100 protein-coding genes and 1 tRNA gene (1 of these 101 running past the window's edge) are annotated in these 115,343 nt (G+C 40.5%); 37 read left to right on the top strand and 64 right to left on the bottom strand.

Annotated features, from left to right (window positions below; genetic code table 11):
- The 3 genes from HKX40_RS02850 to HKX40_RS02840 form a co-directional block, all read right to left on the bottom strand.
- On the bottom strand, positions 1-115 hold the beginning of the coding sequence (locus HKX40_RS02850) for an SDR family NAD(P)-dependent oxidoreductase (protein ID WP_171588039.1). It extends 662 nt beyond the left edge of the window; 115 of the gene's 777 nt are visible here — the first part of the coding sequence; it begins with the start codon at positions 113-115; its stop codon lies beyond the left edge, outside the window.
- Between the two features lie 46 nt (positions 116-161).
- Positions 162-1,266, bottom strand: a protein-coding gene (prfB, locus tag HKX40_RS02845) for a peptide chain release factor 2 (RefSeq protein WP_171588038.1) whose coding sequence is annotated in 2 segments (ribosomal slippage) — positions 162-1,184 and positions 1,186-1,266 — 1,104 coding nt in all. Because the reading frame shifts where the segments join, the coding sequence is not laid out codon by codon here.
- Between the two features lie 234 nt (positions 1,267-1,500).
- Positions 1,501-2,481 (bottom strand): helix-turn-helix transcriptional regulator, encoded by a 981-nt coding sequence (locus HKX40_RS02840; RefSeq protein WP_171588037.1) that lies wholly within the window; start codon positions 2,479-2,481, stop codon positions 1,501-1,503.
- A 221-nt stretch (positions 2,482-2,702) separates the two neighbouring features.
- Here HKX40_RS02840 and HKX40_RS02835 point away from each other — a divergent pair, with 221 nt between their 5' ends.
- Positions 2,703-4,808: a TonB-dependent siderophore receptor gene (locus tag HKX40_RS02835; RefSeq protein WP_171588036.1), complete on the top strand. Its 2,106-nt coding sequence runs from the start codon at positions 2,703-2,705 to the stop codon at positions 4,806-4,808.
- Positions 4,809-4,881: 73 nt separating this feature from the next.
- Here HKX40_RS02835 and rng read toward each other — a convergent pair whose 3' ends face one another.
- Entirely contained in the window at positions 4,882-6,345 is a 1,464-nt protein-coding gene (rng, locus tag HKX40_RS02830) for a ribonuclease G (protein WP_171588035.1), read from the bottom strand.
- Between the two features lie 211 nt (positions 6,346-6,556).
- Between rng and folE the strand changes: the two genes are divergently transcribed.
- Positions 6,557-7,246, top strand: coding sequence for a GTP cyclohydrolase I (gene folE, locus HKX40_RS02825; protein ID WP_171588079.1), 690 nt, complete (start codon positions 6,557-6,559; stop codon positions 7,244-7,246).
- 25 nt (positions 7,247-7,271) lie between these two features.
- On the opposite strand, the gene bioD is transcribed toward folE, so the two are convergent.
- The 11 genes from bioD to HKX40_RS02770 all read right to left on the bottom strand — a co-directional run bounded on the left by bioD (position 7,272) and on the right by HKX40_RS02770 (position 19,351).
- The gene (gene bioD, locus HKX40_RS02820; RefSeq protein WP_171588034.1) at positions 7,272-8,009 is read right to left on the bottom strand and encodes a dethiobiotin synthase; all 738 of its coding nucleotides are present in this window, start codon (positions 8,007-8,009) and stop codon (positions 7,272-7,274) included.
- A 147-nt stretch (positions 8,010-8,156) separates the two neighbouring features.
- Positions 8,157-9,020, bottom strand: a complete 864-nt coding sequence (gene bioC / locus HKX40_RS02815) for a malonyl-ACP O-methyltransferase BioC (RefSeq protein ID WP_171588033.1) — start codon at positions 9,018-9,020, stop codon at positions 8,157-8,159.
- Positions 9,008-9,739 (bottom strand): DUF452 family protein, encoded by a 732-nt coding sequence (locus tag HKX40_RS02810; protein ID WP_171588032.1) that lies wholly within the window; start codon positions 9,737-9,739, stop codon positions 9,008-9,010. The genes bioC and HKX40_RS02810 overlap by 13 nt, the downstream gene beginning before the upstream one ends.
- 31 nt (positions 9,740-9,770) lie before the next feature.
- Entirely contained in the window at positions 9,771-10,955 is a 1,185-nt protein-coding gene (locus HKX40_RS02805; protein WP_171588031.1) for an 8-amino-7-oxononanoate synthase, read from the bottom strand.
- Entirely contained in the window at positions 10,948-12,240 is a 1,293-nt protein-coding gene (bioA, locus tag HKX40_RS02800; RefSeq protein WP_171588030.1) for an adenosylmethionine--8-amino-7-oxononanoate transaminase, read from the bottom strand. The genes HKX40_RS02805 and bioA overlap by 8 nt, the downstream gene beginning before the upstream one ends.
- A gap of 380 nt (positions 12,241-12,620) precedes the next feature.
- The gene (gene rpsT / locus HKX40_RS02795) at positions 12,621-12,884 is read right to left on the bottom strand and encodes a 30S ribosomal protein S20 (protein ID WP_171588029.1); all 264 of its coding nucleotides are present in this window, start codon (positions 12,882-12,884) and stop codon (positions 12,621-12,623) included.
- A 212-nt stretch (positions 12,885-13,096) separates the two neighbouring features.
- The gene (locus tag HKX40_RS02790; protein WP_246233532.1) at positions 13,097-13,735 is read right to left on the bottom strand and encodes an SCO family protein; all 639 of its coding nucleotides are present in this window, start codon (positions 13,733-13,735) and stop codon (positions 13,097-13,099) included.
- Positions 13,736-13,871: 136 nt separating this feature from the next.
- On the bottom strand, positions 13,872-15,926 hold the full coding sequence (locus tag HKX40_RS02785) for a M3 family metallopeptidase (protein ID WP_216605143.1): 2,055 nt from the start codon (positions 15,924-15,926) through the stop codon (positions 13,872-13,874).
- Positions 15,927-16,138: 212 nt separating this feature from the next.
- Positions 16,139-16,987 (bottom strand): bifunctional methylenetetrahydrofolate dehydrogenase/methenyltetrahydrofolate cyclohydrolase FolD, encoded by an 849-nt coding sequence (gene folD, locus HKX40_RS02780; protein WP_171588028.1) that lies wholly within the window; start codon positions 16,985-16,987, stop codon positions 16,139-16,141.
- Position 16,988: 1 nt separating this feature from the next.
- Complete coding sequence (locus HKX40_RS02775) at positions 16,989-17,606, bottom strand: response regulator transcription factor (protein WP_171588027.1); 618 nt, start codon at positions 17,604-17,606, stop codon at positions 16,989-16,991.
- Positions 17,606-19,351: a PAS domain-containing sensor histidine kinase gene (locus HKX40_RS02770; protein WP_171588026.1), complete on the bottom strand. Its 1,746-nt coding sequence runs from the start codon at positions 19,349-19,351 to the stop codon at positions 17,606-17,608. The genes HKX40_RS02775 and HKX40_RS02770 overlap by 1 nt, the downstream gene beginning before the upstream one ends.
- Before the next feature lie 736 nt (positions 19,352-20,087).
- On the opposite strand from HKX40_RS02770, the gene aceE reads away from it, so the two are divergent.
- From aceE to lpdA, 3 genes are all read left to right on the top strand, one after another.
- Positions 20,088-22,775 (top strand): pyruvate dehydrogenase (acetyl-transferring), homodimeric type, encoded by a 2,688-nt coding sequence (gene aceE / locus HKX40_RS02765; RefSeq protein ID WP_171588025.1) that lies wholly within the window; start codon positions 20,088-20,090, stop codon positions 22,773-22,775.
- 84 nt (positions 22,776-22,859) lie between these two features.
- On the top strand, positions 22,860-24,551 hold the full coding sequence (aceF, locus tag HKX40_RS02760) for a dihydrolipoyllysine-residue acetyltransferase (RefSeq protein ID WP_171588024.1): 1,692 nt from the start codon (positions 22,860-22,862) through the stop codon (positions 24,549-24,551).
- A 12-nt stretch (positions 24,552-24,563) separates the two neighbouring features.
- A complete protein-coding gene (gene lpdA, locus HKX40_RS02755; protein WP_171588023.1) occupies positions 24,564-26,318 on the top strand; it encodes a dihydrolipoyl dehydrogenase in 1,755 nt (584 codons plus the stop codon).
- Positions 26,319-26,570: 252 nt separating this feature from the next.
- Here the strand turns inward: lpdA and HKX40_RS02750 are convergent, their stop codons facing one another.
- The 5 genes from HKX40_RS02750 to dapC all read right to left on the bottom strand — a co-directional run bounded on the left by HKX40_RS02750 (position 26,571) and on the right by dapC (position 32,922).
- A complete protein-coding gene (locus HKX40_RS02750) occupies positions 26,571-28,490 on the bottom strand; it encodes an ATP-binding cassette domain-containing protein (RefSeq protein WP_171588022.1) in 1,920 nt (639 codons plus the stop codon).
- A 62-nt stretch (positions 28,491-28,552) separates the two neighbouring features.
- Complete coding sequence (gene prmB / locus HKX40_RS02745; protein ID WP_171588021.1) at positions 28,553-29,452, bottom strand: 50S ribosomal protein L3 N(5)-glutamine methyltransferase; 900 nt, start codon at positions 29,450-29,452, stop codon at positions 28,553-28,555.
- 201 nt (positions 29,453-29,653) lie between these two features.
- Positions 29,654-30,781, bottom strand: coding sequence for a succinyl-diaminopimelate desuccinylase (gene dapE / locus HKX40_RS02740; protein WP_171588020.1), 1,128 nt, complete (start codon positions 30,779-30,781; stop codon positions 29,654-29,656).
- Between the two features lie 70 nt (positions 30,782-30,851).
- Entirely contained in the window at positions 30,852-31,673 is an 822-nt protein-coding gene (gene dapD, locus HKX40_RS02735) for a 2,3,4,5-tetrahydropyridine-2,6-dicarboxylate N-succinyltransferase (protein ID WP_171588019.1), read from the bottom strand.
- 52 nt (positions 31,674-31,725) lie between these two features.
- Positions 31,726-32,922 (bottom strand): succinyldiaminopimelate transaminase, encoded by a 1,197-nt coding sequence (gene dapC / locus HKX40_RS02730; protein WP_171588018.1) that lies wholly within the window; start codon positions 32,920-32,922, stop codon positions 31,726-31,728.
- Positions 32,923-33,308: 386 nt separating this feature from the next.
- Between dapC and HKX40_RS02725 the strand changes: the two genes are divergently transcribed.
- Together HKX40_RS02725 and HKX40_RS02720 are read left to right on the top strand one after the other, a co-directional pair.
- Positions 33,309-33,393: transfer RNA gene (locus HKX40_RS02725), tRNA-Leu, on the top strand.
- A 294-nt stretch (positions 33,394-33,687) separates the two neighbouring features.
- The gene (locus tag HKX40_RS02720) at positions 33,688-35,697 is read left to right on the top strand and encodes an LTA synthase family protein (RefSeq protein WP_171588017.1); all 2,010 of its coding nucleotides are present in this window, start codon (positions 33,688-33,690) and stop codon (positions 35,695-35,697) included.
- 193 nt (positions 35,698-35,890) lie between these two features.
- On the opposite strand, the gene HKX40_RS02715 is transcribed toward HKX40_RS02720, so the two are convergent.
- Positions 35,891-37,045 carry an AI-2E family transporter gene (locus tag HKX40_RS02715; protein WP_171588016.1) on the bottom strand — a complete coding sequence of 385 codons (1,155 nt, stop codon included), beginning with the start codon at positions 37,043-37,045 and terminating at the stop codon, positions 35,891-35,893.
- 109 nt (positions 37,046-37,154) lie between these two features.
- Here HKX40_RS02715 and HKX40_RS02710 point away from each other — a divergent pair, with 109 nt between their 5' ends.
- The 3 genes from HKX40_RS02710 to HKX40_RS02700 all read left to right on the top strand — a co-directional run bounded on the left by HKX40_RS02710 (position 37,155) and on the right by HKX40_RS02700 (position 41,663).
- Positions 37,155-37,730 carry a transglycosylase SLT domain-containing protein gene (locus HKX40_RS02710; protein ID WP_171588015.1) on the top strand — a complete coding sequence of 192 codons (576 nt, stop codon included), beginning with the start codon at positions 37,155-37,157 and terminating at the stop codon, positions 37,728-37,730.
- Positions 37,731-37,969: 239 nt separating this feature from the next.
- Positions 37,970-38,950, top strand: a complete 981-nt coding sequence (locus tag HKX40_RS02705; protein WP_171588014.1) for a TAXI family TRAP transporter solute-binding subunit — start codon at positions 37,970-37,972, stop codon at positions 38,948-38,950.
- Between the two features lie 106 nt (positions 38,951-39,056).
- A complete protein-coding gene (locus HKX40_RS02700; RefSeq protein ID WP_171588013.1) occupies positions 39,057-41,663 on the top strand; it encodes a TRAP transporter permease in 2,607 nt (868 codons plus the stop codon).
- Positions 41,664-41,765: 102 nt separating this feature from the next.
- On the opposite strand, the gene HKX40_RS02695 is transcribed toward HKX40_RS02700, so the two are convergent.
- The 3 genes from HKX40_RS02695 to HKX40_RS02685 all read right to left on the bottom strand — a co-directional run bounded on the left by HKX40_RS02695 (position 41,766) and on the right by HKX40_RS02685 (position 45,225).
- Positions 41,766-42,938, bottom strand: coding sequence for a porin (locus HKX40_RS02695; RefSeq protein WP_171588012.1), 1,173 nt, complete (start codon positions 42,936-42,938; stop codon positions 41,766-41,768).
- 160 nt (positions 42,939-43,098) lie between these two features.
- Positions 43,099-43,938, bottom strand: coding sequence for a transcriptional repressor LexA (gene lexA, locus HKX40_RS02690; RefSeq protein ID WP_171588011.1), 840 nt, complete (start codon positions 43,936-43,938; stop codon positions 43,099-43,101).
- 90 nt (positions 43,939-44,028) lie between these two features.
- Positions 44,029-45,225: an amino acid aminotransferase gene (locus HKX40_RS02685; RefSeq protein WP_171588010.1), complete on the bottom strand. Its 1,197-nt coding sequence runs from the start codon at positions 45,223-45,225 to the stop codon at positions 44,029-44,031.
- Between the two features lie 223 nt (positions 45,226-45,448).
- On the opposite strand from HKX40_RS02685, the gene uvrB reads away from it, so the two are divergent.
- Positions 45,449-47,470, top strand: coding sequence for an excinuclease ABC subunit UvrB (gene uvrB, locus HKX40_RS02680; RefSeq protein WP_171588009.1), 2,022 nt, complete (start codon positions 45,449-45,451; stop codon positions 47,468-47,470).
- Positions 47,471-47,514: 44 nt separating this feature from the next.
- Here uvrB and HKX40_RS02675 read toward each other — a convergent pair whose 3' ends face one another.
- A complete protein-coding gene (locus HKX40_RS02675) occupies positions 47,515-47,859 on the bottom strand; it encodes a winged helix-turn-helix transcriptional regulator (RefSeq protein WP_171588008.1) in 345 nt (114 codons plus the stop codon).
- A gap of 99 nt (positions 47,860-47,958) precedes the next feature.
- Here HKX40_RS02675 and HKX40_RS02670 point away from each other — a divergent pair, with 99 nt between their 5' ends.
- Together HKX40_RS02670 and HKX40_RS02665 are read left to right on the top strand one after the other, a co-directional pair.
- The gene (locus HKX40_RS02670; RefSeq protein ID WP_171588007.1) at positions 47,959-48,504 is read left to right on the top strand and encodes an SRPBCC family protein; all 546 of its coding nucleotides are present in this window, start codon (positions 47,959-47,961) and stop codon (positions 48,502-48,504) included.
- 115 nt (positions 48,505-48,619) lie between these two features.
- A complete protein-coding gene (locus HKX40_RS02665; protein ID WP_171588006.1) occupies positions 48,620-50,032 on the top strand; it encodes a DHA2 family efflux MFS transporter permease subunit in 1,413 nt (470 codons plus the stop codon).
- Between the two features lie 319 nt (positions 50,033-50,351).
- On the opposite strand, the gene HKX40_RS02660 is transcribed toward HKX40_RS02665, so the two are convergent.
- Complete coding sequence (locus HKX40_RS02660) at positions 50,352-50,789, bottom strand: DoxX family protein (protein ID WP_171588005.1); 438 nt, start codon at positions 50,787-50,789, stop codon at positions 50,352-50,354.
- Between the two features lie 466 nt (positions 50,790-51,255).
- Here HKX40_RS02660 and exaC point away from each other — a divergent pair, with 466 nt between their 5' ends.
- Complete coding sequence (exaC, locus tag HKX40_RS02655; protein ID WP_171588004.1) at positions 51,256-52,770, top strand: acetaldehyde dehydrogenase ExaC; 1,515 nt, start codon at positions 51,256-51,258, stop codon at positions 52,768-52,770.
- Positions 52,771-52,895: 125 nt separating this feature from the next.
- Here the strand turns inward: exaC and HKX40_RS02650 are convergent, their stop codons facing one another.
- The 4 genes from HKX40_RS02650 to HKX40_RS02635 all read right to left on the bottom strand — a co-directional run bounded on the left by HKX40_RS02650 (position 52,896) and on the right by HKX40_RS02635 (position 55,940).
- Positions 52,896-53,153: a hypothetical protein gene (locus HKX40_RS02650; protein WP_171588003.1), complete on the bottom strand. Its 258-nt coding sequence runs from the start codon at positions 53,151-53,153 to the stop codon at positions 52,896-52,898.
- Between the two features lie 49 nt (positions 53,154-53,202).
- Positions 53,203-53,787, bottom strand: coding sequence for a LysE family transporter (locus HKX40_RS02645; RefSeq protein WP_171588002.1), 585 nt, complete (start codon positions 53,785-53,787; stop codon positions 53,203-53,205).
- A gap of 462 nt (positions 53,788-54,249) precedes the next feature.
- On the bottom strand, positions 54,250-55,155 hold the full coding sequence (locus tag HKX40_RS02640; RefSeq protein ID WP_171588001.1) for a LysR family transcriptional regulator: 906 nt from the start codon (positions 55,153-55,155) through the stop codon (positions 54,250-54,252).
- A gap of 350 nt (positions 55,156-55,505) precedes the next feature.
- Positions 55,506-55,940 (bottom strand): winged helix-turn-helix transcriptional regulator, encoded by a 435-nt coding sequence (locus HKX40_RS02635; RefSeq protein WP_343042930.1) that lies wholly within the window; start codon positions 55,938-55,940, stop codon positions 55,506-55,508.
- 424 nt (positions 55,941-56,364) lie between these two features.
- Between HKX40_RS02635 and HKX40_RS02630 the strand changes: the two genes are divergently transcribed.
- On the top strand, positions 56,365-57,216 hold the full coding sequence (locus tag HKX40_RS02630; RefSeq protein ID WP_171588000.1) for an SDR family oxidoreductase: 852 nt from the start codon (positions 56,365-56,367) through the stop codon (positions 57,214-57,216).
- Between the two features lie 172 nt (positions 57,217-57,388).
- Here the strand turns inward: HKX40_RS02630 and cls are convergent, their stop codons facing one another.
- Both cls and pptA read right to left on the bottom strand, forming a co-directional pair.
- Positions 57,389-58,849 (bottom strand): cardiolipin synthase, encoded by a 1,461-nt coding sequence (cls, locus tag HKX40_RS02625; protein ID WP_171587999.1) that lies wholly within the window; start codon positions 58,847-58,849, stop codon positions 57,389-57,391.
- Between the two features lie 6 nt (positions 58,850-58,855).
- Positions 58,856-59,086, bottom strand: a complete 231-nt coding sequence (gene pptA, locus HKX40_RS02620; protein ID WP_171587998.1) for a tautomerase PptA — start codon at positions 59,084-59,086, stop codon at positions 58,856-58,858.
- 165 nt (positions 59,087-59,251) lie between these two features.
- Here pptA and HKX40_RS02615 point away from each other — a divergent pair, with 165 nt between their 5' ends.
- Both HKX40_RS02615 and dcm read left to right on the top strand, forming a co-directional pair.
- Entirely contained in the window at positions 59,252-60,745 is a 1,494-nt protein-coding gene (locus tag HKX40_RS02615; protein ID WP_171587997.1) for a Sau3AI family type II restriction endonuclease, read from the top strand.
- 9 nt (positions 60,746-60,754) lie between these two features.
- Positions 60,755-61,999: a DNA (cytosine-5-)-methyltransferase gene (gene dcm / locus HKX40_RS02610; RefSeq protein ID WP_171587996.1), complete on the top strand. Its 1,245-nt coding sequence runs from the start codon at positions 60,755-60,757 to the stop codon at positions 61,997-61,999.
- A 12-nt stretch (positions 62,000-62,011) separates the two neighbouring features.
- Here dcm and HKX40_RS02605 read toward each other — a convergent pair whose 3' ends face one another.
- The 6 genes from HKX40_RS02605 to HKX40_RS02580 form a co-directional block, all read right to left on the bottom strand.
- A complete protein-coding gene (locus tag HKX40_RS02605; protein ID WP_171587995.1) occupies positions 62,012-63,049 on the bottom strand; it encodes a threonine aldolase family protein in 1,038 nt (345 codons plus the stop codon).
- 163 nt (positions 63,050-63,212) lie between these two features.
- Positions 63,213-63,527 (bottom strand): RhuM family protein, encoded by a 315-nt coding sequence (gene rhuM, locus HKX40_RS02600; protein WP_171588075.1) that lies wholly within the window; start codon positions 63,525-63,527, stop codon positions 63,213-63,215.
- A 163-nt stretch (positions 63,528-63,690) separates the two neighbouring features.
- Positions 63,691-64,908 carry a tyrosine-type recombinase/integrase gene (locus HKX40_RS02595; RefSeq protein ID WP_001291561.1) on the bottom strand — a complete coding sequence of 406 codons (1,218 nt, stop codon included), beginning with the start codon at positions 64,906-64,908 and terminating at the stop codon, positions 63,691-63,693.
- Positions 64,909-64,989: 81 nt separating this feature from the next.
- Entirely contained in the window at positions 64,990-65,193 is a 204-nt protein-coding gene (locus HKX40_RS02590; RefSeq protein WP_000814511.1) for an excisionase, read from the bottom strand.
- A 460-nt stretch (positions 65,194-65,653) separates the two neighbouring features.
- Positions 65,654-65,884, bottom strand: coding sequence for a helix-turn-helix domain-containing protein (locus HKX40_RS02585; RefSeq protein ID WP_000857133.1), 231 nt, complete (start codon positions 65,882-65,884; stop codon positions 65,654-65,656).
- Entirely contained in the window at positions 65,881-66,303 is a 423-nt protein-coding gene (locus tag HKX40_RS02580) for a sigma-70 family RNA polymerase sigma factor (RefSeq protein WP_000804885.1), read from the bottom strand. Before HKX40_RS02580 ends, HKX40_RS02585 begins: the two co-directional genes overlap by 4 nt.
- Positions 66,304-66,807: 504 nt before the next feature.
- Between HKX40_RS02580 and HKX40_RS02575 the strand changes: the two genes are divergently transcribed.
- Entirely contained in the window at positions 66,808-67,161 is a 354-nt protein-coding gene (locus HKX40_RS02575; protein WP_001227347.1) for a helix-turn-helix transcriptional regulator, read from the top strand.
- A gap of 59 nt (positions 67,162-67,220) precedes the next feature.
- Here HKX40_RS02575 and HKX40_RS02570 read toward each other — a convergent pair whose 3' ends face one another.
- The 16 genes from HKX40_RS02570 to HKX40_RS02490 all read right to left on the bottom strand — a co-directional run bounded on the left by HKX40_RS02570 (position 67,221) and on the right by HKX40_RS02490 (position 83,171).
- The gene (locus HKX40_RS02570; protein WP_000336323.1) at positions 67,221-67,388 is read right to left on the bottom strand and encodes a cysteine-rich KTR domain-containing protein; all 168 of its coding nucleotides are present in this window, start codon (positions 67,386-67,388) and stop codon (positions 67,221-67,223) included.
- A 118-nt stretch (positions 67,389-67,506) separates the two neighbouring features.
- Positions 67,507-69,426 (bottom strand): tetracycline resistance ribosomal protection protein Tet(M), encoded by a 1,920-nt coding sequence (tet(M), locus tag HKX40_RS02565; protein WP_171587994.1) that lies wholly within the window; start codon positions 69,424-69,426, stop codon positions 67,507-67,509.
- Between the two features lie 15 nt (positions 69,427-69,441).
- Positions 69,442-69,519 (bottom strand): tetracycline resistance determinant leader peptide, encoded by a 78-nt coding sequence (locus HKX40_RS02560; RefSeq protein WP_078372222.1) that lies wholly within the window; start codon positions 69,517-69,519, stop codon positions 69,442-69,444.
- Between the two features lie 283 nt (positions 69,520-69,802).
- On the bottom strand, positions 69,803-70,720 hold the full coding sequence (locus HKX40_RS02555; protein WP_000975335.1) for a conjugal transfer protein: 918 nt from the start codon (positions 70,718-70,720) through the stop codon (positions 69,803-69,805).
- Positions 70,721-70,734: 14 nt separating this feature from the next.
- The gene (locus HKX40_RS02550; protein ID WP_001102924.1) at positions 70,735-71,607 is read right to left on the bottom strand and encodes a bifunctional lytic transglycosylase/C40 family peptidase; all 873 of its coding nucleotides are present in this window, start codon (positions 71,605-71,607) and stop codon (positions 70,735-70,737) included.
- A 125-nt stretch (positions 71,608-71,732) separates the two neighbouring features.
- The gene (locus HKX40_RS02545; RefSeq protein ID WP_000804748.1) at positions 71,733-73,910 is read right to left on the bottom strand and encodes a CD3337/EF1877 family mobilome membrane protein; all 2,178 of its coding nucleotides are present in this window, start codon (positions 73,908-73,910) and stop codon (positions 71,733-71,735) included.
- A gap of 2 nt (positions 73,911-73,912) precedes the next feature.
- On the bottom strand, positions 73,913-76,360 hold the full coding sequence (tcpF, locus tag HKX40_RS02540; RefSeq protein ID WP_000331160.1) for a conjugal transfer ATPase TcpF: 2,448 nt from the start codon (positions 76,358-76,360) through the stop codon (positions 73,913-73,915).
- The gene (locus HKX40_RS02535; RefSeq protein WP_000723888.1) at positions 76,344-76,736 is read right to left on the bottom strand and encodes a conjugal transfer protein; all 393 of its coding nucleotides are present in this window, start codon (positions 76,734-76,736) and stop codon (positions 76,344-76,346) included. Before HKX40_RS02535 ends, tcpF begins: the two co-directional genes overlap by 17 nt.
- Positions 76,737-76,824: 88 nt before the next feature.
- Positions 76,825-77,322, bottom strand: coding sequence for an antirestriction protein ArdA (locus HKX40_RS02530; protein ID WP_000342539.1), 498 nt, complete (start codon positions 77,320-77,322; stop codon positions 76,825-76,827).
- Positions 77,323-77,438: 116 nt separating this feature from the next.
- Positions 77,439-77,660: a hypothetical protein gene (locus HKX40_RS02525; protein WP_001009056.1), complete on the bottom strand. Its 222-nt coding sequence runs from the start codon at positions 77,658-77,660 to the stop codon at positions 77,439-77,441.
- 42 nt (positions 77,661-77,702) lie between these two features.
- Positions 77,703-78,908, bottom strand: a complete 1,206-nt coding sequence (gene mobT / locus HKX40_RS02520) for a MobT family relaxase (protein ID WP_000398284.1) — start codon at positions 78,906-78,908, stop codon at positions 77,703-77,705.
- Between the two features lie 177 nt (positions 78,909-79,085).
- Entirely contained in the window at positions 79,086-80,471 is a 1,386-nt protein-coding gene (locus tag HKX40_RS02510) for an FtsK/SpoIIIE domain-containing protein (RefSeq protein ID WP_000813488.1), read from the bottom strand.
- Positions 80,472-80,499: 28 nt separating this feature from the next.
- On the bottom strand, positions 80,500-80,886 hold the full coding sequence (locus HKX40_RS02505; RefSeq protein WP_000985015.1) for a YdcP family protein: 387 nt from the start codon (positions 80,884-80,886) through the stop codon (positions 80,500-80,502).
- Positions 80,887-80,901: 15 nt separating this feature from the next.
- The gene (locus tag HKX40_RS02500; RefSeq protein WP_000420682.1) at positions 80,902-81,216 is read right to left on the bottom strand and encodes a YdcP family protein; all 315 of its coding nucleotides are present in this window, start codon (positions 81,214-81,216) and stop codon (positions 80,902-80,904) included.
- A gap of 335 nt (positions 81,217-81,551) precedes the next feature.
- The gene (gene rhuM / locus HKX40_RS02495; protein WP_216605141.1) at positions 81,552-82,256 is read right to left on the bottom strand and encodes a RhuM family protein; all 705 of its coding nucleotides are present in this window, start codon (positions 82,254-82,256) and stop codon (positions 81,552-81,554) included.
- Between the two features lie 492 nt (positions 82,257-82,748).
- Complete coding sequence (locus tag HKX40_RS02490; protein ID WP_171587993.1) at positions 82,749-83,171, bottom strand: MerR family DNA-binding protein; 423 nt, start codon at positions 83,169-83,171, stop codon at positions 82,749-82,751.
- A gap of 82 nt (positions 83,172-83,253) precedes the next feature.
- On the opposite strand from HKX40_RS02490, the gene HKX40_RS02485 reads away from it, so the two are divergent.
- The 4 genes from HKX40_RS02485 to rhuM (HKX40_RS10705) all read left to right on the top strand — a co-directional run bounded on the left by HKX40_RS02485 (position 83,254) and on the right by rhuM (HKX40_RS10705) (position 85,063).
- Positions 83,254-83,865 carry a cation efflux transmembrane domain-containing protein gene (locus HKX40_RS02485; RefSeq protein WP_171587992.1) on the top strand — a complete coding sequence of 204 codons (612 nt, stop codon included), beginning with the start codon at positions 83,254-83,256 and terminating at the stop codon, positions 83,863-83,865.
- A 214-nt stretch (positions 83,866-84,079) separates the two neighbouring features.
- A complete protein-coding gene (locus HKX40_RS10770; protein WP_281360144.1) occupies positions 84,080-84,205 on the top strand; it encodes a hypothetical protein in 126 nt (41 codons plus the stop codon).
- Between the two features lie 152 nt (positions 84,206-84,357).
- Positions 84,358-84,684 carry a virulence RhuM family protein gene (locus tag HKX40_RS10710; RefSeq protein WP_246233530.1) on the top strand — a complete coding sequence of 109 codons (327 nt, stop codon included), beginning with the start codon at positions 84,358-84,360 and terminating at the stop codon, positions 84,682-84,684.
- A complete protein-coding gene (gene rhuM / locus HKX40_RS10705; RefSeq protein WP_246233528.1) occupies positions 84,629-85,063 on the top strand; it encodes a RhuM family protein in 435 nt (144 codons plus the stop codon). The genes HKX40_RS10710 and rhuM (HKX40_RS10705) overlap by 56 nt, the downstream gene beginning before the upstream one ends.
- Before the next feature lie 6 nt (positions 85,064-85,069).
- Here rhuM (HKX40_RS10705) and HKX40_RS02475 read toward each other — a convergent pair whose 3' ends face one another.
- From HKX40_RS02475 to HKX40_RS02465, 3 genes are all read right to left on the bottom strand, one after another.
- Positions 85,070-86,221 carry an MBL fold metallo-hydrolase gene (locus HKX40_RS02475; RefSeq protein WP_216605140.1) on the bottom strand — a complete coding sequence of 384 codons (1,152 nt, stop codon included), beginning with the start codon at positions 86,219-86,221 and terminating at the stop codon, positions 85,070-85,072.
- A 476-nt stretch (positions 86,222-86,697) separates the two neighbouring features.
- A complete protein-coding gene (locus tag HKX40_RS02470; RefSeq protein ID WP_171587991.1) occupies positions 86,698-87,759 on the bottom strand; it encodes an NADH:flavin oxidoreductase/NADH oxidase in 1,062 nt (353 codons plus the stop codon).
- An 86-nt stretch (positions 87,760-87,845) separates the two neighbouring features.
- Positions 87,846-89,018 (bottom strand): multidrug effflux MFS transporter, encoded by a 1,173-nt coding sequence (locus HKX40_RS02465; protein WP_171587990.1) that lies wholly within the window; start codon positions 89,016-89,018, stop codon positions 87,846-87,848.
- 358 nt (positions 89,019-89,376) lie between these two features.
- Here HKX40_RS02465 and HKX40_RS02460 point away from each other — a divergent pair, with 358 nt between their 5' ends.
- Positions 89,377-90,264 (top strand): LysR family transcriptional regulator, encoded by an 888-nt coding sequence (locus HKX40_RS02460; RefSeq protein WP_171587989.1) that lies wholly within the window; start codon positions 89,377-89,379, stop codon positions 90,262-90,264.
- 65 nt (positions 90,265-90,329) lie between these two features.
- On the opposite strand, the gene norR is transcribed toward HKX40_RS02460, so the two are convergent.
- Complete coding sequence (norR, locus tag HKX40_RS02455; protein WP_171587988.1) at positions 90,330-91,895, bottom strand: nitric oxide reductase transcriptional regulator NorR; 1,566 nt, start codon at positions 91,893-91,895, stop codon at positions 90,330-90,332.
- 404 nt (positions 91,896-92,299) lie between these two features.
- Here norR and HKX40_RS02450 point away from each other — a divergent pair, with 404 nt between their 5' ends.
- From HKX40_RS02450 to HKX40_RS02440, 3 genes are all read left to right on the top strand, one after another.
- A complete protein-coding gene (locus HKX40_RS02450; protein ID WP_171587987.1) occupies positions 92,300-94,546 on the top strand; it encodes a nitric-oxide reductase large subunit in 2,247 nt (748 codons plus the stop codon).
- 127 nt (positions 94,547-94,673) lie between these two features.
- Positions 94,674-94,928 carry a type II toxin-antitoxin system prevent-host-death family antitoxin gene (locus tag HKX40_RS02445; protein WP_171587986.1) on the top strand — a complete coding sequence of 85 codons (255 nt, stop codon included), beginning with the start codon at positions 94,674-94,676 and terminating at the stop codon, positions 94,926-94,928.
- Positions 94,925-95,182 carry a Txe/YoeB family addiction module toxin gene (locus HKX40_RS02440; RefSeq protein WP_171587985.1) on the top strand — a complete coding sequence of 86 codons (258 nt, stop codon included), beginning with the start codon at positions 94,925-94,927 and terminating at the stop codon, positions 95,180-95,182. Before HKX40_RS02445 ends, HKX40_RS02440 begins: the two co-directional genes overlap by 4 nt.
- 36 nt (positions 95,183-95,218) lie before the next feature.
- Here HKX40_RS02440 and HKX40_RS02435 read toward each other — a convergent pair whose 3' ends face one another.
- Positions 95,219-96,127, bottom strand: coding sequence for a DMT family transporter (locus tag HKX40_RS02435; protein WP_216605139.1), 909 nt, complete (start codon positions 96,125-96,127; stop codon positions 95,219-95,221).
- A 410-nt stretch (positions 96,128-96,537) separates the two neighbouring features.
- Between HKX40_RS02435 and HKX40_RS02430 the strand changes: the two genes are divergently transcribed.
- A complete protein-coding gene (locus tag HKX40_RS02430; RefSeq protein WP_171587984.1) occupies positions 96,538-97,869 on the top strand; it encodes a DUF4143 domain-containing protein in 1,332 nt (443 codons plus the stop codon).
- A 197-nt stretch (positions 97,870-98,066) separates the two neighbouring features.
- Positions 98,067-99,026, top strand: a complete 960-nt coding sequence (locus HKX40_RS02425; protein WP_171587983.1) for an RsiV family protein — start codon at positions 98,067-98,069, stop codon at positions 99,024-99,026.
- A 159-nt stretch (positions 99,027-99,185) separates the two neighbouring features.
- Here HKX40_RS02425 and HKX40_RS02420 read toward each other — a convergent pair whose 3' ends face one another.
- Complete coding sequence (locus HKX40_RS02420) at positions 99,186-99,770, bottom strand: hypothetical protein (RefSeq protein WP_171587982.1); 585 nt, start codon at positions 99,768-99,770, stop codon at positions 99,186-99,188.
- Positions 99,771-100,079: 309 nt separating this feature from the next.
- Here HKX40_RS02420 and HKX40_RS02415 point away from each other — a divergent pair, with 309 nt between their 5' ends.
- A complete protein-coding gene (locus tag HKX40_RS02415) occupies positions 100,080-101,333 on the top strand; it encodes a D-amino acid dehydrogenase (RefSeq protein WP_171587981.1) in 1,254 nt (417 codons plus the stop codon).
- 239 nt (positions 101,334-101,572) lie between these two features.
- Here the strand turns inward: HKX40_RS02415 and HKX40_RS02410 are convergent, their stop codons facing one another.
- Together HKX40_RS02410 and HKX40_RS02405 are read right to left on the bottom strand one after the other, a co-directional pair.
- Positions 101,573-102,484, bottom strand: a complete 912-nt coding sequence (locus HKX40_RS02410) for a recombination-associated protein RdgC (RefSeq protein WP_171587980.1) — start codon at positions 102,482-102,484, stop codon at positions 101,573-101,575.
- Positions 102,485-102,882: 398 nt separating this feature from the next.
- Positions 102,883-103,731: a MurR/RpiR family transcriptional regulator gene (locus tag HKX40_RS02405; protein ID WP_171587979.1), complete on the bottom strand. Its 849-nt coding sequence runs from the start codon at positions 103,729-103,731 to the stop codon at positions 102,883-102,885.
- A 449-nt stretch (positions 103,732-104,180) separates the two neighbouring features.
- On the opposite strand from HKX40_RS02405, the gene HKX40_RS02400 reads away from it, so the two are divergent.
- The 7 genes from HKX40_RS02400 (at position 104,181) to recX (ending at position 112,528) form a co-directional block, all read left to right on the top strand.
- Positions 104,181-105,554, top strand: a complete 1,374-nt coding sequence (locus HKX40_RS02400) for a glutamine synthetase family protein (RefSeq protein ID WP_171587978.1) — start codon at positions 104,181-104,183, stop codon at positions 105,552-105,554.
- A 130-nt stretch (positions 105,555-105,684) separates the two neighbouring features.
- Positions 105,685-107,070, top strand: coding sequence for an aldehyde dehydrogenase family protein (locus tag HKX40_RS02395; RefSeq protein ID WP_171587977.1), 1,386 nt, complete (start codon positions 105,685-105,687; stop codon positions 107,068-107,070).
- A 31-nt stretch (positions 107,071-107,101) separates the two neighbouring features.
- Positions 107,102-108,262 carry an iron-containing alcohol dehydrogenase gene (locus HKX40_RS02390; RefSeq protein WP_171587976.1) on the top strand — a complete coding sequence of 387 codons (1,161 nt, stop codon included), beginning with the start codon at positions 107,102-107,104 and terminating at the stop codon, positions 108,260-108,262.
- Positions 108,259-108,969: a gamma-glutamyl-gamma-aminobutyrate hydrolase family protein gene (locus HKX40_RS02385; protein WP_171587975.1), complete on the top strand. Its 711-nt coding sequence runs from the start codon at positions 108,259-108,261 to the stop codon at positions 108,967-108,969. The genes HKX40_RS02390 and HKX40_RS02385 overlap by 4 nt, the downstream gene beginning before the upstream one ends.
- Before the next feature lie 59 nt (positions 108,970-109,028).
- Positions 109,029-110,426, top strand: a complete 1,398-nt coding sequence (eat, locus tag HKX40_RS02380) for an ethanolamine permease (protein ID WP_171587974.1) — start codon at positions 109,029-109,031, stop codon at positions 110,424-110,426.
- Positions 110,427-110,815: 389 nt separating this feature from the next.
- Positions 110,816-111,892, top strand: a complete 1,077-nt coding sequence (gene recA, locus HKX40_RS02375) for a recombinase RecA (protein WP_171587973.1) — start codon at positions 110,816-110,818, stop codon at positions 111,890-111,892.
- Positions 111,893-111,967: 75 nt separating this feature from the next.
- A complete protein-coding gene (recX, locus tag HKX40_RS02370) occupies positions 111,968-112,528 on the top strand; it encodes a recombination regulator RecX (RefSeq protein WP_246233526.1) in 561 nt (186 codons plus the stop codon).
- A gap of 65 nt (positions 112,529-112,593) precedes the next feature.
- Here the strand turns inward: recX and HKX40_RS02365 are convergent, their stop codons facing one another.
- On the bottom strand, positions 112,594-113,361 hold the full coding sequence (locus tag HKX40_RS02365) for a glycosyltransferase family 2 protein (RefSeq protein WP_171587972.1): 768 nt from the start codon (positions 113,359-113,361) through the stop codon (positions 112,594-112,596).
- Positions 113,362-113,677: 316 nt separating this feature from the next.
- Here HKX40_RS02365 and HKX40_RS02360 point away from each other — a divergent pair, with 316 nt between their 5' ends.
- Positions 113,678-114,721, top strand: coding sequence for a glycosyltransferase family 9 protein (locus HKX40_RS02360; RefSeq protein ID WP_171587971.1), 1,044 nt, complete (start codon positions 113,678-113,680; stop codon positions 114,719-114,721).
- A gap of 104 nt (positions 114,722-114,825) precedes the next feature.
- Here HKX40_RS02360 and HKX40_RS02355 read toward each other — a convergent pair whose 3' ends face one another.
- Entirely contained in the window at positions 114,826-115,326 is a 501-nt protein-coding gene (locus HKX40_RS02355; RefSeq protein ID WP_171587970.1) for a disulfide bond formation protein B, read from the bottom strand.
- Between the last annotated feature and the right edge of the window lie 17 nt (positions 115,327-115,343).

Below are 115,343 nucleotides of genomic sequence, written 5' to 3'. Positions count from 1 at the left end.
TGAGAGATTCAGTACGTGCAACCGTAACAAGAATAGTGCATTCACGAGCTAATTGTTCGGCTAATGCCAAACCGATTCCCCGAGAAGCTCCTGTGACAATAGCAATAGTGTTCATAATCTTACCTATGTAAAGCGATGATTTTCCATATGGTCAATCATCTTTAAATTCCTTGTTTTAGACTCGCTTCAATAAAACTATCTAAATCACCATCAAGCACTTTTTGTGTATTGGAAATTTCGACACCAGTGCGCAAGTCTTTAATACGACTTTGGTCAAGTACATATGAACGAATCTGATGCCCCCAGCCGACATCGGTTTTGGCGTCTTCTAGCTTTTGTTGATCTGCCATACGTTTACGCATTTCTAATTCGTACAATTTTGAGCGTAGCATAGACATGGCTTCTGCTTTATTGCGGTGCTGAGAACGGTCATTTTGACATTGCACTACAATCCCTGTTGGCATATGGGTAATGCGTACTGCCGAGTCGGTTTTGTTAATGTGTTGGCCACCAGCACCACTTGCACGATAGGTATCAATGCGTAAATCGGCCGGATTAATTTCTATGTCAATAGAGTCATCTACCTCTGGGTAGACATAGAGACTAGCAAAGGATGTATGACGACCGTTTGCAGAGTCAAAGGGACTTTTACGAACAAGGCGGTGGACACCACTTTCTGTCCTTAAAAATCCAAACGCATACTCGCCCTCAACTTTGATGGTTGCAGATTTAATACCTGCTACATCACCAGCAGACTCTTCTAAGACCTCAGCTTTAAAACCTTTACGTTCGCAATAACGCAAATATTGACGCAGCAACATGGATGCCCAGTCTTGTGCCTCTGTGCCTCCAGCACCTGCTTGAATATCAATAAAGCAGTTTAGAGGGTCGGCAGGGTTATTAAACATACGGCGGAATTCAAAGCCCTCGATAATCTCGCCATAGCGACGAGCATCTTCTTCAATAGCTTCCAGTGTTGCATCATCATTGTCACTACTGGCAAGCTCAAAAAGCTCTTGACTGTCTTTGATGGATTGTTGGAGTTCTGTTAGTGTAAGGACAACATTTTCAAGATTTTTCTTCTCTCGTCCTAATTCTTGTGCTTTTTCAGGGTTTTCCCAAATAGTGGGATCTTCCATTTCTAGATTGACAACCTGCAGGCGTTCGGACTTTGCATCAAAGTCAAAGATACCCCCTTAGCGCTTGTTCGCGCTCAGCGTAGTCCGCTAATGCCGCAGCTAACTGGTTCTGGCGTTCTGCTTCCATGAGTATTCCAACAATAATTTTATTAATAAACCGTTTATTTTAACGGATTATTAGAAGATATATCAGGGATTTCCCTATTCAAAATGTTTTTTAGAAAATGTTGTATAGATGAATGTGCAATATCCACAGTAAGGGGTTCTGTTTTGCCGTTATTTTTCAAGAGATACAACCTAAAAACAGGCTCTGTGAATACGCTATAGTATTCACAGTTTTGTCATAAAGGCCTTAAATCTATTATTCTTTTACTTGTGCTGGAGTGCAGTCAAAGTATTGTTTAAAGGCTTGGGTAAAATTGGATACATGCTTATATCCACATTCATAGGAAATCTCACCAATGCTAAGGGTAGAATGCTTCAGTGCATGTAGGGCATATTTCATTTTTTTATGCCGTAACCAGGCATGAATTGTCAATCCGAAATGTTCTTGGACTCGACGTTGTAAGGTTCGTTCGCTAATATTCAGTGCTTTTGCTAAATCACTAATGTGCCATGAGGGTTGAAAAATGGCATTAAGTTGTTGAGTGAAAGCATGAGTAGGATTGGGTAGCACATTGTGAGTCTGTGCATCACTGTGTTGTTCAAAAGTACGCCATAATTCAGCCAATAAATGCAATGCATTAGCTTCTTGGTGTAGTTGTTGATAAAGAGAGTTTTCGTGTTGCTTTAAAAAGAATAAACATAGCTCTCGTATCTCTGGTGTCAATGTCCAAATACGTACAGTATCATCGAATACGGCAGGGCAAACAGTTTTTTTGTAATATTGACGCAGCCATTTTTCAATCCCTTTGACTGCAACTTTAACACAACGCTCTCCTTGTATTAAATGCCGTGTAAATAAACTTTCTTGTGCGATGGACACCATGATAATGCGTCCACCTTTAGCAGGGATTTCATAAAGATGATTATTAATACTGAAGCGTAATTGTCCTTCTAGCAGAACTATAAAATTCACATAACTGTCGACCATTCGGCTGCAATCCATATTTTTCTTGGGTGTCAGTACCCCTCCATGCACATGAATGCCACTATTAAATTCATTGAAGTCATAGGTGCCTTCTAGCCAATCATGGACTTCATCACTATGAGTGAGGTGAATGAATTGTTCACTATTAAGGTGTTCTGTCAGCTCATTGGAAAAGGATGTTGCTTTATCAAAAGAAGAGGGCTGTTTATTAAAACTCTCTGTTTGTCTATTAATGGATGCTGTTTGTTGCATGATAGCCGCAATGTCCGAAATTCAACAAATAATGTCTATTTTAAATAAAAATCATTCTCATTACTGTGAAATTTTAATTTTAAAATAATAAAACTGATTTAAAGCAGAGCTTATTCCTCAAAGGGACTTTACTGCGAACCCTCATTGATAGTGAGTGTGATTGTGTTGAAGAAGTAGGGAATAGGTCAATTTATTATAGTTATATATGAGGTTATTTTTATATGAAAGGGTTTAATTTGAAGCTGACCACAGCTATTGTGGCCTCTCTTTTTGCTTCGCCACTTTATGCACAAGATAATAAGGATGTGACTCAACTTGAGACGGTTGAAGCCGTCAATGAACGCATCTATGATGCTATTGCCACAGAGAAAACTCGTGACTATAGTTCATTTGCTTCTACCGTAGGGACTAAACGTCCAGCTGCTTTGCGTGAGATTCCTCAGTCTATTACGGTGATTACTAATCAGCAAATTGAAGATCGTAATGTGAATACGTTAGATCAGTTAGCTTCTAAAACACCGGGATTACGCGTATTGCCTAATGACGATGGTCGTTCGTCTGTGTATGCTCGAGGGTATGAATACAGCGAGTATAACATTGATGGATTACCTGCTCAGATGACCAGTATTTCGGGAGGTTTACCTAATCTTATCGTATTTGACCGAGTAGAAATCATGCGTGGTCCTAGCGGATTATTTGATAGTAGCGGCGAAATGGGCGGAATTATTAATTTTGTACGCAAACGTTCAACCAAGGATTTCTCGGGAAGTATTGGGGCAGGTTATGGCTCTTCTAAACGTTACAATATAGATGGCGATGTTTCAGGTTCTTTGAATAGCTCTGGTTCTTTGAGAGGGCGACTCATCGCTCAGGCGAACGGGGTTTCTTATAAGCCAGCAGAAAAAAATAACCATAATGAGACGTTCTATACGGCTTTTGACTGGGATATTACACCACAGACAACATTGGGACTTGGCTATTTGTATCAACAACGTCACTTATCGCCTGATAATGGTCTTCCTACCTATGCAGATTTAACATTGTTACCGCTTCCTCAAAAAGTATTTGTAGGGGCAGATTGGAATAAATTTAAAATGCGTAGTCACGATGTTTTTGCAGACTTGAAGCATTATTTTGATAATGGTGCGCATGGTAAGATTGGACTACGCTATTCTGATCGAGAAGCGGATTCTAATTATGCATTTTCAGGGTCTGCCTTAAATGCCAAGAATCAGACGACGGTTTCTTATTTAGGGCAGCACATTGAACAGCGTTCATTTGCTATTGATGCCAGTTATAGTCAATCATTTAACTGGGGAAAAACGCGCAATGACTTTGTTGTAGGGGCTAATTATAGTCACACCAATTACGATTATGATATGGGACGCTCTAAAGCAAGTGCCTTGGATTATAGAGATTTTGGTAGCTTAAGTTATGTTGATATCTTAGGTGGGGCTCGTCAAGGGTTGAAAGGCTTCTCATTAAGTTCCACAACGACTAAACAAAGTGAACAGGGGGTTTATGGAAAACTCGTATTACGTCCTGTTGACGCATTGTCCGTTATTCTAGGAGGTAGGTTAGGTCACTATAGAACAGAGGCCGTGGCTAATAATGTAAAAAATACACGAAGCGAGACGAATTTTACAGGATATGGTGGTCTGGTCTTTGATTTCTTGCCTAATCATAGTCTATATGCAAGTTATTCAATGCTGTACGCTCCGCAAACTTCTGTCGGTGAAGATGGTCGTCTATTGAAGGCGCGTGAAGGTACTCAAATCGAAGGAGGGTATAAAGGGTCATTTAATAATGATGCCTTGAATGTTCGACTTTCGGTGTATCGCTTGAAAGATAAGAATCAAGCAGTTTCAGCCGGAGCCAACGTGAGTTATAGTGTCCCACTAGGTAAACGAGAAATTAATGGTTTTGAAGCTGAGGTCAGTGGAAATATCACAGATAAGTGGCGTATTCATGCAGGTTATAGCTATATTGATACACAGGTGGTGGTAGGTTCTCCTGAGGCGACTTTCTTCTTGATGCCACGCCATAGCGGTAATTTATGGACAACCTATGATGTGACAGAGAAATTGACGGTGGGTGCAGGAGTGAATGCGATGAGTGGCATTCGTTCCGCACAAAAAGTATCGACAGGAGGATATGCCACATATGATTTGATGCTGGCTTATGCTTTTACCCCCAAATTTAAAGCACAAATCAATGTAGAGAATGTCTTTAATCGTCACTATTACGCACGGGTAGGGGCAGGTACGACTTTCAACATCCCCGGCAAAGAGCGTAATATCTTTGTTAGCGCACGTTATTCTTTCTAAGAAAACGGTTCTGCATTTTCTAAAGGGGCGTGGTTTCAATGGCCATGCCCCTTTGTTATTTTTGCGAATTCTTTTAAAGTAAGACAATATCGTACATCTCTTGTGTATATGAATTATCCACTTCTAGGCTAATCGGTTTACCAATAAAATCATCTAGCATGGCGAGGTAATTGCTTTCCTCGTCAAGAAATAAATCAATGACCTGAGGCGATAAAATTAAGCGGAACTCTTTGGGGTTAAATTGTTTAGCCTCACGCAAAATTTCTCGCATAATGGTATAGGCCACAGTACGTGCTGTTTTCACATAACCTCGACTATCGCAAGTAGGGCAAGGCTCTGTAAGCAAGGTGGTTAACGAATCACGGGAGCGTTTGCGTGTCATCTCTACAAGACCTAATGGAGAAAAACCATTCAGTGTAGTGCGTGTCCTATCTTTGGCAAGAGCTTTTTGTAGCTCTGATAATACTGCTTCTTGATGATCAGGGTTGTCCATATCAATGAAATCAATGATAATAATGCCCCCTAAGTTGCGTAGGCGTAGCTGACGGGCAATTTCAATACTGGCTTCTAAATTGGTTTTGAAAATGGTGTCATTAAAATTACGCCATCCTACAAACCCACCCGTATTGACATCAATGCTGGTCAGGGCTTCGGTCTGGTCAATCACAAGATACCCCCCCGATTTTAAATCTACACGACGTGAAAGGGCAGCATTAATTTCGTCATCAATATTTGCTGTATCAAAAAGAGGCCTAATCCCCGTGTAATGATTCACTTTATGGGTAATATCGGGGGTATAGACTTTTGACCATTCGATTAAGTGCTGAGAGGCACTGCGAGAATCAATCTCCACTGAAATGGTTTCAGGTACAACCATATCGCGCATAACTCGCTCTAATAGATCCAAATCTTGATAAATAAGGCTAGGAGCCCCATGCGTTTGAATGGCTTCTTTGATTTTTTGCCAACGCAAACACAAGTATTCCACATCTCGCTGAATCTCTGCTTCACTTGCCATCTCGGCTTGTGTGCGAATGATATATCCTCCTTTTTCATTAGGTGGTAATAACGGTGTGAGGATATTTTTTAGGCGTTCTCGCTCTGTATCATCTTCAATCTTTTGGGAGACCCCAATATGGTTATCAAAAGGCATATAAACTAGAAAACGCCCTGCAATGCTAATCTGGTTGGAGAGTCGAGCTCCTTTGTTATTAATTGCATCTTTGATAACTTGCACCATAATAGATTGTCCTTCAAAAAGGATTTTCTCAATCTGTTGTTGTGGTAGACCATTATTGCGTGCTACACGACTTTCTTGCAAGTCTGCAATATGGATAAAGGCAGCGCGTTCTAGACCAATATCTACAAAAGCACTTTGCATGCCAGGGAGTACGCGGACGACTTTGCCGATGTAGACGTTGCCGACTTTACCGCGTTGGCTAGTCCTTTCGATATGCACCTCTTGTAGTGTGCCTTGCTCCATAATTGCCACACGAGTTTCAAAAGGGGTGACATTGACGAGAATTTGTTCGCTCATTATATGAATAAAAAATAACTTAAGATATTGCTATTATAAAGAATAAGCATTCACTACGTTAGACTTTATTTTAAGAACAAGATGCAATTTTCATGAAATGCAGTTGTGTAAAAAGGAAATCCATAATGGTCTCAATGTCATGCAGGTAAGATAATATTTTTTCCGTTACAATAGTGGCTTGTTAAAAAATCATTAGGAATTCGTGGTGAGCATATCTACCGACAATACTTATATTTCTACCGTTATTCGCAATCGTATCAAGCAGTCAGGTCGCCGTTTTAATGCCAATGACAATATTGCTGAGTTTATCCAACCAGGTGAGTTGGAGCTGTTGCAAGCAGAGGTAGAAGCCAAGTTTCAGGAGGTTCTTAATAGCTTGGTGATTGATACCGATACCGATCATAATACACGTGAGACGGCAAAGCGTGTAGCCAAGATGTATATCCAAGAAGTTTTTGCTGGGCGTTATACTGAGATGCCCGAGATGACAGAGTTCCCCAACATTGAAAAACTCAATGAGTTAATCATTGTGGGGCCTATTACTATTCGTAGTGCTTGTTCACACCATTTTTGTCCTATTATGGGTAAGTGTTGGATTGGTATCATGCCCAATGAGAAGTCTAACCTGATTGGCTTGTCTAAATACGCTCGTCTAGCCAGTTGGATTATGCAGCGTCCACAGATTCAAGAAGAAGCAGTAGTACAGCTATCCGACATGTTATTTAATAAAATGAAACCTGACGGAGTCGCTGTTGTGATGAAAGCCGATCATTTTTGCATGCAATGGCGTGGTGTTAAGGATGTTAACTCTAAAATGATAAATAGTGTTATGCGAGGTTCATTCCTTAAAAACTCTGATTTGCGTAAAGAATTTCTAGCATTGATTAATCAAGCAGGTTAACTCTAATAGCAAGGGTGAGCTTTGCTTACCAAATTCCTACTTTCTGAGGTGTTTCCTTAAGTAATAAGTTAGCGCTATAGCCAGCGAGTTTTTCCATCACTTCAAAAGTCGTACTTGGGAAGTGCTTTTGTAGATAGTTTTGCAAGAAAAATTGTGTATCTTGGCTAATAGCTAAATCTTCTTCAGGATGCAAGTTGTAGATGACTGTAAGTACAGGGATATTACGCTGTTGACAAGCATATAGACTGAGTAGTGTATGATTAATACTGCCTAGCCTGCTGGAGGTGACAAGGATAGTAGGGTAGTGTCTTGTTGCAATATAGTCTATGGTTGTTCTATCTTCTTGATATGGTACATATAAACCTCCTGTACCTTCGATTAGTACAACATCATAACGTAGAGAGAGTGTTTGGGTGCTTTGATCAAAGACCTGCTCTTCAATTTTTTTATTTGCTAATTTGGCAGCAAGTAGAGGAGAGCAAGGATAGTCAAAAATATAGGGACAAGTGAGACCCTGATTATCTTCGGGGGTAAGTTCTATCCCTTGAATTTCTCTATGTTTGATAATATCTTCTGGTATACCTTTGCATCCAGTCTGAACAAGTTTTTGGGTAATAACTTTGTAGCCTTGCTGCATGAGTTTGCTTGCATACCAGCCAGTAGCACAAGTTTTACCGACATTGGTATCAATACCACTTATAAAAATAATGGAAGGAACTTGCCGGTTAGTGTTTGCAGAGACGGGGGAAACAGAATAATTCATAATGCATTGTAAGAGTTAAAAGTAATAAGAAAGTCCCTATTGTGACAAATAAGAGTATATTCAGCGTATATTTGATAAATATGTGGGTTTATGACAGGTATGTATCTTCATATTTCGTGTCCTCAAGGATAATATTTGATAATAAAACTATTTGTTGACCTTTTTTCTAACTCCTATCCATAGTGGGGTATAGGTAAGTCCAACATGCTGATTTTTTTGAGTAAACTCATCAGAATAACGTTTACAAAAGAAAAGAAGTTGTTGACGATTCCATATGGTTTTTTGCAATGCTGTTACACCTGTGTATTTAAGATGACAAAGTACTTCCATAGGGGTACGAAAGAATAACTGGATAGTTTTTGTTTCACAGCAAATTAGATCGAAGTCATGCGACAACCATGTGTGCCATTGAGCTAGGCTAGGATAATCCAATCCTTTGCCTGTTAATTGGCGAATTTCCTTAAGATTATCCGCAGTAAATGTACTCAAAAATAACCAACCTTTAGGCTTAAGGCTTTTTGCACAACGTTTCAGGAAGGCTGGTTTATCTTGTACCCACTGTATGGCAGAGGCACTGATAATAAGATCACAGAAAGGAGGCAGGGTTATCTGTTCCATATCTCCTTGTAAAAATGTCCAATGTGGTAATGTAAGTTTTTGGGCAACTAAGTCTTGCATATCACACAAATCGTTGATATACCAATTATTGACAAGGATATGTTGTTGTAACTGTTGGGTGAGTAGCCCTGTGCCACAACCTAGCTCTAATAACTGGTGGAATTGGGTGCCTGCATGCTTTAGCAATAAATCTAACAGATGTTGATTAATCTGCTGTTGTGCAATGGCATGTTGATCATAGGATTCTTTTGCCTTGTGAAACCTTTGCTGGATAAGTTTTTTATCGAGTTTACTAGGGCTAGTACAGCTTCTCTCATTCATCTTGATAGAAGGGTAATCAATCGATGCTCTCGATGTAGCCATACGCTGTGATGTGGCAATCAAATGTTCCATAGTTCCTCCCAGTGAGTAAAGGTTGGGAAAAGCCAATGTTCCCCTTTGACTTCATGGATAGGGCAATGCGGTTGCCAATAACGGCGCATGTTTTTAATAGGGAAAATTGCATCTTGTGTTGCCAGTAATGCATGAGACCAAGGGATTATTGGCATAGCAACATGGGATAAGTGTGATTCTGTAGTTGATGTAATACCTAAAGAAATGCTAGGTGTTATAGAGTCAGGGCTTAACCAGTGTTGTAAACATTGTAGTTCCTGTTGTATATCTTCAAAATCACGATAATCTGCAACTTGCTGGTATTGCGATAAAAATTCACCACACATGCGACGCTCAAAACGCAGACGACTTTGAGGGTTTAATGTCTTTACCGTAGCATCAAAAACAGCGGTAGGAATACCCTTTGTATTATGGCGAGGAAGTCCAGTACCATTAACAGCAGTGGCACTTTTAATCCGCGATAGCAGGGAGTTGTCTGCCTTAAATAAAGGTTGAAATACTTGTTCAGCCACCCATACTCCCATAGACCATGCCACGATATGAATGTTTTCATAGGCATCAAGGTCTATAAGGTAGGCAAGATTATGGTACCTATATGCAATGGCTAAATCGGTATTGGGGGGGAGCCTTAGATGATTTACGGCACCGGGTGGTGTACCCCAACCTGCGAAGTAGCAAATCAGTTGTGAGCCTTGGTGTTGCTGTAAGTGTATGTCCATTGATTGTCAGCCAGGTAGTATGCAGTGAGAGTTATATTGTTTTTAAAACATCTAGCAACTGTTCTAACTCCGTTAATTGCACATCGGCATTGAGAGAAAAACGAATTCTTGCTGTGCCTACAGGGACGGTAGGCGGACGAATAGGCAAACAGTAATAACCGGATTGTTGCAGCCGTTGGGCTAGTTTAATGACTTTTTCATTATCTCCTAGGATATAAGGCACGATACAGCTTTCGCTTGGCATAGGGACTTGAAAAAGCTCACTCAACTGTTGCCGGAAAAAAGCACTGGTTTGGGCAAGACGGGTTCGTTGTTGTTTGAGTTGTGCTAAGCGTTGGAAAACAAAATACGTCCATGCTATATTAAACGGTGGTAATGTCGTTGAGAAAATTAAAGGGCGCATTTTATTGACAAGCAACTGACGCAGTGGCTGTGAACAAAGGACATAAGCTCCTATAGAAGCCATGGCTTTACCAAAAGTACCGACAAGTAAATCAATGTCTGCAATGCACTGTTGTGCCTCTGCCAGTCCTAACCCATTATCACCATAGACACCGATGGCATGTGCCTCATCCACATAGAGTAAGACTTGAGGATAGTGTTTTTTGAGTGTGACTAACTGGGATAAATCCGCATGGTCTCCATCCATGCTAAAAACACTTTCTGTGACAATAATTATGCGTTCATAATGCGAGTTTTCCGCTAATAGAGCTTCTAAGTGTGCATAGTCATTATGCCGATAACGTATAAAATCCACAGCTGCTAACCGTATGCCATCAATAAGGCTAGCATGGACAAATTTATCTGCCAGAATTAGAGTATTTTTGTCTACTAGAGCAGGTAAAATACCTATGTTGGCATGATAACCGCTATTTAATAGTAGGCAGCTTTCGCGTTGAAAAGCAGTAGATATAGCACTCTCCAGTTGCTCATAGATGGGGAAATTACCTGTCAATAAACGCGAAGAAGTAGAAGAAAAAGGTAATAGGGTGGAGCATTGCTGCAAAAATGCTTGTTGCCAGTCTTGGCGGTAGGATATGCCAAGATAATCATTGCCCGATAAGTTCAGTAGCCGTTGTCCATGAAGAGTAACATAACGTCCTTCATGGTCTAAGAAAGGAATTTGGCGATATTGATGTTGCTCACGCAGCTGTTGTAATTGCTGGTTGACATAACTATTGTCAACTGTGGTTTTTCTCAGAAGAGTATTATTCATTAGCATACTCCTCTGCCAATGCAGCTAACATTCCGTTAACAAGTAGTGTAAGTTCCTGTTCTTGGATAATAAACGGAGGCATAAGATAGACTAATCGACCAAAAGGTCTTACCCAAACACCATGTTGCACAAAACGAGGCTGTAGGCTGTCCATATTAACGGGAGTATGTAGCTCCAATACTGCAATAGCACCGAGTATACGCACTTCTTTTACATAGGGAAGTTGTTGTGCCTTGGTAAGTAACTGTGTGAGTTGTTTTTCTATAGCTTGTACCTTACTTTGCCAAGAAGATGACAATAGTAGCTGAATGCTTTCATTAGCAATAGCACAGGCTAGAGGATTGGCCATAAAGGTGGGACCATGCATGAAGCATTTCGCTTCGCCAGCACAGATTCTGCGAGCTATATCAGTACTGGTAATGGTGGCGGATAAAGTGAGATAGCCGCCAGTAAGTGCTTTACCAATACACATGATGTCAGGGACAACTTGTGCATGTTCATAAGCAAAAAGTTTACCAGTCCTTCCAAAACCTGTGGCAATTTCATCAAAAATCAGCAATACGCCATATTGTTCGCACAAGGCTTTAGCCTGACGTAGGTATTCTGGAGAGTAGAAATACATCCCTCCAGCCCCTTGTACAATAGGCTCAAGAATAAGAGCTGCAATTTGTTCAGCATGCTTGTCCAGTAAATCACGCAAGGGGAGGATAGCACTGTCCTCCCACTGTTGATGAAAGCCAATCGGAGGTTGAGGAAGAAAAAACTGGGTGGGTAGACCGCGGTTAAATAGGCTATGCATACCTGTAACCGGATCACAGACGGACATAGCGTGCCAAGTGTCGCCGTGATAGCCTGATCGGATGGTGGCAAATTGATAGCGTTGGGGGTAGCCACATGCATGTTGGTATTGTACTGCCATCTTCATAGCCACTTCTACTGCAATTGAGCCACTATCCGCAAAGAAAATCTTATCTAATGTAGGAGGCAAGAGTGATAATAGTGTCTGTGCTAGTTGAATGGCAGGTTCGTGGGTCAATCCACCAAACATAATATGACTCATGTGCTGAAGCTGCTGGGTGGCGGCGGCATTTAAGCGTGGGTGATTATACCCATGCACTGCCGACCACCACGATGACATCCCATCAATGAGTTGACGACCATCTTTTAGATGAATATACACGCCATTGGCACGCTCTACTGCAAAAAGAGGAGTAGATGTCTCTACAGCAGCATAAGGATGCCAAATATGTGCTCTATCAAAATCGAGCATGGCTTGTTCATTCATTAAGTTCTCCCTGTTTGTTGATGGATTATTTCATTTCAAAGATGTTGTTTTTACACAGCAAGCGAAATGTATTCTACAGAAGAGTAAATAGGGGGAGTACTTTATTTTTGAAAGAATAATAATGTGAAGTTAAGCGAAATTAAATAATTTTAAGGATAGTAAATGATATGTAATTTCTATTTGAAATTATTTTAATTAAAAAATAAAAAATATTTAAACAAGAAAAAAACGCTGTTTGTTGTTTTCAGGGAACTGATATTGCTTAATACATAAAAAAGACGCTACTTCCGAAGAAATAGCGTCTTTTTTTGCTGAACCCTAAGCGTTAGATAATTATTTAGAGAGGACTACCAACGCGGTACTTAATACTTACCTATCAATTAAGCTAGGGCTTTAATTGCAGCTGCTAAACGACTCTTATGACGAGCAGCTTTATTTTTGTGAATGATTTTCTTATCGGCAACGCGATCAATTACGCTAGTTGCACGAGAGAAAACTTCGTTAGCTTGAGCTTTATCACCTGCTTCGATAGCTTTACGCACGCTCTTGATAGAAGTGCGAAGTAAAGAACGAAGACTAGAATTGTGTTTGTTGCGTGCTACCGCTTGGCGAGCACGTTTACGAGCTTGGGCAGTATTGGCCATAATGTATATCTTCTATTAAGTTAGTTTCAGCAAAACTGCTATTCTAGCATTAAGTATTTAATTATGCAAGATTTTTTGTGGCAAATCTGATGTTTTACTATTAGCACCCTATTATGAATAGGTTAATAAGCAGATTAGGCTATCAGAGATGAAAGAGGGTGCTTACACTGCTGGTATTTTAAAGATACCAGCTTGTATTGTTAGGTCAACTCCTATTTGTATTCTTCAACCAACAAGGGAATCAAATTTTCTTTAAGCAACTCGGTGTCATCGGCATTTGATGCTAGTAAACGCGCATGACCTTGTTTATCAAAGATGTAAATTCCTTGTGCATGCATGACCTCGTAGTTATTATCGGCAGTCCCTGGTGCTGGTTTTGATATTTGATAGGCAACGCGATAGCGTTTGGCAATATCAGCAATCTCTTCAGCCGTGCCTGTCACACCGATAGCACCGTTATCAAAAGCATCAACATATGCTTGGATAATTTTGGGGGTGTCGCGGTGAGGATCAACACTGATAAAGAGAATTTGTAAATTAGCCGCTAGTTTGGGGTCAAGCGAACGGCGCAATGATGATAAATCTGCCATTGTAGTAGGGCAAATATCAGGGCAAGAGGCATAGCCAAAGAATACAAGTGCAACTTTACCTTTGAGGGCCTGCTCGTTTACCTTGCCGTGAGTGCCTTCTAGGCTAAAATGTAAGTCAGGGAGGTTGCGTTTGATATTGTAAACCTTAGTATTAATATCTACCGCTATTGATGTAGCTGGTAATGCTCCTCCAAAAACCATAAGGCTCGATAAGCACAGTTTGGCAATGCGTGAATAGAGATTTTTACGAAGTGCTAACATCTTGAATTCTCACTTAAGGAAATGTAGTGTAATTGGGAGTATGTACAATATAAAGTTTAGAGAGGATAGCACCTCAAGTATTTTGTATCATTGAGATTATGCCCAAAACAGTTGAGGTGCTAATAATAGGTAATTGCTAGTTTTCTAGCATACCATTATGGCGAAGCAAGGCATCAGGTTGAGGATCTCGACCACGGAAATTTCTAAAAAATTCAGCGGCAGGAAGCGAACCACCTACGGCGAGAATGTGCTTTCTAAAGAGAGCTCCTATATCTGAGTTAAGGGTGCTGCCATCAGCCACTTTGTTTTCTTCAAATAAACTGTACGCATCGGCAGAAAGAACTTCTGCCCATTTATAACTGTAGTAACCAGCCCCATAACCGCCTGCAAACAAATGCGAGAAATTGTGTGGAAAGCGGTTCCAATCGGGCGGTATGATGACAGCAACTTCTTGGCGTACATCGTTTAAGATGTCTAAAACTTTATCAATTGAAAGAGTGTCTAATGATTGATGAATCAACATATCAAACAAAGCAAACTCTACTTGACGCACAGTTTGCATGCCGCTTTGGAAGTTTTTGGCGGCAAGCATCTTATCATATAAAGATTTAGGCAGCACAGCATTGGTTTCCCAATGGCGAGTGAGTTTCTCCATCACAGGCCATTCCCACGTGAAGTTTTCCATAAACTGAGAGGGTAACTCAATAGCATCCCACTCTACACTAGAAAAAGGAGATGCAGCAGGCTCTTTGACCTCTGAAAGCAAGGCATGTAAGGCATGACCACTCTCATGGAATAAAGTAATTAAATCATCAGGAGAGAGTAGTGCCGGTTTGTTACCTGTTGGTGGTGTAAAGTTGCAAGTGAGGTAAACAATAGGCAAAATGGTCGAATCACTGTAAATATGGCGACTACGCTCTGAGTCTACCCAGGCTCCACCTTGTTTGCCTTTACGAGCATAAAGGTCAACATAGAGATAACCTAAAGTATTGTCTTGTTCTTTAATAGAATAAACTTTGACATCTTTGTGCCAAGTGGGCTTATCAATAGCTTCAAAAGTGATATTAAAGAGCTTTTCTACTACAGCGAAAAAACCTGCCATTACTGTGTCTTCAGGGAGATATTGCTTGATTTCTTCATCAGAATAAGCATATTTGTCTTGGCGTAACTGTTCTGATACATAAGCATAATCCCAAGGTTGTAGGGATTCCATGCCTAACTTGGTTTTAGCAAAAGTGCGGATTTCTTCTATATCGCGAAGGGCGAAAGGTTTGGCTTTAGTAGCTAAATTGCGTAGGAAATCTACTACTTGAGTCGTGCTGTCAGCCATGCGAGTCTCTAGTTGCATATCAGCAAAGTTTGCATAACCTAAGAGTTGTGCTTCTTCTTTACGCAAGGCAAGGATTTGTTCGATATTGTTTGAGTTATCAAATTGCTTATCACCTTGGTCTGAAGCAATAGTACTATAGCCACGATACATGACTTCGCGTAATGCAGAATTTTTAGCATATTGCATTACAGGCAAATAAGATGGAATTTTGAGAGTGAATTTATACCCCTCTTTGCCATCTGCTTTAGCTGCTTCTGCGGCTGCATTAATGGCATCTTCAGGAATGCCTGCTAACTCTTCACGTGAGTTCACATAATGCCCCCAAGAGTCTACGGCATCTAGTGTGTTTTCGCTGAATTTTTGAGAAAGATTGGCTAATTGCTCACTAATTTTTGCATAACGCTCTTTGGCTTCACCTTCAAGCTCAACACCACTTAATTTAAAACCACGTAATGCTAAATCAATAATACGTTGGCGAGTAGGAGATAGCGTAGCATATTCATCAGAGGTTTTGAGTGCCTTATAGTGTTGGTAAAGGTTTTTATTAAGACCTAGCCATGTTGAATACTCGGTGATTTTAGGGAGAATTTCATTGTAAGCTGCACGTAATTCGGGTGTGTTGACGACTGAATTTAGGTGATTCACTACATGCCAAGCACGCCATAAAGGAGCTGAAGCAATTTCTAAGCGTTCAATAAAGTTTTCCCAGTTTAAGGGAGTGGCTTGTGCGGCAACTTCTTCAACAAGTGCTTTATTGTCAGTGATAAGCTGAGTGAGGGCAGGAACAACATGCTCCGCTTGGATTGCTGAGTAATCAACAAATTCAGTAATGGGCTGTAAAAGAGGGTTGTTAGCTATCATTGTGTAATCGTTCGTCGTTTAACAAAAGCATATAAAGGGTTTATTGTATACCCAAAATAGGTAGGAGATAGCTGGGGGTGGTTAATTGAAAAAACAAGCCCACTTGAATAACGTATAAATACGCCAAGAGCAAGTGGGTATCTAAGTAGGAATAGTGTAAATCACTAGGTATCTATGCTACTGGTTTGGATACGGGTTGTGACTATATACCCCTATAGTAGTCTTTCTGCAGATTCAATGGTATTAACTAACAGCATTACAATGGTCATGGGACCAACACCTCCAGGAACAGGAGTAATCGCTCCGGCAACTTGGGATGCAGAGGCGAATTCTACATCTCCCTTGAGCTTACCATCAGCTCCGCGGTTAATGCCTACATCAATCACTACAGCTCCTGGTTTAATCATATCTCCAGTTACCATTTCTGGACGTCCAGTTGCGACGACCAAAATATCTGCACGGCGAGTATGTGCGGCAAGATCTTTGGTTTTTGAGTTGCAAATAGTGACAGTGGCTCCTTCTTTTTGGAGAAGTAATGCCATAGGTTTTCCCACAATATTGCTAGCCCCAACTACTACGGCTTCTGCTCCGCGGATAGTGATGTGTTGCGACTCTAGCATTTTCATTACGCCATAAGGAGTGCAAGGAATAAAACGCGGGTTGCCTGTCATGAGGGCACCAGCATTGCTCACATGAAAACCATCCACATCCTTATTAGGATCAATGGTGTCAATCACTGTGTTGGTATCAATATGCTTAGGAAGCGGTAACTGTACCAAAATACCATGTAGGTTTTTGTCTTGATTAAGCTCGCGGATTTTATTAAGTAAGGTCTCTTGCGAAGTATCTGCAGGCATGCGGATAACTTCACTTTTGAGGCCAAGCTGCACAAAGGTGTTGTGTTTGCTATTGACATAGACAGCAGAAGCAGGGTCATCACCAACTAAAATTACCGTCAGAGCAGGGACTATGCCCTTGCTTTTTAAGTGGGCAATACGTTCTTGTAAATCCGCTTTAATTTGGCTAGCGAGAGCCTTACCGTCAATAATCGCAGCGCTCATATTATTCCTTTGTGCTTTGTGAGTTAAGGGCAACTTTCATTAAGTCTGCCACAGTAGAAACTTGTAATTTCTCCATGATATTGGCACGGTGGGCTTCTACCGTCTTAATGCTGATATTTAGGTCATCTGCAATTTGTTTGTTTAAACGACCAGCTACGATACGTCCAAGAACTTGTTGTTCACGTGTAGTTAAACGACCAAGTAGTTCCTCATTGGCCCGTTGGCTCTGAGCAGCAGCAGCCCGTACCTGTGCCTCTTTGGATAGGTTGGTAATCACCTCTTGAATTTCAGTCAGATTAAACGGTTTTTCAATAAAATCAACAGCACCTTTTTTCATCGTATTAACCACCATAGGTACGGTGCCATGACCAGTGATAAACACCACAGGAATGTTGACTTTACGGGCATTGAGTTCTTCTTGTAACTGTAAACCACTCATGCCGGGCATACGGACATCAGTAATTAGGATGCTCACTAAACTAGGGTCGTATTTTTCTAGGAATTCTTCACCACTAGAAAAAGTGAGAACATTATAGCCTGTTGTTTCAAGCAAGAATCGTAGTGAGTCGCGTACAGCGTCGTCGTCATCTACTATATAAATAGTGCTGTTAGTCGTCATTATATTTCCTTTTCTGTTGATGAAGAAGATGGTATTGTACTGCTTATCAATAAAGGTAGTCGGAATTTAAATATCGTTCCACCTTCCGGATTGTGTTCTGCCCATAACTGGCCGTGGTGAGACTCGATGATGGTTCGGCAAATATTTAATCCCATACCTAAACCCTCAGTTTTGGTACTAAAGAATGGCTCAAACAGGCGCTCTGGCTCTTTGAGTCCGTGACCTCGGTCGATGACAGAGACCTCAACCTCTTTGCCAACACGAGCGATATGAACTTTGATTATCTTGGATTCGCTCTGTGTCATGGCTTCTAAGCCATTTTTAATAAGGTTAAGTAAAACTTGCTCAATAAGAATTGGATCGGCATAGACATTAGGTAAGTTTGGTTCAATATAAGATTCAATTTGCTTACCATGTTTACGTGCATCAATTTCAGCCAAGTCCAAAGTGTTGGCCACAATGCTCTCAATATGGGCTTGTTGACGACGTGGGTCACTGCGTTTGACAAAAGCACGAATACGACTAATGATTTTACCTGCTCGTTCAGCTTGAGTGGCTGATTTTTCAAGAGCTGCAATGATTTTATCCGCATCTGCCTTGCCGGTTTTGAGTAGACTGATTGCTGCTGTGTTATAGTTTACAATTGCTGTCAGCGGCTGATTAAGCTCATGGGCAAGTGTAGAGGCCATTTCCCCCATAGTTGTAAGACGACTAGTAAGTTGGATTTTTTCTTGTTGATTACGGGATTCCTGCTCATGTTTGAGGCGTTCAGTGATGTCACGAGCAACTTGCAAACGTACTTTGCGACCATCAGTCCAACCCAAAGTACGGTGATGTACTTCAAACCAGATATTGACCATAGGAATAAAATACTGATTAGTCCCGTCACGGTTTTCATTGATTTGTTTTAGCAGTTCTTGATGCCCATAAGGCTGTGACCCAAATAGACGACGGTACATACGATTGGCAAATAGTAACTCTACACCATTGGGGGTATCTGCAGCTACAGAAATAGCATCGTCTAGGCTTTCAAGTACTGTCATAAACCGTTCGTGAGCGGCAGAGAGTGCTTCACGGACGCGCTTAGGCTCTGTAATATCGGTCATGGAGGTCATCCAACCGATTTGTTGCCCATCTGGGTTACGCATAGGTGAGACATAAAGACGAGCTGTAAAGCGGGAACCATCCCGACGTTGTACTTCTAATTCAATACCTGAGCTAGGAGCCTTACCGGCTAGCAGGATTTCCATTACTCTCATATGCTCTTTATGTCGCCCAGGAATCCAGTAGGGATAGGGTTGTACCGTACCAATGAGACTGGATTCATCCCAGCCAATCAAACGACAGAAAGCAGGGTTGACATAAATAATGCGTCCTTGCATATCAATTACGCGCATTCCTGTTGACATGGAGTTTTCCATTGCTCGACGGAAAATCGTCTCTGTTTCTAGAGCTTGTTCTGTCTGAAGGCGTTGACGTGTATAGCGCCACATCAAGAATAGACTGATAATGATTAGGACAGAAAGGGCGATAATGATAACATTTAATAAATGTTGCAGTCCCTCATTATTGTCGACAAAATAGGGGAGAAGATTGGTCTGAATTTTTTGTAAGCTAAAAAAAGCTACCATCACCACAATATAAAGCATAATGACAAACACCGGTGCTAGCCAATGTAGTCGACGCGATTTTGTGGTGTAGTTAAGTGATTTACTAATCAAATTTTTTTGATGATTCTCTTGCATAAAACATACAGCGAGAAAACACCTCGCTACTCTATCTAGTCTTTTCTACATATTTATTACTTTTGTTCACATCTCTATTGTAGAATTTTTTGATGCGGTGCGTGCAAAAAATGCTTTAGATTAGAAATAAGTTATGGACAAATAGTGTTTTTGGGGGCTGTGTCAAATTGAGGCGAAAAAAGAGGATGGAGATTATTGACTTTTTAAAGTGTCAAAGCAAATAGGGAAAAGCATTGTTATCTTAGAACAAAGATGGGGCTTTGATTTTTTAAAGCGAGTAGGAGTAAAAGACTAGTCATAAAAACCATGAAAACGGTAAGAGAGTAAGTGGCAGGGTTCATGCATGGTGATATGCTATAGGATAGAAGAAACGGTGAGTAACACGATATAGGTCAAAAGAAACTTTAGAGGTATGAAAAATAACCATGGGTATGTTGTATATAGGAGAGTTGTAAAATATATTTTGTATTAAACGTTGTTTGAATTAATGGAGTGTTGCTTTTGCTAATAAGAGAAATTAAATAAAAAGCAAATAGAGGTTTACCCTTAATTTTTCCCAAAAGTATGGCATAATTCCTGACAAATAGAGATAGATATTCCGAGAATGCTATATCCTGACAAATAGAGGTAGGTATTCCAAGAATGCTATATCCAGACACATAGAGATGGGTATTTAGAAAATAACTATCGTATTATTTAAAAAACATCTGCAATTTTTAATGTAGGAGAGCAATGCATGGCTACGAATCAAATACCACAAGACGTAGATGCGGTAGAAACCAAAGAATGGCTTGAATCCCTAGAGGCTGTATTGGATAGGGAAGGACCAGAGCGTGCGCATTATATTATTGAACAACTAACCGATTTAGCTCGTCGTTCCGGCTCCAATATTCCTTATTCCCCTAACACGGCTTATGTGAATACTATTCCTCCTGGTTTGGAACCTCCTAACCCTGGTAACTTGGAGTTAGAAGCTCGTATTCGTGCTTATGTACGTTGGAATGCCATGGCAATGGTGGTGCGAGCTAACCGTCACGAACCTGAGGATGGGGGTAGCTTAGGCGGACATATTGCTTCTTTTGCTTCTCTTGCAACAATGATTGGCTGCGGTCAACACCATTTTTGGCATGCAGAGACCGAAGATCATGGTGGAGACCTAGTGTATTTCCAAGGTCACTCTTCTCCTGGAGTATATGCTCGAGCTTTCTTAGAGGGGCGTATTACTGAAGAGCAGTTGGATAACTTCCGCCAAGAGGTGGATGGCAAGGGTTTACCGTCTTATCCTCATCCTAAATTGCTTCCTGAATTTTGGCAATTCCCAACAGTATCTATGGGTTTAGGCCCTATGATGGCGATTTATCAAGCCCGTTTCTTGAAATACCTCCATGCACGTGGCATTGCTGATACCTCTAAGCGTAAGGTATGGTGTTTCTGCGGTGATGGTGAAATGGATGAGCCAGAATCTTTAGGAGCTATCAGTTTAGCTGCGCGTGAGAAACTTGATAATCTTATCTTTGTGATTAACTGCAACCTTCAACGTTTAGATGGTCCTGTACGTGGTAACGGTAAGATTATCCAAGAACTCGAAGGTGACTTCCGTGGTAGTGGCTGGAATGTGATTAAGTTAATCTGGGGCTCTTATTGGGATCCTTTATTAGCTCGTGACAAAGACGGAGCGCTTCGCAAAATCATGGAAGAGACCGTTGATGGTGAGTATCAGGCATATAAAGCCAATAACGGTGCCTTTGTACGTGAACATTTCTTTGGCAAAGATCCTCGTACACTAGAAATGGTCAGTCGTATGAGCGATGAAGAAATTTGGCGTTTAAATCGTGGTGGTCATGATCCTAACAAAGTATATGCTGCTTTTGATGCGGCGATGAAAACAGTAGGTCAACCGACAGTGATTCTTGCCAAAACTATTAAAGGTTATGGTCTTGGCCAAGTGGCGCAAGGTAAAAACCCTGCTCACCAACAAAAGAAATTAGATAATGAGTCTGTTCGTGAGTTCCGTGATCGTTTTAATATTCCTATTCCAGATGATAAGGTAGATGAGATTCCATACTTTAAACCATCAGAAGATTCTCCAGAAATGAAGTATCTTCGTGAGCATCGTGAGAAGTTAGGTGGCTATTATCCTCGCCGTCGTCTCATGGCAGATGAGAAATTACGTGTACCTGGATTGGATAAATTCCAAGCGATTTTAGATCCTACTGCTGAAGGTCGTACCATTTCTACTACGCAAGCCTTTGTTCGTTTCTTAAATCAGTTATTGCGTGAGAAAGAGCTGAGTGAACGCGTTGTGCCTATTCTTTCTGATGAGTCTCGTACCTTTGGTATGGAAGGTTTGTTCCGTCAAATTGGTATTTATGCCCCTGAAGGACAGAAATATGTACCAGTGGACAAAAACCAAGTTATGTACTACCGTGAAGAATCGAATGGTCAGTTATTGCAAGAGGGTATTAATGAGGCTGGTGCGTTTTGCTCATGGATTGCGGCGGCAACTTCGTACTCTACCAATAACCGTATTATGATTCCATTCTTCATCTACTACTCTATGTTTGGCTTCCAACGTATTGGTGACCTTGCCTGGGCAGCTGGTGATATGCAAGCTCGTGGGTTCCTATTGGGTGGTACGGCTGGTCGTACAACATTGAATGGCGAGGGTCTACAACATGAGGATGGTCATAGCCATATTCTTGCAGCGACTATTCCTAACTGCGTTTCTTATGACCCAACCTTTGCACATGAAGTTGCAGTGATTATGCAACACGGCTTAAAACGCATGGTAGAGAATCAAGAAAATGTGTTCTATTACATCACGTTGATGAATGAAAACTATGCACAACCTGGTCTCAAAGAAGGTGACGAGGAAGGTATTATCAAAGGTATGTACAAGCTCGAAGAGGGCGGTAAAGGCGAGTTGCGAGTTCAATTATTAGGTTCAGGTACAATTTTACGCGAAGTACAGGCTGCCAAAGAACTCCTTGAAAAAGATTGGGGAGTGATGGCAGATGTATGGTCTTGCCCTAGCTTTACAGAGTTACGCCGTGATGGTTTGGATTGCAACCGTGCAAATTTACTTAACCCAACAGGTAAACAACGTGTGCCTTATGTCACTGAGTTGCTTAAAGGTACTACGGGTCCAGTGATTGCTTCTTCAGATTATATGAAGATTTTTGCTGACCAGATTCGTGAATTTATCCCTGCGGGTCGTACTTATCGTGTCTTGGGTACAGATGGTTTCGGTCGTTCAGACTTCCGTTACAAACTCCGTAATCACTTTGAAGTGGATCGTTATTTTGTGACACTTGCTGCACTAAAAGCATTGGCTGATGAAGGTAAGATTCCAGCCGAAAAAGTGGCAGAAGCTATCACTAAATATGGTATCAACGTGAATAAATCAAATCCACAGTACGCATAAGTGATAAATGTGTGTGAGGAGTCTTCGTATTGAATCAATGATAACGAAGACATCTTCTCACACCTTACCATAAGGAATATAAGAATGAGTCAATTAACACAAGTCAAAGTGCCTGATATTGGTGATTTTGATGAAGTTCAAGTGATTGAACTGCTCGTCAATGTAGGTGATACAGTCAAAGTCGATCAAAGTTTAATTACTGTAGAGTCTGATAAAGCTTCTATGGAAATTCCTAGTGATACAGCAGGTGTTGTTAAGTCTATCGCTGTTAAAGTGGGTGATAAGGTTAGTCAAGGTAGTGTCATTCTTGAAGTAGAAGCAAGTGATGTGGCATCGCCAGCGCCAGCTAAACAAGAAGCTGCCTCTGCTGCACCTGCTACAAAAACAGAAACGGTAGCGTCTCCTGCAGCAGCGGTGGCTACAGCTCCTTCTGCTGCCCCTGCTGTGGTGGATGTGGTGGTGCCTGATATTGGTGATTTTGATCAAGTGGATGTGATTGAAGTCATGGTAGCAGTAGGCGATACCATCAAAGTAGACCAAAGTCTTATTACTGTAGAGTCAGATAAGGCTTCTATGGAAATCCCTTCTAGCCATGCAGGTAAAGTGCTCAGCCTAAGTGTGAAGGTTGGGGATAAAGTGAGCAAGGGATCAGTTATCCTACAAGTTGAAACGGTTGGTATGGCAGAAGCTGTGGTTGCTTCTAGTCCAGTAGGATCTAGTGAAGTGATTGCGGTTTCGACTCCTGCACAGACCTCTGAAAGCTCTGTTGTTACTGCGGATACTTCTGCGGTGGAGGGTGTTCGCCGTGCTTCTCCTACAGCAGCATACGCACTAAGCGGTAATGAATTCCGCAACCTGCCTCATGCGTCGCCTTCTGTGCGTCGATTTGCACGCGAGTTAGGCGTTGATTTGAGCCAGGTGAGAGGTACAGGACGTAAAGAACGTATTACCGCCGATGATGTACGCGCTTTTGTTAAAGCGGCTTTATCCGTGGCACCTAATAACAACGTGAATGCGGGTGGTAGTACTAATGTGGGTGGCGGTTTATCTGTATTAGATTGGCCAAAAGTAGACTTTACCAAATTTGGTCCTATCGAAACTAAGCCGCTTTCTCGTATCAAGAAAATCTCCGGTGCGAACCTTCACCGTAACTGGGTCATGATTCCTCATGTAACCAATAATGAGGAGGCTGATATTACGGATTTAGAAGCGTTCCGTGTAACTTTGAACAAGGAATATGAAAAAGCAGGTGTGAAATTCACCATGCTGGCTTTCTTGATTAAAGCGGTTGTTCAGTGTTTGAAACAGTTCCCTGAGTTTAACGCTTCTCTAGATGGTGATAACTTGGTGATGAAACAGTATTACCACATTGGTTTTGCTGCTGATACACCAAATGGTTTAGTGGTACCTGTTATTCGTGATGCAGACAAGAAGTCTATTTCAGACATTGCCAAGGAAACTTCTGAATTAGCAAAATTGGCTCGAGAAGGTAAACTCTCTCCAACCCAAATGCAAGGCGGTTGTTTCTCTATTTCTTCATTAGGTGGTATTGGTGGTACACACTTTACTCCGATTATTAATGCACCAGAAGTAGCGATTTTGGGCGTAAGCCGCTCATACCAAAAACCAGTATGGAATGGTAAAGAGTTTGTACCTCGCCTCACTATTCCTTTATCGCTATCTTATGACCATCGTGTGATTGATGGCGCAGCAGCAGCACGCTTTAATGCTTATTTAGCTAAGTTACTTGCTGACTTCCGCCGTGTATTGGTATAAGAGGGGGCTATAATGAGTGTAGAAGTTAAAGTTCCCGATATTGGTGATTTTGATCAGGTAGATGTGATTGAGATTTTGGTGAATGTGGGCGACACAATCACCAAGGATCAAAGTCTTATTACGGTGGAGTCTGACAAAGCCTCTATGGAGATTCCTAGTGATGTTGCTGGTGTAGTGAAGTCTTTATCAGTGAAAGTGGGTGACAAAGTTAGTCAAGGTACGGTAATTTTAGTAGCCGAGCCTAGTGAGGCTGCTACCCCTAAAGCCCCTGAAGCAAAGCCTGCTCCAGCAACTCAAGCTGCTACGAGTACGCCTGCAGTGGCTCCAGCAGGGGTTAAATCTAGTGCGGGGGATGATGCTTTTGATGTGGTGGTGCTTGGTGCTGGTCCTGGTGGATACTCAGCAGCATTTCGTGCAGCAGATTTAGGTCTAAAAGTAGCATTGATTGAACGCTATCCTACACTAGGAGGTGTTTGCTTAAATGTGGGATGTATTCCTTCTAAAGCGTTACTGCACAATGTGGCGGTGCTTGATGAAGCTAAACATCTTGCAGCTAACGGTATTAGTTTTGGTGAACCTAGTATTGATTTGGATAAGTTACGTGCTTATAAAGACGCTGTGGTGGGTAAACTTACTGCAGGTTTAAGTGGTATGGCAAAAGGTCGTAAAGTGACCGTCATCACAGGTGTGGCACAGTTCAAAGATGACCATCATTTTACCGTTGAGCTTGCTGCAGGTGGTACTCAAGAGGTTGCCTTTAAACATGCCATTATTGCCGCAGGTAGCCAATCGGTGAAATTGCCTTTCTTGCCAGAAGATGAACGTATCGTTGACTCGACAGGGGCATTGGCACTGAAATCTATTCCTAAGAAGATGTTGATTATCGGTGGCGGTATTATTGGTCTTGAGATGGGTACCGTTTATTCTTCTCTTGGTGCACGTTTAGATGTGGTTGAGATGATGGACGGTCTTATGCAAGGAGCAGACCGTGATTTGGTTAAAGTATGGCAAAAGAAAAACGAGCACCGTTTTGACCGTATTATGGTGAAAACCAAAACTGTTGCTGCTGAAGCTAAACCTGACGGTATTTATGTGAGTTTTGAAGGCGAGGGTGCACCGACTGAACCTCAACGCTATGATTTGGTGTTGCAAGCAGTAGGTCGCTCGCCTAATGGCAAGAAAATTGCTGCTGATAAAGCTGGTGTAATAGTTAATGAACGAGGTTTTATCCCTGTTGATACACAAATGCGTACCAATGTCCCTCATATCTTTGCGATTGGGGATATTGTGGGTCAACCTATGTTGGCACACAAGGCAGTACATGAAGGTCATGTGGCTGCCGAGGTTATTGCAGGAGAAAAAGCAGAGTTTGATGCACGTGTTATCCCTGGCGTAGCCTTTACTGACCCTGAGGTGGCTTGGGTAGGTCTAACAGAAGATCAAGCTAAAGCACAAGGTATTGCTATTGAAAAAGGAGTGTTCCCTTGGGCAGCGTCTGGTCGTGCTATCGCTAATGGTCGTGACGAAGGCTTTACTAAATTGATTTTTGATGCAGAAACACATCGAATCCTTGGTGGTGGTATCGTGGGTACGAGTGCAGGGGATTTAATTAGTGAGGTTTGCCTAGCCATTGAAATGGGGGCAGATATTACTGACATTGGTAGTACTGTTCATCCACACCCAACCCTAGGGGAATCTGTGGGATTGGCAGCTGAAGTTGCACATGGTGCTTGCACTGACTTACCAGCACAGCGTAAACGCAAATAAGGTGGAATTAAATTCATTAACCTATTTGGGTTAGTTGTTTATTCCTTTTGAAAAAAAGCACTGTTTCTCATGAGAGACAGTGCTTAATTGTTAAACTTCTTTGGTATGGCAGTACCTAACCTGAGCTTGTGAACAGTATGTTAGTCTAAGACTAGGGTGTCTGTTAATTTTAAGTCAAGAACCATCCCCATTCTCTTTGTTAATAAACCGTATAGAATAGCCGACTATTATTAGAAAATTCTGAAAAAAGGGTTAGTTATTAATAGCTTCAATTTGCTCTAGCAGCTCCATCCACTCTTCTTCTAGTGCTTGTGTTTCTCTGGTGAGAACTCCGTGTTCTTCTAGGAGTTTTGCACGCTCTTCACGACGTTCTTCACTATAGAAGTTTTCATCAGCAATAAAACTGTCAATTTCTGCCAGGCGAGCTTGATTCTTTTCTACGTTTTTTTCGACTATAGCAAGTCGTTTTTCTAAAGGTTTACGAAGAGCAGCTTTACGCTGACGTTCTTCTGCTTCCAATCGTTTTTGATCCTTGCGATTGACATTGGCATCATTACCACGGTCCTCACGCTCTTCACGCTTTTGTTGTTGGTGACGGTTAGCTAACCAAGATTGATAGTCTTCTAAGTCGCCATCAAACTCTGTCACCGTGCCGTCTGCAACAATCCAGAAATTGTCAACAGTAGTACGCAACAAGTGGCGGTCATGTGATACCATTAAAACACTACCTTCAAACTCAGCAAGTGCAGTAGCAAGAGCTTCCCGTGTATCAACATCCAAGTGGTTGCTTGGCTCGTCAAGTAATAATAAATTAGGTTTTTGCCATACAACGAGAGAGAGGGCTAGACGGGCTTTTTCTCCACCAGAAAACGGTGTAATTGGACTATTGACTACATCACCACTAAAACCAAACATACCAAGATAGTTGCGTAACTCTTGCTCACGAATATTAGGGTCTGCAATACGTTGTAAATGCATAAGAGGGGTAGCTTGCATATCCAGCATATCTAATTGATGTTGTGCAAAATAGCCAATAGATAAACCTCTAGAGGGTTTAAACTCGCCTGCTAATGGTTCTAATTCATGTGCAATAGTTTTTATTAATGTTGATTTACCTGCTCCATTGACTCCCAGTACACCGATACGTCCACCACCTCGAAGCATGAGAGTAATATTACTTAAAATCGTTTTAGTCCCATTTTCCGTAGGGTAGCCCACACTTAATTTATCCATAATAAGCAAAGGGTCGGGCATGCTTTCAGGGGCAGGAATACGAATATCAATACTGTGTTCAGCTTTGATGGGGGCCAACATTTGCATGCGAGCCAGGGCTTTAACACGGCTTTGTGCTTGTTTAGCTTTGGTTGCTTTGGCTTTGAAGCGGTCAATAAAACTTTGCAATCGTTGCGTTTCGCGTGTTTGACGATCAATAGCAATTTGTTGTTGACGAATACGTTCTGCCTTTTGGGTAAGAAAACTATCATAGTCTCCTTTATAGCGGATGAGTTTTTGCCCTTCAAAACTTAAAATTACTTTAGCGACGGCATTGAGAAACTCAGTATCATGTGAGATAACAATTACTGTGCCAGAGTAACTTTGCAGCCATTTTTCTAACCACAACATGGCATCTAAGTCTAGATGGTTTGTCGGCTCATCAAGTAGCAGTAAATCAGATGGTTTCATCAAGGCTCGTGCTAATGCCAAGCGAACTTGCCACCCACCAGAAAAACTTTCAATGGATTGCTCCCACTGTTCAGGAGTAAAACCTAAACCTGCGAGTAGTTGCTCTGCTCGGGAATTAGCCGTCCAATGACCTGCTTCGGTCAACTCATTTTCTAATTCTGCAATACGCTGCCCATCTCCCTCTGGAGTTGCAGCACGCTCAGCTTGGAGTTGGCGTAAGTGTGTATCTCCATCAATTACAAAGTCACGGGCACTTTGCTTTCCGACAAGGGTTTCTTGCTTAACATGAGAGATGCGCCAAGCTGCTGGAATGTCTAAATCCCCACTGTCTTGGTCTATTTCCCCTAGCAAAAGAGCAAAAAGACTTGATTTACCCGCTCCATTTTTACCTACAATACCCACTCTCTCTCCGGGATGGATAACAAAATCAGTATGCTCTAAAAGGAGTTTGGTTCCACGACGTAGACTTAATCCTGTTGCTCTAATCATAGGTGAAAAATTTTAAAAAATTAATAGACGAGGGTAAGACTTAAAAAGCAGAGAATATCCTTCTAATCCAACATCAACAAATCTTCACGAGTAAGCAATAAAATACTCTCGTTTGTTGTTTCGGTTTCTAGTAGTGTTGGGCTAATAGAAGGGAATGCTGTTAAGAAATTCTCATACTCATGCCCAATTTCCAAGACCATAAACCCAGCTTCATTGAGGTAGTTAGGGGCAGCATATAGAATACGACGCACTAAATCCATACCGTCCTCACCTCCAGCCAAGGCTAAGGCTGGCTCATTGCGATATTCATCAGGTAATGCCTCCATTGAGGTACTATTGACATAAGGAGGATTACAAATAATGATGTCATAGGCTTTAGGTGGTAAGCTCTCAAATAAATCACTTTGATAAAGATGTACTTGATGGTCTAGTTGGTATAGATTGATATTTTGTTGGGCGATTTCCAATGCGGATGCTGAAATATCCGCAGCATCTACATGAGCATGAGGAAACTCCAATGCAGCTAAGATAGCCAAGTTTCCAGATCCTGTACATATATCTAGGATATTAAGAGGGGCCTCTGGATCCGCCACCCAAGGCTGTAGTTGTTCGGCAATTAACTCTGAAATAGGGGAGCGAGGAACAAGGACATTTTCATTGACAATAAAACGATGTCCTTGCAACCATGCCTCACCTGTTAAATAAGCAAGTGGCACACGTTTTTCAACACGGGCTTTAATCAGTGACAAGCAATGTTCTTTCTCACTTTTCAGGAGTCGAGCTTCTAAAAAAGGGTCTAAATTATCCAAGGGCAGACTTAAAGAATGTAATGTCAGATAGACGGCTTCGTCCCATGCATTGTCTGATCCATGTCCAAAAAATAGTTGGGCACGGTTAAATTCAGAAATTGCATAGCGAATCATATCGCGTACGGTTTGTAATTCCTCAAAAGTATCTGCCATGATAAAAAATCCTTTTTGTTGTCACTGTTTAGTGTGGTAGGTATAAGCCATATGTGAGATGGTTATCTTACTCGCCCTTAAAATTATGCTGTATATGATAGTGTAACCTGTGAGATAGTTATTACACTATTAGCACAGGAAAAGATAATAATGAATAACAAAGGCTTTGGTTGTTATTCCAAAGCCTCGTATTTTAAGTGTTTAAGTGAGTAATTTGACTAACAAACGTTTATAAATGTCTTTTAGTTTTGTCACTTCATCCACTACAACATGCTCATTCACTTGGTGAATACTAGCATTGGTGGTGCCAAACTCCAGTATCTGAGGACAGATTTTGGCAATAAAGCGTCCATCAGATGTACCACCTGTGGTACTTAGTTCTGCCTGAACGCCAGTTTCTTCAAAAATAGCTTCTTGCATCATTCGAGTAAGAATGCCACTTTCTGTTAAAAAAGGCTCTCCACCTAGTGTCCACACTAGCTCATAATCTAAATTATGTTTATCTAGAATAGCATGAACACGTTGTTTGAGACTATCAGGGGTACTAGCAGTAGAAAAACGGAAGTTAAATACGATTTTGGCAGCTCCAGGTACAACGTTTGTTGCCCCTGTACCTGCATGGTAATTCGAAATTTGGAATGTAGTAGCAGGAAAATAATCATTGCCGTTATCCCATTCTGTAGCGACGAGTTCAGCAATGGCAGCTGCTCCCAAATGGATAGGATTACGTACTTTCTCAGGATAAGCGACGTGACCTTGCTTGCCTTTGATGGTCAAATCCCCTGTAAGTGAACCCCGGCGACCATTTTTGATAGTATCGCCAAAGACTTTGCTAGAAGAGGGTTCACCAACGATGCAGTAATCAAGCTGTTCACCTCGTGCTTTGAGTGTTTCGCAGACCTTGACCGTACCATTAATGGAAGGACCTTCTTCATCAGAGGTAATTAATAATGCAAGAGAGCCTTTATGATTGGGGTGTTCCTCAACAAATTCTCGGCAAGCAATGGTAAAGGCGGCTACACCTGCCTTCATATCAGAAGCACCACGACCATAGAGTTTACCGTCTTTAATGGTTGCTGAAAAAGGCGGTGTTTCCCAACGCTCAATAGGTCCAGTAGGAACGACATCGGTATGTCCAGCAAAAACCACAAGAGGAGCCTGAGTGCCTTTGCGTAGCCATAAGTTTTTGACTTCAGCAAAAGGCATCCATTCAGGAGTAAACCCTACAGGGGCTAGTTCTTCAACAAGACGTTCTTGGCAGCCTTTGTCATCAGGTGTGATTGAGTCTCTTTGGACTAAATCAACAGTTAATTCAACAGCAGTGGTCATAGTGATTTATTAAAAACGTTAAGTACCTAAAGTCATAAGACTATGAGGTACTTGTAATAACAATGATTAATTATGCACGCAATAGGTCGTTGATACTTGTTTTAGAGCGAGTTTGTGCATCGACACGTTTTACAATAACGGCGCAGGCAAGGCTATGAGAACCATCTGCACTTGGTAATGAGCCTGGTACTACAACAGAGCCAGAGGGAATACGACCATAAGTGATTTCGCCTGTTTCACGGTTATAAATCTTGGTGCTTTGAGATAGATAAACGCCCATAGCAAGGACAGAGTTCTCTTCAACGATTACCCCTTCTACGATTTCAGAGCGAGCACCGATAAAGCAATTATCTTCAATAATGGTAGGATTGGCTTGTAGTGGCTCTAATACTCCTCCGATACCCACTCCACCAGAAAGGTGTACATTTTTACCAATTTGAGCACAAGAACCTACTGTTGCCCAGGTATCGACCATAGTACCATCGCCAACATAGGCACCAATATTAACGTAAGAGGGCATAAGTACAACATTTTTACCAATATAGCAGCCACGACGAGCGACAGCAGGCGGCACTACACGGAAACCACCATTGCGAAAGTCCTCAGTTGTATAGTCTTGGAATTTAAGAGGTACTTTATCAAAAAATTGCATAGGGGCATCGTTCATGACAGCATTGTCATTAAGACGGAATGAGAGTAAAACCGCTTTTTTCAACCATTGGTGTGTATGCCATTCGCCATTGATTTTCTCAGCAACACGCAAAGTACCTGCGTCTAAACCAGCAATAGCCGTGTTAACAGCCTCTTTTAATTCAGCAGAAGCGTTGGTAATAGAAATATTAGCACGGTCTTCCCATGCTTGTTCTAAGATAGTTTGAAGTTGTTGTGTCATTGTATTCTCTCAGGTAGCGTAAAAGTTATTGATTTTAGCATGAATCTTTTAACTAATAATTCTTCCTTATAAACTCTGCAATGCGCTCAGCTCCCTCAACACATTGTTCTACTGGTGCAACAAGTGCAATTCGCACCCGTTTAAAGCCCGGATTTGTGCCATCTAGTGAACCAGGGCGACTGAGATAACTACCAGGTAAGAGTGTTACGTTGGCTTGCTCAAAAAGTGCTTTGCTAAACTGTGTATCTGCTACGGGGGTGCCAGCCCAGAGGTAGAAAGAAGCATCGGGCATCTTCACATCAAGCACAGAGGATAGAATAGGAAATACTTTCTGGAATTTTTCTTGATACAAGGCACGATTTTGTTCTACGTGTTGCTCATCATTCCATGCCACGATACTAGCGGCACTAATGACTGAACTCATTGCACTACCATGATAGGTACGATAGCGTAGAAATTTAGCCAATAGATTAGCGTCACCTGCGACAAAACCAGAGCGCATGCCAGGGACGTTAGAACGTTTGGAAAGACTAGAAAAACATACCATATTTTTATAGTCATTCATTCCACAAAAACGTGCAGCTTGTAGTACACCCAATGGTTTTTCCTCAAAATAAATCTCGGAATAACATTCATCAGAAGCAATGACAAATCCATACTTATCGCTTAATTCAAAAAGGTAGCGCCATTCTTCAATAGGGGTAACGTTGCCCGCAGGATTGCCTGGTGAACAGATATAAAGTAGCTGTGTTTTTTTCCATACTTCTTCTGGTACGCTTTCCCAATCTGGAGCAAAGTTACGAGCTGGATCAGAATTGACAAAGTAAGGTGTAGCACCACCGAGATAAGCTGCTCCCTCATAAATCTGATAAAACGGATTCGGACAAACGACGATACTGTCAGGATTTCCATCTAATATAGTTTGAGCAAAAGAAAAGAGGGCTTCACGAGAACCTAAGCAAGGTAATATTTCTGTATCTGGATTAGGAGCGGGAATATCATAACGACGAGCAATCCAATGTGAAATAGCTTCGCGTAACTCAAAGTCGCCTTTGGTGGCTGGATAGTTAGACAGACCAGCAAGATTGGCGTTGATAGCTTGCTTAATAATCTCAGGTGTGTCGTGTTTAGGCTCACCTATAGAGAGATTAATATGGGTAGGATATTCAGAGGAAGGAGTTGCATCTGCCAATAATGCACGCAAACGCTCAAAAGGATAGGGTTTAAGTAAATCTAAACGAGGATTCATAGTTTAAACAACAAAAAAATCATTAAGTGTTCGGACTATTTTAAACTATTTTTTACAGGGGATTTGAGTGAGTATTGTGTCAGTATGTGTAAAGTCAACTCACAATGAAACAGCTCTACCGAGAAATATTGGTTGAGTATTTAGTTAATCTATTATGGTTTTTTGGAAACAGTTCTTGTTACTAAAACTAAATTTCATATAGGGGTCAAGGGGGGATTTGTTGGATTCTATATTACTAGACGGTTTGTCAAGGGGGTGTTTAAGGTGCTGCGTATGAAGAAAAGTCATTAAAGTATCTTTTTTACAACATTAGCAATGACAAAAGGTTTTTTTTAATATAAAGACTTGCCTAAAGTCTTAATAAAGGTTATAGTTATATTCTTGAAGCGAGCGTGGCGGAATTGGTAGACGCACTGGATTTAGGTTCCAGCGCCGTGAGGTGTAAGAGTTCGAGTCTCTTCGCTCGCACCAGATAGCTTAAGGCCCTTGGTCATAGACCAAGGGCTTTTTCATATGTATTTTTGTACGATTTTTTGATAATCAAAAAGGTCAATAGACCTAACTAAGTCATAATATTATTAATTAACTCCAGTGGAGTTAATTTATTTAAATAAACTGATACGGAAAATTTGTACTGTTTTACTGCAACTAGTGACTTGGACAAGTTAACTAGTATCTTTCTTTTATAGATTTTCGCAATCTGCGTTAATCTTTTTTTGGAGAATGCTACTTAATAAACTTTATTAAGAGGCATTGTACGTCGCCATGGTGAGTCTACTTAATATCCCCTTTCGTATAGTCGTTTTTGGTTTATTTGGCTTTGCTGTTTGTCGCTTACAGTTATGGTTGAGTTACCTTGATTATTTCTCAGGATTTTTCCCTTCATTATTATGGATGTCTTTACTAAAGGGAATCCAGTTTGATAGCGCAATACTATTTTCAATACTGGGATTATTTTTGCTTTTATTGAGTATTCCTATTCAGCGACTACAATCCTCTTGGTTAAGACCAACATTGGTATGGTTAAGCGGTATTGTGCTTTTTATCCTTTATGCTTATAGCTTAATTGATAGTAGCTATTTCGGAGAAGTAAAACGACATATTGGAGCAGAAATCCTAAATATCACCTCGGATCTTGGTGCTATAGCTGGCATTGCTGCTACTTCTCGCTTAGATGCTACCATACAAGGTGTGCTTATTTTAGCTGTGCTATTTTTGATTTGGTATGGTTTTGTCATCCGACCTATGCGCAGTCAGGTATTGTATCCTGTACGTAATTTTTTTGTTGGCGTGCTTGGATGCTTGTTTACCATTGCTATTATTGTATTAGGGATCCGTGGTTTTGTTTTCAGTGGGCGTCCCATTAACGTAGCCGATGCATTTGCTAATCAGGCCACACCACAACAAGCCAATTTAAGTCTGAATCCGGCTTATCTTTCTTTTAGAGAAAGCATGAATCACCTCAAACAACGCCCTTTGCATTTGGTCAATGAGGAGGCACTACAATCATTTGCTCAACATAACCCTCAGATATTTGCCTGGCAGAAAAAACAGGCAATTCCCTCCAATAAAAATATCGTTTTTATTCTTCTAGAAAGCTGGACGAGTCGCTATATTGATGGATTAAGCGGAACCTCCTATAAAGTAACCCCGTTTTTCGATCAATTAATGCAAAAGTCTCAAGTATGGGAAAATTATTATGCAGCAGGGCAACGTAGTATTATTGGTATCCAAGCAGCCCTAACTGCAACTCCTGCTTTACCTAGTCAACCTACCATAGGTTTTGGTCTAGAGATTAAGCATATGTCTCGTATTGCACAAATTGCAGACCAACATCATTATCGTACGTTGATGATGCAGACCTCAAAACGTCGCTCTTTCCAAATGGAAAATATTGCCAGTGCATTGGGGTTTAAAGAGTACTATGGACAAGAGGATATTCCTTTGCTAAGAGAGTACCCTCAAGAACAACCTAGGTTTGGTTGGGATTATGAGGGATTACAGTTTTTAGCGGAAAAATTAATACAAAAGGACTCTGGAGAGGATGCTAAAGCAACTACTCAGCAAGTTTCAGAAGTTGTTTCATCACCAGCGGAAGCAAGTGCTGCAGCTTCTTTAACAGCAAAAGAGGGAAAAAAACCATTTTTTGCTTTCATTTTTACGGGAACCACCCATGAGCCATTTCCTAAATTGCCCAAGGAGTTTGAGCTATATCCCCATAACGATCGTACAGAGTCAGGTTATTTGAATAGCTTACGCTATAGTGACTGGGCATTGGAGCAGTTTTTTAAACGCATTGAAAATGAACCTTGGTATAAAGATACTATTTTCATTCTTAGTGCTGATCATACCTTAAATACAAAGGTTGATAATAAGGATGTCGCTGAAAAAGAGGGAGCTCTTATTTCTAACAAAGACTTTCGTATTCCCTTGTTAATTTATGCACCAGATGGAAGTCTACCTCCTATGCGTCATCAAGTGATAGCCTCTCAGTATGATTTGTTACCTAGTATGATGGACTTATTGGGATTTAATAACCAGGTTTCTGCTTTTGGACATTCATTATTTGATGCTTCTTCGCAATCTTATGCTTATTTATATCAGGGCGATATGCTGGGGTTTGTGAATTCAAAACAATGGGCTTTTTTTAATGAGCAAGGAATCCAAAGTCAAAGTGATGCTTTGGATGAAGTATCAAAACAAGAGCTTGAAGGACTTAAACTGAAATTGCAATATGCAGATAAACTATTGCGTGATAACCAATGGGCCCCTTGATTATTGCAAGATGGCTCGTCTATCTAAAACGAAGAAGACTCATAAACTAGAGGCCTCTAATTGTAATGCAAGTCAGTCTTGCTTTTGTTAAGTAAAGAGCATATTGCTCTTGGGTGGGAAAATATTGAGCAAGGGGAGCCTACTGGTACTGTCAACAATGTGAAAGTACCAGTATAAAGAGGATTAAGCCAGATTATTTATGTTGGTCTGTGCTTGGTGTATTGGGCTTGGTGGCAGTGTATGCCTTGTTATCCGCCGTATCAGCAGCTGCGGGAGAGTCTGACTTGTTACTGTCAAGTAAACCTATCGCATTAGGTAATTCATCCCAGAAAGTGAAAAATAACGCAGCGAGTAGGGGGCCGACAACAAAGCCATTAATCCCAAAAGCCATAATGCCACCTAAAGTGGATACAAGGATAATGTAGTCGGGTAACTTGGTATCTTTTCCGACAAGAGCAGGGCGTAGTAGATTATCTGCTAGGCCAATGACACCAATCCCATAAGCGATAAGAATACCACCTTCCCAGTAATTACCAGACACAAGGAAATACACAGCAACAGGGAACCATAATACAGCAGAGCCGACCGCAGGTAGGAGCGATAAGAACATCATGATAATGCCCCATAGCATCGCACCTTGAATACCCAGTAGTGCAAAAATAAAGCCCCCTAATGCACCTTGCACCATAGCCACTAACATACTGCCTTTGATAGTCGCGCGTACCACCGTAATAAATTTCTCAAACAGGTGTACTTTATGGGTGTTACTCAAGGGGATTAAGCGTTTAAAGTTGGCTTGAATAGTTGTTCCATCTCTTAATAAGAAAAATAGCAGGTATAACATAATACCCATAGAGACAATGAACGAGAAGGTGTTTTGGCTGAGGCTTACCAATTCATTGGCTAATAAGCGACTAGCGTTATTAAAGACAACAAGCAACTTTTCACGCAAGCCAAGGACACTGGTAATTTGGTAGCGTTCAAGAATATCTTTGACTACAGCAGGGAGATTTTGGAAAACATGGTCAGCATAAAGCCCTAAATCAAGTTCTCCGGATTGAATTCGTCCATATAGTGTTACAACCTCTTTAGTTGCTGTACCTATAATCAAGCTAATGGGAATAATCGCAATAAGAATGGCACATAGTAATGTGATTATTGCAGATGTGTTCCGATAGTTAGGAATCTTTTTGAGAAGAAAACGGTATACAGGTCTAAATAGCACAGCAAAAATCACGCTCCAGAAAATGGCCGTGAAAAAAGGCTTTAGTAGATAGAGAAAGCCTGCCGTGATTAGTAATAGAAAACCGATGTAGAAAGCGTAGAAAACGCGGTTTTTATTTTGCATAATAAAGTCGGTAAAGGGTTGATTTATTGTTAGTTCATTATACAATGTTAGTGCTTTATGTCTACAAGAAATGAGAGAGAAACTTCGATAAGGTTCAAAAGTGGATAAAATGACAAAAAGACTTGCTTTGCTTGTGCTGACTGGTTTGTTAAGTGCTTGTGCCTCTAACACAACACCACCTTCCAACATGGAAAATATGTGTGATATTTTGAGTGAAAAATCTGGCTGGAAGGATGCTTTGGAAAAAGCGCGTTCTCGCTGGGGAGCACCTCCGCAGATTGTCTTGTCTATTATTTACCAGGAGTCTCGTTTTAAGCATGATGCCAAGCCACCTAAGGATCACCTGTTGTGGGTAATTCCATGGGGGCGTGTAAGTTCAGCCTATGGTTATCCTCAAGCCAAAGATGAAGTGTGGGGAGAATATAAATCGCAGGCCGGTAGTACTTTTGCTAGCCGTGATAACTTTGCTGATGCGGCAGATTTCGTGGCTTGGTATATGGATAAAGCACGTCAAATTAATGGTACCTCCAAATGGGATGCTTATAACCAATATTTAAATTATCACGAAGGTTGGTACGGCTTTCAGCGAGGAACCTACTCTAGTAAGTCTTGGTTAAAAAATGTCGCTCTCAAAGTAAAGGCGAGAGCTGAACAGTATGGTGCCCAGTATGTAGGGTGCCGATAGTTTATCACTGTACCGACGGCCAGTGAACATTAATACACATGCCCTAAAACAGTGCAAATTATGCTTTCTCTTGGTACTATAACTGCCGTATTACCACAAGGACAATGAAAAAATAGTGGGGAAATCCCTGCTTTGCCAAACTAGTGTTTTATTATAAAGTGTATATGCTATTATTTTGATATGTGCAGCATATTGCTGTCACCTTGTCTTTGATTACTACTTAGTCTAGGGAGTTTTATATGAAACTAATGAAAAGAATTTCTTTAGCTGTTGGTGCTTTGGCGATGGCTTCTGCTTTTGTCGCTCCAAGTGCTAGTGCAGCTCAACAATTTGTGAGTATTGGTACTGGCGGAGTGACAGGTGTGTATTATGCTGCAGGTGGTGCTATCTGCCGTATTGTAAATAAAGACCGTGCTGCTCATGGTATCCGTTGCTCTGTAGAATCTACAGGTGCCTCTGTGTTTAACGTTAACACTATCCGTGCAGGTGAGTTGGATTTAGGTTTTGCCCAGTCTGACGTTGCTTATAATGCATATAATGGTCTTGAAAACTTTAAAGATGCAGGTGCTTTTAAAGAATTACGCTCTGTTTTCTCATTGCATCCAGAACCTCTAACTATCGTTACACGTAAGGAAGCAAATATTAAGGGCTTTGATGATCTTAAGGGTAAACGCTTTAACGTAGGTAACCCAGGTTCTGGTTCTCGTGCATCGCTTGAGCAATACCTTGCTGAGCGTGGTTTGGATTTGTCTTTCTTTGGTTTAGCATCTGAATTGCGTTCAGACGAGCATGGTACCGCTCTATGTGACGGCAAGATTGACGGGTTTATCTTTGGAGTAGGTCACCCATCTGCTAATATCCAAGATCCTACAACTACTTGCGGAGCTAAGTTAATGCCATTTACTGGCGAAGCTGTTGATAAGGTTGTGGCAAAATATCCTTACTATGCTAAGGTAGTTATCCCTGGTGGCTTATATCAAAACAACCCTGATGATACGCCTACTTATGGTGTATTAGCGACAGTGGTTGCTTCTACCAAGACTCCAGATGATGTTGTTTATCAAATTGTGAAGTCTGTATTTGAAAACTTTGAAGACTTCAAGAAACTTCATCCTGCTCTAGCTCACCTTAAGAAAGAAGAGATGGTGAAAAACGGTCTATCTGCTCCATTACATCCTGGTGCAGAAAAATACTATAAAGAGGTTGGCCTAATCAAGTAATTGGTAGGTTTTCTCACTGGCATTATGCTATTTATGGCATAATGCCGTTCTCTTTTTTACAGGAGCGGGCAGAGGTGTCCGCTTCGTTTGTTATAAGGAAACCTTTATGGTAACAGATGCAGATAAAATTGCAGAATTAGAGAAACTCGTTGCAGATGTGGATCGGGGTGGGCGTAAAGTAGGCGGTCTTACTGGTGGTGTGCTAGCCGTGGGGGCTTTGCTTTGGTCTTTATTTCAACTGTGGATTGCTTCACCTATTCCATTTGATTTAAACATCGGGATTTTTAATGATACTGAATCGCGTGCTATTCACCTAGGGTTAGCGATGTTTTTAGGGTATCTTGCTTATCCTATGTTTAAAAATCAATCAGAAAAAATGCCAATTTATGATTGGATTTTGGCGATTTTAGCAGGCCTGTGCGGTGCATATTTATTTCTTTTTTATAAAGAACTTTCGCTACGTCCTGGTATTCCAACCACATTGGATATAGTAGCTGGTGTGGCAGGTATTTTGCTTTTGCTTGAAATCACTCGCCGCTCATTAGGTTTACCAATGACGATATTGGGATTGGTTTCCCTTGCGTATATTTTCCTTGGTCCTTATCTCCCTGATGTAATTTCTCACCGTGGAGCGTCTGTTGAACGCCTGGTTTCCCATATGTGGCTGACAACAGAAGGAACTTATGGAGTGGCACTGGGTGTATCAGTCTCATACATTTTTATTTTTGTGCTGCTAGGGTCGTTGCTGGATCGTTGTGGTGCTGGTAACTACATGATGCAGGTATCCTTTGCTATGTTGGGGCATCTGCGAGGTGGTCCAGCTAAAGTGGCAGTAGTATCATCAGCGGTGAATGGGTTAGTATCAGCATCATCTGTAGCCAACGTGGTAACTGGTGGTATTTTCACTATTCCTTTGATGAAAAAATCGGGTTATGGTGGTATCCGTGCAGGGGCGATTGAGACAGCTTCTTCAGTTAATGGTCAAATTATGCCACCAGTAATGGGGGCTGCTGCATTCTTAATGATTGAGTATGTGGGTATTCCTTATACCGAGATTATTCGTAATGCGATTCTACCAGCATCTATTTCTTATATTGCCTTGTTTTATATTGTGCATTTAGAAGCATTGAAACTTGGCATTCAACCGATGATGTCAGCTGGTGTACCTAAAACGTTAATTCAGAAAATTGCTGGTTGGGGCATGGGTATTTCTGGCACGTTGCTGGTGATGGCGGCACTGTACTATATTGGTATTGGCGTACAGGCTTTTGCAGGTGATACTGCAATTTGGATTTTATTAGCATTGCTCTTGGTTCTTTATATTGCTTTGCTTAAAATTTCTGCCAAATATCCTGATTTACCTACAGACATAAATATTACAAACCCTATTAAACCTGAAGTTTGGCCAACTGTGCGATCAGGCCTGTATTTTTTAATTCCTATTGGGATTTTGGTGTGGTGCTTGAGCGTTGAAATGCTATCTGCTGGTTTATCGGCGTTTTATTCGGTATTGGCATTGCTATTTTTACTAGTTACGCAACGTCCTATCATTGCTTGGTTCCGTGGACAGAGCCTAGCTCCTGAATTTAAACGAGGGTTTGGTGAGATGATCCAAGGCCTAGAAGAGGGGGCTCGTAATATGATCGGTATCGCTATTGCTTGCGGTACAGCAGGTCTTATTGTAGGGGCGATTACCTTAACTGGATTGGGTTTACGCATGACAGCATTTGTAGAGTTTATCTCTATGGGTAATGTGCTGGTCATGCTGTTCTTTACGGCTGCGGTATGCTTGGTTCTTGGTTTGGGTATGCCAACTACAGCAAACTACATCTTGATGGCAACCCTCATGGCACCTGTTGTGGTAGAACTAGGAGCACAGAGTGGGTTGATTATTCCGCTCATTGCCGTTCACTTCTTTGTTTTCTACTTTGGGATTATGGCGGATATTACGCCTCCTGTAGGGTTGGCGACTTTTGCTGCGGCAGCCATTTCGGGTGAAGATCCTTTGAAAACAGGTATCCAGGGGGTTACTTACGCTCTTCGTACTGCTGTACTACCCTTTATTTTTGTATTTAATCCAATTTTATTATTAATTGGTGTTAATACTTGGTGGCATTTGATTGCTGTGGTGTTTGGAGCTACGGTAGCATCTATGGTCTTTGCTGCGGCGTCATTACGTTGGTTCCGGACCAAGTGTACATGGGTTGAGGCGTTGGTATTGCTAGTGGCTTCATTCATGTTATTCCGCCCTGACTGGTACATGAATCGTATGTATCCAGAATATGTGCCTCGTCCTGTGACTGAACTTTATGCAGTGGCAGCTCATTTGCCAGAAGATGGTCGTTTTGTGGCTGAAATTAAAGGGATGAATCTGGAAGGACGTGATTTGACAAAGTTAGTTGCTGTGAATTTACCTGCACTGGCTGAGGAAGCAATACAGGGTAAAACAGACGAACAAATAGGTAAAGAACGTCTACGTCTTGCTGGACTCACCTTTATGAAATTAGGGGATATGGTGCAAGTGGCAAATGTCCGTTTTGGTAGCCAAGCAGCACGTGCTAGTTGGGAACAAGGCTGGGATGTTGCCGATGTTATGGTTCCTAATCCTGACCGCCCTAGTGATGAATGGATATTCATTCCTGGATTCATATTAATTGGGGCAGTCTGGTTAATCCAAGGTCGTCGTATGCGTAGAAAAGGAGAAATTAATTAAGTGACTTTGGCATAAAATCTTGGTGAATAAGAAAACCCCTATTATAGAAATCTATAATAGGGGCTTGGTGTTACGGAGAAATTACTTAGCCGCAGTCTTTAATTAGAAAGCATGCTTCAAGCCAAGAGCAACAAAAGTGGTTTTGGTTTTAGTTGTTGCTAACAAATGACCATCGCCGTAAAGTTTAGTTTTACTAGTACCATAAGACGCCACACCATAGACTGATGTGCGTTTAGATAAATCATAAGTATAACCTAAGCTAAAAATATGGTTAGTTGTTTTGATTGGAGTATTCAAACCCATATACTCAGTTTTATTATTTTTAGCATGAGCTCCTTGGTAAGAGAACATCACAGTACCAGCATCGCCTACAGGAGCGCTAAGACCTACTAACCAAGAGTTTTGACGATAGCCTTTGCTATTCCAAGGGTATGCTTCATCGTCTTCATTGGTAGCTGGTAGACCAAAAATCTCACCCATCATGCCATTACGTTGTTGACCAAAAGCAGCATAGGCTTTTACAACATCAAAGTCATAGCTGGCACCAACAGCCCAAGAGTGAACACGAGTAGAATCATCCGCATATTCTTTGGCTGTATCATATACAGCACCTAAGAATAATTTATCAGTACTATATTTAAGGCCTAGACTGATAGCAGTGCCACCCTCTTTTGCATAAGTATAAGAGCCAGGATTATAGTAGCTAGTTTTCTTGCGATTATGGGCAACAGCAAGACCGAATTGGAACCCACTGAAGTCTGGGCTCATATATTTAACAGAGCTTTCCATTTGTGAGCTAAGGCTATCACCAAAAGAGCTTGGTGCACCAGCAAAATCGAAGTTAGTGCCAAAAGGATCTGCCTCAGGCATGAATTCGTCTGCTACGTTCTTTTGGTTACCAATAGTGAAAGTACCCCAAGAATCACCGGTCAAACCAACATATGCAAACTTGTTGAATAATTTACCTGACTCAGCAGAAGTACCATCATTAGTGTTGAATTCGCTTTCTAATGTGAAGATTGCACTAGTACCATTGCCTAAATCTTCAGAACCTCTTAATCCCCAGAAGCTACTGCCCTCAGCAATACCGTTTTGAAGACCTAGGTTGCGAGTTTTTGTTTTGCTGACTGTTGAACCATTAGTTTCAACTTTCATTGAGTCGTGACGATAACTATATGCACCATCAACCACACCATAAAGTGTTACAGAGCTTTCAGCATGTGCTTGAGCAGCAAAAGCAGAAAGAATAGCACCAACTAAGAGAGCCTTTTTCATGATAATCCTTCAAAAGTTGTCTAAAAATCAGAGGTATTATCTAACAAATGAGAATTATTATCAATTTTATTCTAAGGAATTCTTCGTCAGAATGACAAAATGTTGCAGATATGACACTAATTTTGCTTTTTCTATAGGCTGTGACAAAATCCTTGTGATATTAATGCCACATCGTGTCAGGACGGATAAGTCCTACAGCAATACCCTCGATTTCAAAATGTTGAGAATTATCAACGATAATAGGTTTAAAGTCCGCATTTTCTGGAAATAGAGTAATGACATTACCCTGGCGATGAAAACGTTTGACGGTAACATCATCTTCAATGCGGGCAATAACGATTTGACCATTACGCACAGAGGTTGTCTTTTTAACAGCAAGCAAATCACCATCAAGAATCCCTACATCTTTCATGCTTTCACCTTTCACTCGGAGTAAGTAATCAGGGGTGCTTGCAAATAGGGCTGGATCAAGTTGTAGGGTTGTCTCATGCTGTTCAATGGCATTGATAGGAATACCCGCAGCAACACGGCCGACGACAGGCAGGCTTAAACGCAAATCACGAATGTTATTGGTGATTTGTTGAGTCACCTCAGAAGTACGGCGAGAGACCGATTTAGCAACTTGTGTGAGTGTAGAGTGAGATGTAGATGCATGAACAGAGGTAGCTCCCAGAGAAGAGGGGGATTGTAAAGTAGGTGAGAGAGCATGGTGAGAAGCACCATCAATCGTACTTGTGTTGTGGTCGGTGGGAGTTGTTACATGGGGAAAATACTCTGCAATAGTTTCATGATTCAGTTTAATACCACGAGAAGACCCTGGAGTTACTGTAATAGCTCCTTTTCGAGTGAGAGCCTTGATATGATCCTCTGCTGCATTAGGGGAGCGAAAACCCAAAGCTGCAGCAATCTCTACCCGAGTGGGTGGAATACCTGTCTGCTCAATGGTATTCTTAATCATTGTGAGGACTTCAAGTTGGCGAGAGGTAAGTTTTGTGCTCATAACAAAATAGACTGTATAGATATACAGTCTATTTTACAGGGTTTCAGCAATTTTGCAAGAAAAATATGCAAATTGCTCTTTAAGCTTTTATTAGAGAACTGCAGCAATCGCCTTGGCTACTGCATCAATATTTTTGCTATTGAGAGCAGCAACACAAATACGACCACTGTTAACAGCATAAATACCGTGTTCATTACGAAGTTTTTCAACTTGCTCTTTGGTTAAACCAGAGTAAGAGAACATGCCACGTTGTGCCAATACAAAATCAAAGTTTTTAGTCACACCGTATTCTTTGAGTTTTGCAACGAGTTGTGCACGCATAGTACGGATACGATCGCGCATTTCACTGAGTTCTTGTTCCCATAAAGCGAATAGTTTCTCGTCATTTAATACCATGCTAACGACTTTACCGCCATGGGTTGGAGGGTTGGAGTAGTTAGTACGAATTACCCGTTTGACTTGGCTTAATACACGATCAGCTTCTTCTTTGGAGGTGCATAGAATAGTCAATGCACCAACACGCTCACCGTAAAGCGAAAATGATTTAGAGAAAGAAGAGCTAACAAATACTGGGATATTTAGTGTAGCGAATAATTTTACGACACGGGCATCTTCTTCTAGACCTGCTCCAAAACCTTGGTAGGCAATATCTAAGAATGGGATTAAACCATTTGCCTTAATTACTGCTGCAATTTGTTCCCATTGTTCAAAAGATGGGTCAACACCTGTAGGGTTGTGGCAGCAAGCATGCAACACTACGATGTCTCCTGCAGGAAGTTGTTCAAGGTAGGTTTTCATGGCACCAAAATCAAGACCATGTGTAGCGGCATCGTAATAGGGGTAGTTTTCTACTTTAAAACCAGCACGCTCAAATAAAGCACGATGGTTTTCCCAGCTTGGATTACTGATATGTACAGTTGCGGAACCATTCACTTGTTTTAAAAAGTCTGCCCCGATTTTAAGTCCCCCGGTACCGCCAAGTGCTTGGAAAGTCAATGCACGACCTGCTTTGGAGAGTTCATTATCTTTGCCAAGTAAAAGTGCTTGTGCCCCTTTGTCATAGGTAGAAATCCCCTCAATAGGAAGATAACCTCGAGGGGTGATTTGTTCAGCAAGGGCTTTTTCTGCGACTTGAACTGCTTTTAATACAGGTAAACGACCCTCTTCATCATAGTAAACGCCAACACCGAGATTGACCTTGTTGGGGCGAGTGTCTGCATTGTATTGTTCATTTAAACCAAGAATAGGATCGCGAGGAGCTAGCTCCACTTTTGCAAAAATAGACATGATAATGTGCGCCAAAAAGAAAGAAAAAAGAAAAAGATTGTTAAAATAAACATTGATTTGCACTGTTGACCTGGCAGCACATCTTATTACAAGCACCTACGTTTATGTGGAACGCTTTGAATGACTTGAATAGACATGCTTTTCATAGCGAGAGCTTCTCCTACTAATAGGCTAGGTCATTACAGTGATAATAATTTATCTAACAAAACCTCTTAATAATACCATGAGTAATACTGGTTTCGTACAATTTCCGAATAGTCCGTTTCAACTTTATCAACCTTATCCTCCAGCTGGAGATCAGCCTACTGCCATAGCTAGTTTGGTTGAGGGTGTAGAGGATGGCTTAATGGGGCAGACTTTATTGGGGGTGACGGGGTCTGGTAAAACCTATACCATGGCCAATGTAATTGCTAGACTAGGTAGGCCAGCTTTGATTTTGGCTCCTAATAAAACATTGGCAGCACAGTTATATGCGGAGATGAGAGAGTTTTTCCCTCGTAATGCGGTAGAGTACTTCGTGTCTTACTACGATTACTATCAGCCAGAGGCCTATGTTCCTAGTCGTGATTTGTTTATCGAAAAGGATTCCAATATTAATGATCATATTGAGCAAATGCGCTTATCAGCGACTAAGAGTTTGCTAGAAAGGCGTGACACTATTATTGTTGGTACTGTATCGACAATTTATGGTATTGGTAGTCCTGTGGAATATAAGGCGATGGTGTTGACCGTACGCACGGGTGACACCATTTCTCGACAAGAAATCCTGGCTAGATTAGTATCTATGCAGTATGAGCGTAATGATATGGAGTTTACGCGAGGGCATTTTCGAGTAAGAGGGGATACAGTTGATATTTTTCCTGCTGAAAGCCCAGAGTTAGCTGTTAGATTGCATTTATTTGATGATGAAATTGAAAGCATAGAACTTTTTGACCCTCTGACAGGTAAAGTTCGGCAGTCGGTATTGCGTTTTTCTGTATATTCGCGTTCACACTATGTGACGCCCAGAGATACAATTCTAAGAGCTATTGAAACTATTAAGGCTGAGTTACGTGAGCGAATTCAGTTTTTTCTGGATAACCATCAGTTAGTGGAAGCACAACGTATTGAACAGCGGACGCGTTTTGATTTGGAAATGCTTCAGGAACTGGGATTTTGTAAAGGAATTGAAAATTACTCACGTCATTTATCTGGAGTAGCACCTGGTGAGGCACCTCCAACTTTTATTGATTATTTGCCCAAGGATGCCATCATGTTTTTTGATGAAAGTCATGTCATGATGGGACAGTTAAGAGCAATGTATCGGGGTGACCGTTCACGTAAAGAAACCTTGGTGCAGTTTGGTTTTCGTTTACCCAGTGCATTAGACAATCGTCCACTGAAGATGGAAGAGTTTGAGCAACGTATGCGACAATCTATCTTCGTGTCGGCTACTCCAGCAGAATATGAGCAAGAACACTCGGATAATGTGGTAGAGCAGGTGGTACGTCCTACAGGGCTAGTAGACCCTGTGGTAGAAGTGCGTCCTGCTTTAACTCAAGTAGATGACTTGCTAGGCGAAGCAAAATTGCGTATTGCTCAAGGGGAGAGGGTGCTGGTGACAACCCTGACAAAACGCATGGCTGAAGATTTGACTGACTATTTAACTGAAAACCAGCTACGTGTGCGTTATTTACACTCGGATATCGATACTGTTGAGCGAGTAGAAATTATTCGTGATTTACGACTAGGGCATTTTGATGTATTGGTAGGGATTAACTTATTGCGTGAGGGGCTAGATATTCCCGAGGTGTCACTAGTAGCTATTTTAGATGCAGATAAAGAAGGCTTTTTGCGTTCAGACCGCAGTTTGATACAAACTATTGGACGTGCAGCACGTAACTTACATGGTAAGGCAATTTTATATGCAGACCATATTACGGACTCCATGAAACGTGCTATGGATGAAACGGAGCGTCGTCGCCAAAAACAAATCCGTTTTAATGAAGAGCATGGTATTACGCCTAAGGGGGTGGTCAAAGCGATTAAAGAATTAATTGATGGAGTAGTCGTACCTGCCGCGGTAGAAGCAACACCTGAAGATGTAGAGTTTGAAGCAGTCTTATCAGATGAGAAAGCTCTCTCTAGAGAACTTAAGCGTTTGGAAAAACAAATGCTAGACCATGCTAAGAATTTAGAGTTTGAACAAGCAGCAGCAATACGTGACAGATTGACACGGTTGAAAGAGAAAATGCTTGGCACCTAGGATTGGAATTGCCTAAAGCAAGCTTTGCCAAGGAGGCGTTAACTCTAGGCTCCTTGCTTATATGTAAATGCGGCATATCCCCAGAGATTAATTGCCTCAAGTACTGGTAACACAGTCATCCCAAAATCAGTCAAGCGATAAAAGACTTTTACAGGAGGCTTATCTCCTATGACAGTACGAGTGATAAGCCCATCTTTTTCGAGTTGTTTGTGTTGCAAGCTGAGTGTCATTTCAGTGATAAAGTCTAGCTCTCTTTTGAGCTCACTATAGCGTTTTTCTCCATCTTTTAGATGATAGAGAATGACGCTTTTCCACTTGCCACCAATAAGTTTCATCGCCAGGCTTACTGTACAAGGATAAGTTGTGCCATCAATGGTAGGGTTTTTCATCGTTTAAACCTATCATTTTTGATAGGTATTGTCAAATAAAGGAACTATTGATATTTTGGCTGCTATTATTTTGATAGTCAATACTTAGTGAGATTTTATATGGTAGATTGCAGTCAACCAGCCATCATTTGGCCAGAGAAGTATACTCCTGGTGAAACAGATAATTATTGCTCTAATGAAATTATTGTTAAGGGATTGGCTATCACTGACGTATGGCCACCTTTGGTAGATACCTCTGTATGGCTTCAATACTATCACACAAAGGCTCATATTGTTGTTGAAAGAGGTTATACCTCCAAGTTATTTGCTGGAGCCAATTTTATGTTTGATACTTTTGGTTTTTATATTAAGGCAAAAATTGAAGAGTATCTGCCTCCTTTAAGGAAAGAAGATGTAGCCAGATTGGCATGGTCTGGTGTTTTTGGTGAAGGAGATGAGTATTGTGAGGTTTATCATGCCTGGCTTTTGCAAAATTTACCAGGTAATCGAGTGCGGATTTTGACACAAGAGACTCAGATTGGAATTCCTGCCCAACGTCTTGCACAGAGCATTCCTAACCGAGTGCTAAATGGACATCAAGCATGGTTAGAGGGGTTGGTAAGGGCTGCCTTAGCCTATAAAGAAGGAAAAATTCTGAAAGATTAGGAAAGGTCTTTTGATTTAATGTTTTGCTTACAGGGGGATGAAAGGCTATTTGACATAATGGAAAGATTTTAATAGAGTTATCTCAAGTGACTTGAAAAATAAAAGATAAAATAATATGACAGAAACTATCTCTACTAATCCCAAAATTTCCCGATTTTTACCCTTTTTATTGGCAGTAGCTGTTTTTATGCAGTTACTTGATGCGACTATTCTAAATACAGCATTACCTGTTATTGCAAAAGATTTACATGAGTCGGCATTAAACATGCAATCAGCAGTGATTTCCTATGCTTTGACTGTGGCAGTATTGATGCCGTTATCAGGGTATCTTTGCGACCGTTATGGTACAAGACGAGTTTTTTCTGTTTCTATGTTGTTATTTGCCGTGGGGTCTGTACTTTGTGCCTCTGCCCCGTCTTTGACATTGTTAGTGTTGGGTCGCATTGTGCAAGGAATGGGAGGAGCAATGTTGATGCCAGTTCCTCGTCTTATTGTCATGAAAACATATCCTCGTGATCGGCTAGTATCAGTGATGAATTATGTGATTACTCCTGCTTTAATCGGTCCAGTCTTGGGTCCTGTGGTGGGGGGCTATCTTGTGGATTATGCAAGTTGGCATTGGATTTTTTTAATTAATGTTCCTATGGGAGTAATAGGATTTTTATTGGCATCAAAAATCCTACCAGATTACCGTGCCAAAGATGCTAATCAACAACATTTGGATTTAGGGGGCTTTTTGCTGTTTGCAGGAGGGGCTTTGGGATTGACTTTATCAGTTGAAACCGTAGTACATCCAGAATCACGGTTGTTTAGCTTTATTTGTGTTGTTTTAGGGGGGATTTGCTTATATGGCTACTGGCGTCACGCTAAAAAAGATGATCATCCTCTTTATGCTACAGATTTATTGCAGGTACGGACTTACCGATTAGGGCTTTCGGCTAATTTAGTAAGCCGTATGGGAATTAATGCTGTGCCATTTTTGCTACCTTTATTGTACCAGTTGGTTTTTGGTTATAGTGCTAGCCATTCTGGTTGGATGATGATGCCTGTTGCGGTGGCCGCGATGATTGCCAAATCTTTTATTAATCCCTTGACTAAACGCTTTGGTTTTCGCCTTGTCCTCATGAGTAACACCAGATTATTAGGGGTAGTGATTATGTTACTGTCTTTGGCATCAGTAGATAATGTTTTTTGGTTTTTACTTCCCTTGCTTTTCCTGATGGGAATATGTAACTCAATCCACTTTAGTACCGCTAATGCTTTGACTATTGCAGATTTACGCGATTGGCAAGCTGGCAGTGGTAATAGCTTATTATCTGTCAATCAGCAGTTGGCGATTAGTATTGGTATTGCGTTGGGATCTTTATTATTAAACGGATTTCACTATAGAGTCTTTGGTGGGGAGCAACTGCATACTGCTTTTCAATACACTTTTGTTGTGGTAGGGGCGATTACATTTGTCTCATCCTTTATTTTTAAACATTTACATCCTAGAGATGGACAAAATCTTATTCGGAAAGACAAATAGACAGCTAAAGTTTTTTGCTACTTTTTAGAAAAGAAAGTTATAAAACGACTTTGAATCTGCTGCTTGATGAAGTACAGGAAAGATTTATTGTAGGCGTTTGTTACGGCAACACCTACCAGATAGGCTGATTACATGTGACTGATTTAGATGTGGTTTGTGATGATAAAACCTACCCACAGAAGCAGGTAGGTTGTAGGATTTAAGAAGCTTTTGTCATGTATGACATTTAGCTTTTACAACTCACATCTCTTGAATATCTGGATATGTGTTTGATGTCTCAGAACCTTAGCAGAGAGTGTTGTTTTTTATCGGTTGACGGTTACTGTTTTTCGGGTATAGGATTGCGTAGATTATCCATTGCGTAAGCCCCACCACCAGCAACGCTTAAAAATAAGAAAATAAAGCAGAATAATACAGCACTTTCCCCATTATTGCGTAATGGAGTGAGCAAGGTAGCCCAACCACTCCATTGTGCTACATGGAAAAATAGATAAGCGACAGCCATTTGTCCAGAAAGGATAAAGGCAACGGGGCGCACTAGGCAACCTAAAATTAATAAGATACCACCTACTAGTTCTAGTACTCCAGCTAGACCCATTAATGAGAAAAGTTCGATAGAACCAGCCCCATTAGTCATAGACATAGGAAACTCGAAAAATTTAGAGGTGGCATGCTGGATAAATACAAAAGCAGTAGTAATGCGCAGAACAGCTAAAACCAAGTCTTGAAGACGATTTGATTCGGTAGGATAACTCATGATACTTCCTATAAAAATAGTTAATAACAGAATGCCTTGTTGATGGCATGTGAGTATTGTAAAAGAAAGGTCCGTGAAGAGCTAGGTATTGACAATAGAACAATCATTTCTTATTAGGAAATAATCTTGAACCAGAAGCGGGAGTAAAAAAAGAAACGTTTGTTAGGTACTCATGACAAGTGAAAGAGGGGAATAGGGCTGTTCCATCAAGGTGCAAAATCTTTTTTTATAGTTCAGTTTTAAAATATCAGGGTAAATACTAATCATTCGCATCTATACTAGGGCAAGTCCTTGTTTCTATTGATAGAAGAACGAGTGAAGCAGGACAAATACATGAACTATCCGTAACTATATGAAATTTTAGCTATTGCGAGTAAAAAATTTTTCCCCTACACTGGGTATGCTCATCGTTGCAAAATGAACTTAATAGATGATGGGTGCTTGATTGAATTTTAGGAGACTTCTTATGCGTTATGCTAATCCCAATACACCCGGTGCAAAAGTTAATTTTAAACCTCAATATGAAAACTTTATTGGTGGCAAATGGGTTCCCCCTGTTAAAGGTCAATATTTTGACGATATTTCTCCTGTTGATGGTAAGGCTTTTGCTAAAGTACCTGATTCGACAGCAGAGGATATCGAATTAGCACTGGATGCAGCTCATGCAGCCAAGGATGCATGGAATAGCTCTTCGCCCACAGAGCGTTCGAATTTATTGTTAAAAATTGCGGATCGTTTAGAGGCTAACTTAGAGCTATTAGCAGTTGCGGAGACATGGGAAAATGGTAAGCCAGTACGTGAGACTTTGGCAGCCGATATTCCATTAGCGATTGACCATTTCCGTTACTTTGCTGGTTGTATCCGTGCACAAGAGGGTGGGATTAGTGAGATTGATAAAGATACCATCGCCTATCATTTCCACGAGCCATTAGGGGTAGTGGGACAAATTATTCCGTGGAACTTCCCCATTCTGATGGCTGCATGGAAAATTGCCCCTGCATTGGCAGCTGGTAACTGCATTGTATTAAAACCAGCAGAGCAAACACCAGTGAGTATCCTGGTGTTGGTTGAGTTAATTCAAGACTTATTGCCTCCCGGTATTTTGAATATTGTCAACGGTGATGGGCCAAAAGTAGGTAAACCATTAGCAACAAACCCTCGTATTGCCAAGATTGCCTTTACAGGTTCTACTGAGGTCGGTAAGTACATCATGCAATACGCTACTGAGAATATTATCCCTGTGACCTTGGAGTTAGGTGGTAAATCTCCTAATATCTTCTTTGAAGATGTGATGGACAAGGATGATGATTATCTAGATAAAGCCTTAGAAGGTTTTTCTATGTTCGCCCTTAACCAAGGTGAGGTATGCACTTGCCCATCTCGTGCCTTAATTCAGGAAAGTATTGCGGATGCCTTCCTAGCTAAGGCGGTAGAGCGTGTTCAACGCATCAAAACAGGCCACCCATTAGATACAGAAACAATGATTGGTGCACAGGCTTCTGATGAGCAGCAACAGCGTATTTTACGTTACCTCGATATTGGTAAGAAAGAGGGAGCAACAGTACTCACTGGTGGTGGCGAGCGTAAAGAGAATGATGCAGGTGGTTTCTATATCCAACCTACGGTGTTCAAGGGCAGTAACACCATGCAGATTTTCCAAGAGGAAATTTTCGGCCCTGTACTAGCCGTGACTACGTTTAAGGACTTTGATGATGCGATGCGCATTGCCAATGATACTATGTATGGTCTTGGTGCTGGCGTATGGTCTCGTAATGGTGCGATTGCTTATAAAGCAGGGCGTACAATCCAAGCTGGTCGTGTATGGACCAACTGCTATCACTTGTATCCTGCTCATGCTGCATTTGGTGGCTATAAGAAATCAGGTATTGGTCGTGAGACCCATAAGATGATGTTGACACATTACCAACAAACGAAAAACTTGCTGGTAAGCTACTCACCTAAGGCATTAGGGTTCTTCTAATAGTTGTTCAACTGAAATCGCTTCCATCCCATATCGGTGGAGGCGATTTTTCTGTATATGTGTTGTTATTTAGATTGCGTCAGTGAGATAGACAATATCCCAATGATATTCCACAAACTGAAGTATCAGCAATTTTCTTTTAGTGCCTCTTTGTCTAAAATCACTTTATCACCTATCACCAACGCAGGTACACCGATGTAGCCATTGGTTTTGGCTTGGTCAAAAGCTGGATGGTGATCGCGTAGTTTCATAAAGCGTTTAAGGCTTGCCATGCTTTCGAGGATACTGACGTTTTCATATTGAATGTTGAGGCGATTAAGTTCTGCCACAAAAGGTTCTGTATCAGGGCAAAGATGTGCAAAAAATAGGGTAGGTGTTGTCATCGTTATTTTCCTTCATCCTTAGGACATATCAAGTCCTAAGGTGCTTTTGTTAGGCGAACATGCTATACACGCATTCTAATAACGTTAATGCCAGAATGATATTGATGATTTTGAAATGTTTGACATAAAAACTCTGCAATAAAGCTCCTGCCAAAATCCAGATACAGGTAGCGATTGTGCCTAGTGTGGCAATAGCGATTTCAACCAGTAAAAGCACATGCAGATCATTGCTCCATTGCACGATAAAACCGGTGAGTGCAGTGATACCAAATAGGTAGATTTTGACATTCACAAATTGCAGCATAAAGCCTTTCATAAAGGAGCTACTTTTCGCCGTATTTTCATCGGGAGGAGGGCTAACAGCAATACGATAGGCTAACCACAGAATATAGGCTGCGCCGATGTATTTCAGTGTATCTAAAATAGCTGGAAGAAATGTTCCTACACTATAGAGAAATAAGGCACAGAGTATTTGTACAACATAGTATCCCGCAAAAATCCCAAAAAAGAGGGGGCGTCCTTTTTTCCAGCCATAATTGGTGACCGTATTAAGGGCTAATATATTGCCCGGTCCCGGTGTTAAGGCATTAATGACACAGTAAATAAGAAAATGACCTAAAGCATACACAGACATAGTGAGAAACTCCTTTTTTGTAATTGTAAAAGAAGCTGTACTTATATAGGTAATGCTTATTTTTTATATGATTGCATAGCTTTAAACTATGTTTTGAACAGGGATGAGTGATGGTGTCAAAGAATAATGCCGTTAAAAAGAGTATGGTCTACATTTGTCGATGATGAATGAGGAGGGAGTTATGCATGGAAGCTATATTTGTCAATGATGAATGAGGGGGTATGTGCTGTTAAAGCATGGAGGATATGGCATAAAATAGCCTCTTTATAGACGGGGGATGTAAAGGTTATTTTTTTAAAAACAAGAGTGTGGTCTAAATTTATAGAGTAGGGATGAGAGGTTTGTGTTGTGCCGTTAAAGCATGGAGGCTACGGCATAAAATAGCCTTTTTATAGACGGGGGATGTGAAGGTTATTTTTCAAAACATTGGGAGCGATGACAAAATAAGTCCTGTTATGATTTTCAGGGAGCATATTTTTTTAACTCCTCGATGTAGATATGTCCTAGTGGGGATAGGGGTTGATGATGCCGTAACACATAGCCAATGGTCATTTTTTCTTTTTCATGTAGAGGGAGGGCAATAATATTATCCCCATGAAGATATTTAGGAAAAATACCACTGGAAATCGTATAAGCGTTTAGACCCAACATAAAATTGACAATGGCACCCCTGTCGTTCATTTTGATTTCCTTGTCAACTGGTATGCGACTGAATAATTCTTCTGCAAAATAAGCAGACTCATAAATTCCTTGGACAAAACGCAGTCTAGGATAAGGAGTTAAATCGGTTAATTTCAGTGATTTTTTTCGTGCCAGAGGGTGATCTTTTTGTAAGAATACATGTGGTTTTGCCTCAAATAAGGGGAAAAAATCTAGCCCTTTTTCTTGGAGGGTTTTACGAATAATGGATTCATTTTCTTGAGATAAATAAATTACCCCTAAATCGCTGACACTATTTTTGACATCATCCAAGATTTGGTGAGTACCTGTTTCGTTGAAGAAAAATTCATAACGGTCTTGTCCGTATTGTTTTACCAGCTCCACAAAGGCATTTTCGGTAAATGTGTAATGCTGGGTAGAAACTCCAAAACGAAGCTTGGCGGGCAACGCTGAAATGTATTTGTTCTCCATTAACTCCACTTGTTGTAATACTTGTCTGGCATATCCGAGGAACTCTTGCCCCTCTGCTGTGAGCGTTACCCCTGCCCTTGTACGGATAAAAATCGTGAGGTTTGCCTTATCTTCCACCTCTTTGACTGCCGTAGAAAGGCTGGGTTGTGAGATGTGCAACTGCTTGGCTGCTTCAGAAATAGAGCCAATCTCAGCGATGTTGACGATATATTTAAGCTGTTGAAGGGTAAAGTGCATGGAGATGAAGCAAAAAAGAGAGATAAAAAGTATTGTTAAGAGTATAAGCGGTTTATGGCATTACGTGAAGAGCTTTGGCATGGGAAGTAGGGGGGATTTGCTTGTTTAAAGAAGTTATATCCCTTATTTGAGTTATGAAATACGAGTGATGTAAACGATATGGCATGAAAATAGGGGCTATCCTACCCATCGTTATACGTACCAGTATCAATAAACCAAACGATATGCCATGAAAATAGGGGCTATCCTACCCATCGTTATACGTATCAGTATCAATAAACCAAACGATATGCCATGAAAATAGGGGCTATCCTACACAAAAAGCGAGCATTCTTATGGGGCAATTATGTTTATTTACTCGCTAAAATTTCAGGAAGTGTTGCTTCTAACCATTCAACTAAATTAGCTACCCGAGAGGCAGCCTCTTCCCCAAAATGCGTGAGTGTGTATTCTACATGAGGCGGCACCGTATCGTAGGATTTGCGAGTTAGCATATTATCGGCTTCAAGTTGTTGTAGTGTTTGCGTGAGCATACGTTCACTAATCCCCTCAATAGCAGAGCGAATTTCGCTAAAGCGTTTTGTGCCACTTTTGAGTACGAGTAATACTAATAATCCCCAACGACTACTAAGGCGTTGTAAGATTTGACGAGAAGGGCATTGAGCAGCAAGCACATTGCCTGGACGCATAAGAGAAGAGGGAGAAAGTGTTTTGTTTTCAGTCATCACTAATCCAATAGTATTTGTCTTTGAGCCAATATTACCTTGTTTGTTAGCCGTCATCATACAGATAGTTCCATGTCACAGATTTCTGTGTTAAGGGTTTCTAGGTTAAGGGTTTCTAGGTTGGTTTTCACGCTTACTATGCTTGTGATAATTTCAGTACTACGGGTAGGCAATACAGGTGTATTCTACAGCAATTCCCTGAAACACAGCATTTCCCTGTAATACAACATCTTCGCGAGTACTATTTTTAAGGATGCATGTTGTAGTCGAATTTAAAATGAACATATTTTGTAGACATATTCAGGATGGATAGGCTTTATAGTCGAAAAAATTTAGAAAAAATTTAAAAAAAATTGCATACTTACATTTTTGTAAGTACTTACTTTTAGTAAGTAACTTATCTATAATAACACAAGACGTAAGAAAAATGTGTTTTAGCAATTATGTGTGTTTGTGTTTAATACGTGTGAATAAGGAGTTCAATATGAAAATTGCTGTGACAGGAGCTACTGGTCAATTAGGTCGTTTTATTGTTGAGAAATTAAAAGCCAAAATTGGGGCTGATAGTGTCACTGCTCTTGCCCGTCGTCCAGAGGTAGCTAAAGGTCTAGGGGTTGAGGTGCGACTTGCTGATTATGATTGTCCAGAAACCTTAGATGCAGCTTTGCAAGGGGTTGATAAGCTGATGCTAGTATCTTCTAGCGAAGTAGGTAAACGTGAACAACAACATCGCCATGCCGTGAACGCCTCCAAGAAGAATGGTATTCAACATATCGTTTATACAAGTATTATTAGAGCCGATCAATCAAGTTTGGTTGTAGCAAAAGAACACCCAGCCACAGAAAAAGATATCAAAGACTCCTTGATTCCTTACACGATCTTGCGTAATGACTGGTATCACGAGAATTACACCGCTTCTGTGCCTGCTGCGATGGCAAATGGTGCGTTTTATGGATGCGCGGGAGATGCAAAAATTTCTTCTGCTGCTCGTGAAGATTATGCAGATGCCGCTGTGGCAGTGCTATTAGACGAAGGGCATGAAAATCGGGTTTATGAGTTGGCTGGCGATGGTGCTTATACCTTGACAGAGTTGGCAGCTGAAATTAGTCGTCAAACAGGTAAATCCATTCCTTATGTTGATTTAACAGAGGACGATTATGCAGCTGCTTTAGTAAAAGCTGGTTTTTCAGACTTTATGGCGAGGTTGTTTGCTGGCTTTGATACTAGTGCTAAACGAGGGGATTTATTCTGCGAGAGTAAACAATTAAGCCAGCTGATTGGTAGACCCACAACCCCGATTGCGGTGAGTGTTGCAAAAGCATTGAAAACTCAGTAGAGAAATAGGGGTATGGCATTTTAAAATGCTAGTAATGCCTGTCATTTCTGAATCTCAAGGAATGGCAGGCTTTTTTATTAAAGAATTTCCTGTCCTTAAAGATAAAGGAATGACAGACTTTTTATTAAAGCATATCTGTGTCTGAATCTAAAGGAATGACAGGCTTTTTTTATTAAAGAATCGGACTAATAGTTGCTAATAAGTTGTACCAAATACGTCTCCAGTTTGACCATTGTTGGACATGTTCATGATGAACAGGGGAACTATCTTGGATGTATTGTTGCTGCCTTTGTAAAATGTCTAGTGTTGTTTTCTCATCTTGCAGCAAAATGTTATTTTCATAGTTAAGGTCGAAACTACGTAAATCCAGATTGGTTGAGCCGATGAGGGATATTTTTCCATCTATAGTGAGTGTTTTAGCATGCAACAAACCTTTTTCATACTCATAGATATGGCAACCTGCAGTGAGTAAACGGTTGTAGTGACAACGGCTGACCCCAGCTACCACCCAGCTATCATTGCGCTTAGGGAAAATTAGGGTGACCTTAACACTTTGCCATGCCACGGTGCAAAGTGCTTCAAGGACAGCTGCATCAGGGACAAAATAAGGGGTGGAAATAGTCAATGTTTTTTTGGCACTATTGATGAGTGATACTAGAAATTGTGAGGTGCTATATTGTCGTTCAGTTGGGCCTCCTCCCATGATATGAGCAGGAAAGCCTTTTTTCGGAATAGTCGTTAGTGGTAGGGTAATTTGACTAGGAGATTCATGTGTGGCGAGCATCCAATCCGCCAAAAACAACATTTGCGTTTGTGTCACAATAGGTCCTTCTAGTCGAAGCATAATATCTACCCAAGGGGCATATTTGGCTTTAATAGCAAAGGCTTCATCAGCACAGTTTTGGCTACCACAATAGGTGATTTTTCCATCAATCAGCGTGATTTTGCGGTGATTACGCAAATCAGGACGGCGTAAAAATATCACCCACCATGGAGATAGCGGTAAACTGATGCCTGTTTTTACCCCCGATTGCTGCAGTTGTTTCCATGTGGCTGAGCGAAGAAAGCGACGACTTCCAATAGCATCAACAAGCACGCGACATTGAACGCCTCGTTGTGCCGCACGAATAAGGGCTTGCGCAACTGCTTTTCCTGTATGGTCATCTAGCCAGATATAGTAGAGAACACTGACACTCTGGGAAGCATTGTCAATGTCTTGAATAAGTCGAGTGCGAGCTGAATCTCCATCGGGCATTAGCTCGGCTTGATTATTGAGGACAGGATAGAGCTTGTTTATAGAAGTTAAGTAGCGAAAAGGGGCTTGATAGGAAGAGGCTATCAATGAAAGATTTTGTGATTGTCCCAGATAACGAATACCAGCGTGCTGTGCATAGTGTTGATAAATATGCTGGTAGGTATTGTGATAACGACGACGTGTTAAGTCATTGACCCGAGCAGAGCCAAATAAATAGTAGAGAATGTATCCCCCAACAGGAAAAAGAATAATCGCCATAAACCATGCCATACGGGCTTCAGGACTGATGTCCTCACGTACAGCTACACACCAAATGACAGAAACAGCGATGACAGTGTGAAAGAAAGCAATCCAAGAAAGTGTGGAGAGAAAAGGCATGGTGGCTTACATCTCATATCCAGGTTTTTTCAGTAAGCAATCAAGAGCAGGCTTAATTTCTTTGTCATATACCGTTGATTTCCATTGTTCTGGCTCTACTTCCTGATAGGCAATACTAATGCTTTTGTCAGTGGTTTTTAGGTGTTCACGAATCACAGCACATACTGCTTCAGATAGCTCCTGTAGTTCTGCTTCTGAAAGATTTTTAGGATAGCCTTTGATAGAAATATGGGGCATGGTGGTTCCTTGTAGAGTAAAGTGCTATTGTAGCACTGTGTTAAAGTTGATTTTTCATGAATAAAAATATCACAGTATGAACGAAGGGATGTTTAACTTTATATTTAATGCTGTGTGTTATGATAGGTAGTCAGTGGTGGGTATGCTCATAATAAAGGATACAGCATGAAAAAAGACTATGATGACGGTGATTTACAGGACATCATTCGTTATTCTGAACAGTTAAAAGGGAAAAGTTTTCTGGATGTATTAGAACAAGAAATTTCCACACAAGAAGAATTGCAACAAGTGATACACAAAGAAAACTCATCTCGAAATAAGGGGGAATTAGGAGTTCTGCTAGAAAAGCACTTTTATGGTTATGAGCCAAATAGTCGACAAGAGGCAGACTTCCCTAAAGTAGGTTTAGAGTTAAAAGTAACTCCCTATGAGAAACTCAAGAAGCAGCGTAATGGAAATGTCTGCCGGGCAGGAGAGAGGCTTGTTATTACAAAAATTTCATATGCAAAGCAACCTACTACCGAGTTTGATTTGTCGGACTTGCAAAAAAAGATAAGTAAGATGCTTGTGGTATGGTATTTGCGAGATAAAGGAGAGAGACGATTAGATTATCGTATTAATCACGTGTATTACTATGATTTATTTTCTCAGTTATTAGCAACAGATTTAGCAGTTATTCGCGAAGATTTCCGAATTATCATGAGAAAAATCATAGCTGGTTTAGCACATGAGTTGTCGGAGAGCGATACTAGATATTTAGGAGCTTGTACTAAAGGAAGTACAGCAGAAAAAAGTTTACAGACACAATATTACAACCCAGAAGTCAAAGCAAAGGGTAGGGCGTTTTGTCTAAAACAATCTTACATGACCTATGTGCTTAATCAATATGTTCTGAGCGAGGGAGAAAAGCTTGAGTCCATCTTCTCGGAAGGTTCATTTAGTAAAGGCTCATTTGATGATGAGGTGCTTGCTAAGATTAATGTTTTTATGGGCATGTCAGAGCAGGGACTGTATAACCGATTTGGTTTACAGAATCATTCAGCTAAGCAAAAAAATAAAATGCTAGTTAATCGTATGTTAGGAATCAATACAGATGCAGCAGAGTTTAGGAAAGCAAATATTCTCGTAAAAACAATTCGTGTTAAACATGATGGCAATCCTTGTGAAGCGATGTCCTTTGCTAATGTTCAGTTGAGTGAGTTTGCTAAAAGAAGAAATGGTTTTGAGGAAAGTACGGTATATCAATTTTTTGAAGAAACCAGATTCTTATTTGTGATTTTTAGGCAAAAAGAAAAGGGTGGTGATTATATTTTGAGTGATGCAATGTTTTGGAGTATGCCATTTGAGGACTTGAATATAACACTGAGAAAAGAGTGGAGAAAATATGTCAACGTTATTGCTGAGGGTGTTGTTTTTGATGTTCAGAAACTCAAAAATGGTGAGGATAGGATTTTGAATAATTTACCAGGAGAGAGTGAGCTGAAAGTATTTCACTTGCGACCTAAAGCCCAACATGCTGCGTACTTAATCAATAATGTGAAATATGGGAGAGGAAAAGATAAAGATATGGATAGTCTGCCAAATGGTGATAAAATGACGCGCCAGTGTTTTTGGCTAAACAAAAGTTATATCAAAAAAATTATCTCTCGAAAATCTTAGGGTTGTGTTATGGAACTGACAGTTGCTGAACTATTTGCTGGTGTGGGTGGGTTTAGAGTTGGTCTAAACCATATCACTGGTCATGACTCAGAAGGCAGGGCCATAGAAAATGGGGATTGGGCATTTGTATGGGCCAATCAATATGAACCATCCACAAAAGTTCAGCATGCATTTGTTTGTTATACCAAAAGATTTGGGGAGGCCCATCACTCTAATGAAGATATTAATAAAGTTGATAAGAACGCTATTCCAAATCATGCCTTATTAGTAGGAGGTTTTCCTTGTCAAGATTATTCTGTTGCACGTTCTTTGGCGAATGAAAAAGGAATTGAAGGAAAAAAAGGGGTATTGTTTTGGGATATTAAGGCAGTAATTGAAGCTAAAAATCCTCCTTTTGTTTTACTTGAGAACGTGGATAGACTCTTAAAATCACCTTCCTCGCAACGAGGTCGAGATTTTGCCATTATGTTAAAAACATTTGATGCGTTGGGTTACATTGTTCATTGGCGTATGTTAAATGCGGGTGACTATGGTATGCCTCAAAAAAGACGAAGAGTATTTATTTTAGCTTTTAAGAAAACAACGCGTTTTGCACAGGCATTTGATTTGAATACCTTAGATTTGGAAAAAGATAATTTTTTCAATGAAGTATTTCCAATTTCAGGCATTGCTAAAGGGAACAGTATTTTATTAAACACTTATCCTAGTGTTCTGGAGGTTTCTTCCTTTTATAAAGATGGTAAGTTCGCAGACATGGGAATTATGCAAAATGGCGTGGTATTGCAAGCCAATGCTATCGCTTGTGTTGAAAAGGTATATCCTCTTAGTAAAGTCATTGAACAGGCTAGTCAATTACAAACGAATGCAGCTGATTATGCCGTACAAGAAGAAAAACTAGAAAAATGGAAAGCCTTAAAAGGAGCCAAGAAAATAGAGAGAACTTCTAGCAATGGGCACAAGTATGTTTATAGTGAGGGTTCCATGTCGTTTCCTGAGAAAATGGATGAACCAGCACGAACGATGTTAACTAGTGAGGGCACACTAAATAGGTCATCTCATATTATTTTTGATGAACAATTAGATAAGTACCGCATATTGACACCGTTGGAATGTGAGTTGATTCAAATGTTCCCTGCTAATTGGACAGATACTATGCCTGCTAGAAATCGATATTTTATGATGGGCAATGCTTTAGTAACAGGTATTATTAGTCGCTTAGAGCCTAAGCTAAAGTCAATTATTCAGGCAGAGTAGTGTATATTGTATTCACAGCACAGCAATCAGTGCATCTACCTCTTTCATCGTAGTTGCCCAGTCAGTTGCTAAGCGAATGACAGTGTGTTGGTCATCGTATTTTTCCCAGAAACTAAAAGCGACTTTTTGCTCTAATTCTTTCAGCTTTTCATTATTTAGAATACAGAAAATCTGATTAGTGGGTGTTTGAAAGTAAAAAGTGTAGCCTTTGTCTTGTAGCGCTTTTCTGAGCTTATCAGCACACTCGATTGCGATTTTACCAATTTGCAGATATAGATTATCTTTGAAGAGTTCTCCAAACTGAATGCCAAGTAAGCGTCCTTTTGCCATTAAAGCACCATGTTGTTTGATCATCGTGAATAAATGAGGGATTTTGTTTGGGGCGGGAATGACCACTGCTTCACCAAACAGTGCTCCGCATTTTGTCCCACCAATATAAAAAGCATCACAAAGTTCCGCTAAATCTTTGAGCGTCACATCATTTGCAGGACTGGCGAGTGCGTAGGCTAGACGAGCACCGTCCACATAAAGGGGTAATTGGTATTGATGACAAATGGCTCGGATTTGCTGTAGCTCTTGCTTGGTGTATAAAGTACCGTATTCTGTCGGTTGTGAAATATATACCATCCCCGGCATGACCATATGAGTATGGGTGCTATCGTTATAAAAATCTTCTAGATAGTTACGTAAATCTTGTGGGCTGATTTTTCCATGCTGGTGGGGGAGGGTCAATATCTTATGACCATTTGCCTCGATTGCCCCTGCCTCATGGGTGCTGATGTGACCTGTTGTTGCAGCAATAACCCCTTGGTAGGATTTTAAAAAGGCATCGATCATCGTGGCATTGGTTTGTGTACCTCCCACAAGAAACTCTACTTGTGCAGTATCGCATCCACAGGCTTGGCGAATGCTTTCTCTTGCTGCTTGAGAAAAAGTGTCTGTGCCATAACCAGCCGACTGCTCCATATTCGTTTCGACAAGGCGTTTGATAATGTTCGGGTGCGCCCCTCTGGAGTAGTCGTTGGCGAAGAAAAGTTTAGTGTTGTTCATGTGAAAAATTTGTTTGGAATGTTCGGGTGATTGTTAAGCAGCAAGGTCGATTGATGCTATTGGCTATGCCATTATTCTACTGTTTTTTAGGAAAGTGCAGAGAGACTCTTGTAAAAGAATTTCTATTCAAAGGGCTTTATCTCTCGAAAACCTTATCCAAAATTTATTTCCTTTTGTTCTTAGCCGTTTTTTCTATTTGTGCTATTTGCTCTAAGTACGCTTTTTCTACATCACTCAAGGTTTTTCCTTTGTATTTTCTATATTCTGTGAGGGCTTTTTCCTTGGCTTGCTCCGTAGATATCTTGCCTGCATTATTGAGTACCGCTCTACCTGTGGATGCTAAAATAGTATCCAGTTCACGCAAATAATCTGCCATACGCATTTCTTTTTGTTCGATAGCGTTTAATTCTGCTAAGTCAAAGTAAGCGGCAACCAAGTTATTCAGCACTTTTAACTCTTTTTCATTTAAACAAAGTATAAATTTCTAATTATCTTTTTATATTTTCTTAAATGCTCGTAAAGCCTTATTCTATGTGCTTTCGAGTATTTTTACTGTAGGAAGATACTTCACGTTTCTTTGCATATTTCCTCATGTCTTAGCTGTCAGAAGTGGTAAATAAGTAGTAAATTCATTTGTACTACTAAGCAACAAGACGCTCCTGTTGCTTCTCTTTATTCAAGCGTTTCATTTCTGCCATTGCAGAATCGAATGTTGCATGTGCGTAATAGTTCAGCGTCATGGCTATATTAGCATGTCCCATAATGTACTGTAATGCCTTTGGATTCATTCCTGCATTTGCATAGTTGGTACAGAATGTATGTCGCAAACTATGTGGAGTGATGTGTGGCAATTTATCCTCGTTATACTTATTGTATTTCTTAACAAGACCTTTCATCATGCCGTTGTAATCACTTGCCACTTTTGGATAGTTCTTTCTATTAAGAAAGAGGAAATCACTATATCCATCAATCTCAACACGCTTATCATTCTTTCGATTCGCTAACACTCGCTTAAATGCTTGATAGGCTTCTTCAACCATAGGAACTTGACGTTCGCCACTTTTGGTCTTTGGTGTTTCAATGTAGTACCCAATTTCAGTATCTCTCAATAGCTGATGGTCTATATTGACAAGACGATTCTCAAAATCTAAATCTGGAAGTGTCAAACCACCAAACTCTGAAATACGAAGACCTGTTTTTAAGAGTATCAGAATTTCATCATAATTTTTGCTGTAGGTTTTATCAGCTTTTGCAAAGGCTAACAGTTTTTCTTCCTGTTCTTCTGTTAGTACGGTCTTAGGGACAGTATCATCATCAAGAACTGCTTTCAGTTGAAAGTCAAATGGATTCTTCCGAACACAATCATCTTGTATAGCAATATAGAATGAAGCCTTTAAAGAACGTTTGTAGTTATTGATGGTTTGATAAGCATAACCATTTTCACTCATTCTAATAGCCCATTCTTTAGCGTCTGATGGCTTAATACTGTCAATACTTCTTACACCTAACTTGTCTTTCTTCAAAATATCCATAAGATATTTGCGTCCAGTTTCAGTGTTTTTTCTAACCTTTGGTCTTTGAGCGTTCTGTTTTGCGTAAAGCTGGCAGAGTGTCATTTTCTTTCCTACAACATCAATACCATCATGAATGTCTTTCTGTAACTCTGCGATTTTCTCTCTAAGTGAGATACAATCACGCTTTCCTGCTGGTACTCGGTCTGTAGCCACAAGTTTCCACGAGTAAACAAATTGCGGTTCTCCAAATGAATCTATATATTTGTATAAGTATCTTCCGTCTTTTCGTTGGCTCTCTCCAGTCTTTAAGATTCGACCTTTATTGTCACGTCTTTTTTCTGACATGGCATTTGCTCCTTTCCTTTATGGAAAGAGCCTTGATACGACTTAATACTATTTTATCATATACAAGACCCTTTGGCGACGCTAGATTGCGTCCAATGTATCTATAATTTTTTCAAATTGTTTTCGTTTAATCTGAATACGATTGCCATTCATAATCAGCCAATTTGCATTTTTATTTTCCTCTGCCAAGCGTCGTAGCTTGTTTTCGCCAATACGAAAATATTTTGACGCTTCTTCAATGGTTAGGGTATAACGTTCCCAAATAGGAATGTCAGTCTGCTTCATAAAATCCTCCTTTCCAAATCACTTATTTGGATTTCATAAAAGTTGTTTTACCAGCAATCGAACAGCTTTAGCAAAGCTCACGGGAGTTCCACCCCTGCATGGTTCTCATGTAGCCATACTCATTGCCTGCGACGGTTTTATCACGCTCGGACTATTGACTGTATGGGAGTATCATTATCACGATAAGAATGTCGTTGCAGGCAATCCTGCTAAAGATTGCTTCTCGGATCACTAACATGAATCGCTCGCTATCTTTATAAGATAGGTCATGGCGGTTAGTTCCGTTGGCTCTTTTCTTATCGAAACGTATTCGATTACTTTTATTCAGTTTTCAAAGAACAATGGCTCGTTAGCCTATCAAAACACATTGAAAGCTCAATATGCTTTGGTGGAATAACAAACCTCCCTGTTCGGGAAGCGTGGAATGGTTTAGCACGCTTCCACGAAAGGAGAGAGGATATTACTTAATTTCAAATGACAAAATCTTTGTAATCAGTCTGGTTTCCATTCTTCCACGTAAGACTTCATCAACGACCATACTTTGATTGCCATATTCATCTTTCATAAGTCGTAGGGAACGCTTCGTTATGTACCCTCTGTAATGATGTAGAATCTGGTTAATCGCTTCGGTATCGCCATCTGTTGCCTTTACAATGAGAGGAAAGGGAATCATAGGATATTGTGTTTTCATTCTTCAAATTCCTCCATAAACTTTTTAATTAAGGCTAGTCCACTGGTTCTATGCCGATAGACAGTAGAACGGTTCAATTTCAACAGGTCTGCAATTTCTGAATCGCTCATGTCCATAAAGTAAAACAGCAGTAGAATTTCACGTTTCTTGTCTGGCAACTCACGTAATGCTTCACTCAACAAATCATTTTCAACGCCTACTGATAACCCATTGAGTGTAAAAATCTGAAAGTCAGTTGAATAGTTATCTGTTGTCGCAAACTGGCTAACAAGATAATCGCCAACATCCGAAAAGGACACCTCACGCTTTGCAATCCTTGAAAGATAAAGCATATAATTCTTTCGCTCGTCTTCCATAGCACGTTTACAGATATAGTCAAACTGATTTTCTATTGTGGTCTGAAAAGAAGATGGTTTCATGTTTCTCACCCCCTTTCTGTCTAGGAAAGGAAGTGAGCCTTGCTCGTTTATCTCCTTTCACTCTTAGTCCCAATGTGAAAGGGGGATTTGTTGCATTACTGATAAATAAACTTTGTAAAAAAGTTCTGAATAGCCAAAAAAGCATATAAACAGATTTATTTCTCTGTTTACATGCTTCTGTTATTCTATCTATATGATTTATAAAACCACATTGGTGGACGTACTTATCTATTGCAGATAGACGACTTTTTTTGACAAGAACCCAATGTAAGGAAATTTATTGTATATGATGTACTTCATGGCGACGTTGACCTCCAACAAACCGCCATTTGGAAGTAATATACAATATTTTAACAGCGTAAATAGCACTACCATATAACGGTTTTTTTTATTGGCGTTTAGTAGTGCTTTTTATTAAATATAAACCTATAAACCATATAACACGTTTTTCTATACCTGTTTTTAATTCAGTAGGAACAATAAAATGTATAGAGGTGGTCTACTATGCGTAAAAAAGAAGATAAATATGATTTTAGAGCCTTTGGTTTAGCCATTAAAGAAGCTCGATTGAAACGAGGTTTAACTCGTGAACAAGTGGGAGCATTGATTGAAATTGACCCACGGTACTTAACTAATATTGAAAATAAAGGGCAACACCCCAGCATACAAGTTCTTTATGACCTTGTATCGTTACTTCATGTTTCCGTTGATGAATTTTTCTTACCTGCTAATAACTTGGTAAAAAGCACCCGACGATTACAGATAGAGAAATACATGGATAGCTTTACAGACAAAGAACTATCCTTAATGGAATCTTTAGCCAGCGGTATCAACGAAGCAAGAAACATCGAAGACTAATTAAAAGAATCCATACATAACGGAAAGAGCCGATAAAATGAGATTGTATTAATCTCATTTTATCGGCTCTGCGTCTTTGCGTCTGGCTCTGTAATCACAGTTACTTTGAACTGCTTTATTTCAATTAAATTTTCTTGTCTGCATTTCGGACAATAGAGGGGGAATTTTTTTAATTCAGTATCTTCCCTTATCTTTAATCGTGTTTTATTTCCACATACAGGACACAATATCCACTTGTAGTTTATAATAACTATCTCCTCCTTTACACTTTAATTCAAATCTTTATTAAAAAATATTTCATCTTATTTAACAAGAAACCATATTTATATAACAACATAAAATACACTAAGTTATTTTATTGAACATATATCGTACTTTATCTATCCGACTATTTGGACGACGGGGCTGGCAAACAGGTTCACCGGTAGTAACATGGTACCCTTTTAACTCTGTTAAACAAACACTACGTCCATTTGTAAAGAAAGTTAAATCACTACGATATTCTTGAATACACCGAGCAGGGATTTCTCCACTAAGAATGACCTCATTATTTTTCAATTGAGTGTCTACGATGTTCGCACAATATTTAGGAGCATCGTTGTATGCTCGTGAAAGATATTCCTGTGGCGCATAAATTTTAAAACTAAGATATGGCTCTAACAATTCTGTTCCAGCTTTTTTTAAGACTTGTTCCAATACAATAGGAGCAAGCATCCGAAAATCTGCTGGGGTACTAACAGGGCTATAGTATAAGCCATACTTAAAACAGATTTTACAATCCGTCACATTCCAACCATATAATCCTTGTTCGCAACCATAGCGTATCCCTTCCATAACTGCATTTTGAAATGATTGATTTAAGTATCCAAGAGAAACCGAGCTCTCATACTGCATTCCACTTCCCAACGGAAGCGGTGATACAGATAAACCAATGGAAGCCCAGAAGGGATTCGGTGGCACTTCGATGTGAATGGTATACTCTGCTTTTTTTAACGGTCTTTCCATATAAATGACTGTAGGCTTTTTTATTTTTACCTCCACATGATACTTTTCTTGCAATAGAGCACAAGTCACTTCCATTTGTACTTTCCCTAAGAAAGAAAGTATGATTTCATGTGTCGTAGAATCCACATAATATTGTAGAAGCGGGTCACTGTCGGAGATTTCTAAAAGTGCATCAAGTAACATTTCCCTTTGTTGAGGTTTGCTCGGTTCAACAGTTGTTTGCAGCAGAGGGAGCGGATTTTCAATTCTCTCTCTCTGTGGCAATAGCTTTGTATCTCCAAGAACACTATTTAGCTTCAAAAACTCATTTTGCAAAATAACAATTTCCCCGGAATAAGCCTTATCAATTTTACATAATTCACCATTTATTGAAGTATACATTTCTGTAATTTTTATTTTTTCCTTTTCCGATATTCTAACCGAATCCCGCAAATGCAGGATTCCGCCATAAAGGCGTACATATGCAAGACGTTGTCTTTCTTCCGAATATTCAATTTTGAAGACATTTCCGCAAAGTTCAGACGGACCTCGATGTGTTGATGAATAAAATTTATTCGTAATCACTTCTATAAGGTTATCAATCCCTATATTGTTTTTTGCACTTCCGTGATAAACAGGGAACAGGGAACAATTATGAAATCTTATGCTTTCCTCTTGTTCGAGTTCCAATGCTTCTAATGATTTACCGGACATATATTTCTCTAAAAGGTCATCGTTTCCCTCTATTACCGTATCCCATTGTTCAGATTCGGTAAAGTTCGTCACACACATATTAGGATACAGTTCTACCTTCTGTTTGATTACAATTTCGGCAGAAAGTTTCTCTTTAATATCCTGATAAACCGTTGATAAATCAATTCCATTTTGGTCAATCTTATTGATAAAAAAGATTGTGGGAATCCCCATTTTCCTAAGTGCATGAAATAATATACGAGTTTGTGCTTGTACGCCATCTTTTGCAGAAATCAGTAGAATTGCCCCATCTAAAACTGATAATGAACGATATACTTCTGCTAAGAAATCCATATGTCCTGGCGTGTCTATGATGTTCACCTTCGTATTTTCCCACTGAAAAGAGGTTATTCCTGTCTGAATTGTAATTCCTCTCTGACGTTCTAAAAGCGTATTATCCGTCCTCGTTGTACCTTTGTCCACGCTTCCTAATTCTGTAATCGCTCCACTGTTATATAATAAGCTTTCTGTTAAGGTAGTTTTTCCTGCATCAACATGAGCTAAAACACCTATATTAATAATTTTCATGTGATTTTCCTCCATTCAAAAGCCCAAAAGGGCATAAAAATCCCAGTGATAAATACTCTTATCACTGGGATTTTTATGCATAACCATAGGCATACAAAGCATACAGATATTCTCCGGATACTTTAGAATCACATGATAAAGGTATTCTTAAACTGGGTACAAAAAACTAAGCCCTCCTAAAAAAGGACATCCAATTATTTGTTCCCACTATCAAATTGACAGTTTATTTAAGAATACCTTGCCGCATATTTATTAACTCCTTTTAAATAGATACTTAAATAATAGCACGTAAGAGCATATTTGTAAAGGAATCTCCAATTTTTTATCAAAGAGAGTACGTGATTACAAAATAGCTGTAATAATGTACCAATATTTGTTATTCTATAATCTTCCAATTACTCCCGTTCTTTTCAAGTACCAAATCAAATTGAGATACCTGCGTTGCTTTGGTCTGCTGGTCGATATACTCCACTGTCAGCGATACCGTGACTTGATTATCCTTACGATTGTGAATAGGATTTACCAGTTCTTGAAAGATGTACTCTTTTCCGATTGGTTTTAATATCCCGTCATTCACATAGTAGGAAAGTTCACTGGCTGTCGCTGTAGGATAGAGCTTGAAGAACGTCGTTAAAAACTCATTGATTTCATTGGTTGTAATGGAATCAACCGTCCCCTCACTTTCAATGGCTTTTGGTTTATAACTTGATTTCTTAGGTATGTTGGTAATGGTCGGATTCTTAACCAGTACCATATTTCCAGAACCATCTACATAGACACTCACTATATAAGCAGAGTGGACGGTCTTTGTATTTTCTCCCTCTGTAATGAGCTGGTCTACACTGTAGGTTACATTAAACTCATTGTCGCCAGTTGGCTCTACCGTCCATATCTGAAATCCTCTTACAGAAGACGATACAGGAATATCTTTGCGTACTGTATCAACATTGAGAGCTTGAAGTTCATCTGTCAGATAGCCTTTTAGACTTTCCATTCGATTATCAATGGACTTATCGGATTGCTCCCATGAATAGTAGACTTTCGCAAAGTTCTCTACAAAATTTTCTACATGATGAGTATCAACGTATTCCTTTTCTATGATAGTTGTTTCGTGAATAGTATGAGTATCTATAGCTGTAAAGTGCTTGAATATCGCAAAGCTGAAACTAAGCCCTAAAAGTACCCACAAGGCAATCACAACCTTTTTATGAGGATTGACCTTATAGTAGACACGAGGTTTCTTTTCCTTTGGTATCTGTTTTTCTTTATTCTGATTTTTTCTAAATTTCATCATTAAATCTTCCTTTCTCATTGTTTGATTCGTCCTGCTCCCACTAAATGCTGTTGCCAGTAGGGGCTTGTTAAGTCGGCATAACCGATTGGGTCGCCTGCATGAAACATACGGTTATTGCCAAGGTATATCCCAACATGAGTAATATAAGAGCCAGCGTTATAGGTAGAATGAAAGAAAACCAAATCGCCAGCTTGTGCTTCCGATAGTGGGATATGCTGGGTCACATCATATTGCTGTTGTGCGGTTCGTGGTAAGTTAATTCCAGCTTTTCCATACGTCCATTGTGTCAGTCCGCTACAATCAAAAGAAGTAGTCGGGGAAGCTCCACCGTAAACGTATCGCCAGCCCTCATATTTCAGTGCTTCGTCCATGATGGCTTGTACCGTATCATCATCAAACTCTGTTGTGACAAGATACTGCGTTACCAGTTGCACATAAAACATATTGCCATAGTTGTATCGCCAGCCCCCATTGATAGGTATGGCTATGGGATTGGGGTAAGACACTTTTTCGCCACCTGAATACTCTTTTGAGAAACTTTGAGCCAGTTCAAAGGTATATTTATTTCCACGATTAGCCACATACCCTAAGAAACCACCACCATAATTGTAGGACTGGATAACCGATTCTAAATCTACACTGAGCCTTTCGCTACTGGCTAATAATTCACTGAAATACTTCACACCTTGCTTAATGGATTCTTCTGTACTCAATGAATTAGGTGGAAGACCGAGGGATTCCGAGGACTGCATAACATCTTCCGCAGTACCGCCCGATTCCACCTGTATAATCGCAAGAAGTATGTTGACATATTCTTCAACGCCATATTCTTTGGCATATTTTTCTACCATAGGCTTATGAGCCAGCACTTCTGCGGAAACATTCACACCTCCATAATGAATATTGGAAATTCCGCTGTCCTGTTCATCTGAAAATAAAATGGCAACAAACAGAAGCAGTGAGAAGACCATCAAGAATAATCCAGAACCACCAATCACTAAAGTTTTCAACTTCATGGTTTCTTACCGACTTTCTTAATGGTGGCGGTTTTGATTGGTGGTCTACTTCTTGTATTTTGTAGTGGTACTCTTTGAACAGTAGACGGACGTTCTTTTGTGATTGGACGTTGTGAAGTTCTATCTGCTGTAGTGGTTGAAGTTGCTGGCTTTTGAACGGTTTTTTCTTGAACGGTATTGCCTTGGCGTTCCACTTTTGGACTTGAAAAATCGGACTTAACTGCTGGACGCTCTTGTTTGGCTTGTTGAGATTCCTTATATGAAGTCTGAATATTAGACTGTTTTGAGGTCTGTTCATCATGATATTGTTCTTGTCTTGTAGTCGGTCTTTCATGAACAGAAGAAGCAGGCTGTTTTTTCTGTTTGACCTGTTCCATTTCAGAGCGACGCTTCGCAATGGTTTTTCGCCTTTGTTCCTGCTGTTCCTTGCGTCCACTGGCTCTGTCCGCTTTGGTTTGAGAAATACTACTGGTTAAATCACGGACATTCTCTTTTACTTTGGATTTTCCTTGATATACTGCATATCTTGCATTGGTCGGCAAATCTTTAACCTGTTCTTTCAAACCACTAGCAGTGTCTACCATTCTGTCTTTGGTATCAGCTACTGTACCGATGGTTTGACCGATACGTTTTCCAAGTGTTGATTTTTCCTTTCCGTCTGGTCGGGAGTGATCTGCTTGTGTCCTTGCAGAACTCCCCGAACCCGACTGTCCTTTTTTACCTGTAACAATGGCAGACCCAGCCCCTAGAGTAGTCATGGAACGTCCAAGTTTCCGCTGTAGACGGTGCATGTGAGCGTGCATAAGCATACGAGGTTTTCTCATCACACGACTTCCCACACTTTGAGAATCGTTACTCTGTAGAGAAAACATACTCATTAAATCGCCCAGCTTGAAGTAGATTCCTGCAAAGGTCACAATCTGTAGAAAAGCAATCAAAAAGAACGGATAACCAGCCGATAAGGTATAGAGCATGGTTGAAATACTAAATGCTGTCGTAATAATCAATGTGATTCCAGCTCGTGTCAAAATGGTATTAAAGAGCTTTGTTATGGCTCGTTTTGACATACCATCAAATGATGGAATCATGCTTAAAATAAAGCTCACAGGCAGAAACATAGCATAGATGATAAAAAGTACCTGCGAGAAAATCATGATTCCTGTTAATAGGAATACAAATATGGAAATCCCAATATTGAAGACAAATAGGAAGAAGACTGTACCTAAACGGTTAATGGTCTTTGTAATGGTTAGATTGGTATTGCTTCTGTCTTCAATTTCTTCCGCAACAATTTTTTCTCTGTCTTCGCCATTGTTGGAATCTGGGCTGGTGGAGAGCAGGCTTTCCACACGGTCAATACCGATACTTTCAATGTCTGAACTGTTGTATTGAAGCAGTAGCCACGGTTGCTGAACCTGTATGGAAAACAGGCTATCTCTGATTAAGTCCACGCTGTCCTTGCCTTGACTATCGGAATGGGGCATGACAATCTTCGTGCCAAGTGATAAACTGGCATTACTGATGTCTGATGAAAAGTCATTGATTTTTTTAATGTAGTCGGGAGCGTAGGCAATAAAGGAAGCCGATAGGATAAACACCAGCACAAAATTCATAATGGCATGAATTGCCTTTGTGGTTTCTCTCTTTATCAGTCCCGTATAGGCAACATAAACCCCAAGAACCAAAATCAAGAGTAAGAGGAATCCAACATAGAAACCCTCTGTTGAAAATCCGTTTGCACTCACACCAGCTAAGGTCTGCATATTCTTACCAATGGAATCTGCTGTAGCGGAAATGAAGTCTAAGGAATAGGCTTCCTGTACTAAGTAACCTGTCGCATTGGAAACATACAAACTGATTGTCCAAATAAAATTGGTAATGGCATATAGTCCATACATGACCTGTTTTCCAATCCCGTCCGACCAGTTCCACGGAAGCCAGCCCCAGCTATTATCCACATAAAAATCCAGTTGATAGTTTTCAAGTGGGTATCGGCTGTATTCATTTGCCACATTGACCGTATCATCTACCAAGCCCGCAGCTTGAACCACCGTTCCCAGCATGGCTAAAAGAAAAATGGCAATCACAAGTGTGAAAGCCACTGTCATTGCCACTTTACCTAGACGTTTCAGCGTCCAGTTTGATTTTATTCTGTTTACTATTGATGGTTTCACATTTACACCTCTTTTCGCACAGGTGGTCTGGTATCAAAGGCATGGAGCAGTTCTTCAAATACAGGGTGGAACTGTATCACACCGACACGACCATATAAATCACTGATAAGGCATTGCCCGTTTTCCAAATCACGCAATCGCTTCTGATTGTTTTCGTCCTCTGGGTCTACACCAAAAAAGGCTAAGGTCTTTTTAATCTCGTTAAGGTCAGTGGAACGAAATGCAAATTTTAAGCCGAGGTTATTTTTCAGTTTTTCATCTAAGAGGTCGTCTGTATTTTGGGTCACGAAATATACCCCAGCGTTCATAGCACGACCAGCCCGAACCAGCTTCATAGATAGTGTTTTTCCTTGTGCTACCTGTAAAAAGCTCCATGCTTCGTCTAAATCTACAATCTTGAAAATGCTTCGGTCTGTATGGATAAAGTCTAAAGCAAAGGTACTAATGACAATCAGCATAGCAACGGATAAAAGCTCCATAGTGGTATATTCCTCAAAGGAAGTTTCCTTGTCGGGAAGTACCAAGTCCGCAACCTGTATAATGTTCAGTTGTTTTTCTAAGCTGATAGACTGCTCCACATAACCATTACTGAATAATAAATGTGCAAAGTCATAGTCTGTAAAACTTTCGATATGGTCGGCTATACTGGTACTTAGTGGCGTATTCTCAACCCGTAATTCCTCAATCACTTTCATCAACCCTCGTACTTCACTATTGGTTACTGCACGAATGGCTTTTCTAAGGATTGGGAAGCGTTCCCCATCACGAGAGGAAATCCCCGTAAGGAATGTCAGAATATCAATAGCCAGTGATTCAGAATCTTTGGGATTTTTCATAATCACATAAGGGTCAAGTAAGCCTTTGTTTTTCTCATCAGAAGTCAGAGTGACGATATTGATTTCATGGGAAATCTCTGGCAAGGTTTCTTTCCATCTGCCACGTTCTGCTTTTGGGTCTACAATCACTGCTTGTGCCCCATAAAGCACCGCATAATAGACGATAAGGTTATTCGCAAAGGATTTACCACCACCCAGCGAACCAACAAAAGCCGACGCTAACGCATTGGTTACTGAACCCTTAACCCCTTGACTGGCAAGAGCAGGTTTCAGATAGACATTGCGTCCAGTATCTAAGCTGTAGCCAACATAAATCCCCTCATTTTCCCCCAGCATTTGAGTAGCACCAAAACCTAAACCAGCGAGGAAATCAGAGGTCACGTATTGAATATAATCATTCATATAACGCTTGCTGGCAGGTAAAAATTCTTCATGTAAGCCGAGCATATCCCCAAATGGTCGTACCAGTTTTACGCTTAAATCGTCATAAAAATCTTTCACTTCATTACAACGACGTTTGAGTTCGTCAAGATCATTTGCTGATACCCTTACCACATAAGACAGCTTGTACATAGATTCCTTGCTTTGGTCTAAATTGGTTTCCAGCTCATTCACACTTTCCAGAGCTTCCGCCACATTGGAGCTGGTTTCATTATCACTTTGCCAAGCGTGGTTATCCAAGTCTTTCAGTTCTTTCTTTTTATTGCGGACAGTAGATAGGGCTTTACGATTCGCTACAATTTCCACATTCATTGACGTATCAATCGGGAATGTAAATTGCTGTTGCTGGTAGTAGAAGATTTCAGAGGACGGGAAGTCCAGTTCTCCGACAATGCTGTTAATGGTAAAGTAAGCTACATAGACGGTTTCATCTTCCTGCTGGATTTTCAAATATCGCTGTTTTTCTTCCACCAAACAGCGAGTAGGCTTAATCAAGTCATAGTATTTAATCAGCGTTTCATTATCCAGCTTTTTCTTTGATAGATGGTACTCATACTCTTCATAGGCAGTGCCTGTCTGTCCGTAAAGGTGTTCAATCAGATAGCCGAAGTCGTCCTTATCTAACCTGCGGATTTTGAAACGACGAGAGATTTTATTTTCTAAGAGCTTTTCCATCTTCTGAAAACGCAGGATTTCATCATTACTCATACTAACAAAATCGCCCATCAGCTTATGGTTCACATCATAGACAAAATCAGACAAAGCATTTTTTGCTTCAACGGTAAGACTTTTCATAGAAAACTCCTGATCGTTGAGAAGCAACTTAAAGCCGATAAAGAAACGGTAGTTCACTTGATTTTCGCCAATCATGGATATTAAAGCGTCTGTCTGTTGGTCGATTTTGTCATAGGCAACCGCTTTGAGCTTGCCAGTGACTTCATTTTTGGAACGCTCTTGTGCAGAACGTATGCTGGATTCTGTACTGATTTGTAAAGCATGAATTTTGCCATCACGATTTTGTGCGATAAGCTGTCTGAAAGAATCATGCACTTGTATTTTCTGTTCTGGACTTAGAAATGAGTAATTGTAAGGAACAAGCTCATAGTAAGCATAACATTCCCCGTCTTTATTCCAGACGAGATTGTTTTCAATGTATTTAATTGGATATGCCATAAAATTCACTCCTAACTGCTGTAATGGCTTCTTGTGGCTGGTTTCTGCCAAGCGTTACTTTTTTTCCTGCATAGGTCAGCTTTGGTCGCAGTGCATAAGCAATGACAGACTTCAAAAATCCATAAGGCTTTTTACCATCAAAAGTTTTTGTAGACATAAACCATGTGAAAGCCACAGGAATCCCAAAGTATTTGAGAAATGCTCCCTCTATCATGGAAAGAGGGGGCAAGTTGCCAAGTATCATCACTGCAAAGAGTGACACGACAAACCATGTCATTTGCGTAAAGGTTATGGGAAACGGAAGTCTAAAATCATTGATAGAATACAGTACCTTTTCCACAGACCAGATACTGGTATAGCTTCGTATTTTCTTCATGTAATCAATCCTTTCATAAAAAATAGGGGTAGCTGATTGAGCCACCCCGTAAAATAGAAAATCTGCCAGTAGTAATGTACCGACAGATTTAATAGACGATTTCAAAAATCCCATGATTGGTTGAGATAAACGTTCCTGAAAGGTCTAAATCCCGACCATAGGCTTGATAATCAATATAGTTTTGAAGACTAGCTGGTACTTCGCCTAAAGCACCCGTTTCTTCAATGTAGTAGCGTGCCACGTCATACATATCATCACAATCGGAATGAATGATAATATCCTCTTGATGTTCGCTTAGTTCTTCAATGCTTGAAAAATGAGTGAGCAGAGCAGATAGCTCCGATTGTAATTCTTCGGGTAATTCCGATACCATTTCCCATAGTCGATTGAGTTCGCCAATGGAAGTGTATTCGTCAACCGTAAAGGGTAACTCGTAGTCATGAATGGCGTATTCCTCATATTCATCATTCAAGCCGATTTTCTCTTTGACTTCCTCAAAGTCAATGGGAAAGGTAAACCACGCACCGACCAATTCGCCCTCATTGTATTTGCCTAAATTCGCAATATAGACTTGCATATCGTCCATATATTCACGTCCTTTCTTTGTAGAGATTCAAAAATCCCTACCGCACTTCGTTTGGTGTACCATTCCTTTGCGGAACATAAGAAAACCACTTATATTCCACAAAAGAACGGTTTTATTTAAGCACCAATAATGCGATTGAATAGCTCTAGTAAAATGTCTTTTACTCCAGCAGCGTTGAAGACTAAGCCAACCGCAATAATCGCAATAATTAAAAAGCCAATCAGTTTGCTAAACTCACGCTTGAAGCCAAGATACAAGCCAATCACAACGATTGCTAAAAGCACCAGTGATTGAGCGTTTGATAGAAACCAGTTATAAAGGTTTTGTCCAAAATTCATAAAAATGTTCTCCTCTCTATATTCAATGAATTTGTATTTGAGTTATTTTTTTGTTGTTATCACGTCCTGTTCTTTTACTGACTGTTGCTTCAAAATCTGCTTGTGTCGGTCTGTCAGTTTCGCATGGTCGAGAATGTCTTTTACAACCTGCGTCTGGTTGATTTCATCAAGTTTAATCGCAACCTTTAAGGTCGGGGCAACTTGATGAGATAGCCAGTTCAGCGTCCTTTGGAAGGAGTAAGGCTCTGGTTTTGTGGTTAGTTTTAATCGTTCACGATTGTTCCCAATAAACCAAGCCCATTCTTCATTCAGTTTCCAATCAGAACGAGGTTTGGAATCGTCTTTATCTACAAAACGGATATACCGATTGATAATTTTAAAGGCGGTATGCTCTGGATTGTCATAGACGAGTAAATCACGGACTGCATAATAGGCACGCTCATTTTTCAATCGAATCTCAAAACGGTTTTTTACTTCTGCGTCTTCAATGGGAATATCATTTTTCTTGTACTGCTCGTAGTCCTTTTCATAGATACAGAAATAAACTTCACTTTGTAATGAACCGATATAGAGGGTGTTTCCCATACATTCCTTTTCCTCTTTGCGTACCAGTTCGCCACTGCGATAGCTTTTAAAACTGCGGAAGACGGAGATACATTCTTCCTGTTGGCACTTTTCAGTGAGTACAGGGATATTTAAAATCCCTGTCTTATCGTTAATGGCAAGGTCAAGGCGTTTCATCACACCGCCAGCCACCAAAACGTCCATAAAGAACTCATACCAGCTTCTTTGTTGTGCCAGAAGATAGCTTTCAAATTGTCTGCACCCACGACCTTTCAATTCCACCAGAACTCCTTTGTCCAGTTCATGGGAGCAAAGGACGAATATGTCGCCTAAAGCATAATGCTCTGAATAAGAATAGAAACCATAGTCCTCATGAAGAAAATAGGACAGTTTCAGTTGTAAGATGTTTTCGACCACCTGCTGTACGTCTGTTGTCGGAAAGCGAATTCTTACATAATCAAACAGCATTTCAAGGGGAGCGTCGGGATTGAAGCGTTCCAGAGCTTCCCAAAGGGACTGCTGTAAATCCTCTGATGGCTTGACTTTTCCTGTTTCAATATCGCTTAGATACTGCCTTGTAATACCAGTCGCAACAGCTAAACGGTTTTGAGATAGTCCATAAGCCAAGCGTTTTTCTTTTAAATGCTGTAACCAAGTTTGTTCATTCAGTAAAAATCCCTCCAATCAAAAAGGCGTATGTCAACTTTTAAAGCCCATTTGACATACGCTGAAATTTTGTAAATCCCTTGTAACCAAAGGATTTTCTAATGTTTTTTTGACTGTTTCCTGTCGATTTGTACCCCCCTGTTAGATACGGGGGGTTAAGTGCTGGCGTGGCTATTGCCACACCAGCCAGCAAGATCAGTCCACACCTGCGACTTCCGCTTCGCACGTCGCCTGCGTGGACTGTCTGCTGTTGGATAACTTTTTAATTTCCTCCAAGAAATCATATCCTTTTGGTACAAGGGGAGTATAAAACTCTGATATGACACTTGTTCCTACATCAACATAGCCACGACCTTTGATTCGCTTTAAGAAGAAATCCTTTTGTACGTCACTGCCAAACATCATGCCATAGCCCATTTCAGACATACGACCTAAAGCCACTCTGAAATTAAACTGATCACGGATTCCGTCGCCTAAATATTTTGCGTCTGGACGTTGACAAGCCAGTATTAGAAAGAAGCCAGCTTGACGACCTAACATGACAATCTGTTTCAGCTTATTCATAACTGCGGTGTTTTCTTTTGTTCCCAGCATTTCCATGAAAGCGACGTATTCATCAAAGATTAAGAAGTGTGCCGGGAGACCTAAGTAAGCATAATTTTTGCCAGTCTTATAGTTCTTCATCTGCTTCATTTCCTCACTACGTTTCATCATTTCTTCATAGAATGTTTCAATGCAAGAAAGCAAGTCTTCTTTTCTATAGTAGACATTTGCCATCACAGAACCTAAGTCCGCAAGATCAGCATTTTTCGGGTCAAGAATATACAGTTTTGAATCTGTATGAAGCAAGGCTTCAATCAGTGTCAGTATAAAGTAAGTTTTACCGCCACCTGTACCACCAGCAATCAACATATGAGGGAGCTTATCATATTCCCACCATACGTTTTTCATTAAGCGAAGTTTACCATCTTTAGCTTCTACTTCATCAATAGAAATACGACTGGCTATGGTGTCATAGAGCAAAGTATATTCCACATAGGAATCCTTTAACTCTTTATCCGTCAGCTCACAGTACAAGCCACTCTCTAATTTCTTTTCCAAGTGTAAGAGTTGGTCTTGATATTTTCCCAGCGTGATTTCCACCCGTATCTGTATCAAGCCATTTTTAAGTCGATAATACATTTTAGGGAAGTAGGTTATCTTTTCCTTTGTACGACCAGCACTATCTTTAAAGAAACCCTCTGTTTTGACCTGTTCAGATTCATACCACTTGTTTTCAAGTATCATCTTTGCCAGTTTTTGACGGTGGTAAAGTTGTTTAACCGTATCATAGCGAACCCGTTTGAATACAAACGCTACCAGCAAGCAGATAAGAATTGCGACACTGAAACTGATAATTAAATAGGGAATGTCAATCTTATCTGCTTGTGATAGGTTAAAATCCTGCCAGTTGATCTGCTGGATTGTCTTCACATGAAACAGTCCGACAACCAGCAGGAAAACAGGCAGGAGTGACGCTATCGTAAAATGAAAGACTAAATCTTTACCAGATGGGCGAATCCTTTTACCACGCTGTTTCATGCGAAAAAGTCTCCTTTCTACCTAGCGACTATTTGTCTTGTGTCGGTTCTTTCTTTGCTTGTGGTTGAGCTTTGAATGAACTAGAATCCTTTGTCAGCACAATATCGTCTGCCTTGATATACCAGTCAACATCTGCTCCTTGATAGGTGGCAGTAGCAACGGTGTCCGCAATGGGATTGATAAGTTCCACCCGTGCGTTATAATCAAACTCTTTCAAAGGCACGCTGGCAGGAATACTTACTTGAATCATGCGTCCTTGTCCTTTGGATTTTAAGTCATAGGTACGTTCCTTGATTTCATCTGAAACCGACCCGTCTTCATTTTGGATTCTCACTTCACGACGTAGAGCAGAGAATTTCAATTCTCCAAAAGTCGTGTCTTTATCTAATACAATGCCATTTGCTAATCTCATCATTTTTCCTCTCTTTCTTTATTCTTTTATCATGTCGTCAGCATGTAAAAGGTAATTTGTAAAACCACGAGTGCCGATTTTGTAGCCCTCTGCGGTAATACGTGGATTGACTAACTTCACACGTTCCTCAAAGCCGAAATGTTTTTCGCCAGCTTCAGCAGGAAGCACCACCACAATATCATCTGCTCTTTGAACATCAGAATAGAGATTATAGCTTCTTGATAAGACAGTTAGCCGTCCGTTGATTCTTCGCTGAACGACTTTATCCTCGCCAGCAAATTCTAAATTGCCGAATGTTTTTTCCATGTTGGGAATCACAAATTTAAGTTCCATATTTTTACCTATCCTTTCTTTTTTATTGGCTGAATGAATGTTTGATGGTCTTAAAGAGTGGGGAACGACCTTTTGATTCTTGATTTTTTGTTTTCATAAGTTCACTTCCTTTCAAAATCGGGTAAAAAAATAGACACCTCATTTTTTGAAGTGTCTACCTATTAAATATTCAAATTTTATTGGAAGTATCTTTATATCTTCACTTTTCAAGGATAAATCGTCGTATCAAAGCTCATTCATAAGTAGTAAATTAGTAGTAAATTGAGTGGTTTTGACCTTGATAAAGTGTGATAAGTCCAGTTTTTATGCGGATAACTAGATTTTTATGCTATTTTTTATACAAAAAAGTTTTTAGCAATCATGGCTTCCGCTTGCGTCGGTTGAGACCCCTTAAAACTCGTCAGTCCAGCAAAGGGTTTATCGCTATCCACACGGTAATAAATCACTTCGCTGGCGGTGTGTCCGTGTGCGGCATAGTGCAGTTTGTTTTGCACCATCTTAAAAAACTCAATACTTAAATCACTTTTAGGGTCGTAGTCTATTGCTGTGGCATATAAATCCAATACTTGGCGATACATGACTTTTTCGCTGGAACGAATATCACGAATCCGCTCAAGTAACTCTTTCCAATAATTCCCGCCACCTAAGTTTTTTAAGCGCTCATCATCCATGGTAAAGCCTTTGATGAGGTATTCTTTTAACCGTGCGGTTGCCCACTGACGAAAATGCACACCTTGTTGAGATTTAACGCGGTATCCTACGGAAATAATGACATCGAGGTTGTAAAACTTCACATCATGTGTTTGAGTCTTGCCTTGTATCGCGCCGTGTTGAGTGGTTGTTGCAAAATTTGCAACAACCATGTTCTCTGATAATTCACCTTCCTCAAAAATATTTTTAATATGACGAGATATTGTTGATTTATCACGGTTAAACAATGTAGCCATTTGGTCAAGACTAAGCCACACAGTCTCATTATCCAGCGTGACATTAAGCTTAACTAAGCCATCGGCGGCGGTATATAAGATAAATTCACTCATGTTGAGACCTCTTTGAGACTATTTTTGATGGCTAAGGATGAATGCGACAAAAGGGGGGCTTGGTTGTCCCTATTCAAAACAGCTTGCTGAAAACTTTGCCTATTCAGTGAATAGTGGTTATCTATGAGTAGTTTGAATATATATCACGTTGTTTTTATTGGGGGATTTGTTCAGACTACCTTACCACACATTCCAATTACTGATAGGTCGGATGGCTAATTTTACTATGTTTTATGGGTCAAAGATATTCATTGATATTAGAGGGACAATGAATAAAGTAGTGAATAAATAAAGCAGTGCAAAGTATCAGCTATAACTCTAAGAACAGACTTTTAAAGTAGGAGAGATGTTTTGGCAGAAAACCTGTCACTTATTACTTCTCCTCCACATATCCCCCAAAGTTATCCCATGGGCTTTCTTTCTTTGAGTTGACAAGGAAGAAATAGTTTTTTTCTTATACATGTTTTCTCTCTTAACAGTTTGGTAGTTGGTTCAAACAGTAGATTCTCGCTCTGCAGTCTCTTGTTTGAGTGTATTAATGACAAGGCAATGTTCTACATCGTGTTGATGGCAATTGACCATCCCTTTTAAAAGAGAGCGGATATTTTCTAATTCGGCAATTTTTTGATTCACTTTATCCAGATGTTTAGTGGCCAATTCATTGGCGTCACGGCAGTCATCATGTGGGTTTTCTTGTAGTGTTAATAGGGTTTTGATTTCTTGCAGGTCAAAGCCTAGTGAGCGGCAGGTTTTAATAAATTTTAATTGCTCAAGATGCTGTTGCTGAAATTGTCGATAGCCGTTACTGCCTCGTTGGACTGGCGGTATTAATTGCATTTTTTCATAAAAACGGATGGTTTCGGGTAATACGCCACTGGCTTGGCTAAGGGTTTTTATATTGAAAAAACTTTTCATGTGTATTGACCTTGTAGTAACTATAAGCTTTAAACTTTAAACCAATCAAAGTAATGAGTAAAGTTTTTTGTTGAGGTGCTAAATGGCTTGTTCTCATGATTGTTGTGAACATACCGCCCAGACAGCGCGTTATCGTCGAGTATTGTGGGTGGCTTTTATTATTAATACGTTGATGTTTTTTGTTGAGATTATTGGGGGCATTAAGGCAGGATCGGTTTCTTTACTTTCTGATAGTCTGGATTTTTTGGGAGATAGTGCGAATTATCTCATCAGCCTTTTTGTATTAGGCAAGGCTTTGCAGACACGAGCTTATGCCTCTCTTATCAAGGCATCGACGATGGGGCTTTTTGGTCTATGGATTTTTGGAACCAGTGTGTATCAATTTTTCTTTGGTCAACTCCCTAATTATCATGAAATGGGAGTAATTGGGGTATTGGCATGTATTGCCAATCTCTCCGTGGCCTTTTTGTTGTATGCCTTTAGGGAGGGGGATAGTAATATGCAAAGTGTCTGGTTATGTTCGCGTAATGATGCTCTAGGGAATCTTGCGGTGATTCTGGCTGCAGTTGCCGTGTATTTTACTCAGTCGCATATACCAGATTTAGTAGTGGCTTTATTGATGTCTTTTTTTTCTTTGCAAGCCGCTTGGCGTATTTTTGCCCATGCTCGACAAGAGCTTTCTACTCAAAAGTAGTGGGGTAACAAAAGGAGGAGGGTGCTTCATCTGATGGGGATGAGAGCAGTCAGGTGTTATTCACAATACGTTCCCTTCACCTACTTCACCTCCCGCCACCATCTTTTCTGCACGCTCTCTATCTCACTCAACCGATACGTTTGCTCGATTAATGAGGGCAAAATAGGGGAGGAGGTCAAAGGTTAGTGGTAAATATCGTGAAGTGATTTTACTAATGTTTGCATTATGGAATTTAGATATTTTGCTAGAATTTAGTAAAGATAAGGTATTGGATGATGCGATACTGTGTGAAGTCAGTGGCTATGTGTTTACCACAGGGAAGCGTAACATTTGTGGGTAAGAATAGTCGTAAAAGGATAGTGTGATGATTAAGGATGATAATAATTTTGATAATCCAGAAAGGCAATCTTTTATCCTCTATACAGCCCAAAATGGTCAAGTACAGATAGAAATTTATCTGTATGATGAAACATATGGCTTACCCAGCAGAAAATGGCTGAACTATTTGGTGTTACCAAGTCTACAATTAGCGAACATTTGAGTGCTATTTTTAATAGTGGTGAGTTGGCTAAAGAGGCAACTGTTCGGAATTTCCGAACAGTTCAAAAAGAAGGTAATAGAATGGTTAATCGCCAACTAGAATATTACAACCTCGATGCTATTATCTCTGTAGGCTATCGAGTTAATTCTACTAAAGCTACACAGTTTCGTATTTGGGCAACGCAAACTCTAAAAGAATATCTCATCAAGGGATTTGTACTAGATGATGATTCATTTTGCTATCACAGGCAGTACAGCGGCAGAAATTGTTTACCATAAAGCAGACAGCACGAAGGAGCATATGGGCTTAACAACATGGAAATATGCTCCTTCAGGCAGAATATTGAAATCAGATACTACTATTGCCAAAAATTATTTGAACGAAAAGGAAATCAAACAGCTAGAGCGTACAGTCAGTAGTTATTTTGACTATATTGAGGGATTAATCGAGCGAGAAAATACGTTTACGATGGAAAAATTTGCCGCAAGTGTGGATAAATTTTTGAGTTTTAATGAATACAGAATCTTGGAAGATTCGGGTAAAGTTAGCCAACAACAAGCGGAAGCAAGAGCTTATCAGGAATACGATAAGTTCAATAAAACTCAAAAAATAGAATCTGATTTTGATAAAGTAATTAAGAAGTTAGCAAAAAAGTAGATTCACCTACTTCACTTCCCGCCACCATCTTTTCTGCACGCTCTCTACCTCACTTAATCGATACGTCTGCCCAATCAAGGGGGTTAAAACAGGAAAGGGTGCTTGTTTGGCAGCGACAAAATAACGCTCGATAGGTTCATTCCAAGGATGAAAGGCTAAGTCGTATTTTGCCCAATGAATAGGCATAACTGCTTTAGCGCGTAGATCAATGGCGGCTTGATAGGATTGTTCTGGAGTCATATGAATATTCGCCCACGCCGCATCATAAGCACCATTTTCCACCATGGCTAAATCAAAAGGACCGTATTGCTCACCGATTTGGGTAAAATGTTTTCCATAGCCACCATCGCCACTAAAAAAGAGTTTATGTGTGGGTGTAGCAATGACCCAGCTTCCCCAAAGCGTGGTGACTTCTTTTCCCCATTTACGGCCACTAAAATGGCGATTGGGGGTAAAGGTTAAGGTGATATCATCAAGTGTAGCTTGCTCGCCCCAATCTAACTCGGTGATACGAGACTTCTCAATTCCCCAGCGTTGTAAATGCGCTGCTACACCAAGGGGAACATAAAAATGTTTTACTTTTGAAGCAATTTCTTTAATGGCTTGATAGTCTAAATGGTCATAATGGTCATGCGACAAAATAACTGCGTCTATGGGCGGTAACTCAGCGGTTTTTGGAGGATGTTGATAAGAGAAAGGTTTTCCACCCACAAAAATAGGGGAGGCACGATAAAACACAGGGTCAGTAATGAGATTTTTTCCGTTAATATGGATAAAAATATTGGAATGCCCTAACCATGTGATCACAACATCATTGTCAATGTTTTGTGTCATATCCGTGATATTAAGTGGTTGACTAGGTAAAGGTTCGGACGGTACTTTACCCTCAGGAGGAAAAACCACGGAGAGAAACCAGCTCCAGATAGTACGTTTTGATGCTTCTGGCGCATTTTGTACCCCGAGTGCGGTAGGCTCTAAATTCACAAATTTCCCCTCTTTAAAATGAGGGGAGCGAACAATTCTCGCTTGGCTTTCTGCATCAGGATTACCACCAAACACAGGGGCGAAATATAAAAAAGCTAGCACGCTAATAGATAGGATAATGCCTATTAATACAATCCACTTCAGGGTAGCAAAAGCCATCATGGCTAACTTCATGGTGTTTCCTTTGATGTTGAACAATTATTTACTCAATCGTTTGATAACTGGGGTCGTGCAATCTTAGCATGAGAAATCCTTTCTTTTTCATGCTGTGTTAAATAAGTTATTTCCATTTATTTTCAAAGATATTGGCTCTGTTTTTTGAGGAGTATTGGGTTTCTCATGATGATTAACGATGCTTTTGATAAATCACAGAAAGATATGAAAATATATTTTCCAGTCCTAAATAAATTTATCCCCAACCCTCAGCGATGGGTTTTCCACACAAAAAGAATATGGCAAAAAATGAAGGGAAAATATTATTTTGTCGGTTGATGTGAGAGGGGAGTAATGTATTGATTGTGTTTAAATGCAAAAAAACACTGGAGCATCGATGTCTCCGGTGCTTATTAAGGAATATCTTTAGCAATCAAAATAACACAAATAATTTTAAATCTAAAGTATTAAAACGACCTTTCAAAGTCATAACCTCATCACATAAACCCACGTTGATATTGGCGTGGAATGTCAGCTATGGGTTGGCTATCACTGCCGTTTTGTTGGTATTGTGCATTGAGTACCCAATAAGGATCGCGTAATAAACCACGTCCAACAGCGACTAAATCGGCATCACCGCTACCAATCACATAGTCAGCCAATCCGGGATTGTCTAGCATTCCGACAGCAATAACGGGTAGACCTGTAGCTTCTTTCACTTTACGAGCTAAATAGACTTGATAACCTGCTGCAAAAGGAGGATGTTGTCCCTCAAAGAGGGCTCCATTACCCCCGCCACTGACATCAATCATATCGACACCTGCTGCCGCAAAGCGTTTAGCCACCTTGGCACCATAGTCGCTATCAAAACCATTTTCTGAGTATTCTTGGGCAGAAATGCGGATGATTAAAGGCATATCCTTGGGCATAACGGCTTTGGCAGCTTTAATCACCTGCTCTCCGAATAATAAACGGTCTTGACCATATTCGTCGGTACGTTGATTGGATTTAGGGGAGTAGAATTGGTGAATTAAGTAACCATGAGCACCATGCAGTTCAATAAGGTCAAAACCAGCTTCGACAGCTCGACGCACAGCATCTTGGAACTGTTGAATAATGTCTTGAATCTCTGCTTTGCTGAGTTCCCTAGGTGTTTTAAGGTTTTGACCTGCATAGTCTAACTGTCCATAATGGATAGCAGAGGGGGCAACCACATCAGCACAGTCTTGTGCTTTTCTGCCTGCATGACCGATTTGGATACCAATTTTTGCTCCTTGTGCGTGGACAGCATCGACAATTTTTTTAAAGGCATCTCTTTGTTCATCATTCCATAAACCTAGGCAATGAGGTGTAATACGTCCGTTGGGAGCGACATTAGTCATTTCTACAATAATTAAACCGACCCCACCAATTGCACGCGAGGTATAGTGCACATAGTGCCAGTCATTAGGGATGCCATCTTTAGCACTGTATTGACACATAGGAGGCATCACGATTCGATTACGCAATGTGACGTTTTTAAGTGAAAATGGTTGGGTAAAATAACGAAACTTAGCCATATCGAGTCCTTTTGTTATAAAAATAATGACAAAATTGTACTGTTGACAGAGAAGAAAAAAGTGATTGTCCATGTTATTAAGGAGGGTTATTTTCTTCTTACCCACATACACGCAAACGACAAGAAAGTACACCCTAGCATAATTAGAGAAAAACTGATCAAATGGCTACCGAAAATGGCGAGCAATATAGAAGAGATAACACCGCTACCATATTGTAAAGAGCCGATGAGTGCTGCACCGCTCCCTGCCATTTCTGGAACCCTATCAAGTGCGCCAGCCGTAGCTGTGGAAGCCAAAATGCCATTCATAGAAAAGAAAATAAAAAGAGGGATAGCAACTGCCAGTATGTGATGTAAGCCTATGACCGTCATAAAGCCTAAACCAAGAATAGCGATGAAAGCGATTGCAGAAGCTGTTTTTAATAAATGATCGAAAGTATAGCGAGAGACTAACCGTGTATTAACAAGGCTTAATGTCATTACCCCTAAAATATTCACAGAAAACAACCAAGCAAAATGTTTAGGAGGAATATGGAAATATTCAATATATAAATAGGGGGAGGCGGTAACAAAAGCATATACCCCAACATAAAAACTAGCCACACAGAGGGTATAACGCATGAAAGTCCCATTTCCCAATAAGGTGCGATAGTTACTAAAACTATGGTACCAAGGGTATGTTGCTACTCTTTTTTGTGGAGGGTGTGTTTCAGGAAGTGAATGAAGTGCTATCAGCAGTAGTCCTCCAATGATAGCAAGCATAATAAAAATTCCATGCCAATTAAAGTACTCCAGAATGAGTGCTCCTAGGAAAGGACCGAGAATAGGAGCAATCGCTAAGACAAGCGTTAATAAAGATAATACGCGAGCAGCCTCTTGCCGTTGAAATAAATCACGAACAATGGCTCTTCCTAGCATAGGGGCAGTACAGGCTCCTATCGCTTGAAATACACGCCAGATGACTAGGCTGGTAATATTATCAGAAAGGGCACAGCCTATGGAACCTATGATAAAGATTACCATACCTATAACAAGTGGTTTTTTTCGTCCAATACGGTCACTAATCGGCCCCCATACCAGTTGAGCAATGGAAAATCCAGCAAGAAAACCGCTGATAGTGAGTTCTACATTGCCTCCCAATTGTGATGCCATGGTGGGCATAGCAGGGAGATAAGTATCGGTGGCTAGAGAGGTGACCGCTAATAATGCTCCAAGTATGAGCAAAAGGGAAAGTTTTATTTTCTGTGCGTTGCTATTCATTCCAGTATTCAGGTGCTCCTAAAGGATGACATCATACTGCGTTTAATTTCTTTAATAAATAGGATAGAATGCTAAGGATTATTGAATTTATTTCAATAATGCGAAAGAGCAATATAACTTATTGAATAAATTGGTTTTTTAGATGGGAAGATAGTGTGATATAACGACTATGTTTGGCTTATCTATCCCGTAGGAATGACTGGTTTTGCTTCTTTTTGGTGCTTGTCGTTGGCGATATTTGTTTATCGAAAAGTTTGTAGTTTTAAATTTTAAAAAGTGTTTGGTATGAATCTTAGGTAGTTTATTTCAGGTAAAGATACGATTATGAGTAGGGTACAAAAGAGGAAGAACTTTGAGCATGGATAATTTAAATGATTTACGCTTTTTTCTCTGTGTAGCGGAACAGCAAAGTTTTACACGAGCCGCTGCACAGCTGGGTGTCTCTCCTTCAGCGGTTAGCCATACCATGAAAAACCTAGAGCAACGTCTTGGTGTAAAGTTGCTGCATCGTACCACACGTAGCGTGTCATTAAGTCAAGCAGGGGAGCGATTGGTACAAGAGATTACTCCCTTGATGAGCCAAATTCAGCAGTCTTTAAATAGTTTAGGTGAGTATAGCGGACAATTAAAAGGGCAGTTACGTATCAATGCTACCGAAAGTGCCTATATGTATTTGTGGGATAAATTTCAACGGTTTATGCACCAAAATCCGGAGGTGCAGTTGGAGTTGACGGCAGATATTCGTATGGTGGATATTGTGGCAGAACGTTTTGACATAGGGATTCGCTTGGGAGATGGTATTGCTAAGGACATGATTGCTGTGCGAGTAGGGCCTGATATGCAGATGGCAGTGGTAGCAAGCCCTGATTATGTTGAACGGCATGGTATGCCTCAGACACCACATGAGCTGCATCAATACCAAATGTTGAGCTTGCGTTTACCCACTTATGGTGGATTATTAACGTGGGAATTTTTGCACCCAGAGGATGGGACACTTGTCAAAATCCAATCACGAGGACGATTTGCCAGTAACAGTGTACCGATATTAAAAAAAGCGGCTTTGGGAGGGTTGGGCTTGCAGTGGGTTCCTTTGTACCATGTTGAAGCAGAACTTCAGCAAGGCTCACTCGTGGAAGTTTTGCCCAACTGGCGAATGCGTTATCCGGGGTTTCATGTGTATTATCCAAATCGCCGTGCCAATGACGCATTATTTACAGCTTTTGTTGCTGCGATGAAAGAGACCTAAAACGGATAGAGAGCCATGTTAATGCGTTGCGGCAAATGAGTGTCATTGATGTTAACTAGTTTGTCTTAATCCTTTAGCCCCAATTTCTTCGCCAATTTATGCAGGTTACTGGCATCAATTTCGAGAATTTTGGCAGCGGCTGTCCAATGATAATTGGTGTGTTCCAGGGCAGTTTTGATGAGTTCATATTCAAATTGCTGCATCAGTGGTTTGAGTGCTCCGAGCTTGTGTGAGTGAGGAGCAGGGGAGGCAGAGATGTTTGCACTCTCTTTTTCCTTTGTCGTCGTCATACTGGTAGCCGCTTCTGCCTCTATCTGATGACTAGGGTGGATATCCAAGTAACGCGCTTCTAGCGTCACAATGTCTTGTCGTTTTACTCCTGAGGCGATAATTTTTAATGCGGCTCGGCTAATGACATGCTCTAGTTCTCGTACATTTCCTGGCCATTGATAATGCATCAATACTTGTCCCGCTTCAGGGCTGAGGCGAATACCTCGTAGACCAAGACGCACACGATTTTGCTCTAAAAAATGTCCTGCTAATAAAAGAATATCTTTTCCTCGTTCCCGTAACGCAGGGACATCAATAGGAAAGACGGATAAGCGGTGATATAAATCCATACGAAAAGCATCGTCCTCCGCGGCTTTCTGTAAATCACGATTACTGGCTGCAATAATACGAACATTCACGTGGTGGGTTTTGTCGGAGCCTAAGCGTTGGATTTCACCATTTTGAATAGCACGTAATAATTTAGATTGCACAGCAAGGCTTAATTCACCTATTTCATCTAAGAAAAGTGTGCCATTATCTGCTACTTCAAAGCGTCCGGCACGTTCATGGGTTGCACCTGAGAAAGCACCTTTGATATGCCCAAAAAGTTCGCTTTCGGCTAAGGTTTCGGGTAGGGCTGCACAGTTGATAATGACCATTGGTTGGGCGTGACGTTTAGAGTAGGCGTGAACATAGTGGGCCACTAAATCTTTACCTACTCCTGTCTCGCCAGTAATTAATACTGGCACATCTGCTTCAGCCACTAAACGAATATCGTCCAGCAACTTGAGAATAGCAGGGCTATTGCCAATGATTTTGCGCTGGTTCTTGATATTACTTGGCATCTCAATCGTACTAAAGTGATGGCGTTCATCAAGCTGATGCTCTAGCTCTGCCATACGAATGCAAGCCTCAAAAAGAGGAAGATGCTGTTGTAAATGTTGTTTACGCTCTGGGGTGAAGGTATTTTCCATCGCATCTAAGGTGAGAACACCCCATAATTGCTCATTCACATAAAGAGGGACACCTAAACAGTCATGCACGTGTAGAGGCTGGTCAGGCAAGGTATTGACTAAACCATCATAAGGATCTGGCAATGTGGAATGGCTATCAAAATGCACAAGCTCAGGGCTATGTACAATGGTAGCGAGTCGAGGATGATCGGCTAATTGAAATTGGCGCCCCAAGGTATCATGACTTAGCCCTTCGGCGGCGACCATAAATAACGTTTCATTATGAAGGCGCAATAAACCGACTGCACTGCATTGAAAGTCCTGTCGAATATAGCGAACAAGATGTTTGAGTCGTTGAGAGGGTGATAATTCTTTAGAGAGATTATCGATAATGGCTTGTAGGCTCATAAGAATGCTGATGCGTATTGAGGAAATAAAAAATTTAAAAGGCTAATCTAATGACTTTACGTCTCATTTGATGGAGTGCTAGATAATCCAGAAGAGGTAACCGTCACTTTATGTTGCATCCGATGGAGTAGCTAGATAATCCCAATGAGGTGAAGAGTTTATATTCGTTCATCGATATAAAATAGGTAAAAAATACCCCAAAGGTAAAAATTACCTGATTATTATACGGTATTTTTTACCTGAAATTGGGGTTAACCTCTTTGTTTTCCTATGAAAAATAGAGTTGGCACGGAAATTGCTTATTGAGAGGTAAGGCAAACAACGTGATTGGCGTAACACTCCAGTCCTCCGTTGCGAAATAACGTTATTTGCATAGCAAACAATGATATTTTTTAGGAAAAAATATGGGAAGTTATAAAAAGCTCTGGCTTTGGTTGATGGGTATCTTAATTGTTACCTTTTCTATTCTAGGTTATTTAGGGGTGGATGTGTATCGTAATGCACCTCCTGTTCCTGAAGCAGTAAAAGTCGCTAACACAGGTGAAGTGTTAATGACAAAAGATGATATTTTGCAAGGTCAATCGGCTTGGCAAAGTACAGGTGGGATGCAAAACGGTTCCATTCTTGGTCATGGTTCTTACCAAGCACCAGACTGGACGGCTGATTGGTTACACCGTGAGTTAATCGCTTGGTTGGATTTGGCGGCACAAGAGCGTTTTGGCGTTTCTTATGAGCAAGCTGATGAAGAGCAAAAAGCGGTGTTAGAAGCGGCAGCGAAGAAAGAATATCGTACAAATACGATCGACGAGAATAATGTGGTGACGGTTTCTGAGCGTCGTGCACAAGCAATTAAGCTCACAGCAGAACGTTACAAAGGCATTTACGGTGATGATCCTGCTTTTGATAGCACTCGTGAAAGTTATGCGATGAAAGTGAATACATTAGCGGATCCTGCTCGTCGTGATAAGCTAGTGAACTTCTTTTTCTGGAGTACTTGGGTTGCATCAACTGAGCGTCCCGGTAGTCATGTGACGTATAGTAATAACTGGCCGCATGAACCTATCATTGATAATGTTCCCTCTGTAGAAAACATTATGTGGTCTATTATCAGTGTGGTTGTGTTGATTGCTGGTGTTGGTTTATTGGTATGGGGCTGGGCTTTCTTGAGCAAGCATGATGAGTTTGAAGCGAAAGCACCCGCAGTGGATCCTATTACCACTTTCAAATTAACACCTTCTCAAAAAGCATTGGGTAAATACGCTTTCTTAACCGTGGCGCTATTTGCTTTCCAAATGTTTATGGGTGGTGCGGTAGCACACTATACGGTTGAGGGGCAAACATTCTATGGTATTGAATTATCGAAATGGTTCCCTTATTCTTTACTTCGCACATGGCACTTACAAAGTGCGGTGCTTTGGATTGCCGCTGGTTTCTTAACGGCTGGTCTATTCCTTGCACCAGTGGTAAACGGTGGTAAAGATCCAAAAGGTCAACGTTTAGGCGTGAATGTCTTGTTTGTTGCTCTTTTATTGGTGACTGTAGGTTCTTTTGTGGGTAACTACTTGGCGATTGCTGGTCAAATGCCTGCGGAATTGAACTTTATGTTTGGTCATCAAGGCTATGAATATCTTGATCTCGGTCGTGTATGGCAATTTGCTTTATTCTTAGGCATTGCTTTCTGGCTATTCTTGATGGCACGCTGCTTAGTCGGTGCATTCAAACAAGGTGGTGATAAGAACTTACTAGCCTTATTCACAGCGTCTGTGGTCGCGATTGGTTTGTTCTACGGTAGTGGTTTGTTCTACGGTGAGCATTCTAATATTGCGGTGATGGAATACTGGCGTTGGTGGGTGGTTCACCTCTGGGTAGAGGGCTTCTTTGAAGTATTTGCGACCGCTGCGATGGCATTCATCTTCAGCTCAATGGGTCTTGTTTCACTTCGCACAGCGACAACAGCTTCTTTAGTCTCTGCTTGTTTGTTCATGCTTGGCGGTGTGCCCGGTACATTCCACCACTTATACTTCACAGGGGCGACTACGCCTATCGTGGCAGTGGGTGCAAGCTTCTCAGCGCTAGAAGTGGTACCTCTTGTGGTATTAGGTTATGAAGCCTATGAGAACTGGAGTTTACGCAATCGTGCTCCTTGGATGGAAAACATTCGTTGGCCGTTGATGTTCTTCGTAGCTGTGGCTTTCTGGAATATGTTAGGTGCTGGTGTGTTCGGCTTTATGATCAATACACCTGTGGCATTATTCTACTTACAAGGTCTTAATACTACTGCGGTACACGCACACTCTGCCTTATTCGGCGTGTATGGTTTCCTTGCATTAGGTTTTGTATTGCTTGTATTGCGTTATATCCGTCCTAATATGCAATTTAGCGATGGCTTAATGAAAGTCTCTTTCTGGGCATTAAATATCGCTTTATTGGGCATGGTGGCGACTAGTCTATTACCTGTTGGTTTATTCCAATTCCACGAAAGCGTCCATGTAGGTATGTGGTCTGCGCGTGGTGAGGCCTTCTTACAACAAGATTTCTTAGAAAATCTACGTTGGATTCGTACGATTTCTGATGTAATCTTTATTATTGGTGGCTTAGGTATTGGATTACAAGTGTGCAAAGGGGTGTTTTTACACCGTGCACCTAGGTAATACAGCCACTATTTAGGTATTAAGCTATTTCTAATACTCCCCAGTCTAGTGATTGGGGAGTGTTTTTTTATTTGTTTGAATATATGTACAATATATTGTACAATATGGCCATTCAAAGGAGGATCATATGCAAGCAATTACATACACCGAAGCTAGGCAGCAGTTGGCTAAGAAAATGCAAGACACGGTGGACAATCAAGAGGCAATTTTAATTACTCGTGCACGCGGGGAAAACTGTGTTTTGCTATCTGAATCACAATATAACGCATTACAAGAGACAGCTTATCTTTTGCGTTCTCCTGCAAACGCCTTACATTTGTTGAAAGGTCTCAATGAAATGCAATCGGGTGGTGGTGTGGAAGTCAAGGAACTGCTTAAGTGAAGATTGTCTTTTCAACAGAAGCGTGGGACGACTATGTGCATTGGCAAGTGATGGATAAAAACGTTCTTAAACGCATCAATAAGCTGATAGAGGCTATTCAGCGCAATCCTTTTGATGGCATAGGTAAACCCGAACCGTTAAAGTTTAATCTAACAGGGTATTGGTCTAGACGCATCACCGATGAGCATCGGCTTGTTTATGCGGTGGCAGATGATGCTTTGCTCATCATTTCTTGCCGCTACCATTATCAGTGATGGTGGGGACTTTCCTCCAGAAAGGTTCAAATGTGCCTAGGACTTTTTTAATTGTAGAATTTGATTAATTAGCGCAATGCCTAACACAATACAAAATGCACCTAAAAAGAAAGTTTGATTTGGAGCTTCATTGAGTAGTAGCCATGCCAGTACCATAGTGAAGATAGGTTCTGATAGTTCAGTTACCTGTACTTTCGATGCACTGAGATAAACTAACGCCTTGGTTGTGCAGTAAAAACCAATCAGTGTGGGTAATAGAGCAAGTGCTATAAGATTGAGTATAACAGTCGTATTCCACTGGATTTCTATATGTTGAAAGTGAGTTATAAATGGATAAAACAAATATAGTGCTCCAAACATCATCAATAATCGCGTTAGAGGCATACCACCATTTAAATTAAATTTTTTAATGAGTACGGAAAATAAACCATAGCCACTACCTGCAAGAATGGCATAGAGAATAGATAGCCATTGACTAGAGCCCGACCAGGAAATAATAAATACGCCAGATACAGCCAGACAAGTACCAACAATGGCAGAAATTTTCAATGACTCTGACAATAATATAGCCCCTCCAAGCAGGGAGGATACGGCCGCCGCAGCCATTAACACGACCACCACATTAGCGGCATGACCATATTGATATGCCGTGGTTTCAAAGAAAAATAAGGTAAAAATCCCCAGAAATGCACAAAACGCTATTTGGAGAAATAGGTTCATGGTATTTTTTACAAAGGGTTTGATTTGATTTTTCTGTTCTTGCCATGACGAGCGACTTAACACCAGACTGATTATTGCCAATGCGATAATTGTTTTAAAAAAAGCAATAGATTGAATATTTAGGTTCTGATCTAATAAGTTTTTGCTGAAAATACCAATACTGCTATTTAATGCAGCTGCAGATAGCGCAAAAAAAATCCCTTTTAAGACTGTGTTTCCCATCATTGTCTCCGCCTGGTATGTCAAACTCATCATTGTTTAATCTTAAGTAGATTAAATTATTAACAAATATAATCATCTATTTTGAAATTTTTCTAGTCAGAAGAGTACACCATACTTTCAACATAAAGTAAAGACTTCAGTTACACAGCCAAGATGGCTACTATACTCAAGAAAAATGAGGCAGAGTAGAAAAAAGGGAAAAGTCAGTCCTGAATATCGTTTTTAGCAAGTGTATTATCGTCACCGTAGCCTAGCAGCTCGCACGGCTTTATTTATTGATTTTTTGAGTGAATATATAGCACAAATGCCTTGGAATGCAAAAACAATAAAAACGTGATAGTACCCACAAAAAATCCAATAAAAATGTGATAATAATCACAATATTATCAATAAAAATGTGATTGGAGAGTGATGTGGAACGCTTGATATTAAAGAAATTACTTAAATGGAAAGAGTCGCCATATCGTAAGCCACTGATTTTAAAAGGAGTTCGTCAGGTGGGTAAAACCTGGGTGCTTAAAGAGTTCGGCAAACGGTATTATGAGAACACGGCGTACTTTAATTTTGATGAAAATGTCGAATATAAACAGTTTTTTGAAACGACAAAAGATGTTAATCGTATTCTCCAAAATTTGATATTGGCATCGGGGCAGAAGATAGAGCCAGAAAAGACGCTGATCATTTTTGATGAAGTGCAAGATTGTCCTAATGTGATCAATGCAATGAAATATTTTTGTGAGAATGCTCCGCAATATCATGTTGCTTGTGCCGGCTCTTTGCTTGGTATTACTCTCGCAAAGCCATCCTCATTTCCAGTCGGTCAAGTTAATTTTATGCAAATTGATCCTATGACCTTTACTGAATTTTTGTTGGCTAATGGTAATGAAAATCTAGTGACATATTTGGATAGTGTCGATACCATCTCCCCACTTCCTGACGCTTTTTTTAATCCACTTTATGAAAAATTAAAGATGTATTACGTTACGGGAGGTATGCCAGAGGCGGTGAGATTTTGGACCGAGGCAAGAGATGTTGGTATGATGCAAGAGGCGTTATCCGATATCATTGAAGCGTATGAGCGAGATTTTGCTAAACATCCCAATCGTAGTGAGTTTCCTAAAATTTCTATGATATGGAAATCAATTCCTTCCCAGTTGGCTAGGGAGAACAAAAAATTTATCTATAAGGTCGTGAAAGAGGGGGCTAGAGCTAGAGAGTATGAAGATGCTCTCCAATGGTTGGTTGATGCACGACTCGTTCACAAAATTTATCGAAGTACTGCACCTAATTTACCTTTATCATCATACGATGATTTGTCTGCTTTTAAAATTTACTTGGTGGATGTAGGATTACTTCGTCGGTTGGCTCAATTAGCACCAACGGTTTTTGGTGAGGGCAATCGGTTATTTACGGAGTTTAAAGGGGCTTTAACAGAGAATTTTGTCTTGCAGACGCTATTAACTCAGTTTGATGTATCGCCACGTTATTGGAGTCAGAATAACCCACCCTACGAAGTAGATTTTCTGATCCAACGAGAAAATGATATTTTCCCTATAGAAGTTAAATCGGAACTGAACACTTCTAGCAAAAGTCTTAGAAAATTTAAAGAGTTATTTCCAGAACAAGTTAAATTGCGTATTCGTTTCTCTTTGGATAATTTGAAGTTAGATGCAGATGTGTTGAATATCCCTTTATTTATGATAGATCAAACAGATCGATTGATTGGTTTTGCGTTGGAAAAGTAGCCATATCTGAGGCTAGGATAAAATCATTGCATCTTGTTACCCTTGTTTTGCGAAATATTTGTTGATATGGTAAGGTAAACTAGAAGTCTGTAGACTAACTTTACTACATATTGATATAAAAAATCATTAAGTGTTTTGTAGTAATGATTATATTTAATTAATCATAAGTATAATGACATAACGAAAAGGAGTGCGATATGAAAAAAAAGCTAGTATTGGTGTTAATGACAGCATTTGCCTTGGCAGCATGTAATGATGATACCTCTAAAAAATTAAGCGATGCAGAAAACAAAGTGTCTCAACTAGAAGCCAATATAGCTGCTAAAGATGAGAATCTTAAACAACTCCAACAATCTTATGATGAGTTGAAAACACAATATGACACCCTTAAGGCTGATACGGATAAGCAGGATTTTCCAGGCTTACGTGTAGAGGCTAAGTCTTTATTTGATAAGACTGGGACCATTCAAATTAAGGAAGATGGTTCTTCTGAAACTAGAAATATAGACTATGGGGTGACGGCTACAACATTGGTGACACGTTATGATTGGTTAAATCAGATTCTTCTTAAAGCAGTATTGGCAGCGGCTGATGATTCTGGTACATCTAAAAAATTGCCAGATAATGTGACAGAAGAGGATGTGGAGCAGGCGTACGCTGCGATTTTTAATCAATTTAAAGAAGGTGCTCCTGAGTCCAAACCGATTTCTCTACAAAAAACGACAGAAGTTCGCTATGTGGGTCAGAAAGAAAGTTTGTTGACGTTTAATCTACAAACCTACCTATTTGAGGGAGGGGCTCATGGCATGATGTCAACGCATTATATCAATATTGACGCAGACAAAAAAACGATTATTTCTTTAAATAATCTTGTACAAAAAGGCAACTTGAACAAGGTGCGTGATGTGCTTTGGGAGGCCTATCAACAGCGTTCAAATATGTTGGGTACAGAGCCTACGGTTAAGAAAAAAGATTTTAAAGTTTCTAATAACTTTTACTTTACGGCAGATGGCATTGTGTTTGTCTATCCTGTTTATGAGTTGGCTTCTTATGCAGAAGGTGAGGTGGAACTCTTGGCGAGCTACTATCAGATTAACCAGTTCTTAGCCAAAGATTATCAACAAACCGCCAAAGATGGTTTTAAGGAGGCCAAATAAAAACAAGTGTTTGCTAGCCTATTGTTTCTTGTTAAGTCATTAAAGTGTGGACTGCATCTGATTAAAGTATGTGCCACATCTGATTAAAGTATGTGCTACATCTGATTAAGCATACCATTCTCAGGTAGTAACCACTTTTAATAGCAGAAAGCAAGTAGCCTATTGAGCCGACGGTTGCAAAGATTGTGGAGCTAATGAAGGCTGTGAGGTACCTACTGGGGAGGTGGGTATCTCTTTATTTACCAAGGTAAAACCAATGTGATAAGCCTCAGGAGGGGAGGGATTTTTCGATTGTTCATTTTCAACAGAGGGTTTGTATAGGATTCGCAAATCATAAAGCCCATTTTCTGGGATGGTGTACTCCATGTCATTTTTAAGGGGAACAACATTTGCACCATAAAGTAACATTTCTATTGTGTTAGGTGCTTCTAAATGAAAGCGAATAACTTGCCCTTGCTCAGCATGAAATTGATAGGAGGAGTAACCCACACCTTGGATATAACCACGGTATTGTTGAGTGATATTAGGCTCCCCAAACTGAACATTTTGAGTGAGATTGGTGAGGGATTTAATTGTAGTAGGATCCAGCAAAAAATTCTGCTCTGTACTTTGACCGCTGGTATTTGCTACAGATTCCGTTGGCTTTTCTACAGGTTCATCGGGAGAAGTAAGAATGACGCCTAACCCTGTGAGGGCAATAATAGCAATAATAAGTTTCTTAGAGTTAGTGGTTAATTGCATCATACCTAGAGCAAAGAATTAATCTATTAACACTGATGAAAATGGAACATATCGCTACGGACACATATTTTGCTATTTAACTTAATCCGAAAAAGACACTGGGGATATTCTTAAATTGTCTGTCTATCACCAATACAGCGCCATACCAATATGTACAGTTCCATTCTCAGGGCTGAGAGCATTACGCATTATAAACTGTTTAGAGCGAAATTTGAAATAACGTATCGTTTTGAGCAAAAAACGACATCCGCGTTGTTATTTGGCTTGAGATGCGATATGCTTTTGCTATCGTTGTTTTTAGGACTTTTACAAATGCACGTTTATGTTTTGGGTAGCGGTGTTGTGGGTACAACGACCGCTTATTATTTGGCCAAAAAAGGATTCGAGGTTACGGTAATTGACCGCCAAGAGGGGGCTGCTTTAGAAACCAGTTTTGGTAATGCTGGTGAGATTTCTCCTGGCTATTCTACCCCTTGGGCTGCACCAGGATTACCTCTAAAAGCTATTAAATGGTTATTCCAAAAACATGCTCCATTAATTATGAAGCTAACACCTGATTTAGCTCAATATCGTTGGATGTGGCAATTACTTAAAAACTGTAATGCAGAGAGCTATGCAGTGAATAAAGAGCGTATGTTAAGAGTTGCAGAATACAGCCGCGATTGTTTACAAGCCTTGCGTGAAGACACGGGCATTACTTACGAAGAAAGACAGCTTGGTACCATTCAGTTATTTCGCAAACAGCAGCAGTTAGACGATGTTGAAAAAGACATCAAAGTATTAGAAGAGACTGGAGTGCCTTTTGAGCGCTTGGATAAAGCTGGTATTCTAAAATACGAACCAGGTCTCAAGGATAAAATTGATGAGTTTGTTGGTGCATTACGTCTTCCTGGAGATGAAACAGGAGATTGCTTCCTGTTTACTCAACGGTTAGCGGAGATTGCCAAAGGTGTAGGAGTGAAATTCCGTTTTAATCATAGTGTCGATCGTTTTGAATATGTCGGTGGCGAGATTAAGGGTGTATGGATTAATGGAAAATTAGAAACTGCGGATGCTTATGTGGTGGCGTTGGGTTCGTACAGTACAGCATTATTAAAACCTGTTGGTATTCATGTGCCTATCTATCCACTCAAAGGTTTTTCATTGACAATTCCAATTACTGATGAGAGCAAGGCTCCTCAGTCTACAGTTCTTGATGAGACATACAAAGTGGCATTAACTCGCTTTGATACTCGTATCCGTATGGGTGGTATGGCAGGTATTAATGGTTTTGACCTAACGCTTAAAGATAAATACCTTGCGACCATGCATGAAATTTTCAATCATGTGTTCCCAGGTTCTGGAGATTTGAAAGAAGCCTTCTTCTGGACTGGACTACGTCCTGCAACGCCAGATGGTACCCCAATTATTGGTAAGACTCGTTATCCTAATTTATGGATTAACTCAGGACATGGTACGCTTGGTTGGACAATGAGTTGTGGCTCTGCAAGCTATTTGGCAGATTTAATGGCAGGTCACGAGCCAGCAATTAGTACGGAGGGCTTAGACGTAAGCAGGTATCAGTAAACCTCATTTGGTTGTGGCATTGCACTCGGAAGGTTTAATCCAGAGTGCAATGCTAAAATTAAAAAGTCCCAAGAGTAGAAGACGCTATTGGGACTGGCGCAAAAAAATCTGCTGGCTAGTACTGCAGGCTCTATCGGAACCGTGAGCAAAAAAATACTGCTGGCTAGGTACTGCAAGCACTGTCAGGACCAAGAGCAGAAAATACTATCAGGACTAGCTATAAGAATTAAAGAGAAAGGTTACTCTGCTCGTTTTTCTCCGCCCAATGCCTCACTCAAATCACGTAAAAGGGCATTAAGCTCCCCAAACATCAATACCATCTCTGCATCGAAATGCTCAATGGCATCGTCTGATTGAATAGGGTCACGTGCTTCAGCAAGCACTTCTAGTGGTGTCACACGACGAACATCTCCCGCATCATTAAGTACAAATGACACACGGTCATTCCAGGTCATAGCAAGACGCGTACAAGTCTTGCCAGAAGTGATTTGTTTGCTCAGTTCTTCATGTTCAGGTGTATGGTTAGCATAACGGACACTGATGCGAGAGTCTGTCATGGACTTTAGCTCTGTATCTTGGTCTACTGTAAAACCATCAGGGGCTGTATCATCTAGTAACCAAGATGTCATGCATGAAGTAGGAGATTTTTCCGTCATATAACTCAATAGAGGCAATGGATCTAATACCTTGGCAAGTAAGCCAATTACTTCATCTGCTTTAGAGCTAGCCCCTGTATCGACAATCATCCAATGATTATCTAAATCAAACCATACGCGTGTTTCACGGTAAATACTAAACGCTTTGGTACGTAAAGCGGCAGCTACATTTTCTTTAATTTCTTTCATTTGCTTGCGACCAACCTTGTAGCCTTGTTCTTCTTCGACTTCTTGAGCTTTGGCTTTGGCAAACTGGTTGATAACAGAGGTAGGAAGAAGTTTTTTCTCAACCACTAGACGGACCAAATAGTTGTTTTCGACTTTATGTACAAGTGTACCTTCTTCTTCAAAAAACGGAGCCCATCCCATGTTGAGTGGTTCTCCGGAGAACTGCCCATCCACAAAGGCTTGTTTAGCTAAAAGTGCTTCGAACTCATCGCTGCTGGGTTGCCATGCTGGTGACAGGCGGAAAATTTTTAGATTTTTAAACCACATAAAAAACTCTTCGTGTAAAAGCAAAACAAGGGTTTGTATTTTAGCAGATGAGAATAAAGATTAGGCTTCTTTAGGTGAGAACTAGAGAATGAAAGTGAAAATATTGCAATAATGAATAAATGAAAAAAAGTTTAAACCCTGATTTTATAAAAAAATCATTTAAAAACAATGAGTTATTAAATATATAAATGATTTTTGAAAGGTTTATTACATTTATAATAAATATTTTTGAAAATTATTTTACATTTTTGAAATATTATTGTTAATTTGTAATGGACATTAAAAAACCACCGAGGGGTAGCGTGGTGGTTTTGTGGCGTGAGTGATACATTTATGCTATTTTGTAGCCATTATTTTCTGTTAGGCATTGTGTACTGAACAGGTTTATTTAAGAAATATCAAAAACCACATCGACTGCGTAGGGATTCGATTTTTTCAAGACGTTCTTTAGTCTTTTCCCAATCTTTGTTATTTAGTGCGGAGATTAATGCATCAATAATGAACATCACGCACACATTAGTATCCCAACCAGATTTGCCCTCTGTGTAGGCTGGTAGGGTGATATTAGCGATACCAGACAGCGGAGAAATCCACTGGTCAGTGATTAAAATGCTCTTGCATTTTTTCTCTGTAGCAATCTGCATGAAAGGTTGCAGTTCATTCCAATAACGACGGATGTCAAATACTACCAATACATCATTTTTTTTAATATCGGCAAGCGTATTAATCCATGTCACAGGGACAGGATGAAGTAGCGATACATCAGAACGAATAGATTGAAGGTGTCTATAGAAATACTCTGATAAAGGTCCAGTGAGATAACCTCCAATTAGCCAAATTTTGGCATTTTTGTTGGCAAGAATATCAACGGCAGCTTCGAAATCCTCAGGAAGAATATTTTTGGCAGTCTCATTGAGTTTGAGAGTAATATCCTTGCAAAAGGAAGACAGTACTTCGTGCTTTTCTATGTCCTGGTTAGGATCGCGACGTGAAATAGGTGTCTGAAGATGCGCTTCTAGCTCACGACGAAGTGCTTCTTGAAATTGCCCATAACCATCAAATCCCAATTTTGTGATAAGGCGTAGTACAGTGGGACCACTAACAGAGGCCTTTTTCGCTAATTGAGCGATAGTTTCCAATCCTGCTACAGGGTATTGATTTAACAATACGCGTGCAACTTTTTTCTCGTTGGGAGCAAAATATTGAAACTGCTCCCGAATCAATACTGCTAGATTTTTAGAGTTCATTGATTTTGTTCCCCTTGGTTAACGAAAATGGTTTTCTTTAATAGGAAAAAACGGCTTGAGCGGATGTGGGAACAATAGCTCTTATTCAGTATTTCAACATTTACTCAGTTTAGCTGGGTTTCAATGTATCTATTGTCATCGTTTACACATTTGCACGTATTCGATGACCCATGTCCGCATATAGACAATTTTTTCATAAAAAAACAACAAAACTATTTGGCTCTATTTCGGTGCAAAAGTGTTGTTAGTTTTTCACAAATTCCCTAAAAAAGAAAAGGGATTATAAACGATTTCTATAAGGCGACCAATAGTGTAATATTTTTTTCAAATAAATCTTGAAAAATATATAAATAACATTTATTCTGCTTGATATGAGTTAGAGAAAAATTGTTTTTTTTCTAACGTGTTTTGTGCCATCACCCTACGTAAAGTCTTAAAGGAGGCGTATTATGGGTAATACTTATACAAGAGAGCAAGCAATAAAAGATATTTTGGAGATTATTGAGGCACGCAACATCAGTCATATCAAGGTCACGTTTTGTGATATGGATGGCGTTATGGTGGGTAAATATATGTCAGTGGCCAAGTTCAAATCTGCATTGACATCAGATTTTGCCTTTTGTGATGTTGTATTTGGTTGGGACTTAAATGACCAGCTTTTTGATAACGTCAAACTCACTGGATGGCAGACGGGATATGGAGATGCAGAAATCCGGTTAATCCCTGAAAAGTGGCGTGAATTACCCTTAGAAAACAATACGATTTTAGTGCCAGGAGAGGTGGTAGGGCGTATTGCCCCGTTATGTCCACGTCAAGTATTGAATCGAGTCTTGGCTAAAGGTAGAGAGATGGGCTACCGGACAATGGCTGGGTTTGAATATGAATTTTTAGTTTGTGATGAATCCCACCTCAGTTTACGAGAGCGCAGTTTTGAGAGTCCGCGTCCACTTGGACATGGTGCTTTTGGTTATTCATTATTACGTACTTCAGCCAACAATGATTTTTATGAGACGCTATTGTCTGTTTGTACACAGATGAATATTCCTATCGAGGGCTTTCATGAGGAAACGGGTCCAGGGCAAGTAGAGTTGGCTCTACAAGCGATGGAGGCACATGATGCAGCAGATAATGCAGCTTTGTTTAAGGCTATGTCTAAAGTTCTTGCTCAGAAGCAAAATCGCATGGTGTCGTTCATGGCAAAGTGGAGTGAAGATTATTCAGGGCAGGGTGGTCATGTACATGTCTCATTAGTACGAGAAAATGGAGATAGCGTATTTTATGACCCATCCCAACCTAACAATATCAGCCAAGAAATGCGTTGGTTTATCGGTGGCTTGCAAAGCATGGCACGAGATTTAATGCCTATTCATGCACCAACTATTAATAGCTACCGTCGTCTTGTTCCAGGTTATTGGGCCCCTACATCAGCTTTGTGGGGCATTGATAACCGTACCACCGCAATTCGTGCGATTAGCGGAAGTCCTAAATCTCAACGAGTTGAGTATCGTGTACCTGGAGCAGATACAAATCCGTATCTCGTGGCAGCATCTATTTTTGCAGCAGGTTTACATGGTATTGAGAATCGTATAGAGCCAGAGGCTCCTGCGATGGGCAATGCTTACACTCAGACTCCTCCCGCTCATCTACAACTACCACGCACATTGTGGGATGCTGCACAGTGCTTGAAACAATCGGAGAGTGCACGCAAGTGGTTAGGGGATGATTTTGTAGAGCATTTTGCTGCAACACGTGAGTGGGAAGAGCGGGAGTTCCAAAAACATGTTTCAGACTGGGAGCGTAACCGCTATTTTGAAATTATTTAAGACTATCCGCTTGAAAACAACTTGTTATTAGATAGATGTTGATGAAACAGGATTAAAAAAATAACTATATAAATCAAATGGTTATTTTATATAGAGCAATGTATTCTTTATTGAATTGAGGTTATATAGAATGAGTAAATTTTCAGTGATTTCTCCGATTGATGGGACAGAGGCGTTATCTGTTGACTATTCTACAGATGAGCAAATCCAACAGGCATTAGATGCTGCAAGACAGGCACAATCTGTTTGGAAAGGTTTATCGTTGGTAGAACGTAAATCGCTAGTTTCTAAAGCAGTTGATTGGTTGGTGTCTCATAAGGATGAAATTGCAAAAAGTATCACCACATGTATTGGTCGCCCTATTAGTCAATCTCCAGGTGAGGTGCGCGGCCTAGAAGAACGTGCCCGTTATATGATTGATGTGGCAGAACAGGCTCTTGCCGATATTGTACCAACTCCAAAAGAAGGTTTTAAACGCTATTTGCGGCGTGAGCCTCTTGGTACTGTAATGATTATCGCCCCTTGGAACTACCCATTTCTCACCGCAGTAAATGCCATTGTTCCCGCATTGGTAGCAGGTAATACAGTGTTATTAAAACATGCCTCACAGACCCCATTAGCAGCACAGCTTTTCCAGCAAGCCTTTGATGCAGCAGGTTTACCTAAAGGGGTTTTCCAAACGCTTTATATGACACATAGTGCCACAGAACGTGTATTGCGTGCTGATTATGTGGATTTTGTGGCATTTACTGGTTCTGTTGAGGGGGGTAAACGCATTCAATCCACTATCTCAGAGCGTTTTATTGGTGCAGGTCTTGAATTAGGAGGCAAAGATCCCGCCTATGTTCGAGCAGATGCGGATGTGGATTTTGCAGCAGAGAATTTGGTCGATGGCTCTTTCTTTAATTCAGGTCAATCCTGCTGCGGTGTTGAGCGTATTTATGTTCATGCTTCTATTTTCGATGCTTTTGTAGCTAAGTTTGTTGAAGTAACTAAGCAATATAAGTTGGGTAATCCAACAGATCCTAGTGTTAATTTAGGTCCTATGGTGAGTGCGGCAGCAGCAGCGAATGTGAAAGCTCAAATCGAAGAGGCTGTTGCTAAAGGAGCCAAGAAACTTATTGATGAGTCCTTATTTCCTGCTCATGCAGAGGGTACCGCTTACCATGCTCCACAAGTGCTTATTAATGTAGATCATAGTATGTCTGTGATGACAGAGGAAAGTTTTGGACCTGTTGTCGGTATCATGGCAGTCGCTGATGATGAAGAGGCTATTCGTATGATGAATGATAGCTGCTATGGACTTACAGCTTCTATTTGGACTAAAGACCAAGAGGCAGCGGAGGCGATTGGGTCACGTATAGCGACAGGTACTGTCTTTATGAATCGTTGTGATTATTTGGATCCTGCTTTGGCATGGACAGGGGTCAAAGATACAGGTAGAGGTATTTCTCTTTCCGAACTAGGCTATCACCAGCTGACTCGAGTAAAATCCTACCATTTACGTGATGCTTAATTTCCATGCATAAGAATTAAGGAGTAAACACATGACATTAAGAGCAAATTGGAATTATCCTACCGCCATTCGTTTTGGTGCTGGGCGTATTGTAGAACTACCTCAGTTATGTGCTGAGGTAGGTATGCACAACCCCTTATTAGTGACTGACGCTGGTCTAGCGAAGTTACCTTTGATGGAGCGTATTCAAACCATTTTAAAAGATGGTGGGGTTGCTTTTGGACGTTTTTTTGATGTAAAACCCAATCCTGATAGTGATGATGTAGATGCTGGTGTGGTGGCTTATCGTGCAGGTCAACATGATGGCATCGTTGCAGTGGGAGGTGGAAGTGCCTTAGATGTGGCAAAAGCAATCGGGGTGATTGTTAATCAGACCTGCTCTCTTTGGGATTTAGAAGATGTGGGTGATAACTGGAAAAATGCTGATCCAAGCAAGATTGTGAAAGTTATCGCTATTCCTACAACGGCGGGTACAGGTTCTGAGGTTGGACGCTCCTCACTGATTATTGATGCTAAGGCACATCGTAAAGTCATTATTTTCCATCCTAAGATGTTACCTGAAATTGTGTTAGCAGACCCAGAGTTGACTGTGCCATTACCCCCTCATCTAACAGCCTCTACTGGTGTTGATGCATTTGTACATAACCTTGAGGCTTTCTGTTCTCCTTTCTACCATCCTATTGCACATGGTGTAGCCTTGCAAGGTATGAAACTAGTGAAAGATTGGCTCCCAGTGGCTTACAAAGAGGGGACAAATATCGAAGCACGCTCTAATATGCTATCAGCTTCCATTATGGGAGCAACTGCTTTCCAAAAAGGACTTGGTGGTGTACATGCTTTAGCTCACCCAGTAGGTGCTGTATTTGGTACTCCTCATGGATTGGCTAATGCCATTCTTTTACCCTATGTACTTAAACGCAATCAAGCAGGCGTGGCAGAGCGTCTAACAGAGGCAGCGCGTTACCTTGATTTGCCTAATCCATCATTTGATAGCTTTATGTCTTGGGTAATGGATTTGCGTACAGAACTCGCTATTCCTCATAGTCTAGGGGATATTGGTATAGATGAGTCACAAGCAGACTTTATTGGTACTTCTGCTAAAAATGATCCAAGCGATGGTTGTAACCCAGTTACCCTCACAGCTGATGATTATAAAGCAATCTTCATTAAAGCAGTACGAGGCGAACTATGAAACCATTGATTGGATTAACCGCTTATTCTCCTGCAGAAAGACCAGGCTGGTTAGTTCCTGATTTATATATTGAGGCGATTACTAAGTCAGGAGGGATTCCCTTTATCTTACCAGGGGCAAGTACGGATTTTGCCAACGATTGGCTCAATGTCTTACATGGCGTGGTGTTTATCGGAGGTGGCGACATCAATCCTGACTTGTATGGTGGTGCACAAACCGAGCATCTTTATGGACTCAGTCCTGTACGCGATACTGCTGAGTTGCATCTGATGAAACAAATTGTCCAAACAGATATTCCCGTGTTGGCTATTTGCCGTGGTATGCAGGTGCTGAACGTAGCGTTGGGGGGTACCTTACACACACATTTACCAGATGTCTATGGAACCAAGGTATTACATCGTACCGAGGACGGACAATCTATTCATCACGATGTGATGACTGTACCAGATAGCCGTTTATATCGCATGATTGGTGAAGTGGCAGATATTGTTTCTTACCACCACCAATGTGTGGATAAATTGGGTAAAGGATTGCGTGCAGTTTCTCATGCAGCAGATGGGGTAGTAGAAGCCATAGAGCTTGAAGGCAAAGAAAACCTTATCGCTGTGCAGTGGCACCCTGAGATGAATTTTGCAGATTCACAAAGTCAGCAAAGTCTATTCCGGCACTTTATTGAAGATGCTAAACAATACCAGCAAAAAAAGTGACGGTTTTTAAAACCAGGGGAGGAGGGACATGATGTTTGTCTATCAAACAGGAGACGTGTATGAGTGAAGTAAAATTGAACCAAAATAAAGTTGTCCGCGAACTTAAGCCAACACTAGGGGCCATACACCTATGGGGTATTGCCGTTGGATTGGTGATTTCAGGAGACTACTTTGGCTGGAGTTATGGTTGGGCAACAGCAGGTACACTGGGTTTTCTTATCTCTGTGGCACTGATTTCGTTGATGTACGTAACCTTTATTTTCAGCTACACTGAACTAACAACCTCTATTCCACATGCAGGAGGGCCATTTGCTTATGCCCTACGTGCTTATGGACCTACAGGTGGTTTTTTTGCAGGGGCGGCGACATTAATTGAGTTTGTTTTTGCTCCACCAGCTATTGCGTTGGCTATTGGAGCTTACCTGAACATCCAATTTCCATTTATTGATCCCAAGGTTGCTGCCGTAGGTGCTTATATCATCTTCATGATATTAAATATTTTGGGTATGCATATTGCGGCAAACTTTGAGTTGTTTGTCACCGTACTAGCCATTGGTGAGTTGCTAGTCTTTATGGGTGTGGTGTCACCAGGTTTTTCTTGGGAGCATTTTACCGCTAATGGTTGGGCAGGTACTAACGAATTCAGTATGGCTACATTAGGTGGTATTGGTGCTTCCATTCCGTTTGCAATATGGTTCTTCTTAGCTATTGAAGGAGTGGCTATGGCAGCAGAAGAGACCAAAGAACCTAAGAAAACCGTACCTAAAGCCTATATCTGTGCTATTCTGACTCTGGTGTTCTTAGCTATGGGTGTGATGATTTTTGCAGGTGGTGTGGGCGACTGGCGTGAACTTTCCAATCTAAACGATCCTTTACCTAAAGCAATGCAAGTCATTGTAGGAGAGAACAGCGGTTGGATGCATATGCTTGTATGGCTAGGTTTATTTGGTCTTATCGCTAGTTTCCACGGTATTATGATGGGTTATTCACGGCAAATTTTCGCATTAAGCCGAGCAGGCTATATGCCGACTTATTTCTCTAAAGTCAATAAACGCTTCTCAACTCCTCACCGAGCCGTGTTATTAGGAGGTGTAATTGGCATTGTAGCAATTTTCAGTGATAACTTTATTGTGATTGCAGGACAGCCACTAACGGCCAATATTATCACTATGGCGGTATTTGGTGCCATTACTATGTACATCATTTCTATGATGAGCTTAATTAAATTGCGTAAGACTGAACCAAATCTTGAGCGTCCTTTTGATGCACCGCTATATCCTTTCTTCCCTGTATTATCAATGGTAATTGCAGTAATCGCATTGATTGCAGTTGCGTGGTATAACAAAGTGGTCTTTTTAATCTATGTCATTATGATGGTGCTAGGTTATGCTTATTTCTTGATGAGCAAAAGTACTCGTGAGTCTGTGCCAGAGGATGATATGCTTGTACGCAAATAAATAGTTTATTGATTAAACTGATAAACCAAAACTCCCTGTGGTAATTCGCAGGGAGTTTTTGTTGTGTGCCATAAAATTTCGTTGCTTGATGAGGCATAGACTAGCTCAGTTGCTTTAAATGAGCAAGATTCAGGTAGCAAGGACTGCTCTATGGCAGTGGGCTTAATTGGTGGTATTTGTTAGGTGCTGCAGAAATTCTCTTGTAAACGCAACATGGGGGAGGGTAAATTTGAAGTTATGCGTATTTAAACTTGAGTGACTGTGGTGAAAATGTATAAAATTGAGTAGGATAAAAATATCAACTGTATGGACATACAGTATTTTTAATGGCATAATATTGTGTATAGTCATTAGCAATATGTAGATTTATTTTTATAAGGAATTCATCCATGGATGATAAACAATCAAAAGCATCTGCCTCTGATCGTGCCAAGGCATTAACTGCTGCACTAGCCCAGATTGAAAAACAATTCGGCAAGGGCTCGGTTATGCGTTATGGTGACAATGAGGTCGCTCATGATATTCAGGTGGTATCAACGGGTTCATTAGGTCTAGATATTGCACTAGGGGTAGGTGGTTTGCCTCGCGGTCGTGTAATTGAGATTTATGGCCCTGAATCTAGTGGTAAGACCACCTTGACACTACAAGTGATTGCTGAGATGCAAAAGATTGGAGGTACTTGTGCCTTTATTGATGCAGAGCACGCTTTGGATGTGCAGTATGCTGCTAAATTGGGGGTGAATCTGGCGGATTTATTGATTTCACAACCAGATACGGGAGAGCAAGCTCTAGAAATTACCGATGCTTTAGTGCGTTCAGGTTCTGTAGACTTAATCGTTGTGGACTCTGTGGCTGCCCTAGTACCTAAGGCAGAGATTGAAGGTGATATGGGGGATAATCTTCCCGGTCTACAAGCCCGCTTAATGAGTCAAGCACTTCGTAAGTTGACAGCCTCTATTAAGCGCACGAATTGTATGGTTATTTTTATTAACCAAATCCGTATGAAGATTGGTGTGATGTTTGGTAGCCCAGAGACTACGACAGGTGGTAATGCACTTAAATTCTATTCTTCTGTACGTTTAGATATTCGTCGTATCGGTTCTATCAAAAAGGGTGACGAGGTTATTGGCAACGAGACCCGTGTAAAAGTGGTCAAAAATAAGGTTGCTCCTCCATTCAAACAAGTTGAATTTGACATCATGTATGGTACAGGTATTTCTCGTGAGGGGGAAATCATCGATTTGGGTGTCAAGGCTGGTATTGTGGATAAAGCAGGGGCATGGTTCAGCTATGATGGCAATCGTATAGGTCAGGGCAAGGATAATGTGCGTGAGTATCTTCGAGAACACCCAGAGCTTGCTCGTGAAATCGAGAATAAGATTCGCCAGAACCTAGGTATCATTGAGATGGGGGCAGTAGCAGAAGGCGAGACAGACGATATTGATGATGATTTCATCGAAGAATAGTCAATTAACCACGCATACTAACTAGGTGTCTAGTCGGCTGTGACACGCTACAGTACAGCCAAACTTGGCACCTAAATGGCAAGTAGTCAGATGTTTTCCGATACTGATGATAATTTTGAACAGGATATTTCTCGCACCTCAGAGCGAAGAAGAGGGGAGCGATTAGATCAAGGGTTTGCAACTTCTCCCTCTGAGCCTCGTCCTGTCAATCTTCTTGCCAAAGCGGTAGCGATACTGTCACGGCGAGAGTATTCAGAAGTCGAGTTGCGGCGTAAACTCAGTCAGTACACTGAGGATCAAGCACAGATTGATGCTGTCGTTGAGCGTTTACAACGTGAGAATTGGCAATCTGATCAGCGTTTTGCTGAAAATTTTGTCATTTCTCGTCAACAACGCTGGGGAAATCAGAAAATTCTCCATGCCTTAAAGAACCATCAGTTGACCGAGGAGACAGTTAGCGAGCTCAAGGAAACTCTTAAAGAAACAGAGTTTGATAGGGCATTAGAAGTATGGAATCGTAAGTTTCATGGCATGTTGCCAACAACCCCTCAAGAGCGTGCTAAGCAAATACGTTTTCTCGCCAGTCGTGGTTTTAGTGCTGATGTAGTGCGTAAGATATTGTCACGACGAGATTAGTGTCCTTTGTTTTAAGTATCTCTCTGTGATTAACGTATTGACAAACCTCAATATATGGAAGTTACTTATTTTTTGGTTTGTTGATTCCTTACCCATAAGTCTGCATATTTCACAAAAGTTGAATGAGCAGACAAGGTCGCTAGCAACAATCCGTGCTTTCCATCCAGAAATCCTGCCTTTAATACATACATCTTCATGAAGCAACCAATAGCATGGATATACGCATCCCAAAGAGAGGCTTTTTTACCTTGTTTCTGACGCTGATCTGCCCATGCTTTGGCATAATTGGCTGACTTAACCAGGTAATGATGTAAATTTTTGTAGGTATAATGGAGTAGATGACCATTAAGCCTTTGGACGTGGAATCCTTTTGGCACAATGATGCTTTCATGTACTAAATCGTCTGAATAATGAGTGTCTTTTACCTTATGTAGTCTTATTACATAATCCGGATACCAACCCGAGTGGTGGATGCGTTTGCCAAAAACATCAGATAAACGATTAACACTATAAACAGTATTTTCCTTATTCTCTTGGATAGCAGTTTGGATTTCTTTTGCTAATTCTGGTGTCACACGCTCGTCAGCATCTAACCATAAAACATAATCGCTTTTTACAAAACTTTGTGCTAGCTGGCGTTGTGGTCCAAATCCAGACCAAGTTGTGTTGCTATAGAACTTGGCATTAAATTTTTTCGCAATAGCTTCAGTCTCATCTGTGCTTCCAGAATCCAAAATCACAATTTCGTCTACCCAATCTTTTACGGTATTAAGACAAAAAGCAAGATCCTGTGCTTCATTTTTAACAATCATGGCAACACATAACGACGGCATAGCACTTCCTTTCAATAAGCGAGATGACTATCTTAACATTGATAATACAACTGTATGGTATTTTTTAGACTTGTGACACTCTTTGCCTATTTCTTTTAGGTGATTTTTAAGGATGATAGTTACGAGGAGTTAGAGGATTTATTTACAAATTTTCTTGTGGGCTACTTCGGTCTTAGCGTTAGTAATACCTTATTCAGGTTGGAGAATCTATTCATAAATTTTCTTGTCGGTTATGTCATAATTTCGCACAATCACAGCAGAAATATTACAATGATTTAGTTGCTTGCATTCAAGGCTAATACACATCAGAGAAATTATGAAAAAATTACTTGTTGTTCGTAATGATAAATTAGGCGATTTTATGTTGGTCTGGCCAGCATTGGCTATGTTGAGGTATTCTGCTCTTGACTGGCATATTACTGCACTTGTGCCTCATTATACAGAGAGTCTAGCGAGGTATTGCCCCTATATTGATGATATTATTATTGATGCGGGTAAAAATGCTGATAAAGCAGCACAACGAGCTACACTTGCTGAAATAAAAAAGGCAAAGTTTGATGCTTCTATTAATTTTTTCTCTGATAGTTATAATGCTTTGACTGTTTTTAAAGCGGGTATCCCACTGCGCGTAGCTCCAGCGACTAAGTTTATTCAGTTCCTATATAACCAACGTATCACGCAAAGGCGTTCTCGCTCCCTAAAACCAGAGTATGAGTATAACCTTGATTTAGCGAGAGCCTTTTTGACTAAACAAGGAATCACCATTAGAGAGTTGCCTCCACCTTATCTGTCCTTTCCCTCCGATGTTTTGGCACAGCAACGCCAGAAACTCGTACAGCAACTTCATATATCAGCAGACTGTCCGTGGGTATTTGTGCATGCAGGTTCTGGTGGTTCAGCGAACAATTTGAGTTTGGACCAATATGCCAAGCTTGTTAACGCCATTTTAAAGGATACGACTGTCACTGTGGTGCTGACAGCAGGTCCCGGGGAAACAGAAAAGGCTCAACAGCTACAGGCAAAGGTGCAGTCAACTATGAATCATCGAGTGGTTATTTATGACAAAAATGATGGCCTTGTTGATTTTGCGCAGTCCCTTGCTTGTGCCAGTGTATTTATTGCAGGGTCTACAGGTCCCTTACATATCTGTGGTGCCTTAAATATTCCTACTATTGGCTTTTATCCGAGCAAGCGTTCAGCAACCCCCTTACGCTGGCAAACCACTAATCAAGCAGATAAACGTTTGGCATTTGCACCAGCACCAGGGGCAGGGACAGAGGATGATTTAACCACAATAGATATGAACGAAGTGATAAAGGCTAGTTTACCGTTTATTCAGCAGCATATATTGGCACTTTAAAACATGCGGCTATGAATGACATGATTTATCAGACCGTGCCGTAAAACTTCATTGTTTACGGCGAGGATATAAGGCACGAATTGCTCTAATTTTGGCGATGAATCTCACAAGGCTTTAAACAAATCGCGTTCATTTTTTGCAAATAAGGCATACAATGAGCCCAGTGCCAACACGGCAGAAAGTCCCATACCCCAGAGCGAGTATTCGATACCAAACAAATCAGCTTTGGCATCCATACAACTAGCATAAATACCAAAAATCCAAGGAGCTAGGGCATCTAAATGTGTCCAACGCGACATGAATATATCGGCAAAAGTCATATCACAAGAAAAGGATTCTGATGCGACACTATATTGGTACCATGTGCTAAGTATGCCAGCCACAGATAACGAAAAACTTAAAAATGAGAAGAGTCGTAGGATAAATGGGCTACGAAAAAGATTCGCCAGTAGGCATACTAGTGCAATGACTAAGAAGATAAAACGCAACAACACGCACCATGCACATGGCTGCATATCCAAGGAGTATTGAGAAAACAAGGCAAAACCAACAGCAGCCAAACACAAAATAGCAATAATATTGAGCATACGCTGAGTATTTAACATGTTATTATTATCCTTTC

It is taken from the genome of Pelistega europaea, assembly GCF_013133775.1.
GTDB classification, from domain to species: domain Bacteria; phylum Pseudomonadota; class Gammaproteobacteria; order Burkholderiales; family Burkholderiaceae_B; genus Taylorella; species Taylorella europaea.
The sequence above is the reverse complement of the archived record's forward strand: the minus strand, read 5'-3'. Positions and strand labels throughout refer to the sequence as shown.

Coding starts and splice junctions, on each gene's coding strand:
- eat (WP_171587974.1), top strand. CDS start 109,029: ATGAGTGAAGTAAAATTGAACCAAAATAAAGTTGTCCGCGAACTTAAG.
- HKX40_RS02835 (WP_171588036.1), top strand. CDS start 2,703: ATGAAAGGGTTTAATTTGAAGCTGACCACAGCTATTGTGGCCTCTCTT.
- HKX40_RS02750 (WP_171588022.1), bottom strand. CDS start 28,490: ATGATTAGAGCAACAGGATTAAGTCTACGTCGTGGAACCAAACTCCTT.
- HKX40_RS02785 (WP_216605143.1), bottom strand. CDS start 15,926: ATGATAGCTAACAACCCTCTTTTACAGCCCATTACTGAATTTGTTGAT.
- HKX40_RS02640 (WP_171588001.1), bottom strand. CDS start 55,155: ATGCACTTTACCCTTCAACAGCTTAAATATATCGTCAACATCGCTGAG.
- HKX40_RS02670 (WP_171588007.1), top strand. CDS start 47,959: ATGGTAGATTGCAGTCAACCAGCCATCATTTGGCCAGAGAAGTATACT.
- aceF (WP_171588024.1), top strand. CDS start 22,860: ATGAGTCAATTAACACAAGTCAAAGTGCCTGATATTGGTGATTTTGAT.
- HKX40_RS02645 (WP_171588002.1), bottom strand. CDS start 53,787: ATGTCTGTGTATGCTTTAGGTCATTTTCTTATTTACTGTGTCATTAAT.
- HKX40_RS02525 (WP_001009056.1), bottom strand. CDS start 77,660: ATGAATTTTGGACAAAACCTTTATAACTGGTTTCTATCAAACGCTCAA.
- HKX40_RS02445 (WP_171587986.1), top strand. CDS start 94,674: ATGCAAGCAATTACATACACCGAAGCTAGGCAGCAGTTGGCTAAGAAA.
- HKX40_RS02630 (WP_171588000.1), top strand. CDS start 56,365: ATGAAAATTGCTGTGACAGGAGCTACTGGTCAATTAGGTCGTTTTATT.
- HKX40_RS02485 (WP_171587992.1), top strand. CDS start 83,254: ATGGCTTGTTCTCATGATTGTTGTGAACATACCGCCCAGACAGCGCGT.
- HKX40_RS02510 (WP_000813488.1), bottom strand. CDS start 80,471: ATGAAACAGCGTGGTAAAAGGATTCGCCCATCTGGTAAAGATTTAGTC.
- recA (WP_171587973.1), top strand. CDS start 110,816: ATGGATGATAAACAATCAAAAGCATCTGCCTCTGATCGTGCCAAGGCA.
- bioC (WP_171588033.1), bottom strand. CDS start 9,020: ATGGAACATTTGATTGCCACATCACAGCGTATGGCTACATCGAGAGCA.
- HKX40_RS02790 (WP_246233532.1), bottom strand. CDS start 13,735: ATGTTAGCACTTCGTAAAAATCTCTATTCACGCATTGCCAAACTGTGC.
- rpsT (WP_171588029.1), bottom strand. CDS start 12,884: ATGGCCAATACTGCCCAAGCTCGTAAACGTGCTCGCCAAGCGGTAGCA.
- HKX40_RS02770 (WP_171588026.1), bottom strand. CDS start 19,351: ATGCAAGAGAATCATCAAAAAAATTTGATTAGTAAATCACTTAACTAC.
- lpdA (WP_171588023.1), top strand. CDS start 24,564: ATGAGTGTAGAAGTTAAAGTTCCCGATATTGGTGATTTTGATCAGGTA.
- HKX40_RS02360 (WP_171587971.1), top strand. CDS start 113,678: ATGAAAAAATTACTTGTTGTTCGTAATGATAAATTAGGCGATTTTATG.
- uvrB (WP_171588009.1), top strand. CDS start 45,449: ATGAGTAATACTGGTTTCGTACAATTTCCGAATAGTCCGTTTCAACTT.
- HKX40_RS02700 (WP_171588013.1), top strand. CDS start 39,057: ATGGTAACAGATGCAGATAAAATTGCAGAATTAGAGAAACTCGTTGCA.
- HKX40_RS02715 (WP_171588016.1), bottom strand. CDS start 37,045: ATGCAAAATAAAAACCGCGTTTTCTACGCTTTCTACATCGGTTTTCTA.
- HKX40_RS02560 (WP_078372222.1), bottom strand. CDS start 69,519: ATGCCTATGGTTATGCATAAAAATCCCAGTGATAAGAGTATTTATCAC.
- HKX40_RS02355 (WP_171587970.1), bottom strand. CDS start 115,326: ATGTTAAATACTCAGCGTATGCTCAATATTATTGCTATTTTGTGTTTG.
- HKX40_RS02580 (WP_000804885.1), bottom strand. CDS start 66,303: ATGAAACCATCTTCTTTTCAGACCACAATAGAAAATCAGTTTGACTAT.
- lexA (WP_171588011.1), bottom strand. CDS start 43,938: ATGAGCACAAAACTTACCTCTCGCCAACTTGAAGTCCTCACAATGATT.
- HKX40_RS02675 (WP_171588008.1), bottom strand. CDS start 47,859: ATGAAAAACCCTACCATTGATGGCACAACTTATCCTTGTACAGTAAGC.
- HKX40_RS02585 (WP_000857133.1), bottom strand. CDS start 65,884: ATGAAAACACAATATCCTATGATTCCCTTTCCTCTCATTGTAAAGGCA.
- HKX40_RS02365 (WP_171587972.1), bottom strand. CDS start 113,361: ATGCCGTCGTTATGTGTTGCCATGATTGTTAAAAATGAAGCACAGGAT.
- HKX40_RS02650 (WP_171588003.1), bottom strand. CDS start 53,153: ATGACAACACCTACCCTATTTTTTGCACATCTTTGCCCTGATACAGAA.
- HKX40_RS02395 (WP_171587977.1), top strand. CDS start 105,685: ATGAGTAAATTTTCAGTGATTTCTCCGATTGATGGGACAGAGGCGTTA.
- HKX40_RS02810 (WP_171588032.1), bottom strand. CDS start 9,739: ATGGACATACACTTACAGCAACACCAAGGCTCACAACTGATTTGCTAC.
- HKX40_RS02450 (WP_171587987.1), top strand. CDS start 92,300: ATGGGAAGTTATAAAAAGCTCTGGCTTTGGTTGATGGGTATCTTAATT.
- HKX40_RS02385 (WP_171587975.1), top strand. CDS start 108,259: ATGAAACCATTGATTGGATTAACCGCTTATTCTCCTGCAGAAAGACCA.
- recX (WP_246233526.1), top strand. CDS start 111,968: ATGGCAAGTAGTCAGATGTTTTCCGATACTGATGATAATTTTGAACAG.
- HKX40_RS02530 (WP_000342539.1), bottom strand. CDS start 77,322: ATGGACGATATGCAAGTCTATATTGCGAATTTAGGCAAATACAATGAG.
- bioD (WP_171588034.1), bottom strand. CDS start 8,009: ATGAATTATTCTGTTTCCCCCGTCTCTGCAAACACTAACCGGCAAGTT.
- HKX40_RS02500 (WP_000420682.1), bottom strand. CDS start 81,216: ATGGAACTTAAATTTGTGATTCCCAACATGGAAAAAACATTCGGCAAT.
- rhuM (WP_216605141.1), bottom strand. CDS start 82,256: ATGAGTGAATTTATCTTATATACCGCCGCCGATGGCTTAGTTAAGCTT.
- HKX40_RS02705 (WP_171588014.1), top strand. CDS start 37,970: ATGAAACTAATGAAAAGAATTTCTTTAGCTGTTGGTGCTTTGGCGATG.
- HKX40_RS02420 (WP_171587982.1), bottom strand. CDS start 99,770: ATGATGCAATTAACCACTAACTCTAAGAAACTTATTATTGCTATTATT.
- HKX40_RS02720 (WP_171588017.1), top strand. CDS start 33,688: ATGGTGAGTCTACTTAATATCCCCTTTCGTATAGTCGTTTTTGGTTTA.
- HKX40_RS10710 (WP_246233530.1), top strand. CDS start 84,358: ATGGCTGAACTATTTGGTGTTACCAAGTCTACAATTAGCGAACATTTG.
- HKX40_RS02660 (WP_171588005.1), bottom strand. CDS start 50,789: ATGAGTTATCCTACCGAATCAAATCGTCTTCAAGACTTGGTTTTAGCT.
- HKX40_RS02425 (WP_171587983.1), top strand. CDS start 98,067: ATGAAAAAAAAGCTAGTATTGGTGTTAATGACAGCATTTGCCTTGGCA.
- HKX40_RS02590 (WP_000814511.1), bottom strand. CDS start 65,193: ATGAAGCAGACTGACATTCCTATTTGGGAACGTTATACCCTAACCATT.
- HKX40_RS02535 (WP_000723888.1), bottom strand. CDS start 76,736: ATGAAGAAAATACGAAGCTATACCAGTATCTGGTCTGTGGAAAAGGTA.
- dapC (WP_171588018.1), bottom strand. CDS start 32,922: ATGAATCCTCGTTTAGATTTACTTAAACCCTATCCTTTTGAGCGTTTG.
- HKX40_RS02475 (WP_216605140.1), bottom strand. CDS start 86,221: ATGAAGTTAGCCATGATGGCTTTTGCTACCCTGAAGTGGATTGTATTA.
- HKX40_RS02460 (WP_171587989.1), top strand. CDS start 89,377: ATGGATAATTTAAATGATTTACGCTTTTTTCTCTGTGTAGCGGAACAG.
- prmB (WP_171588021.1), bottom strand. CDS start 29,452: ATGGCAGATACTTTTGAGGAATTACAAACCGTACGCGATATGATTCGC.
- tcpF (WP_000331160.1), bottom strand. CDS start 76,360: ATGGCATATCCAATTAAATACATTGAAAACAATCTCGTCTGGAATAAA.
- cls (WP_171587999.1), bottom strand. CDS start 58,849: ATGCCTTTTCTCTCCACACTTTCTTGGATTGCTTTCTTTCACACTGTC.
- HKX40_RS02490 (WP_171587993.1), bottom strand. CDS start 83,171: ATGAAAAGTTTTTTCAATATAAAAACCCTTAGCCAAGCCAGTGGCGTA.
- HKX40_RS02775 (WP_171588027.1), bottom strand. CDS start 17,606: ATGACGACTAACAGCACTATTTATATAGTAGATGACGACGACGCTGTA.
- HKX40_RS10770 (WP_281360144.1), top strand. CDS start 84,080: ATGTTTGCATTATGGAATTTAGATATTTTGCTAGAATTTAGTAAAGAT.
- aceE (WP_171588025.1), top strand. CDS start 20,088: ATGGCTACGAATCAAATACCACAAGACGTAGATGCGGTAGAAACCAAA.
- HKX40_RS02410 (WP_171587980.1), bottom strand. CDS start 102,484: ATGTGGTTTAAAAATCTAAAAATTTTCCGCCTGTCACCAGCATGGCAA.
- HKX40_RS02595 (WP_001291561.1), bottom strand. CDS start 64,908: ATGTCAGAAAAAAGACGTGACAATAAAGGTCGAATCTTAAAGACTGGA.
- pptA (WP_171587998.1), bottom strand. CDS start 59,086: ATGCCCCATATTTCTATCAAAGGCTATCCTAAAAATCTTTCAGAAGCA.
- HKX40_RS02615 (WP_171587997.1), top strand. CDS start 59,252: ATGAAAAAAGACTATGATGACGGTGATTTACAGGACATCATTCGTTAT.
- HKX40_RS02400 (WP_171587978.1), top strand. CDS start 104,181: ATGGGTAATACTTATACAAGAGAGCAAGCAATAAAAGATATTTTGGAG.
- rhuM (WP_246233528.1), top strand. CDS start 84,629: ATGATGATTCATTTTGCTATCACAGGCAGTACAGCGGCAGAAATTGTT.
- dapD (WP_171588019.1), bottom strand. CDS start 31,673: ATGACACAACAACTTCAAACTATCTTAGAACAAGCATGGGAAGACCGT.
- HKX40_RS02710 (WP_171588015.1), top strand. CDS start 37,155: ATGACAAAAAGACTTGCTTTGCTTGTGCTGACTGGTTTGTTAAGTGCT.
- dapE (WP_171588020.1), bottom strand. CDS start 30,781: ATGACCACTGCTGTTGAATTAACTGTTGATTTAGTCCAAAGAGACTCA.
- HKX40_RS02665 (WP_171588006.1), top strand. CDS start 48,620: ATGACAGAAACTATCTCTACTAATCCCAAAATTTCCCGATTTTTACCC.
- HKX40_RS02685 (WP_171588010.1), bottom strand. CDS start 45,225: ATGTCTATTTTTGCAAAAGTGGAGCTAGCTCCTCGCGATCCTATTCTT.
- exaC (WP_171588004.1), top strand. CDS start 51,256: ATGCGTTATGCTAATCCCAATACACCCGGTGCAAAAGTTAATTTTAAA.
- HKX40_RS02635 (WP_343042930.1), bottom strand. CDS start 55,940: ATGATGACGGCTAACAAACAAGGTAATATTGGCTCAAAGACAAATACT.
- HKX40_RS02470 (WP_171587991.1), bottom strand. CDS start 87,759: ATGGCTAAGTTTCGTTATTTTACCCAACCATTTTCACTTAAAAACGTC.
- norR (WP_171587988.1), bottom strand. CDS start 91,895: ATGAGCCTACAAGCCATTATCGATAATCTCTCTAAAGAATTATCACCC.
- HKX40_RS02435 (WP_216605139.1), bottom strand. CDS start 96,127: ATGATGGGAAACACAGTCTTAAAAGGGATTTTTTTTGCGCTATCTGCA.
- rng (WP_171588035.1), bottom strand. CDS start 6,345: ATGAGCGAACAAATTCTCGTCAATGTCACCCCTTTTGAAACTCGTGTG.
- HKX40_RS02465 (WP_171587990.1), bottom strand. CDS start 89,018: ATGAATAGCAACGCACAGAAAATAAAACTTTCCCTTTTGCTCATACTT.
- HKX40_RS02405 (WP_171587979.1), bottom strand. CDS start 103,731: ATGAACTCTAAAAATCTAGCAGTATTGATTCGGGAGCAGTTTCAATAT.
- HKX40_RS02415 (WP_171587981.1), top strand. CDS start 100,080: ATGCACGTTTATGTTTTGGGTAGCGGTGTTGTGGGTACAACGACCGCT.
- folD (WP_171588028.1), bottom strand. CDS start 16,987: ATGAGCGCTGCGATTATTGACGGTAAGGCTCTCGCTAGCCAAATTAAA.
- HKX40_RS02805 (WP_171588031.1), bottom strand. CDS start 10,955: ATGAATAATACTCTTCTGAGAAAAACCACAGTTGACAATAGTTATGTC.
- HKX40_RS02555 (WP_000975335.1), bottom strand. CDS start 70,720: ATGATGAAATTTAGAAAAAATCAGAATAAAGAAAAACAGATACCAAAG.
- bioA (WP_171588030.1), bottom strand. CDS start 12,240: ATGAATGAACAAGCCATGCTCGATTTTGATAGAGCACATATTTGGCAT.
- HKX40_RS02840 (WP_171588037.1), bottom strand. CDS start 2,481: ATGCAACAAACAGCATCCATTAATAGACAAACAGAGAGTTTTAATAAA.
- HKX40_RS02505 (WP_000985015.1), bottom strand. CDS start 80,886: ATGATGAGATTAGCAAATGGCATTGTATTAGATAAAGACACGACTTTT.
- HKX40_RS02605 (WP_171587995.1), bottom strand. CDS start 63,049: ATGAACAACACTAAACTTTTCTTCGCCAACGACTACTCCAGAGGGGCG.
- HKX40_RS02695 (WP_171588012.1), bottom strand. CDS start 42,938: ATGAAAAAGGCTCTCTTAGTTGGTGCTATTCTTTCTGCTTTTGCTGCT.
- dcm (WP_171587996.1), top strand. CDS start 60,755: ATGGAACTGACAGTTGCTGAACTATTTGCTGGTGTGGGTGGGTTTAGA.
- HKX40_RS02390 (WP_171587976.1), top strand. CDS start 107,102: ATGACATTAAGAGCAAATTGGAATTATCCTACCGCCATTCGTTTTGGT.
- HKX40_RS02575 (WP_001227347.1), top strand. CDS start 66,808: ATGCGTAAAAAAGAAGATAAATATGATTTTAGAGCCTTTGGTTTAGCC.